Annotated in this window: 70 protein-coding genes and 4 pseudogenes (1 of these 74 running past the window's edge); 43 read left to right on the forward strand and 31 right to left on the reverse strand. The window is 62.5% G+C overall.

The window, feature by feature from the left end; translation table 11 throughout:
* A protein-coding gene (locus HMPREF9710_RS24005; RefSeq protein WP_005670801.1) for a hypothetical protein crosses the window boundary here: on the reverse strand, positions 1–322 show its 5' portion. It extends 71 nt beyond the left edge of the window; only the first 322 of its 393 coding nucleotides appear in the window; it begins with the start codon at positions 320–322; its stop codon lies beyond the left edge, outside the window.
* 205 nt (positions 323–527) lie between these two features.
* Between HMPREF9710_RS24005 and HMPREF9710_RS24010 the strand changes: the two genes are divergently transcribed.
* The 3 genes from HMPREF9710_RS24010 (at position 528) to HMPREF9710_RS26795 (ending at position 3,897) form a co-directional block, all read left to right on the forward strand.
* Complete coding sequence (locus tag HMPREF9710_RS24010) at positions 528–1,316, forward strand: DNA/RNA non-specific endonuclease (RefSeq protein ID WP_005670803.1); 789 nt, start codon at positions 528–530, stop codon at positions 1,314–1,316.
* 9 nt (positions 1,317–1,325) lie between these two features.
* The gene (locus HMPREF9710_RS24015) at positions 1,326–1,589 is read left to right on the forward strand and encodes a hypothetical protein (RefSeq protein WP_005670805.1); all 264 of its coding nucleotides are present in this window, start codon (positions 1,326–1,328) and stop codon (positions 1,587–1,589) included.
* 250 nt (positions 1,590–1,839) lie between these two features.
* On the forward strand, positions 1,840–3,897 hold the full coding sequence (locus HMPREF9710_RS26795; RefSeq protein ID WP_005670807.1) for a hypothetical protein: 2,058 nt from the start codon (positions 1,840–1,842) through the stop codon (positions 3,895–3,897).
* A gap of 75 nt (positions 3,898–3,972) precedes the next feature.
* Here the strand turns inward: HMPREF9710_RS26795 and HMPREF9710_RS24025 are convergent, their stop codons facing one another.
* The 3 genes from HMPREF9710_RS24025 to HMPREF9710_RS24035 all read right to left on the reverse strand — a co-directional run bounded on the left by HMPREF9710_RS24025 (position 3,973) and on the right by HMPREF9710_RS24035 (position 9,082).
* Positions 3,973–6,843: a M16 family metallopeptidase gene (locus HMPREF9710_RS24025; protein WP_005670809.1), complete on the reverse strand. Its 2,871-nt coding sequence runs from the start codon at positions 6,841–6,843 to the stop codon at positions 3,973–3,975.
* Between the two features lie 78 nt (positions 6,844–6,921).
* On the reverse strand, positions 6,922–7,896 hold the full coding sequence (locus HMPREF9710_RS24030; protein WP_005670811.1) for a sensor domain-containing diguanylate cyclase: 975 nt from the start codon (positions 7,894–7,896) through the stop codon (positions 6,922–6,924).
* A 142-nt stretch (positions 7,897–8,038) separates the two neighbouring features.
* Positions 8,039–9,082, reverse strand: coding sequence for a sensor histidine kinase (locus HMPREF9710_RS24035; RefSeq protein WP_005670813.1), 1,044 nt, complete (start codon positions 9,080–9,082; stop codon positions 8,039–8,041).
* Positions 9,083–9,254: 172 nt separating this feature from the next.
* Between HMPREF9710_RS24035 and queE the strand changes: the two genes are divergently transcribed.
* The 11 genes from queE to HMPREF9710_RS27415 all read left to right on the forward strand — a co-directional run bounded on the left by queE (position 9,255) and on the right by HMPREF9710_RS27415 (position 19,884).
* Complete coding sequence (gene queE, locus HMPREF9710_RS24040; protein WP_005670815.1) at positions 9,255–9,890, forward strand: 7-carboxy-7-deazaguanine synthase; 636 nt, start codon at positions 9,255–9,257, stop codon at positions 9,888–9,890.
* A 15-nt stretch (positions 9,891–9,905) separates the two neighbouring features.
* Positions 9,906–10,349 (forward strand): 6-carboxytetrahydropterin synthase QueD, encoded by a 444-nt coding sequence (queD, locus tag HMPREF9710_RS24045; RefSeq protein WP_005670817.1) that lies wholly within the window; start codon positions 9,906–9,908, stop codon positions 10,347–10,349.
* Positions 10,349–10,873 (forward strand): tRNA adenosine(34) deaminase TadA, encoded by a 525-nt coding sequence (tadA, locus tag HMPREF9710_RS24050; protein ID WP_051205216.1) that lies wholly within the window; start codon positions 10,349–10,351, stop codon positions 10,871–10,873. The genes queD and tadA overlap by 1 nt, the downstream gene beginning before the upstream one ends.
* A 176-nt stretch (positions 10,874–11,049) precedes the next feature.
* Entirely contained in the window at positions 11,050–11,979 is a 930-nt protein-coding gene (locus tag HMPREF9710_RS24055; protein WP_005670820.1) for an alpha/beta fold hydrolase, read from the forward strand.
* Entirely contained in the window at positions 11,976–12,893 is a 918-nt protein-coding gene (ldcA, locus tag HMPREF9710_RS24060) for a muramoyltetrapeptide carboxypeptidase (RefSeq protein ID WP_005670821.1), read from the forward strand. Before HMPREF9710_RS24055 ends, ldcA begins: the two co-directional genes overlap by 4 nt.
* A 97-nt stretch (positions 12,894–12,990) precedes the next feature.
* Positions 12,991–14,589, forward strand: coding sequence for an ABC-F family ATPase (locus tag HMPREF9710_RS24065; protein WP_081590003.1), 1,599 nt, complete (start codon positions 12,991–12,993; stop codon positions 14,587–14,589).
* Positions 14,590–14,658: 69 nt separating this feature from the next.
* The gene (gene nadA / locus HMPREF9710_RS24070) at positions 14,659–15,798 is read left to right on the forward strand and encodes a quinolinate synthase NadA (protein ID WP_005670824.1); all 1,140 of its coding nucleotides are present in this window, start codon (positions 14,659–14,661) and stop codon (positions 15,796–15,798) included.
* Positions 15,795–16,658: a carboxylating nicotinate-nucleotide diphosphorylase gene (gene nadC, locus HMPREF9710_RS24075; protein WP_005670825.1), complete on the forward strand. Its 864-nt coding sequence runs from the start codon at positions 15,795–15,797 to the stop codon at positions 16,656–16,658. Before nadA ends, nadC begins: the two co-directional genes overlap by 4 nt.
* Positions 16,659–16,676: 18 nt before the next feature.
* Positions 16,677–16,994, forward strand: coding sequence for a hypothetical protein (locus tag HMPREF9710_RS24080; RefSeq protein ID WP_005670826.1), 318 nt, complete (start codon positions 16,677–16,679; stop codon positions 16,992–16,994).
* A 195-nt stretch (positions 16,995–17,189) separates the two neighbouring features.
* Complete coding sequence (locus tag HMPREF9710_RS27410) at positions 17,190–18,857, forward strand: N-6 DNA methylase (RefSeq protein WP_005670827.1); 1,668 nt, start codon at positions 17,190–17,192, stop codon at positions 18,855–18,857.
* 313 nt (positions 18,858–19,170) lie between these two features.
* Positions 19,171–19,884, forward strand: coding sequence for a hypothetical protein (locus HMPREF9710_RS27415; protein ID WP_229409928.1), 714 nt, complete (start codon positions 19,171–19,173; stop codon positions 19,882–19,884).
* A 61-nt stretch (positions 19,885–19,945) separates the two neighbouring features.
* Here HMPREF9710_RS27415 and HMPREF9710_RS24085 read toward each other — a convergent pair whose 3' ends face one another.
* From HMPREF9710_RS24085 to nadB, 4 genes are all read right to left on the reverse strand, one after another.
* The gene (locus HMPREF9710_RS24085; RefSeq protein ID WP_005670829.1) at positions 19,946–20,941 is read right to left on the reverse strand and encodes an alpha/beta fold hydrolase; all 996 of its coding nucleotides are present in this window, start codon (positions 20,939–20,941) and stop codon (positions 19,946–19,948) included.
* Positions 20,942–20,976: 35 nt separating this feature from the next.
* Complete coding sequence (locus HMPREF9710_RS24090) at positions 20,977–21,870, reverse strand: NAD-dependent protein deacetylase (protein WP_005670831.1); 894 nt, start codon at positions 21,868–21,870, stop codon at positions 20,977–20,979.
* A 95-nt stretch (positions 21,871–21,965) separates the two neighbouring features.
* Positions 21,966–22,871 (reverse strand): DMT family transporter, encoded by a 906-nt coding sequence (locus HMPREF9710_RS24095; RefSeq protein WP_005670832.1) that lies wholly within the window; start codon positions 22,869–22,871, stop codon positions 21,966–21,968.
* A gap of 1 nt (position 22,872) precedes the next feature.
* Complete coding sequence (gene nadB / locus HMPREF9710_RS24100) at positions 22,873–24,501, reverse strand: L-aspartate oxidase (RefSeq protein ID WP_040778320.1); 1,629 nt, start codon at positions 24,499–24,501, stop codon at positions 22,873–22,875.
* A gap of 162 nt (positions 24,502–24,663) precedes the next feature.
* Here nadB and HMPREF9710_RS24105 point away from each other — a divergent pair, with 162 nt between their 5' ends.
* Together HMPREF9710_RS24105 and pnuC are read left to right on the forward strand one after the other, a co-directional pair.
* Complete coding sequence (locus HMPREF9710_RS24105; protein WP_005670836.1) at positions 24,664–25,158, forward strand: pyridoxamine 5'-phosphate oxidase family protein; 495 nt, start codon at positions 24,664–24,666, stop codon at positions 25,156–25,158.
* Positions 25,159–25,219: 61 nt separating this feature from the next.
* Positions 25,220–25,789: a nicotinamide riboside transporter PnuC gene (pnuC, locus tag HMPREF9710_RS24110; RefSeq protein ID WP_005670838.1), complete on the forward strand. Its 570-nt coding sequence runs from the start codon at positions 25,220–25,222 to the stop codon at positions 25,787–25,789.
* Here pnuC and HMPREF9710_RS24115 read toward each other — a convergent pair whose 3' ends face one another.
* Positions 25,790–26,191: a hypothetical protein gene (locus HMPREF9710_RS24115; protein ID WP_005670839.1), complete on the reverse strand. Its 402-nt coding sequence runs from the start codon at positions 26,189–26,191 to the stop codon at positions 25,790–25,792.
* 182 nt (positions 26,192–26,373) lie between these two features.
* Here HMPREF9710_RS24115 and HMPREF9710_RS24120 point away from each other — a divergent pair, with 182 nt between their 5' ends.
* Positions 26,374–26,709, forward strand: a complete 336-nt coding sequence (locus HMPREF9710_RS24120) for a four-helix bundle copper-binding protein (RefSeq protein WP_005670841.1) — start codon at positions 26,374–26,376, stop codon at positions 26,707–26,709.
* A gap of 81 nt (positions 26,710–26,790) precedes the next feature.
* Positions 26,791–27,954 carry a tyrosine-type recombinase/integrase gene (locus HMPREF9710_RS24125; protein ID WP_005670842.1) on the forward strand — a complete coding sequence of 388 codons (1,164 nt, stop codon included), beginning with the start codon at positions 26,791–26,793 and terminating at the stop codon, positions 27,952–27,954.
* 2 nt (positions 27,955–27,956) lie between these two features.
* On the opposite strand, the gene HMPREF9710_RS24130 is transcribed toward HMPREF9710_RS24125, so the two are convergent.
* A complete protein-coding gene (locus tag HMPREF9710_RS24130) occupies positions 27,957–28,235 on the reverse strand; it encodes a hypothetical protein (RefSeq protein WP_005670844.1) in 279 nt (92 codons plus the stop codon).
* 203 nt (positions 28,236–28,438) lie between these two features.
* Between HMPREF9710_RS24130 and HMPREF9710_RS24135 the strand changes: the two genes are divergently transcribed.
* The 3 genes from HMPREF9710_RS24135 (at position 28,439) to HMPREF9710_RS24145 (ending at position 34,778) form a co-directional block, all read left to right on the forward strand.
* Positions 28,439–30,205, forward strand: coding sequence for an amidohydrolase (locus HMPREF9710_RS24135; protein ID WP_005670845.1), 1,767 nt, complete (start codon positions 28,439–28,441; stop codon positions 30,203–30,205).
* A 112-nt stretch (positions 30,206–30,317) separates the two neighbouring features.
* Positions 30,318–32,507, forward strand: a complete 2,190-nt coding sequence (locus HMPREF9710_RS24140) for a histidine kinase dimerization/phosphoacceptor domain -containing protein (RefSeq protein WP_005670847.1) — start codon at positions 30,318–30,320, stop codon at positions 32,505–32,507.
* Positions 32,508–32,531: 24 nt separating this feature from the next.
* Entirely contained in the window at positions 32,532–34,778 is a 2,247-nt protein-coding gene (locus HMPREF9710_RS24145; protein WP_005670849.1) for a two-component system response regulator, read from the forward strand.
* Between the two features lie 202 nt (positions 34,779–34,980).
* On the opposite strand, the gene HMPREF9710_RS24150 is transcribed toward HMPREF9710_RS24145, so the two are convergent.
* Positions 34,981–36,120, reverse strand: coding sequence for a glutathione-independent formaldehyde dehydrogenase (locus HMPREF9710_RS24150; protein ID WP_005670853.1), 1,140 nt, complete (start codon positions 36,118–36,120; stop codon positions 34,981–34,983).
* 264 nt (positions 36,121–36,384) lie between these two features.
* On the opposite strand from HMPREF9710_RS24150, the gene HMPREF9710_RS24155 reads away from it, so the two are divergent.
* The 3 genes and pseudogenes from HMPREF9710_RS24155 to acuI all read left to right on the forward strand — a co-directional run bounded on the left by HMPREF9710_RS24155 (position 36,385) and on the right by acuI (position 39,810).
* Positions 36,385–37,719, forward strand: coding sequence for an IS4 family transposase (locus HMPREF9710_RS24155; protein ID WP_040775003.1), 1,335 nt, complete (start codon positions 36,385–36,387; stop codon positions 37,717–37,719).
* Between the two features lie 159 nt (positions 37,720–37,878).
* A pseudogene (locus HMPREF9710_RS24160) lies at positions 37,879–38,568 on the forward strand (IS6 family transposase).
* A gap of 252 nt (positions 38,569–38,820) precedes the next feature.
* The gene (acuI, locus tag HMPREF9710_RS24165; protein WP_005670857.1) at positions 38,821–39,810 is read left to right on the forward strand and encodes an acrylyl-CoA reductase (NADPH); all 990 of its coding nucleotides are present in this window, start codon (positions 38,821–38,823) and stop codon (positions 39,808–39,810) included.
* Positions 39,811–39,904: 94 nt separating this feature from the next.
* Here acuI and HMPREF9710_RS24170 read toward each other — a convergent pair whose 3' ends face one another.
* A complete protein-coding gene (locus HMPREF9710_RS24170; protein ID WP_051205187.1) occupies positions 39,905–40,204 on the reverse strand; it encodes a PRC-barrel domain-containing protein in 300 nt (99 codons plus the stop codon).
* Positions 40,205–40,331: 127 nt separating this feature from the next.
* On the opposite strand from HMPREF9710_RS24170, the gene HMPREF9710_RS24180 reads away from it, so the two are divergent.
* Both HMPREF9710_RS24180 and HMPREF9710_RS24190 read left to right on the forward strand, forming a co-directional pair.
* Positions 40,332–41,890 (forward strand): IS3 family transposase gene (locus HMPREF9710_RS24180; protein WP_229409704.1). Its coding sequence is split into 2 segments (ribosomal slippage): positions 40,332–40,794 and positions 40,794–41,890, totalling 1,560 coding nucleotides; the frame shifts between segments, so codons are not numbered across the junction.
* 92 nt (positions 41,891–41,982) lie between these two features.
* Positions 41,983–43,070: pseudogene (locus tag HMPREF9710_RS24190) on the forward strand (IS3 family transposase).
* Positions 43,071–43,209: 139 nt separating this feature from the next.
* Here HMPREF9710_RS24190 and HMPREF9710_RS24195 read toward each other — a convergent pair.
* Together HMPREF9710_RS24195 and HMPREF9710_RS24200 are read right to left on the reverse strand one after the other, a co-directional pair.
* Positions 43,210–44,304 (reverse strand): tyrosine-type recombinase/integrase, encoded by a 1,095-nt coding sequence (locus tag HMPREF9710_RS24195; RefSeq protein ID WP_229409929.1) that lies wholly within the window; start codon positions 44,302–44,304, stop codon positions 43,210–43,212.
* Between the two features lie 1,384 nt (positions 44,305–45,688).
* Positions 45,689–46,768 (reverse strand): DNA-binding protein, encoded by a 1,080-nt coding sequence (locus HMPREF9710_RS24200; protein ID WP_005670865.1) that lies wholly within the window; start codon positions 46,766–46,768, stop codon positions 45,689–45,691.
* Positions 46,769–47,096: 328 nt separating this feature from the next.
* On the opposite strand from HMPREF9710_RS24200, the gene HMPREF9710_RS24205 reads away from it, so the two are divergent.
* On the forward strand, positions 47,097–47,630 hold the full coding sequence (locus HMPREF9710_RS24205) for a hypothetical protein (RefSeq protein ID WP_157225732.1): 534 nt from the start codon (positions 47,097–47,099) through the stop codon (positions 47,628–47,630).
* A 104-nt stretch (positions 47,631–47,734) separates the two neighbouring features.
* Here HMPREF9710_RS24205 and HMPREF9710_RS24210 read toward each other — a convergent pair whose 3' ends face one another.
* From HMPREF9710_RS24210 to fdx, 3 genes are all read right to left on the reverse strand, one after another.
* On the reverse strand, positions 47,735–47,920 hold the full coding sequence (locus HMPREF9710_RS24210) for a hypothetical protein (RefSeq protein ID WP_040778113.1): 186 nt from the start codon (positions 47,918–47,920) through the stop codon (positions 47,735–47,737).
* The gene (locus tag HMPREF9710_RS24215) at positions 47,917–50,334 is read right to left on the reverse strand and encodes a heavy metal translocating P-type ATPase (protein ID WP_371855239.1); all 2,418 of its coding nucleotides are present in this window, start codon (positions 50,332–50,334) and stop codon (positions 47,917–47,919) included. Before HMPREF9710_RS24215 ends, HMPREF9710_RS24210 begins: the two co-directional genes overlap by 4 nt.
* A 69-nt stretch (positions 50,335–50,403) precedes the next feature.
* Positions 50,404–50,742 (reverse strand): ISC system 2Fe-2S type ferredoxin, encoded by a 339-nt coding sequence (fdx, locus tag HMPREF9710_RS24225; RefSeq protein WP_005670870.1) that lies wholly within the window; start codon positions 50,740–50,742, stop codon positions 50,404–50,406.
* Between the two features lie 497 nt (positions 50,743–51,239).
* Between fdx and HMPREF9710_RS24230 the strand changes: the two genes are divergently transcribed.
* The 8 genes from HMPREF9710_RS24230 to HMPREF9710_RS24265 all read left to right on the forward strand — a co-directional run bounded on the left by HMPREF9710_RS24230 (position 51,240) and on the right by HMPREF9710_RS24265 (position 57,686).
* Positions 51,240–51,668, forward strand: coding sequence for a hypothetical protein (locus HMPREF9710_RS24230; RefSeq protein WP_040778120.1), 429 nt, complete (start codon positions 51,240–51,242; stop codon positions 51,666–51,668).
* 534 nt (positions 51,669–52,202) lie between these two features.
* Positions 52,203–53,570 (forward strand): TolC family protein, encoded by a 1,368-nt coding sequence (locus tag HMPREF9710_RS24235; RefSeq protein WP_005670877.1) that lies wholly within the window; start codon positions 52,203–52,205, stop codon positions 53,568–53,570.
* An 18-nt stretch (positions 53,571–53,588) separates the two neighbouring features.
* Positions 53,589–54,980, forward strand: coding sequence for a multicopper oxidase family protein (locus HMPREF9710_RS24240; RefSeq protein ID WP_005670879.1), 1,392 nt, complete (start codon positions 53,589–53,591; stop codon positions 54,978–54,980).
* A gap of 23 nt (positions 54,981–55,003) precedes the next feature.
* On the forward strand, positions 55,004–55,447 hold the full coding sequence (locus tag HMPREF9710_RS24245) for a DUF411 domain-containing protein (RefSeq protein WP_005670881.1): 444 nt from the start codon (positions 55,004–55,006) through the stop codon (positions 55,445–55,447).
* A gap of 32 nt (positions 55,448–55,479) precedes the next feature.
* Positions 55,480–55,836: a copper-binding protein gene (locus HMPREF9710_RS24250; RefSeq protein ID WP_005670883.1), complete on the forward strand. Its 357-nt coding sequence runs from the start codon at positions 55,480–55,482 to the stop codon at positions 55,834–55,836.
* A gap of 75 nt (positions 55,837–55,911) precedes the next feature.
* A complete protein-coding gene (copC, locus tag HMPREF9710_RS24255) occupies positions 55,912–56,277 on the forward strand; it encodes a copper homeostasis periplasmic binding protein CopC (RefSeq protein WP_005670885.1) in 366 nt (121 codons plus the stop codon).
* Position 56,278: 1 nt separating this feature from the next.
* On the forward strand, positions 56,279–57,217 hold the full coding sequence (locus HMPREF9710_RS24260) for a CopD family protein (RefSeq protein WP_005670887.1): 939 nt from the start codon (positions 56,279–56,281) through the stop codon (positions 57,215–57,217).
* Positions 57,218–57,242: 25 nt separating this feature from the next.
* Positions 57,243–57,686: a YybH family protein gene (locus tag HMPREF9710_RS24265; RefSeq protein ID WP_005670889.1), complete on the forward strand. Its 444-nt coding sequence runs from the start codon at positions 57,243–57,245 to the stop codon at positions 57,684–57,686.
* 312 nt (positions 57,687–57,998) lie between these two features.
* On the opposite strand, the gene HMPREF9710_RS24270 is transcribed toward HMPREF9710_RS24265, so the two are convergent.
* The 4 genes from HMPREF9710_RS24270 to HMPREF9710_RS29040 form a co-directional block, all read right to left on the reverse strand.
* Positions 57,999–58,448, reverse strand: coding sequence for a DUF305 domain-containing protein (locus HMPREF9710_RS24270; protein ID WP_005670891.1), 450 nt, complete (start codon positions 58,446–58,448; stop codon positions 57,999–58,001).
* 80 nt (positions 58,449–58,528) lie between these two features.
* Positions 58,529–59,095 carry a c-type cytochrome gene (locus HMPREF9710_RS28970; RefSeq protein ID WP_081590007.1) on the reverse strand — a complete coding sequence of 189 codons (567 nt, stop codon included), beginning with the start codon at positions 59,093–59,095 and terminating at the stop codon, positions 58,529–58,531.
* Positions 59,096–59,234: 139 nt separating this feature from the next.
* On the reverse strand, positions 59,235–60,737 hold the full coding sequence (locus tag HMPREF9710_RS24275) for a calcium-binding protein (RefSeq protein ID WP_005670894.1): 1,503 nt from the start codon (positions 60,735–60,737) through the stop codon (positions 59,235–59,237).
* 84 nt (positions 60,738–60,821) lie between these two features.
* Positions 60,822–61,226 (reverse strand): four-helix bundle copper-binding protein, encoded by a 405-nt coding sequence (locus HMPREF9710_RS29040; RefSeq protein WP_503826227.1) that lies wholly within the window; start codon positions 61,224–61,226, stop codon positions 60,822–60,824.
* Between HMPREF9710_RS29040 and HMPREF9710_RS24290 the strand changes: the two genes are divergently transcribed.
* Positions 61,177–62,426, forward strand: a protein-coding gene (locus HMPREF9710_RS24290; protein WP_229409725.1) for an IS3 family transposase whose coding sequence is annotated in 2 segments (ribosomal slippage) — positions 61,177–61,462 and positions 61,462–62,426 — 1,251 coding nt in all. Because the reading frame shifts where the segments join, the coding sequence is not laid out codon by codon here. The two genes, HMPREF9710_RS29040 and HMPREF9710_RS24290, sit on opposite strands and share 50 nt — an antisense overlap.
* A 1-nt stretch (position 62,427) precedes the next feature.
* On the opposite strand, the gene HMPREF9710_RS29045 is transcribed toward HMPREF9710_RS24290, so the two are convergent.
* The 6 genes and pseudogenes from HMPREF9710_RS29045 to HMPREF9710_RS24320 form a co-directional block, all read right to left on the reverse strand.
* Complete coding sequence (locus HMPREF9710_RS29045; RefSeq protein WP_503826228.1) at positions 62,428–62,553, reverse strand: four-helix bundle copper-binding protein; 126 nt, start codon at positions 62,551–62,553, stop codon at positions 62,428–62,430.
* Positions 62,554–62,658: 105 nt separating this feature from the next.
* A complete protein-coding gene (locus HMPREF9710_RS24295; RefSeq protein ID WP_218918223.1) occupies positions 62,659–63,450 on the reverse strand; it encodes a copper resistance protein B in 792 nt (263 codons plus the stop codon).
* 572 nt (positions 63,451–64,022) lie between these two features.
* Positions 64,023–64,463 (reverse strand): annotated as a pseudogene (locus HMPREF9710_RS24305) (multicopper oxidase domain-containing protein); the annotation flags it as partial.
* Between the two features lie 87 nt (positions 64,464–64,550).
* On the reverse strand, positions 64,551–65,336 hold the full coding sequence (gene istB, locus HMPREF9710_RS24310) for an IS21-like element helper ATPase IstB (protein WP_005663619.1): 786 nt from the start codon (positions 65,334–65,336) through the stop codon (positions 64,551–64,553).
* On the reverse strand, positions 65,333–66,412 hold the full coding sequence (istA, locus tag HMPREF9710_RS24315; RefSeq protein WP_005663623.1) for an IS21 family transposase: 1,080 nt from the start codon (positions 66,410–66,412) through the stop codon (positions 65,333–65,335). The genes istB and istA overlap by 4 nt, the downstream gene beginning before the upstream one ends.
* A gap of 39 nt (positions 66,413–66,451) precedes the next feature.
* On the reverse strand, positions 66,452–67,921 hold the full coding sequence (locus tag HMPREF9710_RS24320) for a copper resistance system multicopper oxidase (protein ID WP_005670901.1): 1,470 nt from the start codon (positions 67,919–67,921) through the stop codon (positions 66,452–66,454).
* A gap of 1,034 nt (positions 67,922–68,955) precedes the next feature.
* On the opposite strand from HMPREF9710_RS24320, the gene HMPREF9710_RS24325 reads away from it, so the two are divergent.
* From HMPREF9710_RS24325 to HMPREF9710_RS24350, 6 genes are all read left to right on the forward strand, one after another.
* Complete coding sequence (locus tag HMPREF9710_RS24325; RefSeq protein ID WP_157225494.1) at positions 68,956–70,206, forward strand: IS256 family transposase; 1,251 nt, start codon at positions 68,956–68,958, stop codon at positions 70,204–70,206.
* A 227-nt stretch (positions 70,207–70,433) separates the two neighbouring features.
* Positions 70,434–70,763, forward strand: coding sequence for a hypothetical protein (locus tag HMPREF9710_RS24330; protein ID WP_005670903.1), 330 nt, complete (start codon positions 70,434–70,436; stop codon positions 70,761–70,763).
* Between the two features lie 63 nt (positions 70,764–70,826).
* Positions 70,827–72,143 (forward strand): TolC family protein, encoded by a 1,317-nt coding sequence (locus HMPREF9710_RS24335; protein ID WP_005670905.1) that lies wholly within the window; start codon positions 70,827–70,829, stop codon positions 72,141–72,143.
* Complete coding sequence (locus HMPREF9710_RS24340; RefSeq protein ID WP_005670907.1) at positions 72,140–73,729, forward strand: efflux RND transporter periplasmic adaptor subunit; 1,590 nt, start codon at positions 72,140–72,142, stop codon at positions 73,727–73,729. Before HMPREF9710_RS24335 ends, HMPREF9710_RS24340 begins: the two co-directional genes overlap by 4 nt.
* A complete protein-coding gene (locus tag HMPREF9710_RS24345) occupies positions 73,726–76,893 on the forward strand; it encodes an efflux RND transporter permease subunit (protein WP_005670908.1) in 3,168 nt (1,055 codons plus the stop codon). The genes HMPREF9710_RS24340 and HMPREF9710_RS24345 overlap by 4 nt, the downstream gene beginning before the upstream one ends.
* 220 nt (positions 76,894–77,113) lie before the next feature.
* Positions 77,114–77,344 (forward strand): hypothetical protein, encoded by a 231-nt coding sequence (locus HMPREF9710_RS24350; protein WP_005670910.1) that lies wholly within the window; start codon positions 77,114–77,116, stop codon positions 77,342–77,344.
* 9 nt (positions 77,345–77,353) lie between these two features.
* Here the strand turns inward: HMPREF9710_RS24350 and HMPREF9710_RS24355 are convergent.
* From HMPREF9710_RS24355 to HMPREF9710_RS24375, 3 genes are all read right to left on the reverse strand, one after another.
* Positions 77,354–78,819, reverse strand: a protein-coding gene (locus tag HMPREF9710_RS24355) for an IS3 family transposase (protein WP_371855218.1) whose coding sequence is annotated in 2 segments (ribosomal slippage) — positions 77,354–78,423 and positions 78,423–78,819 — 1,467 coding nt in all. Because the reading frame shifts where the segments join, the coding sequence is not laid out codon by codon here.
* Between the two features lie 629 nt (positions 78,820–79,448).
* Positions 79,449–79,652, reverse strand: coding sequence for a transposase (locus HMPREF9710_RS28975; protein ID WP_081590009.1), 204 nt, complete (start codon positions 79,650–79,652; stop codon positions 79,449–79,451).
* Between the two features lie 286 nt (positions 79,653–79,938).
* Positions 79,939–81,197 (reverse strand): IS3 family transposase gene (locus HMPREF9710_RS24375; protein WP_229409930.1). Its coding sequence is split into 2 segments (ribosomal slippage): positions 79,939–80,867 and positions 80,867–81,197, totalling 1,260 coding nucleotides; the frame shifts between segments, so codons are not numbered across the junction.
* Positions 81,198–81,264: 67 nt separating this feature from the next.
* Here HMPREF9710_RS24375 and HMPREF9710_RS29005 point away from each other — a divergent pair.
* Positions 81,265–81,360: pseudogene (locus HMPREF9710_RS29005) on the forward strand (IS6 family transposase); the annotation flags it as partial.
* Between the two features lie 120 nt (positions 81,361–81,480).
* On the opposite strand, the gene HMPREF9710_RS24390 reads toward HMPREF9710_RS29005, so the two are convergent.
* The coding region (locus HMPREF9710_RS24390) for an integrase core domain-containing protein (RefSeq protein WP_005670914.1) at positions 81,481–81,709 on the reverse strand (229 nt) is incomplete at its 5' end.

Raw genomic sequence — 81,709 nt, forward strand, 5'->3', positions numbered from 1 at the left:
AGTGAGTGACCTCCACCAGGTGCCGGCCATACAGGTCGGCCAGGCGATCGATCCGTTCGCGCAGGGCCTCGCTGACGGGCTCGTAGCGATAACAGTGGGCGGCCGGCGGATCGCAGGGCTGCGCGATGCCCGCCTTGCATAAATCGGACAGCAGCTGGCCCGCCACGCGCTCACGGATATAGAGCCGGCTGGCCAGCATGGCGCTTTCCCACTGCTGGGTGGGGTCGGCGCGCAGCAGCAGCAAGGCTTCCAGGAAGGGCACGGAAGGAACGCTCGTCAGGACGAAACGGCGTAGATCTTCCGGGATTGGCGGGTGGGTCATTCGTGGCGAACTTGTTTCCCAAATGGAAAATCTTATTGAGAAAGCGTTAATTTTAAAACATTCCGTGAGGAATTGCTCATGCAATCGTGCGCACCCGGTGCGCAGTGTCATGGGTATCGCCGCGCGCGCCGATCAATGCAAAGTTAATGCTCAGGAGCACCTGCTCAGCTAAAATGCCCGCTTTCTTCACCATTGCCGTTCAATCATGCTTCGCTCCACCCTGGGCAGACTTCTTGCCCGCCTCGCCGTCGCCGGCGCCTTGCTGTCCGCCGGCGCGGCGCAGGCCGACAGTTGTCCTGTCCACTACCTCGACGGCCGCGCGCCCGAGATCCACAACCAGAAACTGGCGAAATCCACGCGCGAGCTGTGCTACGGCGTGTTCGGCGTCATGCATTCAGGCGTGACCCGCACGCCGCTGTGGTCGGCCGAATACGTGCGCGCCGATAACCTCAAGCGGGCCCAGGGCCTGGACCGCGACGACAAGTTCCACGCCGAGGGGCGCCTGCCGCGCGGCCAGCGCGCCGAGCTGTCGGACTATGCGCGCAGCGGTTTCGATCGCGGCCACCTGGCGCCGAACGCCAATATGCCCGACCGCCGCACCCAGCGCGAGAGCTTTTCGCTGGCCAATATGGTCCCGCAAGACCGCGACCACAACCGCCACATCTGGGCGCCGATCGAGGGCGCGGTGCGCACCATGGCGAAGAAGGAAGGGGAGCTGTACGTGATCACCGGCCCGGCCTTCCTCGGCGCCAGCCTGAAGAAGGTCGGCAACGTCATCGTGCCGAGCCATCTGTACAAGGTGGTGTACAGTCCGCGCCAGAAGCTGGCCGCGGCCTGGTTCACCGAAAACCGCGCCGATGCGCCGATCAATGTGGTGCCGGTCGCCGAGCTGGAACGCATCGTCGGCATCGAACTGCTGCCGTCCCTGTCGGCAAAGCAGAAAGAACGCATGCTGCGCCTGCCCAAGATCAAGCAGCGCAAGAACCGATCGTAAAGGAACGCCATGAGCAAGAAGAAACCAACCTCGTTCACCCCGTTCGCCAACGAAGCCGACGTCGCCGGCATCGGCGACCTGATGCTGGAAAACCGCGTCGACCGCATCACGATCTCGGGCGACGTCGACCTGACCGCCGACGTGCCCGGGCTGGACAAGGCGCGCCGCCTGCACGCGCTTCTTGGCGAGATCGTGGCCGTGCTCGAGGCGCGCGACCTGCCGGACGCGCTGCCGCCGCCCGAGGTCAAGACCATCGACAACCCGTTCGCCTGAGCACGGCGCGCCGGTTCCGGTGCGCTGTCCATGCCGGGCGTCCGCCCGGCTTTCCTCCGCCTGTCGTCCTGCGCCTACGTGCTCATCCGTAGGTGGTCCGACGCCGCATTTCGCCTTGTTCTGACATGATCTTTCCAACGGTCAATGGTGTGCGAGCCCCATCAGTATTGGAGTAATCTTGACAATAAAGCGCAAACGAGCGGCAGTCTCGTCGCCGGCGCCAGTACCACCATTTTTCGGAGGAACGACCATGCAACATACCCTTGTCGCGGTGTTCGACAACCGCACCGATGCGCAGAACGCCATGAACGAACTGCTGTCGTCGGGCTTTACCCGTACCGACGTCCGCCTGTCCAACGCCGACCCGACCGGTCAGACCGACAGCGTGTCCGGCCGTTCCGACCTCGACACCGAACGCAGCGCGGACGGTGACACCGGCATCACCGCCAGCATCAAGAATTTCTTCAGCGACCTGTTTGGTTCGGATAATGCGGAACACGTGAGCCGCTACGAGGGCGCCGTCACCCGCGGCCACCATGTGCTGACCGTGGTCGCCGCCTCGCTGCCGGAAGTCGAGCGCGCCGCCGACATCGTCGAGCGCTACGGCCCGACCGACATCGACGAGAACGCCACCGGAACCCCGGACCTCGCAACGGGCGGCATCAGCGCCGGCGCCATGCGCATGGGCAGCAGTGCCGGCATGCAGCAATCGTCGTCGATGTCGGCCCAGTCGGGCTCGCTCGGCAATGCGCAGGCGGCGCCGACGCCCACACTCGACAATCCGGGCGACCGCCCGCTGTTCCAGCAAGGCTCCCTGAACCAGGGCCAGACCGTCGGCGGCACCCACCAGGAATCGCTGGGCAGCAGCGGCCTGACCGCCACCGGCGGCACCTCGCTGCAAAGCTCGACGCTGCGCGACGACCCGCTGCAGAACGCGCCGCTCGACGGCAGCCAGCAGGGCGGCCTGGCGGCCGGCAGCGCGCAGCTGGACAACGACCGCATCGCCGCCCAGGGTTCGAACCTGGGCAACACCGCATCGGCGGGCAGCACCTCGTCCATCCAGGGCTCGGCCCTGGAAGGGTCGATCCGCAGCGACTCGCTGCAGCGTGACACCCAGACCGGCTCGCTGGCGGGCGGCAGCGCCAGCCTGGACAAGCAGCGCAGCGGCGTGCGCATCTTCTCGCGCGGCCAGTCGGACGCCGCCCTGGGCCTGGGCGGCAGCGCGGGTTCGGCCTCGAGCACCATGGGTTCGTACGACGACGATACCTACTATCGCAACCATTTCAACACCACCTACGGCGCCACCGGCGCGTCCTACGACGACTACCTGCCGGCCTACAGCTACGGCAGCGAAGCCGCGCGCAGCGGCCGCTACACCAACCGCGCCTGGGACGACATCGAAACCGACCTGCGCAGCGACTGGGACAGCCGCCACGCCACCGGCGGCGAGCCATCGACCTGGGAAAAGATGAAGGCCGCGGTGCGCCACGGCTGGGAACGCATGACCCGCGACGACGACGACGACCAGTACCGCAGCCACTACGACAGTACCTATGCGAGCAGCGGCACGAAGTTCGAGGAACTGAAGCCGGCATACGCCTATGGCAGCGAGATGCGCCGCAGCGAGATGTATCGTAACCAGCCATGGGACGACGTCGAGGGCACCCTGCGCACCGGCTGGGACAACCGCATCGACGGCACCCGCGACTTCAGCACCACCGGCAGCGACACCAGCGAACCGTCGACCTGGGATCGCGTCAAGAACGCCGTCCGCCACGGCTGGGACCGCATGACGGACGACAACGACGATGACGTCTACTACCGCAACCACTGGAACTCGACCTACGGCGCCGCCGGCGGCTCGTACGACGAGTACCGCCCGGCCTACAGCTACGGTTCGGAAATGGCGCGCAACGACCAGTACCGCGGCCGCAGCTGGGACGCGGTCGAGACCGACCTGCGCAGCGACTGGGATCGCCGCTATCCGGGTGAGCAATCAACCTGGGACAAGATGAAGTCCGCCGTGCGTCGCGGCTGGGACCGCATGACCGACGGCGATAACGACGCCTACTACCGCAACCACTGGAACTCGGTGTATGGCGCCACCGGCGAGGCCTATGACGAATACCGTCCGGCCTACAGCTACGGCTCGGAAATGGCGCTCAACGACAAGTACCGCGGCCGTCCGTGGAACGACGTCGAGACCGACCTGCGCAGCGACTGGGATACCCGCTATCCGGCCGACCAGTCGACCTGGGAAAAGATGAAATCGGCCGTGCGTCACGGCTGGGATCGCATGATGCGTTAAGCCCGCACCTCGGGAAATGAACGCGGCGCCCTCGGGCGCCGCTTTTCATGGCACTACACCTGTTGCTCTACCGGTTCACCTGGCGAACACCTGCGCCGCCGGCGTGATGGTCACCGCCTCCGGCCTGATGTTCAGCTTCATCGAGCCGATCTGCTGGTCCTCGTCCAGCAAGGCCTGCGGCTTGTTGGCGTCGTACTTGATCGGCGAGAAGGCGTCGCTCACCAGCGCCTGTTTCAGGCCGGCCGCATCCTTGGTGATGATCACCACCGACAGGTTCCTGGCCGACAGGTGCTTCCTGATCGCCGCATTGACGTCGGCCGCGCTCAGCTTCGACAGGGCGTCGCGCATCATGGCGGTGAAGTCCGGCGTGCCGTACCACTGCGAATCGAGCGCATAGCCCAGCTGCTGGTCCTGGGTCGCGGTCATTACGAACACGTTCTTCAGCAGATAGTCGCGGGTGGTCTCGAAGTCGGCCTGGCTGATGCCCCCATCGACCATCTTGCCCAGTTCGTGCAGCGCCACGCGCAGCGCGAAGTGGCCGTTCTGCGGCGCCACCGGGCGGATCCAGACCTCGAACAGCTGCGCCTTGCGGCCCAGGTTGGGGTTCGGGAAGAACTGGAACATCCCGCGCGGGAAGGCTTCGATATACGCGTAGTCGCCATAGTTCATGCCGCGCTCTTCGCGGATGCGCTGGTACAGGTGGGCGCTCGAGGAGCGGTGTTCGCCGAACCAGGTCTTGGCCAGCCACAGGGCGGCGAAGTCCGGGTGCTTGCGCGTGACTTCGAGCGGCAGGCCGAACGAGATCGCGGTGGCGCGCGTGTTCTTCTCGACGATCTCCACTTCCAGGCCATTCGGCATGCGGCCTTTCGGCACGCCCGTCGCGGGGAGGCCCGCGCCTTGCGGCAGGCGCGCCAGCTGCGCCTTGAGCGAGGCCGTCATCGCTTCCGACACGTCGCCCGAGATGCCGACCTTCACCGCGCCCCGGGTATACGCCTTGGCGTAGAAGGCCTTCACGTCATCCAGGGTGATGGCGTCGATGCCGGCGACGGTGCCGAGCACAGGATGACCGTAGCCGGTGCCGGCGAACACATTCGCTTGCAGCCGCTCTTTGCCGAATTCCTCCTCGTTGTTGTCCTTCAGGTCCAGCACCAGCGCGTTGCGCTGGGCGTCCTTCAGGCGCCGGAAATCTTCCTCGCGAAAGCCCGGGTCCACCAGCAGGGGCATGGCGATGCCGAGGAATTGGTCCCAGTTGTCCTTGTGGATGGTGCCGGTGAAGGTCGTCATCTCCTTGTCGGTCTGCTCGGTGAAGCTGCCGGCCATCGGGAACAGCGACTTGGTCACCTCGTCGATCTTGCGCTCGCGCGAACCGCTCGCCGCCACCATCGCGGCGGTGAGGGCGGCCAGGCCTTCCTTGCCCTTCGGGTCGTGGCTCGATCCGGCGGCGAACAGCAGCTTGAAGCGGATCTGCGGCAAGGCCGACTTCTGCACCAGCACGTCGAACTTCGCATCAACCTCCCGAGGGGCGAACGATGCCAGCTTCGGCAACGCTTCGATGCCCTTCGGCAGCGCCTCATGCGACAGGGTGGTGACCACCATGCTGTCGTCGACCAGGTATTTGCGGGCGGCGGCCTGCAGGTCGGCCGGCGTCAAGCTGTCGATCGCGCGGTAGTACCCGTTCAGGGTGCCGTAGGAGCGCTCGAAATGCACGTAGGACGCCAGCGTCGAGGCGATCGCCTCGGTGTTGTCGAGCGAGCGGATCAGGCCATACTTCTGGGCCGACTTGGCCGCTTCCAGTTCCTGGCTGCTGACCGGTTCGTCGCGCAGTTTCGCCACCGTCTGCAGGATGGCGTCGCGCACCATCAATGCGTCGGCTGGATTCTTCACGCGCGCGCCGACGGTGGCCAGGGTCGGATCGACCCGGTTCGGGGTGAAGTCGAACAGCTGGTCGACCTTTTGCTCGTCCTGCACCAGGCGCTTGTACAGCGGCGAGGTGCGCCCGAACGACAGCGACAGCGCCATCGACAGCGCCGCCTGCTCCTTCTGCCGGGCGACGAAGCTCGGGGCGCGCCAGGCGACCGTCACCAGCGGCAGGGTCGGGGTCTGCCAGGCCACGTGGCGGTACTGGGCGCCGCGCGGCGCGGGTTCGACCGGCACGTTCGAGGTGAAGGCGCCGCGCTTCCAACCGGCCCAGTATTTCTCGACCATGGCGATCGCCTTCGACGGTTCGACGTCGCCGGCGATGATGATGGTGGTCTTTTCGGGACGATACCAGCGGTCGAAGAAGACCTTCGAGTAATCGTACTGGTTGGGCATGTCCTCGATGTCCTTGAGGAAGCCCATCGTGGTGTGCTTGTAGGTGTGGGTGGTGTAGGCGGCGTCGCGCTGCACCTCGAACAGCTTCGACATCGGGTTCGCGCTGTTCTTGTTGTATTCGCCCAGCACGGCGCGCGATTCGGTCTTGAAGGCCGCGATCGGATACGACAGGTGCTGGAAGCGGTCGGCCTCGACCTTCAGCACCGTTTCCAGGTCCTGCTTGGCGAAGGTGGTGTAGTAATTGGTGAGATCGTCGCTGGTATACGCGTTCTGGCGCGCGCCGGCCTTCGTGATCACTTCCTGGTATTTTTCGGGCGGGTAGGTCGGCGTCCCGCGGAACATCATGTGCTCGAAGAAGTGGGCGAAGCCCGACTTGCCCGGTTCGACTTCGTTGCGCGACCCGGTCTGCACCGGGATGTGCACCGAGACCAGGTTGGGGAAGCCGGTCGGCACCACGATGACCTTCAGCCCGTTGGGAAGCAGTTTTTCGGTTGCCTTGAATGGCAGCACGTCACCACCGGTGGCGGCCTTGGCGGCCGTGGGGGTGGCCGACGCCGCATGGACGGCGCCCGCCACCAGCACGCCGGAAATCAATGTCGCGAGCGTGGTGCGCGACAGGGTCGATTGAAACACAATGTCTCCTTGGGAAATAGACAATCGCGAAGGATAGTCTATCCACCAAGGAATGAACAGCCGTAGGAATGCCCGTCTTTACGCGGCTTCCGTCATCGGCAGGCTGATGCGGTTGCGCCCCAGGTGCTTGGCGCGGTACAGGGCGGCGTCGGCGATCGCGACCAGCTGGCTGGCATGGTTGTCGGGCCCGGCGATCGCGGTGGCGGCGCCGATCGACACCGTCACGTGGCCGGCGGCGAAGCGGCACGGCAGTTGCAGCTGTTCGACCCGGCAGCGGATGCGCTCGGCCACGATGGCCGCGCCTTTCAGCGACTGGTTGGGCAGGATCACGGCAAATTCCTCGCCGCCGTAGCGCGCCACCAGGTCGTTGGCCCGCATCTCGCTGGCCACGGCGCGCGCCACCCGCTTCAGGCACTCGTCGCCGCCCAGGTGGCCATGGGCATCGTTATACGCCTTGAAGTTGTCGACGTCGACCATCAGCAGCGACAGCGGCTGCATCTGGCGCAGTGCGCGCGTCCATTCCGCATGCAGGGTGTCGTCGAAGCAGCGCCGGTTGGCCAGGCCCGTCAAGCCGTCGCGCGTGGCCAGCTGCTCGAGCGCGATCTGCGCCATCTTGGCGTCGGTGAGGTCGCGCAGGGTCTCGACCACCGCCGACAGCTGGCCCCTGGCATTGAAGATCGGGCTGGCGTCGGCCGCCAGGTAGCGGCGCCGGCCGGCGCGCGGCATGTCGCACCAGCTCTCGATCGACAGCGGACCGGGACAATGGCCCTCCACGCCAGGGGGCGGCCGGACCTCGTCGCGCCGGCCCTTGAGCACCAGGTCGGCCAGGGTGGGGCGCTGGATCTCGTAGAAACTGCGCCAGTGGTCGCCGGTGCCGAGCACTTCCGGCGCCGGCACACCGGTCAGCTCCCCGCAGGCGCGGTTCCAGATCATGACGCGGGCGTCGGTGCCCAGCACGAAGACCGGCACCGACAGGCTTTCCATCAATTGCCCCACGAATGCCACGTCCTGGACCAGGGCTGTCGGGCCTGTGCCGGTGCTGGGTGCGCTCATGAGCCGTCCTCTGTGGTTGCGGTGTCGGAGAGCGACAACCGGTGAGTTGCCGCTAGGGACCGATTCTGCAACCTGCGCAGGTTCAGGCCATTGATTTTCAGCAAGGACAATGGCGAGGTGGCATTTTGCAACGCTGGGCGCGTCAGGCCACCTTCGCCATGATGGCGGGAGCGACCGACGCCGGGTCGTGCACCGGATCGTGGAGGGAATGGCGTAGTGGATCTTGCACCACACTGCGCACCGGCACCGAGAGCAAGCAGCGGGCGCGCCGCTCGCCGGTGGCGACCATGCGCAGCACGCCGCCCATGGCGCGGATGTGCTCGACCAGCTCGGCGGGCAGGGCGGCGACGTCGTCCACCGAGCCGGCGCAGCCGTCGATCTCGAGGCCGAGCGTGCTGGCCCCTTCGAGCAGCCGCACATGCAGCTCGCATTTCTGCTCACCCTCGTGCCCGCGCTCCTGCGCATCACCGCCATGGCCGACCCTGCGCGCGGCGCCGGCCAGCACGTCCTGCAGCACGCGGAACACGGCCAGGCGCGCCGCGCGGTCCTGGCCGGCGCGCGAACTCGGATCGACGCCGGCCTCGAAGCGGTAGCGCAGGCCGTGGCGGTGCGCATGCTCGGCCAGGCAGCGCTCCAGCGCCTGGCGCAGGCGGTCTTCCGGATGGGCGCCGCGCAGGCCGCCGGCGACGGCGCGCACCGCCTGGATGGCGCCGTCGATGCCGGCCAGCGCGCGGTCGACGCGGGCCAGCAGGACCGGAGCGGGCGTCGCCTGGGCGCAGTCGCGCAGGCTCGCCATGTCATCGCGCAGGCTCGACAAGCGGCGGCCCAGCTCGGCCTGCAACTCGCCGCCGATCCGGGTCCGCTCGCCTTCGCGCACGCCTTCGTGCTGGCGCACCAGGCGGCACAGCACGTCGTGGTTGTCGGCCAGCGCCTGGTCGGCCTGGCAGCGCGCCTCGCGCTCGGCCTCGAGCTGGTGCTGCAGCGCGCGCGCCCGTTCATCGCTGGTGACGCTGCGGCGCAGGCCGATATAGGCCAGGACCAGGGCGGCCAGCGTGACCATGATGCTGGCCAGCACTTCCGGCGCCGCGCTGCGCCAGGGCAGCGGCACCAGCGCATGCGCGTCGCCGGCCTCGGCGCGGTGAGCAAGCAAGCACATCGACACTAGGAGAACCGAAGACTTTTTCATGAGTCGCCCTCTTACCGGATTCGGAACATTCCGTAGGACCATACCGCCGTCCTGCTGTAGGAATATTGTTTCTTCTCAAGCAGCTGTTATGCGACACGTTTTGTGGAACGGCGGCAACCGCAGCGTCACGGCGCCCGGCGCGCTATAATGGAAGGTTGACGAGAGGCTTACCGTGACTTACAGCATCAAAGAGATCTTCTACACCTTGCAGGGCGAGGGCGCCCATGCTGGGCGGCCGGCCGTGTTTTGCCGGTTTTCCGGCTGCAACCTCTGGACCGGGCGCGAAGCCGACCGCTCGAGCTCCGTGTGCCAGTTCTGCGATACCGATTTCGTCGGCACCGATGGCGAACGCGGCGGCAAGTTCAAGGAAGCGGACCTGCTGGCGGCCGAGATCGACAGCCTGTGGCCAGCCACTTATCCGGCCAGCAAATACGTGGTGTTCACCGGCGGCGAACCGCTGCTGCAACTCGACCGTCCCCTGATCGACGCCATGCATGCGCGCGGCTTCACCATCGCCATCGAGACCAACGGCACCCTGCCGGTGCCGGAAGGCGTGGACTGGATCTGCGTCAGCCCCAAGATGGGCTCGACCCTGGCGGTGCATAAAGGCAGCGAGATCAAGGTCGTCATCCCGCAGGTCGGGCAAGACCTGGCCGCCTATGAAGGGCTCGATTTCGAGCATTTCTACGTGCAGGCGATGGACGGCCCGCTGGCCGCCCGCAACCTCCAGCTGGCGATCGAGACCTGCCGCGCCAACCCGAAATGGAAGCTCAGCCTCCAGACCCATAAACTTCTTCAGATTCCTTAAAGATCCACACGCAGCATGTTGACCATTACCCGCAAGCTTGAATTCGATGCCGGACACCGGATTCCCGACCACAAGAGCCAGTGCCGCAACCTGCACGGGCACCGCTATACCCTTGAGATTACTCTGACGGGCCAGGTGATCGATTCCGACGGCAATTCCGACAATGGCATGATCATGGATTTTTCCGACGTCAAGGCCCTGGCTAAGCAGCACCTGGTCGACGTGTGGGATCACGCCTTCATCGTGTACGAAAAGGATGACAAGGTGCGTGAGTTCCTGGCATCGCTGCCGGACCACAAGACGATCGTGATCGACCGCATCCCGACCGTCGAGAACCTGGCCCAGGTGGCGTTCGACATCCTGAAGGCCGTGTTCATCGACCGCTACGGCACGGGCCTCCGCCTGCACAAGCTGGTGCTGCACGAAACCCCGAACTGCTGGGCCGAGATCACGGAATGATGCCGGATTCGACCCTCCAGGCCACCGGGAACGCGTCGCCGGATGCGGCGGCCGGGCGCTATATGGGGCTGGCCCTGGCCCAGGCGCAATTGGCCTGGGACCGGGGCGAGGTGCCGGTCGGCGCGGTCGTGGTCAAGGATGGCGAGGTCATCGCGACCGGCTTCAACCAGCCGATCAGCGGCCACGACCCGACCGCCCATGCCGAGATCGTCGCCTTGCGCGCCGCCGCCGAAAAGCTGGGCAATTACCGGCTCCCGGGCTGCGAGCTGTACGTGACGCTGGAACCCTGCATCATGTGCTCGGGGGCGATGATGCATGCGCGCCTGGCCAAGGTGGTGTACGCGGCGCTGGACCCCAAGACCGGCGCCTGCGGCTCGGTCGTCGATCTGTTCGCCGAAGACAGGCTGAACCACCACACCGCGGTGGTCGGCGGCGTCATGGCCGAGGAGGCGAGCGCCTTGCTCAAGGCCTTTTTCGTGGAACGCCGCAACGCGGCGCGCAAGCCCGCCGCCATCCAGGGCTGAGCGGGGAGGATGCTCCCCCAGCCGCATTCCGTCAGGCGGAGCGCCATCCGCGCCAATTAGCTGTTATGCTGTTTTCAAGTCGCCATGACGGCACGGCCGTCCGACCCTAGGGATGTGAACCACGAACAGCATCGGCGCCAGGCTGGCGCCACATTACGCGCTCCTGACCTGCCGTCATGCCCACCCTCCACGCCAATGGCCTGCGCGTCGCCTTCGACACCGCGGGTGACCCCAAAGCCGCGCCGCTGCTCCTGATCCACGGCCTCGGCATGCAGCTGACCAACTGGCCCGACGACTTCGTCGAAGGCCTTGTCGAGCTCGGCTTTTACGTGATCCGCTTCGACCACCGCGATAGCGGCCTGTCGACCAGGTTCGAACAGGCCGGCACGCCGAACCTCACGCTGGCGCGCATCAAGGCCGCCCTTGGCTGGCCGCTGCGCTCGCCTTATGGCATCGACGACATGGCGGCCGACGCCCTCGGCGTGCTGTCGGCGCTGGGCGTGGCCCGGGCCCACCTGGTCGGCGTGTCGGCGCTGGGCGGCATGATCGCCCAGCAGCTGGCGGCGCGCCACCCGCAGCGGGTGCTGAGCCTGACCTCGATCATGTCCACCAGCGGCCGGCGCGGCCTGCCTGGGCCGGGCGCGGCGGTGCGCAAGGCGCTGGCCAGCCAGCCCGCCGATCCCACCGATCTCGACAGCGTCATCGAGCACGCCGTCGGGCTGCTGCGGCTGCTCGGCAGTCCGTCCTATCCGACCCCGGACCGGCAGCTGCGCAAGCGCGTCACGCGCTCCATGCGACGCTGCTATTGCCCAAGCGGCAGTGCGCGCCAGATGCTGGCGCTGCTTGCCGCCGGTGACCGCAGCGCGCTGCTGCCGGCGATCTCGGCGCCGACCCTCGTCATCCACGGCGCCGCCGATCCGCTGCTGCCCGCGGCCTGCGGCCGCGACGTGGCAAGCCACATCGATGGCGCGCGGCTCGAGATCATCGAAGGGATGGGCCACGACTTGCCGCCCCAGCTGGTCGAGCGCATCCTTGCCTTGATCGACTCCCATGCGCGGGGTAAGATGTTGCCAGATTCAACACCCCGGCTCTTCGTCAAACAGTGATCACTTCCCGTCCCGGCATCGCCATCGTGGCGCCAGCCGGCTGCATTCCCGAGCCATCGGCGCTCGAACGCGCCATCGCGCGCCTCGAAGGGCAGGGCTTCCTGGTGCGTAATTACTACGACCATAGCTGCACCCACCAGCGCTTCGGCGGCACCGATGACGCACGCCTGGAACAATTGCACGCCGCCGTGGCCGATCCAGGCGTGCACCTCATCATTGCCCTGCGCGGCGGCTATGGCATCAGCCGCCTGCTGCCGCGCATCGACTTCGAGGCGATCGCCGCCAGCGGCAAGATCGTGGTCGGGTTTTCCGACCTGACGGCCCTGCACATGGGCCTGATGGCGAAGGCGGGCGGCCTGAGTTATGCCGGGCCGATGATCGCGGGCGACTTCGGCGCAGTCGAACCGGTCGCGTTCACGCTCGACGATTTCTGGGCCTGCCTGGCCGGCCCCACGCATACCATCAGCGAGCGCGCGGCCGGCAATCCGGAGATCGACGTGCGCGGCGCCGTCTGGGGCGGCAACCTGGCCATGATCGGCGCCATGGTCGGCACGCCATACTTTCCGCGCATCGACGACGGCATCCTGTGGCTCGAAGATATCGCCGAACATCCGTACCGCATCGAGCGCCTCATGCTGCAGCTGATGCAGGCCGGTGTGCTCGAGCGCCAGCAGGCGGTGGTGCTGGGCGACTTTTCGGGCTATCGCCTGGGGCCGATGGACAATGGCTACGACTTCGACGCCATGCTGGCCTATTTGCGCCAGACGCTGCCGCTGCCGGTATTGACGGGCCTTTCCTTCGGCCACATCGAGCGCCGCGTCACCATTCCGTTCGGCGCCCAGGGTCACCTGGTGTCCGATGCCGACGGCTTCCGCCTGACCTTGTCCGACTATCCGACCCTGCGCCGCATCTGATCCGCGCGCCACTGTCCGGAATCCACCCTTATTCGCCTGGCAAGGCGCAGAATGGTAGAATAGCCGGTTAATCAAATATGCTTTTTGGGGTAATACAGTGCTATCCACAGCCAATATCACGATGCAATTCGGCGCCAAGCCGCTGTTCGAGAACATTTCCGTCAAATTTGGCGAGGGCAACCGCTATGGCCTGATCGGCGCCAACGGCTGCGGCAAGTCGACCTTCATGAAGATCCTGGGCGGCGACCTCGAGCCGTCCGCCGGCAACGTCAGCCTCGATCCGGGCGAGCGCCTCGGTAAGCTCCGCCAGGACCAGTTCGCCTACGAAGACGTGCGCGTGCTGGACGTCGTCATGATGGGCCATACCGAGCTGTGGAACGCGATCGCCGAACGCGATGCGATCTACGCCAACCCGGAAGCGACCGACGACGACTACATGAAGGCCGCCGAGCTCGAAGGCAAAGTGGCCGAATACGATGGCTACTCGGCCGAGGCGCGCGCCGGTGAACTGCTGCTGGGCCTGGAAATCGCCACCGAGCTGCACCAGGGCCCGATGAGCGCCGTGGCGCCGGGCTGGAAGCTGCGCGTGCTGCTGGCCCAGGCCCTGTTCTCGAATCCGGATATCCTGCTGCTCGACGAACCGACCAACAACCTGGACATCAACACGATCCGCTGGCTGGAAAACATGCTCAACGAGCGTAACTCCACCATGATCATCATTTCCCACGATCGTCACTTCCTGAACCAGGTCTGCACCCACGTGGCCGACATGGACTACGGCACCCTGAAGGTCTATCCGGGCAACTACGACGACTACATGCTGGCCTCGACCCAGGCGCGCAACCAGCAGCTGGCGAACAACGCCAAGGCCAAGGAAAAAGTGGCCGAACTGCAAGACTTCGTGCGCCGCTTCTCGGCCAACAAATCGAAGGCGCGCCAGGCGACCTCGCGCGCCAAGCAGATCGACAAGATCAAGATCGAGGAATTCAAGCCTTCTTCGCGCGCCTACCCGTTCGTGCGTTTCGAGGGCGAGAAGAAGCTGCACCGCCTGGCGGTGGAAGCCGAGAACATCTCAAAGGCCTACGACCGTCAGCTGTTCAAGAACTTCTCGATCATGGTCGAGGCCGGTGAGCGCATCGCGATCATCGGCGCCAACGGCGCGGGCAAGACCACGCTGCTGCGTTCGATCGGCGGCGACCTGTGCGGCCTGCAGCCGGACACCGGCCGCGTGAAGTGGGCCGAGAACGCCAATCCGGGCTATATGCCGCAGGATCCGACCGAGGAATTCGCCAGCGGCGAAACGCTCACCGACTGGATGGGCAAGTGGACGCAAGAGGGCGACGACGACCAGGCCGTGCGCTCGATCCTGGGCCGCCTGCTGTTCGGCGGCGACGAAGTCAAGAAGTCGGTCAAGGTGCTGTCGGGTGGCGAGAAGGGCCGCATGATGTACGGCAAGCTGATGCTGGGCCGTCACAACGTGCTGCTGCTGGACGAGCCGACCAACCACATGGACATGGAATCGATCGAATCGCTGAACATCGCGCTCGACAAGTACGCCGGCACCCTGATCTTCGTCTCGCACGACCGCGAGTTCGTGTCCTCGCTGGCCACCCGCGTCATCGAAATCCGCGAGAACGACGTGGTCGACTTCCAGGGCAACTACGAGGAATACCTGCGCAGCCAGGGCATCGACTGATCGACAGGTAGACATCGATTCGAAGAAGGGCGGGGCCGCGGCCCCGCTAACGCGAGGAGACGCGCGAGCATGAATGCCGTGACAGTACCAATCAAGACCTATGAATACGACCGGCCCCAGGCCGGCATGGCCTGCACCGCCGAGGCCTGGGCGAAAGTCCCGAGCGCGCCGGAAATGGCCGAGCGCGCCGAACTGAAGGAACGCATCCGCCGCCTGCTGAAAGAGAAGGGCGCGGTGCTGGTGGCCCACTACTACGTGGACGCCGACCTGCAAGACCTGGCCGAGGAAACCGGCGGCTGCGTTTCGGATTCGCTGGAAATGGCGCGCTTCGGCCGTGACCATCCGGCCCAGACCCTGGTGGTGGCCGGCGTGCGTTTCATGGGCGAGACCGCCAAGATCCTCAGCCCCGAGAAAACCATCCTGATGCCCGACCTCGACGCGACCTGTTCGCTCGACCTGGGCTGCCCGGCCGACGAGTTCGCGGCCTTCTGCGACCAGCATCCGGACCGCACCGTCGTCGTGTACGCCAACACCAGCGCGGCCGTGAAGGCGCGCGCCGACTGGATGGTGACCTCGTCGATCGGCCTGGACATCGTGGCCGAGCTGCACGCCCAGGGCAAGAAAATCCTGTGGGCGCCCGACCGCCACCTGGGTTCCTATATCCAGGCCAAGACCGGCGCCGACATGCTGCTGTGGCAGGGTTCCTGCCTGGTGCACGACGAATTCAAGGGCATCGAGCTCGACCTGCTCAAGGCCGAATACCCGAACGCCAAGGTGCTGGTGCACCCGGAGTCGCCGGCCAACGTCGTGGCCCAGGCCGACGCGGTCGGCTCGACCACCCAGCTGATCAACGCGGCCCAGACCATGGACGCGACCCACTTCATCGTCGCCACCGACAACGGCATCCTGCACAAGATGCGCATCGCCGCCCCGGGCAAGACCTTCATCGAGGCGCCGACCGCCGGCAACAGCGCGACCTGCAAGAGTTGCGCGCACTGCCCGTGGATGGCGATGAACGGCTTGCGCAACCTGGCCGAGGTGCTGGAATCGGGCGCCAACCAGATCCACGTCGACCCGGCGGTCGGCCTGCAGGCGAAACGGGCGATCGACCGCATGCTCGACTTCGCCGCCGCCAGGCGCGCCAAGGCGCTGCCCACCGGCAAACTGGAAAACAATGCCCCGATGTTCTCGGGGGTAGGACCGGCATGACCACACTGAAAAACCCACACGCCCAGTTCGACGACAAGCTGCAGGCCGCCTTCGAGCAGAACATCCTGGCCGCGCTGCTGGAAGACGTCGGCACTGGCGACCTGACCGGCAAGCTGGTACCAAGCGACACCCGGGTGACGGCGCGCGTCATCGTGCGCGAAGCGGCCGTGCTGTGCGGCGCGCCATGGTTCGAGGGCCTGATGCTGGCGGTCGACCAGGATACCGAGATCGACTGGCACTACGCCGAGGGCGACCTCATGGCGCTTGACTCGACGGTGTGCACGATCCGCGCCAATCCGCGCTCGCTGCTCACCGCCGAGCGCGGCGCGCTGAACTTCATGCAGCTGCTCTCTGGCGTGGCGACCGCCACCCGCCGCTACGTCGACGTCATTGCGGGCACGAATGCCGCGATCCTCGACACCCGCAAGACCTTGCCGGGCCTGCGCCTGGCGCAGAAATACGCGGTGCGCGTCGGCGGCGGCAAGAACCAGCGCATGGCGCTGTATGACGGCATCCTGATCAAGGAAAACCATATCGCGGCGGCCGGCGGCGTGACGGCCGCGCTGCAGGCGGCGGCCAGGCTGGATTCCGGCGCGCCGGTGCAGATCGAGGTCGAGACCATCGCCCAGCTCGAGGAAGCGCTGGCCGGCGGCGTGAAGTCGGTCCTGCTCGACAACTTCGACCTGGCGCGCATGCGCGAAGCGGTCAAGGTGAATGCCGGCCGCGCGCTGCTGGAAGCCTCGGGCGGCATCAATCTGGAGACCGTGCGCGCGATCGCCGAAACGGGCGTCGACCGCATCTCGATCGGCAGCCTGACCAAGGACGTGCGCGCGACCGACTACTCGCTGCGCATCCTGTAATCCCTCATCACGACATCCATGACGACTACCAAGTTGAAACGTTCGCTGGGCTTTCGCCTGTTCTGGCTCGGCTTCGGCCTGCTGTTGGGCGTGCCCCAGCTCCTCGACGGCATCATGTACGGCATGAAGGGCGAGCTGTTCTTCGGGATCGGCATGCTGCTGGTCGGCATCCGCGGCTTCCTGCGCCCGGTCGTGCTGGGCCGCGCCATGGCGCTCAAGCGCGACGATTCGGCCGAGGCGTCCTCGATCGGCTCGACCACGGTGCACGCCGTGCTGTCGCTGGCGATGGCGGGCAGCCTGATCGCTGGCTTGGCGATCAAACTGGGGAATAGCTAATATCCACCATCCTGCGACATTGTGATTTTGCCAGCCGAATCTCTAAACCAACTGAACTTTTGGTACTGGAACTCTACCGCTGAGCGCGCTATACAATTCGATTACCAAGCCATAAACTCACACCAAGTTCACATATCAGAAGGACCGGTGAGAAATAAAAATCTCACTCGGCGACGCTGTTTTTCAGGATAGCAAGTGACCGCAGCAAGCTTTATTGACCCGAACGACACGCCTGCTCTGCGTAAGGAGCGCGGCGCGTTCTTCACGCCCAAAAATATTACCGAATTTATAGCTAACTGGGCCATACGCGCATCCGGTGACATGGTTATGGAACCAGCTGCAGGTGATGCTGCTTTTTTGGTTGCTGCAGTAAATCGCCTTCGCGACTTATCTGAGGATCATAAGACGCGACCTGTGGTAGACGGTGTAGAGATTCATGCTCAGAGCATGGAGATGGCTCGCCAGCGCGTGCAAGACGCTGGCGGTGAAGCACGAATGTGTCACAACGATTTTTTCGCGATAGAGCCAAGACCAGTTTATGATACTGTCATTGGTAATCCTCCGTACATCCGTTATCAGGACTTCTCAGGTGAGTCCCGCGCCCGATCGCGTGAGGCAGCACTTCGAGCCGGCGTGTCCTTAACTGGCCTTGCATCCAGTTGGGCAGCGTTCACAGTTCACTCTGCAATGTTCTTGAAGCAGGGCGGTCGCTTAGCACTTGTTTTACCTGCAGAATTACTTTCGGTGAACTATGCAGCACCAGTTCGTCGTTTTCTTTTCGCTCGTTTTCGCGATGTGCAACTAGTGCTGTTTGACGAACAGGTCTTCCCGGAGGCTGAGGCTGACGTGGTGCTATTACTGGCGGACGGATACTTAGACGGTCCAGCAGATCACGCCACAATTCGACAAGCAAAGAATGCCGACAAACTCACCTCCTTAGAAGTTGGATTAACTTGGAAGCCGGTGGATCCGGCAGATAAATGGACAAGCAGTCTCGTTGATCCGAAGGCTATTAATTCGCTAGACAACCTTCTAAGGAAGGGACTTTTCACCGATTTGGAGACGTGGGGAGACACCACTCTCGGCATCGTCACTGGGAACAATAAATATTTTACTCTTTCACCTCAGCGAGTTAAAGAGCTCGGACTGAAGTCTAAAGAACTCCTACATTTATCTCCACCAGGAAGCTCTCACTTGCGGGGGTTGGCGCTTTCGAAAGCCGGGCTCTCAAAATTGGGAAAAGAGGGTCAAGCCGTCTACCTGTTTTATCCGAGTGATCCGCCCTCGCTTAATGCGGCCGCATATATTGACGATGGGCACCGCACGGGTGTTGACACCGCGTACAAATGTCGAATCCGCAAGAACTGGTTTCGAGTGCCGCTTGTCCCGCCTGCTGACCTGCTGTTGACTTGTATGAATGCGGACACTCCTCGGCTTACTGCGAATGAGGCTGGTGCACATCATCTAAACTCAGTTCACGGCGTTTATCTCAATGCGAAGTACCGTGACATTGGCCGAGACCTTTTACCTCTAGCGAGCCTCAATTCAGTAACGCTTTTACATGCAGAGATGGTCGGGCGAGCTTATGGCGGAGGGATTCTAAAAATTGAACCTAAGGAGGCAGATGTTTGGGCAATGCCGTCGCCAACTTTAATCTCGGAGAGCGCCAATTCGCTCCTCTCTGTTAAGGAAAAGGTTGCAGCATTGTTAAATTGCGGTAATCTAATGGAAGCTGTTACTGTTGTAGATAAAATTATTCTTACAGAATTCAGTAACCTTTCGATGAAAACTATTAAGTGCATTCGGCAAGCTCGGCAGGACCTCGCCCTGCGCCGTTCTATGAGAGGTGCAAGTGGCCGCTAAACCACCAAGTACAAAAGCTAAGGCTTGGGTACTATTTGACCAAATTGTCGATCACGCAGCACCCAATGGCGAACATAGCAACCCGTGGTTTAAGGGAGCGGATGGACAGATTTCCTTTGAGCCCGACTATCAGACGCTAGAAAAACTACTGGGGGTGCCTCTCTATCTAAGAGCGGAAACTCAGTCGGGCGTACCAGCCCTTGCACTCGATGTATGGCTGAGCTACGAGTTACGACGGGCGGGATTTGAGTTGGACCAAGTTTGGCCACGGCCTCTACCCCCACGTATTCTACCGGCACCAGTAGCGTCACTGATGAAGTCCAAGGACAAAGCTGTTCGTGCTGCGGTAATGAATTACGTGAACAGTAAGCCGTCAATCCCCGGCGTTACATCTTCGAGCGCATCTATTCTTGGTAAGAACTATCTTAAACAGGTTGATGTCATCATGACAGACTGGGCTACTGGGCCTGAGCTGTTAATCTCAACTAAGCGGATGGATTCGTCTTACGGGAAAAATGCGCCTAATCGTGTGGAGGAATCTTACGGTGATGCTAAAAATCTTCGCCTGAGACATCCGCTGGCTGCCCTAGGCTTTGTTTTCGGTCTCCGGTCGGATATCCTGCAAAAAGAGAATAGTGTGGCCGAATGGTTATTTGATTTGCTAGCCAAACTAGGCCTTGAGGACGATGCGTATCACGCCACGTGCCTCGTTTTAATGGAATATGCAGATAACGTCGCTATAGCGAACCCAGGAGAGGAAATCCCGGCGAACGGCGTGCCGGAGCCTGGAGGAGATGCTGATCAGGAAGAAGAGGTTCCCGAGCCCATATCTGATTCAACGCTTGATCGTCAGATCGAGCAGCTTCCCACAGTGACAGTGCTTCGTGATCAGACTCCAGCAGTGCTCGGACCCGGTCGCTTTCTTGCGGCCATGACTTCACGCGTTCTGGCCGCTACGCCCGTTAATATGCATCAGGAGGCCCGTCGGCGACGTTCAAATCCAATGCACATCTTAAGCGGTAACTAAAGCCTCGCCGGATTGCCTACGCTAGCTATGGCTATTTGCGGCTGCCCATTGTGTCGTCAATTCAAACGCCGCTCTCGCCGGCTGCAGCCAGCGCATTGACGCGCGCCGACGGCAAATGGGACGGCTCTCCCACCTGGGCCGCGATCGCATCGATGGCCCCCAGCACCTTGCCCGGTTCGGCGTAGTGCAGCATATGGCCCACGCCGGGCGTGACCGACAGTTCGCTGTGGCGCAGCGCCGCGTGCAGCCGCTCGGCATTGTGGGCGCAATCGCAGACCCCGTCCTGGGTGCCTGACAGGATCTGCACGGGTACCTTCAACCTGCCGAAGCGCCGCGCCAGGGACATCGTCGCCGGCACCATCAGGCTGCTGTCGGCGGCATTCGCCCGCAACTGCCCGGGCCGCAGGGACATCCACGGCGACATCGCGCGGAAACGCTCGGACACCGGCAGCGGGGCGAATGCGCGCCCGATCGCGGCTGGCCAGATCAGCCGTCCGGCCAGCGGCGCCACCGTATAGCGCAGTGCGTCGCCCACCAGCGGCAGGGCCGGCGGCGCGCCGACCATCACGTCCATGCGCACGCTCGGATAGTAGTAACCCGAGACCAGCACCAGTCCCCGCACGAAGTCCGGCACCTGCAGGCCCATGGCGAGCGCCACCAGCGTGCCCCAGGAGTGGCCCGCGACGATCGCGCTGTCGACCTGCAGTTCCTGCAAGGCGTGGTGCAGCAGGCGCGCTTGTCGGTCGGGTGTCCAGACCGTGGTGCGCGGCCGTTCGCTGTAGCCGAATCCGGGGCGGTCGAAGGCGATCACCCGGTAATGCTCGGCGGCGGCGTCCAGCACGCCGCTGTGCTCCCAGTCGGTGGCGTCGACGCCATTGCCGTGCAATAGCACCAGCGCCGGGCCCGTTCCGCGCTCCAGGTAATGCAGGCGCACACCGTCGACCGTGATGAAGCGGCCGGCGGGAGGATGCGCCTGTTCGGCGCGCCGGGTCCTGGCGCGCACGAACAGCCACGAAGCCAGAAGGCCGAAGCCGGCAAGCGCGGCCCCGGTCGACAAGCGGCGGCCGGAGCTTGCGCCGCGAAGATTCGATGTCACATGGTCCCCCTATGGTCGATGAGGTCGGATGGCGACGCCGGCCGGTTCGCGTCCAGCAGTTGCGCCACCTGCGGCAGGATCTGTTCGGCCGAGGCTTCGAGCTTGAGCATCAGCATGTCGTCGGCGCGGGTGCGGCCAAGATTGATGGCGGCGATCGGCTTGCCCGCCGCCTGCGCCAGCCGGCAGAAGCGGAAGCCCGAATACACCATCAACGACGAGCCCACGACCAGCAGCGCATCGGCCGCCTCCATCTGCGCCAGCGCGCAGGCGGTGCGCGCCGGCGGCACGTTGTCGCCGAAAAAAACGACGTCGGGCATCAAGACCCCGCCGCAGTGCACGCACGCCGGAATGGCCACGCCGGTGACGGCGTCCGGATCGAGCGCGGCGTCGCCGTCGGGCAGCGGCGTGGCCATCGCCTGCAGCAGGGCCGGGTTTGCGAACTCCAGTTGGGTCTGGACGAAGGCGCGCGGAAAGCGTGCATCGCAGGCCAGGCAGCTCACATAATGGATATTGCCGTGCAATTCGAGCAGCGCGTGGCTGCCGGCCTGCTGGTGCAGGCCGTCGACGTTCTGGGTCAGGATGAAACCGAGCTTGCCGGCCGCCTCGAGGGCGGCCAGCGCCCGGTGCCCGTCGTTGGGCCGGGCGCGCGCCAGCAGCGGCCAGCCGACCATGCTGCGCGCCCAGTAGCGGCGCTGGACCGCCACGTCGCGCCGGAATTCGGGCCCCTGGATCGGCAGGCGGCCGCGGCGCACGCCGTCACGGTCGCGGTAATCGGGGATGCCGGAAGCGGTCGACAGGCCGGCGCCGGTCAGGACCAGCGTGCGCGGGTGCCTGGCCAGGAACGCGGCCAATGCCCCGACGCCCTCGTGAATGCTGAGACCTTCTGCCATGCCGCTCCTTCCTCCAATGCTTTCCTCCCATGCATGGGATCGTAACATCGGCCATCCGGACGCCACACACGATTCCCCGCATCAGCGCGCCGCGCTCATCTGGCGGATACGGCGATCCCGCCAACGATCATGCCGAATGCCAGCACATGATACAGGTGCGGCGCCTCGCCGAGAAACGCGGACGACAGCAGCGCCGTGAACAGCGGCGTCAGGTTGATGAAGAACGCGCCCAGGCTCGGCCCGGCGCGCTGCACGCCTGCGCCCCAGCAGCGCATGGCGATGATGGCCGGCCCGATCGCCACGTACAGCAGGGCGGCGGCGAGCGGCCAGCTCCAGGCGATGTGCACGTCCTTGACCGCCCATTCGCCGCCGGCCAGCGCGCCCGACCACAGCACGCCGAACCCGACCTGGGCCAGCAGGAAGGCGGCCCAGTCCGCGCGCAGCGCCGGCGCGTCCTTTTGCTGCATCAGGAGCCAGCTGTAGAAGGACCAGGCGATGGTGGCCAGGATCATGTACAGGTCGCCCGCCACCAGCCGCAGCGCCGCCAGCTCGGCCAGCGAGCCGCGGCACATCACGACCAGCACGCCGGCGATCGACAGCGCCGCCCCCACGACCTGCTTGCGCTTGACCGGCACGTTGAAGAACAGCCGCCCGACCAGCAGCATCCACACCGGCACGCCGGAGGCGACCAGGGTCACGTTGATCGGCGACGAGCTTTGCAACGCCAGGTATTGCAGCGAGTTGTACAGGCCGACGCCCAGCAGGCCGAGCATGCTGTAGCGCTTCCAGTTGGCCAGCACGCCGTAATCGGCGCGCAGCGCGGCCCGGCCCAGCGGCAGCAGGACGGCGAGCGCGATCGACCAGCGGATCAGGTTGAGCGTCATCGGCGGCACCGCGTCGCGCACCAGGCGTCCGACGATAGCGTTGCCGGCCCACAGCACGGGCGGGACGGTCAGGAGCAGGGCGGTGGCCGGGGTCAGCCGATAGCCGGGCGTCGACATCTCAGCCGCGCCGCGGCGTCAGGACGCTCGGCAGCGCCTTCGGCAGCGTGTCCGGGAAGTCGCGCGAGTAATGCAGGCCGCGGCTCTCGTGGCGCGACAGCGCGCTCTTGACGATGAGGTGCGCCACCTCGACCAGGTTGCGCAGTTCCAGCAGGTCGGGCGTGATGCGGAAGTTGCGGTAGTACTCGTCGATCTCTTCCTTGAGCAGCTTGATGCGGTGCTCGGCGCGCTCGAGGCGCTTGGTGGTGCGCACGATGCCGACGTAGTTCCACATGAAGCGGCGCAGCTCGTCCCAGTTGTGGGCAATGACCACTTCTTCGTCGGCGTTGGTGACGCGGCTCTCGTCCCAGGCCGGCAAGGCCGGATGCTCGACCGGGCTGCTTCCCGCGATGTGCTCGGCGCAGGCGCGCCCCACCACCACGCATTCGAGCAGCGAGTTGCTGGCCAGGCGGTTGGCGCCGTGCAGGCCGGTGCAGGCGGTTTCGCCCACCGCATACAGGCCGGGAATGTCGGTGCGCCCGGCCAGGTCGGTGACCACGCCGCCGCAGGTGAAGTGCACGGCCGGCACCACGGGGATCGGCTCGCGCGTGATGTCGATGCCCAGTTCCAGGCAGCGCGCGTAAATCGTCGGGAAGTGCTCCTTGAGGAACTCCGGGTCCTGGTGGCTGATGTCCAGGTCCATGTGGTCCAGGCCGCGCTTCTTCATCTCGAAGTCGATGGCGCGGGCGACCACGTCGCGCGGCGCCAGCTCCCCCCGTTCGTCATGGGCCGGCATGAAGCGGGCGCCCGCAAGCGGGCCGGCTTCGTGCGGCAGCTTGAGCAAGCCGCCTTCGCCGCGGATCGCCTCGGTGATCAGGAACGATTTGGCATAGGGGTGGTACAGGCAGGTCGGGTGGAACTGGATGAACTCCATGTTCGACACCCGGCAGCCGGCGCGCCAGGCCATGGCGATGCCGTCGCCGGTGGCGGTGTCGGGATTGGTGGTGTACAGGTAGACCTTGCCGGCGCCGCCGGTGGCCAGCACCGTGTGTTCGGCCTCGAAGGTCAGCACCTTGCCGCTCTCGATGTCCTGCACGTACAGGCCGTGGCAGCGCGGCTGGCCGACCAGCGACGGCGCGCCCGCATGGACGCCGTCGGGGCCCAGCTTGTCGGACGTGATGACGTCGATTGCCACATGGTGCTCGAACAGCGCGATGTTCGGGTGCGCGCGCACCTTCTGTTCGAGGGTCACCTGCACCGCATGGCCGGTGGCGTCGGCGGCGTGGATGATGCGGCGCTGGCTGTGGCCGCCTTCGCGGGTCAGGTGGAAACCCAGCTCGGCCGTGGCGTCGCGGGTGAACGGCACGCCCTGGTCGATCAGCCATTCGATGGCGGCGCGGCCATGTTCGACGATATAGCGCGTGGCGCCTTCGTCGCACAGGCCGGCGCCGGCGACCAGGGTGTCGTCGATGTGCTGGTCGTGACTGTCGCCCGAATCGAGCACGGCGGCGATCCCGCCCTGGGCCCAGCTGCTCGCGCCATCGAGCAGTGCCCGCTTGGAGATGATGGCGACCTTGCGGGTCTGGGCCAGGTGCAGGGCAACGGACAGGCCGGCCAGGCCGCTGCCGACGATCGCGACGTCAAATTTCATGGCAATGTCAAATTTGTACAGAGGCATCACTATAAGCGATTTGTCATCCTTACGTCAGGCTCGCCGTAAGGCTTGCCGAGGGCCGCCACTGTACGGCTGCGCACCGAAAGGCGCGGCCCGGCCGTCTAGGATGGGGTTTTACTCATCCATCAAGGACACGCCATGACCGCAGACCGCCACCACGCAGCCGCGCTCGCCGACCGGATCGGCTCGATGCGCTTCGCCATGTTCACCTTCCGCGACGGCTATGACCACCTGGTCAGCCAGCCGATGACCAAGCAGGACGTCGACGCCGAGGGCGGCCTCTGGTTCTTCGTCAACTCCACGACCGAGCTGTGGGACAGCATCGCGCACCAGCCCGAGGTCAACGTCAGCTTCGCCGACAACGAAAACAGCACCTATGTGTCGGTCAGCGGCCGCGCCGAGCGCGTGGTCGACCGCGCGCAAGTCCAGGCCCGTTGGAACCCGATGGTCCAGGCCTGGTTCCCGGCCGGCCCGGAAGACCAGCACGCGGTGCTGGTGCGCGTCGATCCGCACGCGGCCGAATACTGGGATTCGAACGACAGCAAGATGGTGCGCCTGTTCGCCATGGCCAAGGCGGCCGTGACCGGCACCCAGCCGGACGTGGACGGCGAGCACGGCACCATCAAGCTGTAGTTCTTGCAGTAGGGCACATACGTGCCTTACAGTAGCGCTCCCGAATTCTGGAGCGCATACGATGACCAGCCCGCTCGAACTGGCGGCCAACGCCTTCACGGCCGCCGCCATCCTGCTGGCCGGCCGCAACAACGTCCATACCTGGTGGACCGGCATCGTCGGCTGCGCGCTGTTCGGCCTGCTGTTCGCCCGGAACCGGCTGTATGCCGACGTCGTGCTGCAGATGTTCTTCGTCGGCACCGGGGTGCTGGGCTGGTGGCGCTGGTTGCGCGGCAATAACGGCGCGCCGCTGCCGATCACCCACGCCGGCTGGCGCAGCCTGGCATGGATGATCCCGGCCGGGATCACCGCCACCGCCGCCTACGGCGCCTTGCTGCATTTCCATACGAACGCCTACGCGCCCTTCATCGATTCGGCGGTGCTGGTGTTCAGCGTCATCGCCCAACTGCTCATGATGCAGCGCCGGATCGAGAATTGGCCGGTCTGGCTGCTGGTCAATACGATCGCCGTGCCGCTGTACTACAGCCGCGGGCTGCACCTCACGGCCTTTCTCTACCTGTGCTTCTGGGTCAATGCGATCGTGTCCTGGGTCTGGTGGACCAGGCTGGCCAGACGCGAAGCCGGCGCCTGATCAGGGCTGGGTCGGCGGCAAGTCCCTTTCGTCCTGGTTGCCGCCCGTCTCGCGCGCCCCCAGCCCGGTTTCCCTTGGTCCCGCCTGGCTGGCGCGGGTATCCTGGGCGCCCGGATTGGCATGGGTCATGGCCGCATCCACCGACTCGGTGCGCGGCGCCGCGTCGCGCGTCTCGACGTTGGTGGCGGCTGCGTCCGGCGCCGTGTCTGCCGTGCCGTCGGGCGCGTTGACGTAGGGTCCCGATTGGTTGCGGGTGAGGCCCGGTCCGCCGTTGCCGCCGGTCTCGGTCTGGCTCTCGTGGCTGGGCGTGGCGCCTTGCTGGCCGCTGGTCAGGCCGCCGACGCCGACGGTCACGCTGCCGTCGTCGGGTTTGCCCTGGGGTGTCGATGTGGACTGGGTCATCTGCGCCTCCTGTCGAGTTGGTGTGTGATGCGCAATTGTGACGCTCCGGGAGCGGTGCGGGTATCGGCGGCGGTGGGCAGGCGCTGTAGGAGGGTGGCGCATGAGCATGCTCGCAGGTATCGTGCGCGAGCGCCGCGGGTCGAATGCTAGGGTAGCTCCATCGACCATTTCTGGAGACTGCCATGGAAAAACCTGACTACGCCGCCTGCATCGCGGCCTGCAATGCCTGTGCCGACGCCTGCGACCGCTGCGCCGCCGCCTGTTTGAGCGAGGAAGACGTCAAGATGATGGCGCGCTGCATCGCCCTCGACATCGATTGCGCCCAGCTGTGCCGCCTGGCGGCGGCGGTCATGGCGCGCGGCGGTGAGATCGCCGCGGCGCTGTGCGGGGTGTGCGCCGAGGCCTGTGAGCGCTGCGCCGGGGAATGCGCAAAGCACCCGATGGACCACTGCCAGGCATGCGCGGCCGCCTGCCGCGCGTGCGCCGACGCCTGCCGGCGCATGGCTGCGGCCGCTTGATACGGATCTGTCCGATATCCCTTCCTCACCCGGAGACGTGGTGCTATACTGTATATCCATACAGTTCTTTGTCGCACCACCATGCCCGTCTTCCTGCCGATCGACCTCGACCCGCTGCCCACGGAACATCCGGACCGGGCGGCGGCGAGTCGTCCGGACACGGGCATCTTCTCCGGCGTGCACGACGAACCGGTCACGTCGGCCCGCAACGACGCCGAACTGGCGCGCGAATACATCTCGCATGGCGAACTGAGTCCCAAGTCGATCGCCAACCTGCAGAAAGAACTGTACCGCTTCCTGACCTGGTGCCGCGAAGAAGCGCAGAAGACCTTCCAGCAGCTGAACGTGGCCGACCTGAACGCCTACAAGGAGTTCATCCGCAACCCGCCGGCCGAGTGGGTGTGCACGACCAAGTGGCCACGCAACGATCCGCGCTACCGCCCGTTCTCGGGCCCGCTGTCCGACACCAGCCGGCGCCAGTCGATGATCGCCATCAAGGGCTTGCTGGCGTTCGCCGAGCACACCGGCTACCTGCGCCGCAATCCGGCGCGCCTGGTGCGCAATGTGCGGGCGCCGCATGCCGGCCGCATCACGCGCTACCTGACCCCGGCCGCGCTGGCCTATGCGCTGGCCGCGGCCGAGGCGCGCGACGCCGATTCCGACGCCGCGGCGCGCCAGCGCGCCCGCGACCGCTTCCTGCTGATCGCCTTCGCCCAGACCGGGGCGCGCCTCAATGAAATCGTCGGCGCGCGCATGGGTTCGATCTACAGCGAGGGCGACGGCCGCTGGTGGCTGGACGTCCTGGGCAAGGGCAACAAGCCTCGCCGGCTGCCGGTGCCGCCGGCCACGCTGGCCGCCTACCGCGATTACCGGCGCGCCTTCGGCCTGCTGGAGCAGACCAGCCGCGGCGACCACATGCCGCTGGTGCTGTCGAGCCGCACGCGCGACCACGTGCGCGTCACCGACGAAGCGGCCTCCGAGGCGCTGAAGGCGATCTTCCAGCTGGCCGCCAGCGAGGCGGCGGCCCGGGGCGACGGCGACAGCGCCGCCATGCTGCGCCAGGCGTCGCCGCACTGGCTACGTCACAGCATGCTCACCAACCACGCCAACAGCGGGGTGCAGCTCAAGACCCTGCAGGACACCGCCGGCCACGCCAACATCGCCACCACCGCCGGCTATCTGCACAAGACCGACAAGGAACGCCACGACGAGATCCTCGGCGCGGACGGCAAGGGCATCCTCTAGGGTCAGACCGGGATCGACGAGGTCCCGCCGTCCGAGCTGCCGTAATTCTGCAACTCGTCGAGTGACAGACGGCGTTCGTTGAGCGCCGTCACGATCGAACCCAGCTGTTCATCGTCGGGCTGGATATAGACGATGCGTTGCTCGAGCAGGTTATCCCAGTAGGGCGTGTAGGGCACAGCGGTTTCGGTCATCACTTTTGCCTTGAAGCTGCCATCCTGCAGCTCGCCGACCAGGGTAATGCGCGCGGTATCGGGGACGGTATTCTGGACCGTGATGTTCATGCTCATCCTTTGAGTGATCAGTTCGTGTGAAGCCATTGTGACGCAGCCACGGATTGCATGCACGCCGCAGGGCGCCTGCCGTGCGCACCCTGGCCGGGTGGAACGATCGATGGTATCGAATGCCATCGTCAAAATTATCCGCTTTTCAACATTGGCGACGGCGACCGATACTGGACGCTGCTCAACCAACAAGGAGTCAAGCAATGAATCCACTCGCGCTCGCACTGTTCGCCGCCGGACTACTGACCGCCGCGACTGCCGCGGCCCAGGCCGACCTGATCGTCACCAACGGCAAGATCGCCACCATGGCCGCCGAGGGCGAATTTGTCCAGGCACTGGCGGTCAAGGATGGCAAAATCGCCGCCGCCGGCAGCAACGAGCGCGTGCTGCGCCTCAGGCAGAAAGACACCCGGGTCGTCGACGTGGGCGGGCGCACCGTGATTCCGGGCCTGAACGATTCCCACACCCACGTGATCCGCGCGGGCCTGAACTACAATATGGAAGTGCGCTGGGATGGCGTGCGCAGCCTGAAGCGGGCGATGGAGATGCTCAAGGAACAGGCGGCGCGCACGCCCGAGGGCCAGTGGGTCAAGGTCGTGGGCGGCTGGAGCGAGCACCAGTTCGCCGAAAAGCGCCTGCCCACGCTGGCCGAGATCAATGCCGCGGTGCCCGACAGGCCGGTCTTCATCCTCTATTTATATGGCAAGGCCTTCCTGAACCGGAAAGGCATCGAGACGCTCGGCTATACCAGGCAGACGAAGTACCTCGACGGCGAGCTGGAACTCGACGCCGCCGGCAAGCCGACCGGCCTGCTGCTGGCCAAGCCGAACGCCATGATCCTGTACTCGACCCTGGCCAGGACCAACAAGCTCGATCGCGCCGACCAGCGCAACTCGACCTTGCACTTTTACCGCGACCTGAACCGGCTGGGAATGACCAGCGCCGTCGATGCCGGCGGAGGCGGCCAGGCCTATCCGGACGACTATGGCGTGACGCTCGAACTGGCGAAAGAAGGCAAGCTGACGGTGCGCACGGCGTACTACCTGTTCGCGCAGAAGGGCGGCAAGGAGCTGGAAGACTACGAGCGCTGGATCAGGATGACGAAGCCGAACCGCAACGACCACCTGTTCTATGCCAACGGCTTCACGACCGAGGGCGCGGGCGAGAACCTGGTCTCGAGCGCGGCCGACTTCGAGAACTTCCTGGAGCCGCGGCCCGACCTGCCGCACCATATGGAAGACGAGCTGGAGCGCGTGGTCACCCTGCTGGTGACGAACCGCTGGCCGTTTCGCATCCACGCCACCTATGGCGAAAGCATCGAGCGCGACCTGGCGGTGATTGAAAAGGTCAACCGCAGCACGCCCCTGGCCGGCCTGCGCTGGATCGTCGACCACGCCGAGACGGTGACCGACGAGCAGCTGAAACGCATCAAGGCGCTGGGCGGCGGGGTGGCGGTGCAGAACCGCATGTACTTCCAGGGCGAGGCCTACCGGGCGCGTTATGGCGCCCAGACCCGGCAACTGCCGCCGATCCGCAAGATGCTCGAGCTCGGCCTGCCCGTGGGCCTCGGCACCGACGGCACGCGGGTGAGCAGCTACGGCCCCTGGCCGTCGATCTACTGGGCGGTCACCGGCAAGACCGCCGGGGGACTGTCAACCTGGCAGGCGAAAGACGTGCTGTCGCGCCACGAAGCCTTGCAACTCATGACCCGCGGCAGCGCCTGGATGAGCGGCGAAGAAGACGTCAAGGGCCGGCTGGTCGTGGGCCAGTACGCCGACTTCGCCGTGTTGCCGCAGGATTATTTCACCATGGACGTCGAGAAGATCAAGGACCTGGAAAGCCTGCTGACGGTGGTCAACGGCCAGGTCGTGTACGGCGCCGGCCAGTTCGAAACCCTGTCGCCTGCGCTGCCCGCGGTGTCTCCGGCCTGGAGTCCGGTGACCCGCTTCGGCGGCTACCAGAACCGCTGACCCTGCTTGTATCGGGAGGCGCGGCGGCGTAGGGTGGAGGCACCAGGAGGGCACATCCATCGCCCCGTACACCTTCCGCCGCCGCGCGCCGACCGTCCGTCAATGGCTGGCCTTGCTGCTGGCGGCCTTCATCGTCCCGACCACGATCGCCGTGGTCGCGCTTTTCCTGCATTCCTACGGCCGGGAGCGGGCCGGCATCGAACGTGCGTCCCAGGACGTGGCGCGGGCGCTGATGCAGGCCATCGACCGCGAACTGAGCAGCGCCCAGGCCGCCCTCCAGGCGCTGGCGACCTCGCCCAGCCTGGACGCCCACGACCTGCGCGCCTTCCACGCCCAGGCCATCGAAGTGCTGCACGCCCGTCCCGGCAATGTGCTGGTGGCCGCCGCTCCCGACCTGCGCCAGGTGATCAATACCGGCCAGCCGTTCGGCGCCGCGCTGCCGCGCCACGGCAATGCGGACCAGGTGCGGCAGGTGTTCGCGACGGCCCGGCCGCAGGTCTCCGACCTGTACGTGGGGCCGACCGTCAACCGCCTGCTGAGCAGCGTCGACGTGCCGGTGGTGCGCGACGGCCGGGTGCGCTATGTGCTGTCGATGCAATACTTCGGCGAGCGCCTGGGCGCCATCCTCGAGCGCCAACAGGCGCCGCCGGGCGCTACTGTGACGATCTACGACGGCAAGGCGCGCATCGTGTGGAGCAGCCGGGCCCGCCGCGCCGAGGTCGGCCGGCGCGCCAGTTCGGCCCTGGCGGCCGGTTTCGCGCTGGGTCCGGAAGGCACGGTCGATGAACCCGGGCAGGATGGCGCCGGCCTGGTGACCGTGTTCAGCCACTCGTCGCTATCGGACTGGACGGTGGCGATCGCCCTCCAGCGCAGCGTGCTCAACGCCAGCCTGTGGCGCGCGCTGGAATGGATCGTGGTGGGCGGTTGTGGCTTGCTGGCGCTGGGGGCCGCGCTGGTGGCGCTGATCGGCACCCGCATCGAGGCGGCGTTGCGCGGGCTGGTGCGTCCCGCCATCGCCCTCGGCCACGGCGAACAGGTGGTGCTGCCGCCGCTGCCCCTGGACGAGGCGCTGGACGTCGGCCATGCCCTGGTCCAGACCGCGGCGCTGCTGCGCGAACGCACCATCCAGCGCGACCAGGCCGAGCACGCCGAACGGGTGCTGCGCGAAGCCAAGCGCGCGGTCGAGCGCAGCGAAGCCTTCCTGCGCGGGATCTTCGAAGAGACCCCGGACGGCATCCTCCTGGTCGGCCCAGGCGGCCGGGTGACCCGCACCAACGTCCAGGCCGAGCGCATGTTCGGCTACGCTGCCGGCGCGCTGGAAGGGCTGGCGCTGGATGCGCTGCTGGTGGAAAGCGGGGCGACGCCGGCCTCGGTGTACGAGCGCATGCGCGCCGCCCCGGCCCGGAGCGGCATGGCCGGCACCACCCACCTGCGCGGCCTGCGCCAGGACGGCCTGGCCTTCGCGGCCGACGCCATGGTCAATCCGCTGCCCGAGCGTGCGCTCCTGATCGTGACCGTGCGCGACGTCAGCGCCGGCTGGGAACAGGAGGAAGCGCTGCGCCAGGCGCTGGACGACAAGAGCACCTTGCTCAAGGAGCTGTACCACCGGGTCAAGAACAATCTGCAGCTCATCATCAGCCTGTTCAACCTGCAGGCGCGCACGCTCAAGGATGGTCGCGCCCAGCGCGCCCTGTCCGAGGCCGCCAACCGGGTCCGCGCCATGTCGCTGGTGCACGAGCGCCTATACCAGTCACGCACCCTGGGCACGATCCGCCTCGATGACTACGTGCGCGAGCTGTGCGACCAGCTGGCCAGCGCCAATGGGGCCGACCGCCGCGGCATCGCCCTGGCGCTCGAGGTGGCGCCGGTCGACGTCGGGCTGGACCTCGCTGTGCCGCTGGGCCTGCTGCTCAACGAACTCGTCTCGAACAGCCTCAAGCACGCTTTCCCGGCCGGGCGGCGCGGCACGATCCGGGTGACGCTGGCGCTGGACGCCGGGGAGGGCGCCGATGCCAGCGAGCAGATGCTGCGGCTGACCGTCCACGACGACGGCATCGGCCTGCCGCCCGAGGCCGATCGAACTTCTCCCCAGACGCTGGGTCTAAGACTAGTTGCCGCCTTGAGCGAGCAGTTGCATGCGGAGCTCGTGTTCGAGAACCGCGACGGCGCCTGCGTCATGCTCGTCTTTCATGCCCCGGCCAACGGCAGGCGCGGCCTCGACCACGCTGCGAACACCTTGTCCCGGCACGCGCCGGCCACCCATCGCACCCATGATCGCACCTATACAGCGGCGCCCGAATAGGCCGCCACCGACCCAGGAACCCGTATGCTGCAATCCCTCCCCGGCGCCGCGCAGGACGCGCCGGCCCTGCTGGTGGTCGAGGACGAAGCCGTGGTCGCCATGGACATCGCCGGCCAGTTGCGCGACATGGGTTACCGGGTCTGCGGCTGCGTCGACAATGGCCGCGACGCCATCGCGCGGGCGCGCGCCGACCGGCCCGACCTGGTGCTGATGGACGTGGTGCTCAGGGGCGACATGGACGGCATCGCGGCGGCCGCCGCCATCGGCGCCGAGCTGCAGATCCCGATCCTGTTCCTGACCGCCTACAGCGACGACCAGACCGTCGACCGCGCCGCCGGCGCCATGCCTTACGGCTACCTGACCAAGCCGTTCCAGGGACGCGAACTGCGCGCGGTGATCGAGGTCGCGCTGCGCAAGGCCGAGGTCGAGCGCGCGCTGCGCGACAAGGAGCGCTGGCTCAGCTCGGTACTGCACGGGGTGGGCGACGCCGTGATCGCCCTTGACGCCGACGGCCTGGTCGGCCTGGCCAACCCGGCCGCCGAAAGCCTGCTCGGCACCGAGATCTTGCGCGGACGCAGCGCCGCCGAGGTCGTGCGCCTGGAGGACGATACCGGCGGCACGGTTAGACTGGCGCACCACGATTGCACGGCCCGCAGCGGCGCGGCGATGCTGGTGACCGGCGCCGGCCAGCGCATCCCGGTCGATTATTCGGCGGGCCCGATCTGCGACGAACGCTCCCATCCGATGGGCACGGCGATCGTGCTGCACGACGAGCGCGAACGGGTGGCGGCCGAGCTGCGCCTGGCGCACAGCGAGCAGCGCTTTCGCAGCGCCTTCGACAATGCGCCGCTCGGGCTGGCGCTGGTGGACCGCGACAACCGCTACGCGCGCGTCAACCGCGCCATGTGCCGCCTGCTGGGCGCGCCGGCCGAGGCGCTGGTGGGCGCCGTCCAGGACGCCTTCGGCGACAGCGGCGACAATGCGATCGAACGCGAGTACCAGCAAGACCTGCTGGCCGGGCGCAGCGACGCGGTCCAGTACGAGCGGCGCTACCGGCCCAGGGACGGGCGCACGGTATGGGCGCTGGTGTCGGCCACCTTGCTGCCGGCCGACCACGAACCGCAGCACTTCCTGATCCAGGTGAACGACGTCACCGAGCGCAAGCGGGCCGAGGAAGAACTGGCCCACCTGGCCCACCACGACGCCCTGACCGGGGTCGCCAACCGCGCCATGCTGAGCGAGCAGGTCGAGCGCGAGCTGGCCGTGGCGCGCCGCCGCGGATCGCGCCTGGCGGTGGTCTTCATCGACCTGGATTATTTCAAGCACATCAACGACACCTATGGCCACGAGACCGGCGACGTGGTGCTCAAGGAGCTGGCGAGCCGCCTGGCCCACAGCGTGCGCGCGATCGACATCGTCGGGCGCCTGGGCGGAGACGAGTTCGTGGTGGTGTTGTCCGAGGTGTCCGACACGCGCGACGTCATCGCGCTGACCGACAAGCTGCGGCTCGAATGCGGCCGTCCGCTGCACTTCAACGGCCACGAGGTGCGCCTGGCGGTCAGCATGGGGGTGAGCCTGTTCCCCGAGGACGCCCGCGATTTCCGCACGCTGCTGCGCTTCGCCGACAGCGCCCTGTATCAGGCCAAGGGCGAAGGCCGAAACAACGTCCAGTTCTACCGGCCCGAACTCACGGCGCGCATGGAAATGCGGGTCCGGCTGGGGGCCGGCCTGCGCACCGCCCTCGAGCGCGGCGAGCTCGAAATGTTCTACCAGCCGATCGTGACCCTGGCCGACGGCCGTCCGGCCGCCGCCGAGGCGTTGCTGCGCTGGCACCATCCCGAACTGGGCCTCTTGATGCCCGACCTGTTCCTGCCGATGCTCGAAGAATCGTCGATGGCCGAGGAGATCGGCGCCTGGACCATCCGCGAGGCCTGCCGCCAGGCCGCGCGCTGGAACGCGGACGGCGGCGCCGGCCTGCGCATCGGCGTGAACGTGACCGCGTCCCAGTTCAAGTCTGGTCGCCTGGTGCCGGTGGTGGAGGCGGCGCTGCGCGCCACCGGACTGGCGCCGGGCCGCCTGTGCATCGAGATCACCGAGCAGAGCCAGCTGGCCGACACCGGGCAGACCCGCGCCACCCTGGCCGCGCTGAAAGACCTGGGCGTGCTGGTGGCGATCGACGATTTCGGCACCGGCTACTCGTCGCTGGGCTACATCAGCCGCCTCAAACCGGCTTTGTTGCACAAACCAAGGCTAGGTCAGCGAGGAAGCTGACGGTCTGGTAGACTGGTCGGGCCTGATTTACGCAACAAAGCTGATCGAATTGGAAACTAGCAAAATTCTTCCGCGCAATTTTCTCTCTTTAACCTCCCTAAATGAAAGAAAATTGCGCGAGTTAACCGTTTATTGTAGAACCTATTGTCTACTTTGAATTTGCGAATCGTCTTTTAACATGCGCCAATAAATAATATTTTCTTTATTTATTAGGTTTTAGCACGACTTTGGTCCACCCTTCCGCACGTTTATCAAAATTCCGATAGGCATTCGGTGCATCATCTAATGCAAGCTGGTGTGAAATGATCTGCGAAGGCGTTGCTTTACCTTTATGGATCAATTTTGCCAAATAACGGTTGTAATGCTTGACGTTGGCTTGGCCGGTGCCAATCTTCTGACCCTTGAGCCAAAAATTGCCGAAATCGAAGGCAATTTTACCTTCCTTTCCTAACGCGTCTGGACTCTTTGGATCTTGTGGGATGAATACACCAACTACGCCAATGCCGCCAGTAGGCTTGACCGTCTGTACCAAGTTATTCATTGTTAAATTTGGCACTTCCTTACCGTGCTTGTCGCAACATTGATAACCAACGCATTCGCAGCCGCAGTCGACACCTTCGCCGTTAGTAAGGTTCAAGATTTTCTCGACGCCGGCGCCTCCGGTGTCGTCGATCGCCACCGCGCCCATCTTTTCGGCCAGAGCCAAACGATCCTTGTGCGTGTCCACGACGAAAACTTCGCTTGCGCCTTTAATGAACGCAGACATGGCCGCCATTAGGCCGACCGGGCCGGCGCCGTAGATCACGACCGATTCACCCGGCTTGAGGCCAGCCAATTCGGTAGCGTGGTAGCCGGTCGGGAAAATGTCCGACAACATCACGTAGTCATTTTCCTTTTCCTTAGCGTCTTCCGGCAGCACCAAGCAGTTGTAATCGCCGAACGGCACCCGTAGCAGTTCGGCCTGGCCGCCGCTGTACGGACCCATGCCGGCAAAACCGTAGGCAGCCCCGGCCGTGCCTGGGTTTGCCGTAAGGCAAAAGCCGGACAAGCCCCGTTCGCAGTTTTGGCAAAAGCCGCAGCCGATGTTGAACGGTAGACAGACAACGTCGCCGACCTTAACGCGTTCGACGGCGTTGCCGACCTCGATGACTTCACCCATGTTTTCGTGGCCCAAAATACGGCCCGTTTCCATGTTGGTGCGGCCTTCGTACATGTGCAGGTCGGACCCGCAGATGTTAGTTGTCGTGATACGGACCAAGACGTCAGTCGGCTTTTCAATCTTGGCGTCCGGCATGTCTTTAACTTGGACGTCGCACGGACCATTATAAACGAGTGCCTTCATGATTTTCCTTTCAGGACGAGGGTAAATTCTTCGCAAATAGCGGCGTTAGGGAAGAAAGGTATAACAAATTTCTTCACGAGTGCGCACTGTTGAAAGCGGCTTTGTTGCGTAAATCAGGCCCGACCAGCGTAGAGCCACCTCGTTATACACAAGTCCGCCAGCCTCACCACGCCGGCTGAAAATCCCGTTTACTTTCAATGACTTGCCAGCGCCCTTGTAAACCTTTGCAAAATCGCGTTTACTCTCGTCTTTTGCGTGGCGCAATTGGCGAGCAAATCGAAGGGATGGACCGATTCGGAGTTTGAGCAACTCGACCTGGGCGACGCGCGCCTGAACCGGCGAGCGAGGACACTGATGGAAACAATGGCGGGGGCACCGACGGCGAGCGTGCCAAAGGCCTGTAACGGCTGGGGTGAGACGATGGCCGCGTATCGCTTCTTCGACAATGACGGCGTCGACTGGCGGGCAATCCTGGAGCCGCACTGGCAGCAAACGGAACAGCGAATGGCCGAGCAGTCGGTGGTGCTGTGTCTGCAGGACACGACCGAACTGGACTTTAACGGACAGCAGGCGCGCGGCCTCGGACCGCTCAGCTATGAAGCGCAGCGCGGCATGTACGTCCACCCCACCTACGCGGTGACGACGGCGCGCGAGCCGCTGGGGATCCTGGACGTGTGGATGTGGGCGCGCGCGCTGCGCGACACCAACGGCCAGCGCGGCGGCCCCAAGGAAAGCCTGCGCTGGATCGAAGGCTACGAAAGACTGGCGGAACTGGCACCGCGCCTGCCCGCCACGCGCTTGGTGTATGTGGCCGACCGCGAGGCGGACATGCTGCCCTTGATGGCGCGGGCGCAGCAGCTCGACTGCCCGGTGGACTGGCTGGTGCGCGCCGCGCACAACCGCTGCTTGCCCAACAGCGAGAAGCTGTGGCCGCATGCCACGGAAGGCGCGCCGCTGGGGGAAATCGAGTTCGCGCTGGCCGCGCGGCCGGGCGCCAAGGCGCGCATCGTGCGCCAGCAGCTGTGGGCACGCCGGGTCGAACTGAACGCGGGCAAGGGCAAGGTGGTGACCGCCACATGCATCGTGGCGCGTGAACACGGCGCTCCGGCCGGCGTCAAGCCGATCGAATGGCGCCTGCTGACGAACCGGGTCGCCACCAGCGCGGCCGAGGTGGCCGAATTGATCGACTGGTATCGCGCCCGCTGGGAAATTGAAATGCTGTTCAATGTGCTCAAGAACGGCTGCAAGGTCGAGGAACTTCAGCTGGGCACGATCGAGCGCATCGAGCGCGCACTGGCGCTGTACTTGGTCGTAGCCTGGCGCATTGCCTATCTGGTACGCATGGGCCGTACCTGCCCGAACCTGGATGCCCACTTGTTCTTTGATCCCGATGAGATACGCGGCGCCTACTTGCTCAACAAATTACGCCCCCAGCCCAACCCGGCGTTAAACGAAGTAATACGCTTGATCGCCCGCGCGGGCGGCTTCTTGGGCCGAAAAGGTGATGGCGAACCTGGTGCCAAGACCCTCTGGGAAGGGCTGCGCGACGTGCGCGCCTCAGCTCTCACCCTTCAAGCACTACGCGAACTTGGAGACTGACGAGTTGTGTATAACGAGGTGGCGTAGAGCGCGTAAGTCTGGCAGTCTGATCAGATGAAACCAGCTCCACAGAAGTACCGCACGACGGCTCTGTCGCATTAGCGGAGCCGTCATTGGGATCGTGTAAACTTTGACGCCCAAAACTGTGGACGCCCTGTCATGCTCAACTTCAAAGGAATGCGTTTCCCGGTCGATGTCATCGTGGTCTGCATCCGATGGTATGTGGCCTAGCCGCTGAGCTACCGGCACCTTGAAGAGATGATGGAAGAGCGCGGCGTGTCGGTTGACCATTCGTCGATCAACCGGTGGGCAATCCGCTTCCTACCGCTCATCGAGAAATTGGCCCGCTATCACAAGCGCCCGGTCAGCGGCAGTTGGCGTATGGACGAGACGTACATCAAGGTCAAGGGCGTCTGGAAATATCTCTACCGCGCTGTCGACAAGCAGGGCAAGACCGTCGACTTCCTGCTCACAGCGAAGCGCGACATGGCAGCGGCCAAGCGCTTCTTCGACAAGGCCATGGGAGCGAACGGCGATCCGGACAAGGTAGCGATGGACAAGAGTGGTGCCAACAAGGCGGCAATCGATGCAATCAATGCCGGCCGCGATCTACCGATCCTGGTGCGCCAAGTCAAATACCTCAACAACATCGTCGAGCAGGACCATCGCGCCATCAAACGGGTGACCAGGCCGATGCTCAACTTTAAATCGTTCCGGTCTGCTGGCGCCGTGCTCGCCGGCATCGAGCTGATGCACATGATCCGCAAGGGCCAGTTCGCCGTCGATGCGGCGCCCATCTCATGCGCCGACCAGTTTTATGCATTGGCAGGACAGGTCCGTCCAGTGTAAGCCGCGGCTATGTTCAGCACGAGAAATCTGGGCTGCGCTGAACAACGCGACAGAACCGCGCTACCGCCACTATCTGCCATGATCTTACCCTGCGCGATGAATCTGTCTTAAGATATCGTCGTTCCGCGCCCGCTGCAAGCGCGCACTGAATCGAACGGCGGCACGATCACGGTGCCGGCAGGTGTGTAGTATCTTGTTTGATCCAGGCCCATCAGAACCCGCCTTTGGTCCACGCACTTTTGGAGATCCAGCATGTTCACAACAATCCTGCTCAACAAGAACGATGACGGCACGACCACTGCCCAGGTTACCCAGCTCGACGACGCGCAGTTACCAGCCGATGGCGATGTGACAGTTCGCGTCGACTATTCGACAATTAACTACAAGGACGGCCTGGCCATCAGAGGCAAGGCGCCTGTCGTGCGCAGCTGGCCGATGGTGCCCGGCATCGATGGGGCCGGGGAGGTCATTGCGTCGTCGCATCCGGACTGGAAGGCGGGCGACGAATTCATCCTGAACGGCTGGGGTGTCGGCGAATCGCACTGGGGTTGCCTGTCGCAGCGTGCCAAACTGAAAGGCGGGTGGCTGATCCCACGGCCGCCGGGCATGTCGGCCAGGACCGCGATGGCAATCGGGACGGCGGGCTACACCGCGATGTTGTGCGCGATGGCACTGCAAGAGCAAGGTGTCGACAAGAACAGCGGCGACATCCTAGTGACCGGCGCATCGGGCGGCGTCGGCAGCATTGCGATTGCGATCCTCGCCGGCTGGGGCTACCGCGTGGTCGCGTCCACCGGTAAGCTGGCCGAGGCCGATTACCTCAAGTCCCTCGGCGCGGTCGAGGTCATCGATCGCGCGGCACTGTCCGCTCCCGGCAAGCCGCTGCAGAAGGAACGCTGGGCCGGGGTCGTCGATTCCGTCGGCTCACACACGCTGGCCAATGCGGTCGCACAGACCCGTTATGGCGGCACCGTCACGGCATGCGGGCTGGCCCAGGGGATGGATTTCCCGGCGTCAGTTGCGCCATTCATCCTGCGCAGCGTCAAGCTGATCGGCATCGACAGCGTGATGGCACCCCTGCCGAAACGCGTGGCAGCATGGGAGCGGCTGGCGAACGAACTGGACGCCAATAAATTGGAAACGATTACGCAGGAAATCGGATTGGCGGAGGCGCTCGCCCATGCGCCGGAGCTGCTCGCCGGGAAGGTGCGTGGCCGGCTGGTGGTGAACGTTAATTCCTGAGTAAAGCACACGGGCTGCGTGGTGCGGTGCCGGTCACGTTCAGCTCGTCTTCCTCCCTGCGGAAAATAGTTCGCAAATTACCTGAAGGACAACGTTACCTGCTCTGGTACACAAACGGAGGCAAGGCCTTCAGCGCATCCTTCGTCGCCCCAGGCAAGGTCAGCTGTTTATTTTGGAGCTTCAACTGCTCCGTCGGGACGGCAAGCTCCCGTTTGCCCATGCCCAGGAACCCACCCACACCGATAATCGCAAACGAGGCCGCAGGCGTGTTACCCGCCTTGCTTGGAGAAATGATCAGGTCGTCGACCTTGCCGATCTTTTCGTTCTTGTCATTGACCACCGTCTTGCCGAACAGGTCTCGCTTGGCGTGAGGTAGCCTGAGATTTTCGGACACTCTTGTTTGGTAGAGTTGCACCGACAGGAGCCCTTTATGAAGAAATTGAAGAAGCCCCCTCTGTCAGGATAGATGTCGCGTCACTTGAATCACTTTAATCCATCCGGGGGCGGAGCAAAGACGCGCAGTGAATCAGTACCCAGCAGAACGCAAGGAAGCCATTCTTCGGCAAATGATGCCACCGGAGAACAGGCCGGTATCGGCCCTGGCGAAGGAGAGCGGCATCTCGGAACAGACACTTTATACTTGGCGACGAAATCTACAGTCTCAGGGAGTGCCGGTGCCGGGAAATGGAAAGAATGCGGTCGTGTGGTCGTCGGCCGACAAGTTTGGCGTGGTGCTGGAAACGGCACACATGAACGAGGCGGAACTGGCTCAATACTGTCGTGGCAAAGGCTTGTTCGTCGAGCAGGTTGCCGAATGGCGCGAGGCCTGTCAGCAGGCCAATGAAGCACCGGCCGAGCGCAACCGGGAGCTGCGCGAGCAAAGCAAAAGCGACCGCAAAGAAATCAAGCAGTTGAAGAAGGATTTGCAGCGCAAAGAGAAGGCACTGGCAGAGGCAGCGGCGCTGATCATTCTCAGAAAAAAAGCCCAGGCGATCTGGGGGGAGCCCGAGGACGATTGATCGGCACTCCAGATCGCCAGCAGGTGATTGCACTGGTTGAAGAAGCCGTCGACGGCGGGTGTCGGCGTGCACAGGCCTGTAGCGCCTTGGAGATCAGCCTTCGCACCTATCAGCGCTGGATGCGCGACGGTGACGGCGATAACGGCCAGGTTGACGGACGAAAAGGCAGCCGCCGCGTGGCGCCGGCCAACAAGCTGAGCGAAGACGAGCGCCAGCGAATTCTGGAGGTTGCCAACAGCCCTGAATTTGCCAGCAGTCCGCCTAGTCAGATCGTGCCGACCTTGGCTGATCGAGGCGAGTATTTGGCATCAGAATCGACTGTCTACCGGATCTTGAAAGACGAGAAGCAGCAGCATCACCGCGGCCGCGCAAAGAAGCCAAGCACAAGGGTCGTCACGAGCCACTGCGCAACCGAGCCGAACCGCTTGTGGGCGTGGGACATCACGTGGTTGCCGACCGGAGTGCGGGGCTTGTATTTTTACTGGTACATGGTACTTGACGTCTACAGCCGCAAGATCGTCGGGCACGAAGTGAATGTCGCCGAGTCGGCTGAAATGGCATCGCTGCTGATGCACAAGGCCAGCTTGGCCGAGGGACTGGCCGGGCGTGAGGTGGTGCTCCACTCGGACAATGGCAGTTCGATGAAAGGCTCCACAATGTTGGCGACGTTAGAAAAGCTGGGGATCATGCCGTCGTTCAGCAGGCCTCGTGTGAGTAACGACAATGCCTACGCCGAGTCACTGTTCCGGACCTGCAAATACCGGCCGAACTATCCGAGCAAGCCGTTTGAAAGTATCGAAAAGGCGCGGCAATGGACGCTGTCATTTGTGCAGTGGTACAACCATCAGCACAAGCACAGCGGCCTGAAATTCGTGACGCCTGCGCAGCGCCATGACGGCAGGGACGCGGCGATCCTGAACCACCGCAAGCAGATCTACGAGGCTGCGAAGCAACGCCATCCGGAGCGCTGGAGTGGGGCTACTCGGGACTGGGAATTGAACGATGAAGTCTGGCTGAATCCGGAACGGAAACCGCCAGAGCAATTAAGAAAAGCCGCATGACTTGACGCGACATCTTTGTTGACAACTACCGCCCCCACAAAAGGAGCGCGATCAGAAGTAGAATTTTCTACTTAAGACACAGAAAGCTCTACATGAAGACGTCCCGCTTTACCGACAGCCAGATCATCGCCATCCTCAAGCAAGCCGAAGCCGGCAGCCCGGTACCGGAGCTGTGCCGCGAGCATGGCATCAGCAACGCCACGTTCTACAAGTGGCGCTCGAAGTTCGGCGGCATGGACGCCTCGTTGATGGCACGGATGAAGGAGCTGGAGGAGGAGAACCGGCGCCTCAAGAAGATGTACGTCGAAGAGCGTCTCAAGGCCGAGATCGTCGCGGAGGCGCTCACAAAAAAATGGTAGCGCCATCTCAGCGGCGGGAGATGGCGCAATGGGCCGTGTTGGAGCGGTCAGCCACAGTCACGCTGGCGTGCCAGGCATTTGGCATCAGCGAGACCTGCTACCGTTACAAGGCCAAGCTGAACGCGGAAAACGTCCTCATTGCCGACTGGCTGGTGCGACTGACGAACAATCAGCGCAACTGGGGCTTCGGGCTGTGCTTCCTGTATCTGCGTAACGTTAAAGGCTTCAAATGGAACCACAAGCGCGTCTACAGGATTTACCGCGAGCTCGAGCTGAACCTGCGCATCAAGCCGCGTCATCGTCTGGTGCGCGAAAAACCGCTGCCGCTGGCGGTACCGATCGCGATCAACCAGTGCTGGTCGATGGACTTCATGCACGACCAGCTCGCCGATGGGCGCAGCATCCGTCTGTTCAACGTGATCGATGACTTCAACCGCGAAGGACTGGGCATCGAGGTCGACTTCTCACTGCCGTCCGAACGCGTGATACGCTCGCTCGACCGGATCATCGAATGGCGAGGCAAGCCACAAGCCATCCGATGCGACAACGGCCCGGAATACATCAGTGCGGTGACCTTAGCCTGGGCCGCAAAACGCGGCATACGCATTGACTTCATCCAGCCTGGGCAGCCGCAACAAAACGCCTACGTCGAGCGCTACAACAGGACGGTTCGGTACGATTGGCTGGCGTATCATCTGTTCGAGACGCTCGACGAAATACAGGAATTTGCCACTAACTGGCTGTGGACCTAAAATCACGACCGGCCCAACATGGCACTCGGCGGTATTACGCCAAAACAGAAACTGGCGCTCGCCGCTTAACCCCTACTTTTAGCGTGCTCTAAAAAAGGGGGGATTACCATCGTGATCGATGCTTGTACAATTTAGCCGCGCAACACCTCACACTGCGTAACGGTCACGTTCAGCCGAAACGACCGGTCACGTTCGCCGAAATACGCAGTCACCAGCCGATCTTGTGTTTTTCCTCGGTTTCTACATGCCGAGCGTCATCCGAGGAATGGAGGTACGTATTGGTGGTGCTGATCGATTGATGGCCAAGATTGTCCCGCACGTGGCGCAGATCGACCGCGTTGTTCGCCATGTGCGATCCTGCTGTATGGCGCAGCCAGTGCGCGGACGCACGCTCGACCCGAAGCACGTCGTTGGCATAGTCGACGCCCCGCAACCGGAGCCGTTGGCCTGTTGCGGCGAAGAGATGCTTCACAATTTCGTGGATGCCACCCCGACTCAAGGAGCGCATCTTGCCCCCAATCGGCAGGAGGAGGGGAGTCGGCTCCCCTTGTATCGGATAAAGCGGCAGTCCCAGTTCGCGGCGGTAACGGGATAGTTCCTCCATCAACTCGCCAGTGGCGGGCACGATTCTGATCTTGTCGCCTTTCCCCATCACCTCCAGCCACCAGCGCTGTTCGCCAGAACGATCGCGCCGTGTGAAGAATGCACCCATGGTTGCGCCGCTGATCTCCGAAATGCGCAGCCCACATATGTAGAAAAGCGATATGAGCCATCGAAATCGGAAGTAGTGCTCCCGCTCCCTGTTGGTCTCGCGCGGCAGCGCGTCGACCGTGTCCTTCACCGCCCGCCAGATTTCTTCGTCCAAATAGCGCGTGACGCGGGGCGGGGGCCGGCGCTTGCGCTCGCGCGACAATGCCAGCGGATTGCCTGCCAAATAGCCGGCATTGACCAGCCATGAGAACATGGAATTGAGGATGACACCCGCCTGCCGTTGGCTCGCCGGCAATAAGGGACCTGCAAATGGCTTCCAATCCGGGTGCGAACGAGGAAACTTGCGGCCTTCGCTTGTTACCCAGCGCTCGCGCGGCTGCGGATCGAGCAGGAAAGCCTGATACACGAGCCAGTCCTCATGCGTGAGCGAGGACAGGGGTTTTCCCATTTGGATGGTCGACCAGAGCAAAAGGCGCTCGGCCTCTTTGCGATAGTTGTCAAACGTCGTTTTCTTGTCAAGGAAGCGTGCAAGCGAACGACGTAGTCGCGACCATTTCACAAATCGACTGAAACCCGAAGTTTTATTCGACAATATATATGCTAATGTCGAGTAAGATTTCTGGCATTTAATAGACCTTGGTTGCATCCCAGGAGTTACGGTGAACTTAGGGCGAGAGAAGCATTAAATACCGGTACTGCACATAACTTAGGTGTGCGTCTTTCGTGCCACCATCCTACAGGGCTCCTACCAGCCTATAAATAAATCGCCCTACTAGCCTGCTACCGCAATTTTTCAAGCTAACTCGCATATGCTTCCTAAAGAACAATGACAACGCTTGGGCGCTAAATGCGCATCAATTTGTGCAATTTGCCGTGACTTATACGTATCACATGGCGAGCTTTCTTGAGTTTTCTACGGCGTTACCAAACATCATCAGTGAGTTCGCACATGGCCGGTAATTCTAGGCCGTCTTACAAGCTACCCAATGATGTCGGGTTGAACCAATGCAATACTGAGAATGCTATTCGGGGCGGCATTTTTCGACGACTTTACTCAAAGGCATCGGCAAATAGAAGACGAACACTCCGATTTTTTGACGCAATGATATCGGGTTGGTGTAGACCGGCTTGGAGTCGCTTACGCAACGATATCGGGTAGGTGCAGAAATCATCAAACCGATGCGATTGCGTATATCACCCCGATACATTTGGGTTAGAGCGCTTGGGCGCCCCGGCGTTTGAACGCACGTGGTCTTGCCCGCCACGGCGCGCATTTAACATAATATAGATTATGCGAAGTTTTCCCTGGGCAGCCTTCCGATCGACGTGCAGGCCTGATTACTCGCGCCGAGCCTGCTGTTTTCAGCAGCGTGCCAGTGCTCGTACCTAAAACTGCACACTCAGCATACCTAAATATACCGACTCAGTTTAAAGGCGTCTTTTTCAAGGCTTAGTTTATATGTTTAGGTACATTTTCCAGGCCCACTCGCCAAGTCGCTAGCTTTAGGTACAACGCCGTCTGCACTTGCTTGGCATGCCCGGGCAGATTTCCGCTGGGGAGTACTGCCCGCGCTAGACCCGAAGCCCGACCGGCCGATACCACTTTCTGCGCCTTTCGTTTGAGCTGCATGCGAAGTTCGGCCACCGGGCGCGCTCTGCGTCGAGTTGGCTGTCCAGCTAAGCACTCTGGAGTGCGCCTTCCGCAGCCTGCCTAGTCGCTCGGTCACGCTCGTCAGCAAACAGTTCACCCTTCGCCAAATAGCCAGCGAGCTCCTGGCCTTGCCTCACACGCCGAGACTCCGCAGCCTGAACTTGGCCGTCCAGTAGCTCTCGGAAGTGAATTTGTTAGACTTCGGGAAGTAAAGTTGTTAGATCCTTCTCGGCGCAACCATCACACGAATTTACTTCCCAAGGATGCTCAATAACCTGGACTGGAACTTGCGGACCGGCACACCGCCTCGACCGGCTCGAGTACGTTAATTGACGTCGCCTGACTTTCCTTTCACGCGACGGCGTTGGCCAGGCGCTGCCGGATCCTGGCGCGTTTTACGTGTGATCGTTTTCGATGGCGCGCTCATTGCTTCGAGCTGTTTACGCAGCTCCGCAACCTTTGCACGCTCAGCCGCAAGTTCACTTTCCTGCTCGGCGCGAAGGCTTGCTGACTTCTCCGCATTGCTTACAGCACGATCTCGTTCCTCGGCCAGCAGTTCGGCCCTCGTCAGAAACGATCCAAGTTCCTGGCCTTGCCGCGCGAGCCGAAACTGCGCCTCTTGGACTTGGGCCTGCATCTCCTCGACGCGCGCTGTTGCAGCCCGGCGCTCGGCGTCAAATTGCTTCTGTAGTTTAACGGCCGCTGTACGCTCCCTGTCTACCTCGATTAGCATCCGTTTTTCTAACTCGGTGTAACGATGCTCCGCTTGTACAATGCGGCCAGTAACCATGTTGATCTCCTCAGCATGGGCTTCCGCCATCGTGTCGACCTGTTCACGAACACGCTGCAGATTCGCGTACGCGTCTGTTAATTCCGAACTTGCCTTGAGTTGGTTTGCCCGGCTAGCAGAGAGTTCTTCTTGCAGCGTCCCCATCGCTGCCTCAACTGCTGCAACTTGCCCTTTGGTCTCGGATAGAGACGCCGATAATTGAGCGGCTTGGTGCTCTAACTGGACCTTCTCGGCACGCGCTGCTGCAAGCTCGACGAGCGAGCTTTGCTTTATCTCTAATACCTGGGCATTGGCAGCTTCGCGCGCCATGGTCCAAATTTCGCTGATCAGCCTGCCACCGGTTTCTTTGACCTGATCCGGCAGATCCACGTGCTGCAGGTCGACCCTTGCCCGTTTGCGAAGTTCGGACCAGAAATCCCGTAAGGCCTGAGTCGGGACAGACATGCTCCCTTTGCGGACCAGTTGATACAGTGAGTTTGCGGTCGGAGTAATGCCGTACCTGAAGAACATGGTCGTACAGGCTTCCCTATACAGGTCCGCAGTGCGTGGATATCGATGACGAAGCTCTTCAATGTCCTCCTGGATCGAATGGGTGACTTGAGAATTTCCGAGCATTTTGACCTCCGTTAGGGTTTCGTAATATTACGTAAACCGTTGAAATACTAGCGCCCTGCTCCATAGTTCTGACATTATTTGCATTATGTCGAGTGTTCTTCTATAATGTCGAATATGCTCAAGCGCTGGCTGGAGAAGCGTCGCGGGCTGCCACTCTCCGTCTAACAGCCGCGGGATCTAAAACTGCAGCCACAACATGGAGATATCGACGAAGCAAAGGCCTTTTGCTCAGCTACCGTAAGAAATTAGTCTTTGCTACACTGGCAGGCAGCAATAGCAGGCTATAGGTCGAGCTGGTCGCTTTTTCATCTTGTAAGGGGGTTCTGGTTTGCGAGTACCCGACATCGAACTGACCGAGCGAGAGACCGATCTCCTGAACCAAATCAGGTTCCGCTACACATCGCATGATGAGCTCCGTGCGTCTCTTATGCCGATGGCAGGCCTGACCGAGTCGTTATTGGAACGCGGTGCGATCCCCGAGGTGCGGCTTTTATACTTCACCGATCCCGAGCGCAATCCAGGAGGGCGCGGGAAATCCCGTCAGCAGGTTTTCGAGAATAACGGCATCTCAGGTACTGAAATCTATGCTCATGGGAATTTCCTGAAGTTTCTCGAATACTTCATTTATGGCCCTGCCCTTCCGCCGAATATCGTCGCGAAATTCACGGAGGCCATGTCGTTCTCCGGGCATTTGACCTATGGGGACATCAACGACCTGGCTCCTGCTGCACGTGCCGCTGTGCGATCAGCTCGGCTTAATCCACACGAGGCCGCGGAAGAGTTCCACAAGTTAGCGCTTGAGTGCGGCGCAATGCCGTCTGGGGCCGAGAGTATCCGGAAGTCGGTCCTCGCTGTGCGCTAAGCCCCTAGGCTCCAGCGACCCGACCTTACGACCGGACGAGTGGTCCTCGCCCGCCTGAGCACATTGTGAGTCCGCCGCAGCCAGACGATCAGCGAAATTGCGCACTACCTGCTCTTGCCGGCCCTGCCAGGCTTCCTTCTGCCACGCGTATTGGTTTCTTTCGTCCGGCTTTTGCGGCCGCGACGTCGCTGAACCTCGCCGTAAGCGATGAACCCGGCCGCGATGATGCCAAAGATAACCCCGACCAGTACCGTCAGATCCCGCATCTCGTCCGTAACAACCAGGTTCATGTGGTACTTCCCCTCAAGCGCAGTGCATTACCGATCACCGATACCGAACTCAGGCTCATGGCCAGCGCGGCGATCATCGGCGATAGTAGCTGCCCGGTGAAGGGATAAAGCAGACCTGCGGCCAGCGGAATTCCCATGGCGTTGTAAACAAAGGCGAAGGCGAGATTCTGCCTCATGTTGCGCACAGTCTCCAACGAAAGAAGTCGCGATCGCGAAATGGCACGCAAGTCGCCCTTGATGAGTGTGACGTGTGCCGAATTGATGGCGACGTCAGTACCGGTACCCATTGCAATCCCAACGTCCGCTTTCGCCAGCGCCGGGGCATCGTTAATGCCATCGCCGGCCATTGCCACTACCTTGCCCTGTTGCTGCAGCCTTTCGACCAGGGCCAGTTTATCCTGTGGCGTGACCTCTCCGTAGACCTCCGAAATCCCGAGCCTCGACGCGACCGCCTTCGCCGTGGTCACGCCATCTCCGGTCGCCATCACCACCGTCATGCCGGCATCGCGCAGCGTCGCCAGCGCTTCCGGCGTCGTCGCCTTGACTGGATCAGACACCGCGATCAGGCCGACAAGCTTTCCCTGAAGTGCCAGGTACATGACGCTTGCACCGACTTGTCGAAGCTCTTCCGCGGCCTTCTGTAGTGGCGTCCAGTCGACCTTTTCGGTGTCCATGAGCGCCGTATTGCCCAACGCAACCCGCTCGCCCTGCACTATGCCCCGTACACCGATCCCACTGGACGATTCGAAGGTTTCAGGCTTGTGCAGCGGCAGATTCCGCCTGCGTGCTTCCGCGACGATGGCGTGTGCCAGCGGGTGCTCGCTCCCCTGGTCGATACTTGCCGCGATCCGTAGAACATCGACTTCCTGGAACCCGGGGGCAGCGATCGCCCGGTCGAACGCAGGTTTCCCTTCCGTGAGCGTGCCGGTCTTGTCGACGATGAACGTATCGACCTTGCGCATCGCTTCGATCGCCGCGGCATCGCGGAACAGCACGCCCTGGGTGGCGGCGCGGCCTGTCGCGGCCATGATCGACATCGGCGTCGCCAAGCCCAATGCACACGGGCAGGCGATGATCAGGACCGCAACGGAGTTTACGAAGCCGTAGACCCAGCTGGGCTCGGGCCCGAACAGCCCCCAACCGATCAAGGTAAGCAGCGCGACGGCCACGACGACGGTGACGAAATAGCCGGCCACCACGTCGGCCAGGCGCTGCATGGGCGCCCGCGAACGTTGCGCCTGCGCGACCATCTGCACGATCTGGGACAGCATGGTCTGCGATCCCACGCGCTCGGAGCGAATGACGAGACTGCCGCTCGTGTTGATGGTTGCGCCGATGACCTTGTCGCCGGGGCGCTTCGTCACCGGTAGCGGCTCGCCAGTGAGCATGGCTTCGTCCACCGCGCTTTCGCCCTCCAGGACCACCCCGTCGACCGGCACCTTCTCGCCAGGCCTGACCCGCAGCGAATCGCCGATGTGGACGTGCGAAAGCTCGATGTCTTCCTCGGTGCCATCGGCGCGGATCCGCCTGGCCGTTTTCGGCGCAAGGCCGAGCAAGGATTTGATCGCAGCCGATGTCTGCGAGCGTGCACGCAGCTCGAGGATCTGACCGAGCAGGGTCAGCGAAACGATGACGGCGGCGGCCTCGTAGTAGACGCCGATACGGCCGTGCATCGCGAAGTTCGACGGAAACAGGCCCGGGAACACGGTCGCAACCAGGCTGTAACCATACGCCGCGGCGACCCCGATACTGATCAAGGTCCACATATTGGGGCTGCGATTCTTGAACGACTGCGCACCACGGACAAAGAAAGGCCACCCGGCCCACAGGACGACCGGCGTGCTGAGGACGAGCTCGATCCAGCTCTGGTAAGCAAGGCCTCCGCTGAAGATCCGGTGCCCTGCCATCGCCAGGATGGTGACGACGACCGTCAGCGGCAGCGTCCACCGGAAACGACGGCGGAAGTCCTCCAGTTCCGGATTCTCTTCATCCTCCAGCGACGGCAGCATCGGCTCCAGGGACATTCCGCATATCGGACAATTACCCGGGGTGGCTTGCTGGATTTCCGGATGCATCGGGCAGGTGTAGATCGTCCCTGGCGGCGCCTCGGGCATAGCCGCGGGGGCGCCTTTCTCCGTATAGCTGGTGGGATCGGCGCGAAACCTGTCCATGCACTTCACGCTGCAGAAGTGATAGAGGACGCCGTCGTGCTCGACGCGCCGATCCGGCCGGTCGGCAACGTTCATCCCGCATACGGGATCGGTATAGGGCTTATCGGACGCAGCAGTCGGATGATGTTGGGATGCACCGGCCATGCTTGCACCGGAGGCGTCGACGGCATGATGCCCGTGCGCGTGGTGGCATTCGTGGCCCTTCTGCTGGTGACCGACGTGATCATGCACTTCATGTTTCATGGCAGCTCCAGTAAAAACCATTGTCCTCGCGCGGCCCGCCTGTCGCAAGCGGTGCGCGACCTGTGATGTCTATCCGTTTTCCTTGGCGTGATTCAGGGAATACCGTGGGATCTCGACCGTAAGATCCGCCTCCGCGACAATGGCCTGGCACGACAACCGGGACAAGTGCTCCACGCCCCATGCCCGGTCGAGCATGTCTTCCTCATCCTCGCTCGCTTGGACGAGGGACGAGTATCCCTCCCTTACGATGACGTGACACGTCGTGCAGGCACCAACCTTGCCGCATGCATGCTCGATGTCGACGTCATTCTCCAGCAGCGCGTCGCAAATGCTGGTGCCGGGAGCGGCCACGATCGATGCGCCGGAAGGCGCGCACTCAGGATGCGGTAACACAGTAATTCTAGACATGTGCCAACTCCTTTCCGGCACCTGGACTGCGGTACCGGCAGAACAGACAGCGTGGTGTCACTGGCGTCTCGTCCGAATCGGAAAGGGCACTCCCTGCCTGCTTCGCACGCGCGAAGTCGCGCAGGCCTGTACTTGGCATTGCGGCCACGCGCTTGTCTGAGCTGTGGGCCTCGCGACGGGTGGATTCATACATAAAACGCCTCCGGAAAGTGGACTATTCCACTGTAAACCTTCCAATGATGGAAAGGTCAAGCGGAATTTCCGCTGAACGAAGGCGCAGGTAGCGGCATGCCTTCCAGGGTGAAGCGGCGCCGCGTGCGACGTAGGAAAACACTGCGCGTCCATTTCCGATTCTGGAAGAAGTCCGACGACCCATGCTGTGCGCTGACGCACCCTGTTTGCATATCTCGCCAATGCGGCGTACCTGTCGCCCTGACTTTAGTCAGCCTTAAGAGCTGCTTCAGGCCAAAAAATGTCGTGCTATACTCGCGACACCTATGAACCGCGCACTCAAGACATTTCTGGTTTGGCTCCTGCTGGCCGTGCTTCCGCTGCACGCGCTTGCGGCCAACCGTATGTCGTGCGGCCCGGCTCACCAGCAGTCCAGCCAGATTTCGATTGATCCGGGCATGCAGTCCCACGAGCACATGGCCGATGCGCACGCTCATCACGGTGGCGAGCATGCAAGCCAGTCGGACGACTCCCTGGTCGACGCCGATCCGGCAGACTCCAAGGCAGGTAAAAAGCCGCACTCCACCTGCAGTGCGTGCTCCGCGTTCTGCCTGGGCGCCGTCGCGCCACCCTCCACTCATTTCGCTGTCCCGGCTTTCGACGGCTCCAACGCAGTCGTCGTTGCTCCTGCGGCCTTCGCCGTTGGCTTCATCCAGGACGGCCCTCAACGCCCTCCCCGGCACCAATCCGCTTAATCGTAACAAGAGCTGACCCGCTGTCCTTTGGCGGCGCCGTCGTCGCTCTTGAGCACTCGTGCGTGCCCGTGCACGCCCTGTTACCGATTTTGAGGATTGTCCATGACCTCCAAGCTTTTGGCCGCCGCTATAGGCGCCTTGCTGGTCCTGCCGATGTACGCGCACGCCCAGCAATCCCGTCCGCTGCCAGACCCTGCAGACCCCGCCGTCGCAGTGCCACCGACCGTGTACGAATCGGTCATCACCAGATCTTCGCCGGCGCCGCAGGCCGACCAGGCCACGCCTGACAAATCCTGGCGCGCCGCAAACGATGCCGTTGCCGGAGCGCCGGGACACGCGGGACATGGTGCCCACGGCGGTGAACAGAATCACCACGGCCATAAAGAAGCGCCGGCTCCGTCCGCACCAGCGCCCACGTCGCCAGCGAAGCCGGCCAGTCCTGCGCCTGTGGATCACAGCAAACATCATTAAGCCGAACACATAATGACAACAAAGCTTTCAATTCCCACAATGCGTGCCGTCGCGGCAGCTGCCATGGCCCTCGCGTTGAGCGGTTGCGCGACGTTCTCCAAGGACGGCGGCCTGGACGCAGTCTCATCCTTGACCGCCGAGCGCACCGGCCAGGACGTTCGCCTGCCCAAGACGAATGCCAATGGCGCGGCCATCCAGGACGAGCTGAACCAATTGCTGAAACAGCCGCTCACCGCCGACAGTGCCGTTCGCATTGCCCTGATCAACAACCGGGGCCTGCGCGCCTCGCTCGCCGAGCTGGGTGTCGCCGAGGCGGACCTGGTGCAGGCGGGCCGAATGGCTAATCCAGGTTTCAGTTTTGGCCGCATGTCCGGCGGCGGCGAAACGGAGATCGAACGCAGCGTCATGTTCGATCTCGTCGGTTTGGTGACCATTCCGATCCGCCGCGATATCGAGTCGCGCCGCTTCGAGAGCGCCAAGCTGGTCGCGGCAACCGAAGCGGTCCGGCTCGCGCTTGACACTCGCAAGGCCTACTTCAATGCTGTTGCCGCTGTGCAGTCGGCGCGCTACGCAGAGCAGGTCCGCGAGGCGGCCGGCGCGAGTGCCGAGCTGGCGCAACGCATGACCAAGGTCGGACACCTGAGTGCCCTTGACCAGGCGCGCGAACAGGCATTCTCGAGCGAAGCCTCGACCCAGCTTGCGCGCGCGCGCCACAATGCGACCGCTGCGCGCGAGCAGCTTGCGCGGCTGATGGGTGTGTGGGGAGAGAACACGACGTTCCAGCTTCCCGACAAGCTGCCGGAGCTGCCGGCGGCGCCACGTGAGGCAGGCAATATCGAGTCGCTCGCCATGCAGCAGCGCCTCGATGTGCGCCTGGCAAAGCTTGGGACCGAGTCGACCGCGCGCGCCCTGGGACTGACGAAGGCAACCGGCGTCATCAACGTGCTCGACGCTGGCTACGTCAACAAGAGCACATCCGGCGCGCCACGTGAGAACGGTTACGAGATCGAGCTCGCCCTGCCGATCTTCGACTGGGGAGGCGCACGTGTCGCAAAGGCCGAGGCGCTGTACATGCAATCGGTCCACCGCACCGCCGATACCGCCATCAATGCCCGGTCGCAGGTCCGCGAAGCGTATTCAGCTTACCGGACCACCTATGACGTCGCCAGGCAGCACCGCGATGAGCTGGTACCACTGCGCAAGAAGATCTCCGAAGAGAGTCTGCTTCGCTACAACGGCATGCTCATGAGCGTGTTCGAACTGCTGGCCGACGCACGCGCACAGATAGCGGGCGTGAACGCGGCCATCGATGCCCAGCGTGATTTCTGGATCGCGGAAACGGATCTGCAGGCCGCCATCAGCGGCAGCGGCGGTTCGTCGCTCTCCATGGCTTCCTCCGCCGCGTCCACCGAAGCCGCCGCCGAACATTAAACAAGGATTGAATCAGCAATGAGTTCTCGTCGAGATTTTTTCACTGGCGCAGCCGCCCTGGTCGGCGCCGGACTGGTCAGCCGCGCTGGCGCGGCCACCCTCCCGGAAGCCCCGGTCATGACCAGCGCCGCCACGCAGCCGCCACCGCCGCCGCCCAACGGCAGGCCGTATAACCCCGTCGTTACCCTGAACGGCTGGTCGCTGCCCTGGCGAATGAACAATGGCGTCAAGGAGTTCCACCTGATCGCCGAACCGGTCGTGCGCGAGATCGCGCCCGGCATGAAGGCGAACCTGTGGGGCTACAACGGGCAGAGCCCGGGGCCGACCATCGAAGTGGTCGAAGGTGACCATGTGCGTATTTTTGTCACCAACAAGCTACCGGAGCACACCAGTATCCACTGGCACGGCCAGCGCCTGCCGAACGGGATGGATGGCGTCACAGGCCTGAATCAGCCGGGCATCCAGCCGGGCAAGACCTTCGTCTACGAGTTTGTCGCCCGGCGCCCTGGCACCTTCATGTACCACCCGCATGCCGACGAAATGGTCCAGATGGCGATGGGCATGATGGGATTCTGGGTCACGCACCCGAAGAATCCGGCCCACCACCGCGTCGACCGCGATTTCGTGTTCCTGCTCAACGCTTACGACATCGAGCCGGGCAGCTACACGCCGCGCGTGAACGAGATGCTCGACTTTAACATCTGGACCTTCAACAGCCGCGCCTTCCCAGGCATCGACACCATGAACGTGCGCCAGGGCGACCGCGTGCGCATCCGCGCCGGTAACCTGACGATGACGAACCACCCAATCCACCTGCATGGCCATGAGTTCGAGGTCACCGGCACCGATGGCGGCTGGACCCGTCCGGAGTCGCGCTGGCCGGAAGTGACGACCGATATCGCCGTGGGCCAGATGCGCGCCATCGAGTTCATCGCGGACGAGCCGGGCGACTGGGCCTTCCACTGCCACAAGTCGCACCACACCATGAACGCGATGGGACACGACGTGCCGAACCTGATCGGCGTCGACCACCGCGGCGTCGCCGAGAAAATCACGAAGCTCGTGCCCGACTACATGGTGATGGGCGAGAAAGGCGGCTCGATGGGCGACATGGAAATGCCGCTCCCGGAGAACACCCTGCCGATGATGACCGGCCAGGGTCCCTTCGGCGGCGTCGAGATGGGCGGCATGTTCACCGTGCTCAAGGTGCGCAAGGACCAGAAGCCGGGCGACTACAAGGACCCGGGCTGGTACAAGCACCCCGCCGGCACCGTCGCCTACGAGTGGAAAGGCGAGCCGCCGGCCGCAGTGCGCAGCCAGAGCGCGGGCGGCCAGGCGATGCCCGCTGCCAAGCCTGGGGACGTCGAAGTCACCGTCCGCAAGCCGACCAGCCACAAGGGTCATCACTGATCGCAACAGGAAAGGACGAACCCATGATCCGACGACTAGCAAGCAAGATCGCGCTCGCCGCTGCATTGTGCGCTCCGGCGCTCGCAATGGCGGCCGCACCGGTTATCGACGTCTTCAAGAGCGCCTCGTGCGGGTGCTGCACCGCTTGGGTGGAGCACCTGAAAACGAACGGCTTCCAGACTAGGGTGGCCAACGTCGACAATCCTTCGGACTACCGCGAACGTGGCGGGATCCCGAATGAACTCGGCTCTTGCCATACCGCGATGGTAGGCGGTTATGCCATCGAAGGCCACGTCCCTGCCAGCGACATCAAGCGCCTCCTTGCCGAGAAGCCCAAGGCAAAAGGGCTGGCAGTTCCCGCGATGCCGCTCGGCTCTCCGGGCATGGAGGGCCCGCGCAAGGATCCGTACAACGTCCTGCTGGTACAGGCCGACGGCAGTACCAAAGTATTCAAGCACTACAACTGAACAGTATTTCCTCACGAACGAAAGGAATGAACATGAACGCACTCTCGAAACTGACTCTCGCAATCACCCTGGCCGCCGCAGCGTCCGTTGCCACCGCCCAGAACGGCGCGCACAGCGCCCATGGTGCTCATGACGCTCATGCTGGCCACGCGGCGCCGGCGACGGCTGAACTCACCGATGGCGAAGTCAAGAAGATCGACAAGGAAGCCGGCAAAATCACGCTGCGCCATGGCGAATTGAAGAACCTCAACATGTCAGCGATGACCATGGTGTTTCGGGTTAAAGACCCGGCCATGCTGGACCAGGTAAAGGCGGGCGACAAGGTCAAGTTCGCAGCCGACCGCGTCAACGGCGCGGTCACGATCGTCCAGCTCCAGGCGGCCCAGTAAGCCCACCGAGCCCATCCATCAACCGGAGGCTCGGTACGCTTGAACCGCGTTTGGCGAGCCTCCCAGGAGACCAGCATGAAAATCAAATCTTTCTTTGCAGCGGCAGTAGCGGTAGCCGGACTGGTGGCGACTTCCGCCGCGTCCGCACACGCCAAACTCGAGTCGTCGTCGCCACAAGCGAATGCGATAGTGAGCCCGGCGCCTTCGCAAGTGCGCCTGCAGTTCAGCGAGCAACTTGAGCTGCCATTCAGCAAGGTCAAACTGGTTGACGAGAAAGGCGCGGTCGTCGAGGCAAGCAAGACAGCCCTCGACGATGCGAATCCCAAGGTGCTGGTCGCCACCGTTCCGGCCCTGCACTCCGGGGCCTGGCGGGTTCAATGGTCCACGGTTACACGGGACGGTCACAAGGTCAAAGGCCAATTCGACTTCCGGGTAAAGTGACATGGAGGCTGACCTCGCACTGGCACAACGCTTCGTCACGGTCGTCCTGAACCTGTCGATGGCCATACTTGTCGGCGCCAGTGCAGCCCATATCTGGCTGCGCAGCGCACGGTCGGCATGGGGCATCGGCATGGTTCCGCGACTGCGCAAGCTCATGCTTCTTACGGTCTCGGCGGCAGCGGTGGCGTATGGCGCGGTCCTGTGGCTCGAAGCGGCATCTATGGCGGAGGTTCCGATAAGCGAGGCTTTTCCCGCAGTGCGGTCCGTCATCACCGCGACGCATTACGGACTCGCCTGGATGATCGGCGCAGCGGCGCTGCTCGTCGTTGTCTTCACCCTCCGGGCACACCATGGCGAACGGCCGGGTGCCGCAGCCGCGCTGGTGCGTGCGGTTGCCCTGGGCGTACTGCTCTATTCGCGCAGCATGGTGAGCCACGCCGGCGCCGCTGGCGACTTCACCTGGGCTGTGCTCGTCGACTGGGTCCACCTCGTGTTGATCAGCATCTGGATCGGCGAAGTCATCGTGGCCGGCCTGGTCACGCTGCGCACCCAGCCTGAATGGGAGTCGAAGAACCGCGGCGAATGCGCACGCTTCGTGAAGTCGCTGTCGACATCGGCTACCGTCGCCCTCGTCGGCATCTTCATCACGGGTGTGCTGAGCGCCTGGCGCGGACTGGGAAGCTTCGAGAACGCATTCGGCAATCCCTATGGGACGACCCTGCTCATCAAGATCGGACTGGTGCTGTCCGCAGCGGCACTGGGTGGCCTGAACCGGTTCGTCGTGATGCCCCAGTTGCTGGCACAACTGCGCAAGCCAAAGCCGGAAGGCGGCGCCGATGGGAGGTTTGCTCTCATCCTTCAGGTCGAGGCATGCATCCTGGTGGCCGTACTCGTCGCAGCAGCCGTCCTGAGTTCCACCTCACCGCCGACGGCGTCGTGAGGACTTCATCTTCCAAGGAATAATAATGAAAAAGAAAACCATTCCAGCGCTCGTCCTGAGCGCTGCACTCTTCGCGGTCTCCGCAGCGAGTCTGGCGGCGTCACCGAAAGAGGCGCTCGCAGCCTTCCATGATGCCCTCACGAGCGGCGACAAGGCGAAAGCACTCAGCCTGCTGTCCCCGGAAATTGCGATCTATGAATCGGGCTACGTCGAGCGTTCGCGCGATGAATATGCGAGCCATCATCTGGGCGGCGACATGGAATTCGCAAAGAACTCGACGCGGAAGGTACTGAAGCAGACCGAACGCATCGATGGCAATACTGCCGTCGTGTGGGAGGAAACTGAAACCACGGGCACTTCTAAAGGCAAACCAGTGCACGTATTCGGAACAGGCACGGCGGTCCTCGAAAAGAAGGGCGATATCTGGTCCATCGTGCACGTGCATTGGTCCTCTAGGAAGGCTAAGTAATCGCAAGCCTTGCGCCTGATACTTCGAAACGAGGAGCATTGCTCCTCGCTTGTACAGCGAAATCTGACGGCGAATCCAGCAAAACACAGTGAACTCAGCATCAGATGTCCCCTGTTGTGATACGCGCGCAGCGATGTACGCAACGCACAACAAGATGGCGCTTACCTGAAAATCAGCCTCTACCGCGCTCTATCTCCTCGTTTGCCTCGAATCACTTCCGTTTTTAAAAATTGGACCTGAACAAAGACATTCCGTGTCTCGACGGTGTCTTACACATATTTTTTTGGCAAAAAATTCAGATCTCGCAGCGTTTCATTTTCCCTCAAGCTCTAGAATAAGAGCTTTCATCTCCGCTATTTCCCTCCTCTGCGATTCGACGATTTGATCAGCGAGTTTCTGCACGCGTGGATCGGAAATATTCGCTCGCTCACTGGTCAAGATCGCAATCGAATGGTGAGGAATCATTGCCTTCATCCAAGACACGTCATCGACTGTGCTCTGACTGCGTGCCAGCCATAACGCCACCGCAAACAATACGATGCTGCCGACAAAGATACCTACATTGAGCCTATTATTTGAGTACATGCCGAGCATAAATCCGAGCATAACTACCGCCATTGCCGCGCCCATCACTAAGGCCATATACAGCCGAGTTTCGCTGAAAAATATATGCGCCGACTCATAGACGTTCAAATACATCAAGCCAAACATTACCACCGTAGATGCTGCAATCATCGTACCGAACCGCAAATAACTATTCATGGCTACTCCTGTCATGTTGAGTGAAAAAATCTTCAGGCTCGAAGATTCATCAGTGCGAGTGCTTTTTATGGAATAAACTGCTAGTGCGAATGAGCGGGGGAATCTCCATTCGCATGTGTCGAACTCGGGTTACTGTTGTGCTCCGCGCGACCACTAAGATCTTCGTACTGCTCGATTGAATATTCAGGGAGCTTCTTGAGAAAAGCAACGATATCCCATAGCTCTTTATCGCTGTGTGTCGCTCCCCACGCAGGCATCCCTGTCATCTTGATACCGTTCTTTATAATCCAAAACAAACTCTCGTCTGACTGATGGCTATTTTCTTTGGTAAATAAAGGTGGTTGCGGATTTAACCCAAGGTGTATTGGCGTTGGCTCGACACCAGGCCCGAGATGACATATCTGGCACATTGCTGCGTACGACCTCGCGCCGTTCTCGATTCGTCGCATGTCAGCGAGATCGGCAGGGACCCTTATACTGTCGTCACGACGATCAATTGACTGGTTGCGCGTAGTTTCAAGCGCCCAACGGACTGGCGCCGTATGCATATCATTTGCCGCAATATTATATAAGCCAGAGTATATAAACGCGAATCCAGCGGCAATTACTATCACGGCCGCCAGAAGCAATGTTTTCAATGCCACCATCAGTCACCTCAAAGAACGGAAACTTAAGTTGTGTTTTTACCTTCCCCGATACTACGCTAATAGCAATTTTAAGCAGTGACATCTAAAGCATTAAAAGATGCCTAAGATGTCACTGACAGCTCATGCAAGGCGTCTGGCCTTACAGCGGGAAGACGTAATTAGAGCCAACCGTACTTACCCCAGCGATAAAGGCAGGCTCTTCATTAAACATGAAGTCGGACTGGCGTAGATCCGCCATATAGACACCCTGCAGCAAGACCGAACCGTCCGCCGCGCCATCCCCATTCGTGTCCCACGAGATCAAGGCACCAGCCGTCGCATCCTGGACAGATACCTGGTCTGGCATGATGTCGATGAATGCGATGTGATCGAAAGCCCCTTGGGCAGCACCACGCGCTTCGAAGTCAAGTACGACATCGTTACCGCTGTCAGGCATGACCATGAATGCGTCTGCGCCAGTACCGCCGCGTATGGTATCGTTACCCATGCCGCCTTCAATCATGTCGTGACCAGCGCCCGCATCGATGACGTCGTTACCGTCCCCTCCCATGACCTCGTCTTCCGCATCGCCACCGTCAAGTTGGTCATTACCCATCCCGCCGTCGAGCCTATCAGACCCTGCGCCACCTTCCAGGCTATCGTCGCCTGCGTCGCCTTGGAGGATATCGTCACCACCATTGCCGAAGAGCTGGTCGTTGCCATCGCGACCAAAAAAGTGATCCCATGTCTCGGCCCCATCGAAGGTGTCTGCGACCTCCGTACCTACTTTCACCCTGTAGGTTTCATCACCGGTAAAGCCGAACTGCACCGGTGTATCACGCCTTAACATTGCATCAGCGATGCGATCAAACGCTGGATTGCTTCTGTCCGAACCGTTAATCACAGGTCCTTCTTCGCTCATAGTCGGCCGCTCAGGCGTAGGAGCGTCAGCCGGGCGTGAGGAGGGTGGAAGCTCAGGAGACTCGGCAAACATGAAATCGTCTTGCGATAAATCCGCCTTTGTCACTCCATTCATGAGCACCGAACCGCCGTCCCAGCTGATCTTGACACCGTCGGGAGTGTCGGCAAACGAAAGGTCCGCCCAGCTCAGGCCGTTGATCGCGAGGTGATCGAACATTCCTGGCCCAGCAGTGAAGTCGCGAATGACGTCATTGCCGCTGTCGGGCGAGATCATGAAAGCGTCCGCGCCCAAGCCCCCGATCAGGATGTCGTCGCCGGCGCCGCCGTTGAGGTCGCCATGGCCCTCGCCCTCGTCAAGCAAGTCGTTACCCGCTCCTCCCATCAGACCGTCTGCTTCAGCACCTCCATACAACCGGTCATTACCCATCCCTCCCATCATCCGGTCGCCACCATCGCCGCCGACGAGCAGATCGGCGCCTGCGTCCCCGAAGAGATTGTCTTCACCAGCACCGCCATCGAGCGCATCATCGCCGCCCAGGCCCCACAGATAATCACGCGTTTCGCTGCCCGACAATGTATTGACTGCGCCAGTGCCGACACGGATTGCATAGTCATAAGGGGCGCTACCAGCGTCGAAATCAAAAGAGATGCCATCACGTTTTGCGTGCTGTGCTCCAACCCGCTCCAATGCCCGGGCGCCCGCATCCTGTGCATCCTTTGCCCTGTTCATGTTATTTGCCATAATCTGCTCTCCTTGAATGCAATACTTGTTCCAAAAAGGGGCTACAGTCGGTTTTCATCCCATCGATGACTGCAGCCCATACGCTTAGTGGGATCCGATTTGCGATCCAGACATCGATGCGGCTCCAGCGGCCGACTGACTCATGTTTCGGCACTCTTGTGCGCAACGGCGGCATGCGGCAGCGCAATCCTGGCAATGCTGCGCCTGGTGCTGCGCGCACTCGTCCCCACAAGCTTCGCAAATGTCGGCACACAGCTGGCACACTTGAATTGCGTGCTCGGTCGAGCGGCTCATGAGCTGCGCAGCAAGACGGCAGATCGCAGCGCACTCGTTGTCCAGTTCGATGCAGCGAGCCATCATCTTTGGATCCGGTTCCTTATAGTGGACCCCGAATCTGAGACGGTGGTTTAAGCTGTCGTCCGCGAAAGGATGACAGCGAATGAGTGAAGGTAAAAAACGCAGGGTGCACAGCGCCGAGTTCAAGGCCAAGGTTGGGTTGGAAGCGGTGCGTGGGGTGAAGACGGTGACGGAGATTGCGCAGGAATTCGGCGTGCATCCAGTACTGGTGGGCCAGTGGAAGAAGGAGATCCTGGAGAACGCCGGCGCCCTGTTCGACGTCAAGCGCGGGCCGAAGCCGGTGGACGAAAGCAGCCCGGAGGACAAGCTGTACAGCGAGATCGGCAAGCTGAAGATGCAGGTGGATTGGCTCAAAAAAAAGCTTGGGGAATGAGTCCGGCCGAGCGGGCACGGTGGATCGAGCGCGAGGACAAGATACCGCTGACGATGCAGTGCGAGCTGGCCGGCGTGCCGCGTTCGACCGTGTATCGGCGGCTGGAGGCGGCGGCCCGACAGGAATGCATCGAGGAGGAGGACGGCCAGCTGCGCGCCCTGATCGACGAGGAGTACACCAGCCGCCCGTTCTACGGCAGCCGGCGCATGGCGGTCTTCCTGCGAGGCCGAGAGCACCGCGTCAACCGCAAGCGCGTGCAGCGCCTGATGCGGGAAATGGGCTTGGCGGGCATGGCGCCGGGGCCGTCCACGAGCAAGCCGCACCCGCAGCACAAGGTCTATCCCTATCTGCTGCGCGGGGTGGCGGTCACGCGGCCGAACCAGGTGTGGAGTACGGACCTGACGTACATTCGGCTGGCGCGCGGCTTTGCCTACCTGGTGGCGGTCATCGATTGGTACTCGCGTCGTGTGCTGGCCTGGCGCATCAGCAACAGCATGGACGCGTCGTTCTGCGTGGACTGTCTGGAGGAGGCATTGCGCCACCACGGCAAGCCCGAGGTATTCAACAGCGACCAGGGCTCGCAGTTCACCAGTGACGCCTTTACCAGCGTGCTCAAGCGCGAAGGCGTGGCCATCAGCATGGATGGGCGAGGACGGGCGCTGGACAACATCTTCGTCGAGCGCCTGTGGCGCAACGTGAAGTACGAGGACGTGTACCTGAAGGGCTACGCCAACATGGCCGAGCTGACAGTCGGCCTGGCACAGTACTTCGCGTTTTACAACGCCGAGCGTCCACACCAGGCGCTGGGCTACGAGACGCCAGATCATGTCTACCGTGCCGGTGTTGGAGGAGGTGCGTTGATCGTCGACAAGTTCGGCGACGCGGACCAAGAGCCGGAGAAAAACGGCGGAACGGGGCAGCGCCGGGCAGCTGCTGAAGTGGAAATGGACACAGCTTAAACTAGCCGGCTGAGTGTCTTGACTGATGGGTCCACTTTACCTGAAGGCAGGCCGCAGCGCATGTGTCACAGGCTTGAGCGCATTCGTAGCAAGCCTGAATGCACGATTGGAACTGATTTTGGATCATGATCTTCTCCTTAAGCGTTCATTGAAAGGTTGCCTCTTCCATTAATCCCGCACGCTTTTCAGCGTGTCTCATACGAATTCGCTTCTTTATTTACTCAATCCAGAACTAGAACCAGAACCGGATGCCGGCAACAGCCTGCACCTCGCTTTGGCCCCGCCCACGAATGCGCGTGAAGTCGGCGGTTTCGCCGAATTGCCGACTCCATGTCACCCCGATGTAAGGTGCAAACTGGCGTGTGACTTCATAACGCAGCCGCAGGCCCGCGCTGATGTCGGACAGGCCGCTGCCTATCTCACGTTCCGGATCGCTACGGCTGTAAAGGTTCGCTTCCACCTCGGGCTCAAGGATCAGTCGGGAAGTGAATAGAACCTCGTACTTGACACTCAGGCGTGCTGCCAAGCCGCTGCCAGGACGCCAGTACGCTGTCGCCTCGGTCTCGAACCAGTAGGGAGCCAGGCCCTGCACGCCAAAGGCTAACCAGTTACGGCTTTTGCCTTCGCCGCTATCGTGCCGGACACCTACTTGCGTGCTCCAGAATGTTGCAAACGCCCGGTCCCATAAGAGCTCAGTGCGCGCCGACTCAAGTGCCTCGCCACGGCGCTCGCCTTCCGCCTTCACCCAGGCCTTGTCGTAGTCGTTGCCATACCAGGCCTCGAACTCCACATTCTGGCCTTGCTCACCGTCGCCTTTCGCCGCCTCGGCCTTGTCGAACAGGACTTTCCAGAATGGCGCGTTGTCGTTCATCTCATGATTACCGAGGTGCGCGAACTTCGTGCCCTCGTTATACGCGTTCGGGTCGCGCGCGTCGGCCGGCGGTGGACCGCCTTGCATGCGCCCCATCTGCATGTCCTGTCCGCCGGCGGCGGGCGAAACTATGGCTTGGGCGGCATGATCCATCCCAGCATGGGCGTTACTGGCGGACGCTCCGGGGGGCGGTGCATGGCCCATCGCCGAGTGATCCATATTCTGCGCTTGAGGCGCGTTGCGTTGCCCCTGCACTGTCGGACTTGCTTGCGCTGGCATCGCGTGTCCTGCGTGCCCTGAAGCCGGGCTCTGCTCTCTTACCGGCTGCCCAACGTTTCCTGGTTCCGGAGCCGTAGGCGTGCCTGAGCGATTGGCTGGAGCTGTCGTATGATGGCCAGTATGTTCAGATCCTTGTCCTTGTTGCTGATTCTGCTGTTCCGCCCGTGATGTCTTTGCTTCCGTTGGGACAGAATGAGCTGCTTGTCCAGAACTTTGTCTGGCATCTGGTTTTGCAGGCACTGCTGGTTGCAGAACAGGCTTAGCTGGAGAGCTCGGCGGTGTCACGTGACCCATGGCCGCATGATCCATTGTCGAGTGAGTGTCCCCCGTCAATGATTGCACCGAGGGGACCTGCTGGACGGACGCAGTCGCTTGCGCGGCAGCATTCTGCGAAAAAAGCGAGGCGATCACCAAGGCATAAGGAATCGGCTTCCTCAGTTGATTCTTCATGACACTACTACCTCCCTGAACATTCCGGCTTCCATGTGATAAAGCAGATGACAGTGAAAAGCCCAGTGGCCCGGCGCATCTGCGGTCACCCGGAAGCTGACGCGTTGCGCGGGCTGAACGTTAATGGTGTGCTTGCGCACCTGGAATTGTCCGGTTGCAGATTCAAGCTCGCTCCACATCCCGTGCAGGTGGATCGGGTGATTCATCATCGTGTCGTTGACAAGCACAACGCGCAACCGCTCGCCATACCTGAAATGAATTGGCAGGGACTCCGAAAATTTCTGGCCATCGAACGACCACATGAAGCGCTCCATGTTCCCTGTCAGGTGCAGTTCAATCTCCCGCGTGGGCTCCCGAGGATCAACTGGTCCTCCAACCGTACGCAAGTCTGCATAGGTCAGTACCCGCCTGCCGTTATCCCGCAGGTTCACGCCAGGTGTCAACGGCGATTGAAAACTGATACAGATTTCGTCGTCCCAGCGATTTAAAACTGATACACCGCCGTCGCCGAACACCGTCCGTGTTCAGCCCATTTCTGCAACATCGCTCCCCCTCATCATCCCGGCCTGTCGCTGGTGCTTCAGCCGGTAGCTCTCACCTGCAATCGGCACGATATGCGCATGGTGCAGCAGCCGGTCGAGCAGGGCCGCGGTGAGCGTCGTATCCTGCGCAAAGGTCGTGTCCCATTGTCCGAACGGCAGGTTACTGGTCACGATCAGGCTGCTGCGCTCATACAAGGCCGCGATCACCTGGAAGAACAGGTTGGCCTGTTCCCGGTTCATCGGCAAGTAACCTATCTCGTCGATGATCAAGAGCCGATATGCCTTGATCGCGCGGTGCATCACCGCTTTCAAATTGTTCTGCGTATGCGCCGTCGTCAGTGCCAGCATGAGGTCGGCCGCCGTCGTGAAGCGCGTCTTGATGCCGGCCTGCGTGGCCTTGTAACCCAGTGCCATCGCCAGGTGCGTTTTGCCTACACCGCTCGGCCCGACCAGTACCACGTTCTCATGCCGCTCGACGAATCCCAGGCCGGCCAGCTCCTCGACTTGGCTGCGCTTTACGCCTTTGGCGAAGTCATAGTTAAATTCGTCCAGCGTCTTCACCACGGGGAATCCTGCCAGACGGGTCATCGTGTTTTGCTTGCGCACGTTGCGCCCAGCTGCTTCCTCCCTCAGCAGCCCCTCCAGGAAGTCGCTGTAGGCCATCTCCTGTTTCGCTGCTTTCTGGGTTGCGGCGCCGTAGCCCTGTGCCACGAACGGCAGGTTCAGGCTCTCGCACAACGCCGCGATACGCTCATGCTGCAGGTTCATGCCGCCACCCCTTCCGATACCCGCACCAGCAGCGCGTCATACACCTGCAACGGATGCTGTACCGGAGAAGGTTGCGCGATCCGCTCCACCACTGCTGCCGGCCGCGGCGCCGCAGGTGCTGCAGCAGCCGGCTGCGGCCTGGCTGCCGCGATGTCCGCCCGCCACGGTGCCGGCAGCGCTTGCAGGTGCTCCACTTCCCGCTTCAAGGCTTCGGCTGGCGGTTCTCCGGTCGTGCCGTGGATGCGCGCATTGGCCACTTCGCGCAGCCAGTGGGCCACCTCGACGTTGGCCGTCACGACGTCGAGCTTCTGGCCGCTCTGTGCCAGCCGGCTCGCCAGCGGCACATAGAACGATCGGCGCAGGTAGCCGTTGAACCGCTCGACCTTACCCTTGGTCTTGGCCCGGTACGGCTGGCACAGCTTGATCACGAAGCCGCTATGCCTGGCATAGTCCAGGAAGCCGGCGTGGAAGCGGTGCTCGCCCTCACCGTACGCATCGCGCTCCAGTACCACCGTCTTCATATTGTCGTACAGGACCCGCCGCGTCACGCCGCCGAACGCTGCAAAGGCGCGCTCGTGGCAGGCGATCAGGGTATCCACCTTCATGTTGTTGACGAACTCCACGTAGCTGGCCCGGCTAAAGCCGAGCGTCGCGCAGAACGCGTGCAATGGCGCGCTGCCTTTACGAAATTCGACCCAGTCCACCTGCAGCTGCTCACCCATCGCCGTCTCGAAACGCACCACCGGATCGGCGGGAGGCGCCGGGCGCAAGGTGCGCACGAAGGCCCTCAACTGGCTCATGCCGCCCTCGTAGCCGCGCGCGGCAATCTCGCGGTACAGCACGGTGGCTGGAATCACGTCGGGCTGAGCAGCTTGCTGCCGATCCCTCAGGTACTGCTCGAACTGCGCCAGCTTCGTCTGGCGTTTGACTTTGCGTTCGTACTTCGGCACGGCCTCCAGGGCCAGGTGCCGGCGCACCGTGTTCACTGCACAGCCTACCTCGGCGGCGATCTGCCGAAGGCTTAACCCATGCTTCTTCAGTAGTTGGATTTCCACGTACACCTCTTTGGGTTTCAAGGCCGCTCCGCAAAGCGGCCATCTTCTCAAAATGGTGTATCAGTTTTCAATCGCTGCCTGTATCAGTTTACAACCGCTGCTGACACCAGGGTCGTCCAGATTCGTCCTGGGCATGTCAACACGCATGTCAACGCCCGGGCCATACTCAGTTCGCGCATGACGTACCTTCGGCGCTTGAGCTGGCTTGGACGTCGATGCTGTCGTCGACTGGCCATGGCCTGCATGCGAGTCAGCCGCTGTCGGCGCATCCTGTGCATGGTTTTGGTGCGTCGCTATGGCCTCACGACTTGCCGTACTGGATGAGGACGAGTTTTGCATTGCTCCATGGCCGCCGTGGCCGCCATTTGCGCCCGACATGGCCATTGCTCCCATCATGTCAACCATAGTGAGCCAGTGTGCCTCGTCAATTTCCGGAACAGGTGCCTGCATCCCTTGGCGGGGTGCGAGGGTTGCGCGTACCGATCCGGAGCGGCCGATGGACTGAGCGAAGATTGTGTAAGCCTGCTCTTCAGTCGGCTCGACGATGACATCGTAGGTTTCAGCTACCGAAACACGAATCTCGTCGACCGTCACCGGCTCCACATCCTGCCCGTCGGCGGTAACGACGGTCATTTTCAAACCTGGAATGCGCAGATCGAAGATAGTCGTTGCCGAACCATTGATGATCCGAAGTCGAACCTTCTCGCCAGGGCTGAATATTCCAGTCCAGTTGCTCTCTGAGGTCGAGCCGTTGATCAGGTACCTTAGTGCGCTACTGATGTTCCGGCTAGCCGTGACATCGCTGAAGTCAGTCGGCATCATGCGCATCTGATTCCACATCTTGCGCTTTTCAACCGCGCCCGAAACACCCATGCGCTGGGCATCTTGCATAAACTCACCGAACGTCGGCTGTTTGTTATTGAAGAAGTCGCTCATCTTTTTAAGATTAGCGAGTACGCGCTCAGGCTTTTCGTCGGTCCAGTCCGACAGCATGACTACGTAATCACGGTCGGCCGAAACTAGCTCACCGTTTTTTGGGAGCACAACGATCGGACCGTACAATCCTGTCTGCTCCTGGAAGGCTGAGTGGCTGTGATACCAGTATGTGCCTGCTTGCTGCACTTTGAACCGGTAGGTGAAGGTCTGACCTGGCGCAATGCCTGAAAAGCTTATTCCCGGAACGCCGTCCATTTCCTCCGGAAGCAAGATTCCATGCCAATGGATGGAGCTAACGGTCTGCAGTTGGTTGGTGACCCGGATGGTCACGGTATCGCCCTCGTTCCAACACAAAATCGGGGCAGGAACCTGGCCATTTACCGCGGTAGCGATCCGCGCGGCGCCCGTAAAGTTGACGGGCATGGGAGCGATCACTAGGTCAAAGTCGGTCCCGCGCAGAGTCCCCCGGTCGCTAGGCTGCGCAAAGAGTGAACGGGGATTCAAGCTTGCAAGACCGATCGCTGCACCGGCACCCTGCAGGAAGCGGCGGCGCCAGTTGCTATTGCAGCTAGCGTCGATATCGAACGAATTCATTTGGTTCTCCGATTAATCGATAGATCATTTGACGACCCAGAATGCGGAATGCAACGCATCGGGCTTCGTCAAAAATTTTTGGCTATGGGTGCGCAAAGTAGGCCAGCCAATACTGCCACTAATGAAGTAGCAAGTACGGCGTGATTCGGCATCAGCTTGATGGAACAGATTGTCCAACGGCCAGCGCTGCCCTGGCATGCTTGAATCGAGGAACAGGCACGCCGCGGACCAGCCTACTATGATGCGAGGGAATGAGAGGATCGTGGCGGTCGCTCCAGCCGTGGCGGGAAATGACCAGTGAAGGAGAAAGTGGCTTTTGGCTTGGCAGTTACAGCCGAATCTTGCACAGCAGCGAGGCTGAAAACTGGTGGAGGCGCATAGCTACCAATACAGCACCCGGAACATGTTCCGCAATTCGCGCCCTTGTGACTACGCATGCGCTCACAATCGCCAGACGCAGCGTCGTCTCCAGAGGTGACGATATCACTAAGGTTCGCCGAGATTTCAGGCGTGGGATATACAACTTGTTGAGCGCTGTCGGGGTCAACTTGATGATGCGCCATGCTACAAGCGAACTGCGCGACCCCGGCGATACTCTGTATCGGCAGGGTCACGAACAATAGGCAAAGCAAGAAGGTTTTTAACCGGTGGTGCATATGGCAACCTTAGCATGGTCATCGAACACCATTCCACACGTTTCGCACGGGCACCAAGCACGCCACACTCGACGGGCCACTTGTTCGAATGCGATGTAAAGCTGCTTTGAGTCAATCGGTACTTGCCTAAGCGAACACGCAAGGTAAACACAACGTTCCCTACTGCGGTCGCGTTACACCTTGAAATCGTCGAACGAGACGTTGCGGTCGTCTATTCCCTTCGCGCGGCATTCTGCATGTAGCGTTGAGCATTGCTGGAGGGCCGCATAGGTAACATTCGAGCGAGGTGGGGGAAGGCCACATCCGGAGCCTGTCAGAATTTCTGTGTGGAACGGGGTCATGAAATAATCCCGAAAGGACTGTTCCATGACCGAAGTGATGACCACCAAGAAGCCCAAAAAACAGAAAGCAGCGTACCCGTTTCCCGTTGAGCTGATCGACCAGTTGCTGGCCCAGGTTGAGAACAAGGACGCCGAGTCGATCCTTGGCGAATCGGGCCTCGCCGGGCAGCTCAAAAAAATGCTGGCCGAGCGTATGTTGTCGGCCGAGTTGAACCACCACCTGGCCAACGAGGAAGACGGCAGCAGAAACCACCGCAACGGTAGCAGCCCGAAGAAGGTCTTGACGCCAGGCGGGGAGCTCCACCTGGACATTCCGCGCGATCGTCTGTCGAGCTTCGAGCCCAAACTGGTGGCCAAACATCAGCGCCGGATGTCGGGCTTCGACGATCACGTTATCAGCATGTACGCTCGTGGTATGAGCGTGCGCGAGATTCAGGCGCATTTGCTGGAGTTGTACGGCACCGAGGTGTCGCCAGACCTGATTTCGACCATCACCGACGAAGTGCTCGAGGAGGTCGCGCAGTGGCAGCAGCGGCCGCTCGAGGCGATGTATCCGATCGTGTATTTCGACGCGTTGCGCCTGAAGATCCGGGACGAAGGCACGGTCAAGAACAAGGCCGTATATCTGGCCTTGGGCATTCGTGCCGACGGCCGCAAGGAAGTGCTGGGTCTGTGGATCGAACAGACCGAAGGCGCCAAATTCTGGCTGAAGGTTTTCAACGAACTCAAGAACCGCGGACTGGACGATATCCTGATCGCCGTCGTCGATGGCCTGCGCGGCTTCCCGGAGGCCATCGAGGCCGTTTATCCGCAAGCGCAGATCCAGACGTGCATCGTGCACCTGATCCGCAATTCGACGACGCTTGCGGCCTGGAAGGACCGGAAGGAACTGGCAGCGGCGCTCAAGCCGATCTACCACGCTGCCAACGCCGAGCTGGCCGAAGCGGCGCTGGATGCCTTTGCAGAAGGCCCATGGGGCACCAAGTTTCCGACCGTGGCCGCGATGTGGCGGCGCCAGTGGCAGCAGGTGATTCCGTTCTTTGCCTACCCACCTGAAGTGCGCACGATCATCTACACGACCAACGCTATTGAAAGCCTGCATATGCGTCTGCGGAAGATCGTCAAGAACCGTGGTCACTTCCCCAGCGACGAAGCCGCGACCAAGTTATTGTTCCTGGCCTTGCGCAATATCGAGAAAGATTGGAAGATGCCACAGCGTACCTGGAAGCAGGCTGCCAACCAGTTCGCCATCATGTTCGGCGAGCGCTTCACGAACGCGATTATCTAACTACGAATTCTGGCCCCGCACACAGAATTTCTGACAGGTCCCACATCCGTGTTAAGCGAAGATCACGACTAGTCGGCTGCCTAGTTAAGAAGTGAGACTTTTCTTCATCCGTCTCACGTATCAAGCTGTGAAATACGGCTAGAATGTCACGGACCGCCGTTACCTTTCCAAACCCGATGCGACGCTCCTTCCCCGCACTGTTCAGATGCATTGCACTTCTCCTCGTCATGACCTTCATGACGTCGGGCATGGCGATGGCATCGTACGTGTGCCCGGAGATAGTCGGCAAGCAGGCGCCCATGCAGATGATGGATGGGGAGCTCTGCGCCGGCATGGACATGGAGCGCCCCGTCCATTGTGCCGAGTTCTCGGCTGACACCAAGGCGTCCGTCGACCACCATAACCCGGCTCCTGCGCTGAGCCTGCTGTCTCCCGCCGGCCTCGTTCGGATCGTCGCACCCGTCTCGACGCTTGCGGTCTCCCTGCCCTGGCTCGGCGACCTCCCCGCGCCGGACGCTGACCCGCCCTACCTGCGAACTCTGCGTATCCGAGTCTGACCACCTCCCGTCTGGCATGTGCCCGGCCAGTTGCCGGCGCTCGTTTTCATTCGCGGAGGATGTATGTATTCTTATCTCATGTCACGTCATGGCGTGCCGGCCAAGCCCGCACGCCTTGGCCACGCTCTGGTCGTGGCCTTGTTCCTACTTGTTCCGAGGGGCGCATCTGCTGCCCCCGTTGGGCTTTCCCTGAACGAAGCCCTGGCACTTGCAACGTCCGTTTCGTCCTCAGCAAAGGCGGCACAGGCCTCGGTCGCCTCAAGCGAGCATGCTGCCGCGCGCGCGGACCAGTTGCCCGACCCTACCCTGAAACTGGGCATCGATAACCTGCCCGTAACGGGCCCGGACCGCTTCCGCCCCAAAGCCGATTTCATGACAATGCGCCGGATCGGCATCGAACAGCAATGGGTTTCCCGCGGCAAGCGGGAGGCCCGGACGCAGGTGGCACGCCGCACGGTCGAGGCCGCCGAGGCGGCGCATCTCGACAAGGTCGCGAATATCCGTGTCGAGACCGGAAAAGCGTGGCTGACCGTGCTGTACAAGCAGCGAGCGGTCGGCCTGTCCAGGTCGATTGCGCACGAAATGGAAAGCGAACTTTCGGCCCTCCAGGCATCGCATCGCGGGGCCAAGGCCTCGGCCAGCGACGTCCTTCAGGCAAGAGCCGAGCTCGTGCTCAGCGGCGACGACGTCGATGCGGCCGAGCAGGACCTGCAGACCGCGCTCCTCCAGCTGCGCCGCTGGACCCGCACCGACTCCAGGGCCGTGTCTGATGAGGGGCCGAATCTGGACACTGCGGCAACCCGCTTGGCGATGTCGAACCTGGAAAGCATGCATCCGGCCATCCTCGGCGCACGCCGCGCCGTCGACCTGGCCGACGCCGACGCGGGCGCGGCCGTACAAGAAAGCCGGCCCGACTGGTCATTCGAAGCCGGCTTCGCCCAGCGCGGCGGACAGTTTTCAAACATGGTTTCGTTTGGCGTCAGCATCCCCTTGACCATCCACCGGGCGCAGCGCCAGGACCGCGAGATCGCGGAGAAAGCCGAACTGGGCACACGGGCAAGGCTGGAGTACGAGGAGGCTTTGCTCGAGACACGGTCGGCTATCGAGGCCCAGTTGGGGCAGCTCGAGAGCCTGAAGCGCCGCATCGCCCGGCTCGAGAAGGAACTGCTGCCGACGGCGGCACGGCAGGTCGAGACCGCGCTGGCCGACTATCGCGGCGGGATGGGAACGCTGACCTCGGTATTCAAAGCCCGGCGTGCCGCTCTCGCGCGCAGGCTGCAGGTTAATGCGCTCGAGCTGGAGGCCGCACTGGTGTGGGCGGGACTGGAACTGCGCCTGCTTCCGCAGGACTTGGCAAGTGCCGGGAGGACTGGCAAATGAAGCGCTCCCTTGCAACGAAGACTCTGATCCTTACTGCTGCGGGTGCCCTGATCGGGTATGGGGGCTACTGGCTGGGCGCGAACAGGTCTCCAGGCGGCTCCGGCGGACACGGCGACAGGAGCGCGCCGGCCACCGCCTCCCCATCGGATCCGGGCAGGCGCGTCCTGTATTGGCACGATCCAATGGTTCCCGGAAAACGCTTCGACAAGCCCGGGAAAAGCCCGTTCATGGACATGCAGCTGGTCCCGGTGTACGCCGACGGCGGTGAAACGACCGGGGTCAGGATCTCGCCGACCCTCCAGCAGAATCTCGGTATCCGGTTCGCGACCGTGCGGCGCGAGGTAGTCACCGAGTCGCTCGATCTGGTCGGCACGACCCAGTTCGATGCCAGCCGCGAGGAGGTCATCCAGAGTCGTACCGCCGGCTACATCGACAGGCTTCACGTTCGCACGCCACTCCAGCAGATCAAGCGCGGTCAGTCCGTCGCTTCGGTATTCGTCCCGGAATGGATCGCCCCCCAGGAGGAGTATCTTGCGCTCAGACGGGGCGGCGACACAGCGCTTGCCTCCGCCGCTCGCCAGCGCATGCGCGCACTCTCGATCCCCGACTCTCTTGTCGCGGAGCTGGAGCGTACCGGGCGTGTGCAGACGCACCAGCTGCTCACCTCCCCCGTTTCCGGGGTCGTCAGCGAACTCGGGGTGCGTGAAGGCGCCCAGGTAACACCGGGCATGACCATCGCCAAGGTAGTCGGCATGCAAACCGTCTGGCTGCTTGCCGAGGTGCCGGAAGCCCTGATCGGCTCCGCTCGAGCCGGCATGCGGGTGAGCGCGACGGCAGAAGGCAATGCCCGGCAAACCTATGAAGGCAAGGTGCGTGAAATCCTGCCAGGCGTGAACGCCGCTACCCGGACTGCCCAGGCCCGCATCGAACTGGACAACCGCGACGCATCACTGATGCCTGGCATGCTGATGCGCGTCCGGCTGAGCGCTGCTGCAGCACAGCCGCGCCTGATGGTTCCGACCGAGGCCGTGATCGCATCGGGTACACGTTCCATCGTACTGGTCGCTCAGGGCGACAGCCTGCGTCCTGTGGTCGTGACAACCGGCCGCGAGATCGGGAATGACACCGAGATCCTGAGCGGCGTGGACGAAGGCCAGAAAGTCGTCATCTCGGGGCAGTTCCTGATCGATTCCGAAGCGAACCTGAAATCGGTCCTCCCCAAGTTCGAAAGTGAAATGCCGGCGGCACCCACCAATGGCGGCGGGGCCCAGACGCCTGCACCCAACCGTATGGACGCCATGAAGAAGTCGCCGAACGCCGCTGCACAGCCAGACAAGCCAGGCAAAGCGGCAATGGTACATACGGCGGTCGGCAAGGTGGAGCAGGTCTCGGAAGATGCCATCACGCTGTCGCACGGGCCCGTCCCGACACTGCAATGGCCGCCCATGACGATGGATTTCATGAAGCCTGCGCCTGATGCATTCAAGGACATCCAGGCTGGCCAGACCGTCGAATTCGACTTTGTCGAGGGTGCCGATGGCTACCTGCTCAAGCGGGTCGTGGTAGCGAAGGACGGCAAGCAATGATCGCGCGCATCATCCGCGCGTCGATCGCCGCCCGGGTCTGGGTTCTCCTTGCCGCCGCCCTGCTAGCGGCATGGGGCGTCCACTCGCTGCGCACGACCTCGCTCGACGCCCTGCCCGACCTTTCCGACACCCAGGTCATCATTCGCGCCCAGTTTCCCGGCAAAGCGCCGCAGCTGGTCGAAGACCAGGTGACGTATCCATTGACCACTGCCCTGCTGTCCGTGCCCGGAGCGACCTCGGTGCGGGGGTACTCCTTCTTCGGCGACTCGTTCGTCTACGTGCTGTTCGATGACGCGACCGACCTGTACTGGGCGCGCTCGCGTGTGACGGAATACGTCAACCAGGTACAGAACCGCCTTCCCGCCGGCGTGCGGGCCGAACTGGGACCCGACGGTACCGGCGTCGGCTGGGTATTCGAGTATGCGCTGGTCGACAGGACCGGCCGGCACGACCTCAGCCAGCTGCGCGCCCTCAACGACTGGTTCGTGAAGTTCGAGCTCAGGACGGTGCGCGACGTCGCGGAAGTCGCCAGCATCGGCGGCATGGTCCGGCAATACCAGATCGTCCTCGACCCGGACCGCTTGCGCGCGTTCGGCATGTCACACACCTGGGTGCTCGATGCGGTCGCTCAGGCCAACCAGGAATCCGGAGGCTCCGTCGTCGAAATCGCGGAAACCGAGTACATGGTCCGCTCGCACGGCTACCTACGTTCTCTGGAGGACTTCCGCAACATCGTCTTGAACGCGAACGAAGCCGGCACGCCGGTCCTACTGGGGGACGTCGCCTCGGTGCGCCTGGGGCCCGAGATGCGGCGCGGTATCGCCGAGCTCAATGGCCAGGGCGAGGTCGCCGGCGGCGTCGTGATCATGCGGTCCGGGAAGAACGCACTCGACACCATCGACGCCGTCAAGGCCAGGCTCGAAACGCTCAAGCATTCGCTCCCGGAAGGTGTGGAGATCGTCACGACCTATGACCGGTCGACGCTGATCTCGGCATCGGTGGCGAACCTGGGGAGCAAGCTCGTTGAAGAGTTCATCGTAGTCGCGATCGTGTGCGCGGTCTTCCTGTTCCATGTGCGTAGCGCGCTCGTGGCCGTGCTCACCCTGCCCTTGTGCGTGCTGGCGGCATTCATCGTCATGCGCTACCAGGGTGTCAATGCGAACATCATGTCACTTGGGGGCATCGCGATCGCCGTAGGCGCCGCTACCGATGCCGCGCTCGTCCTGGTCGAGAACGTCCACAAGCACCTCGAGAGCTATGCGGAAACCAACGCGGCCAGCGCGCCCGACGCCAGGACCCGCTGGGAAATCATTGCCCAGGCATCGGTCGAAGTCGGGCCGGCACTGTTCTTTTCGCTCCTGATCGTGACCCTCTCCTTCATCCCCGTGTTCGCGCTCGAAGCCCAGGAGGGCAAGCTGTTCTCGCCACTTGCCTACACCAAGACGTACACGCTTGCGGCGGCCGCCGGACTGGCCATTACCCTGGTTCCTGTACTGATGGGCTATCTCATCCGGGGCCGGATCCCGAAGGAGTCCGCCAACCCGATCAATCGCCTGCTCATCAAGGGTTACCGCCCGCTGCTCGACGCCAGTCTCCGGCACCCGAAAACCACGCTGGGTATCGCCATGATCGCGCTTCTGCTGACGGCCATCCCTATCTCGCGGCTGGGCGGCGAGTTCCTGCCGCCCCTGAACGAGGGCGACCTCCTCTACATGCCCTCGGCCCTGCCAGGCCTGTCCGCCGCAAAGGCAAGCGAATTGTTGCAGCAGACCGACCGCTTGATCAAGACAGTGCCCGAGGTGGCGACCGTTTTCGGCAAGGCGGGTCGCGCGGAGACCGCGACCGACCCGGCGCCGATGGAAATGTTCGAAACGACGATCCAGTTCAAGCCGAAGGACCAGTGGCGGCCGGGTATGACCACCGAAAAGCTGGTGGAGGAGCTTGACCGCATCGTGAAGGTGCCTGGGCTATCGAACGTGTGGGTGCCGCCGATCCGCAACCGCATCGACATGCTCTCCACCGGTATCAAGACGCCGGTAGGCATCAAGGTTTCCGGGCCGGACCTGGGCCAGATCGATAAGGTGACGACGGCCATCGAAGCCGCCGTCAAGACGGTCCCCGGCGTCAGCTCCGCGCTTGCCGAACGGCTCAGCGGCGGCCGCTATATCGACGTGACCATCGACCGGCTGCGCGCCGCGCGCTATGGCATGAGCGTGGCCGACATCCAGACGGTCGTATCGACGGCGATCGGTGGCGACAACGTGGGCGAAGTCGTCGACGGGCGGCAGCGCTTCCCGATCAACGTGCGCTATCCGCAGGACTACCGCGATTCGGTTCAGGCCTTGCGCGAACTGCCGGTCGTCACCGCGCGGGGCGCGCAGATCCGCCTAGGCGACGTGACGACGATTGTCGTGATGGACGGGCCTCCGATGATCCGCAGCGAAAACGCGCGCCTGTCCGGTTGGGTGTATGTCGATGTCCGCGGTGTCGACCTTTTGACTGCCGTTCGCGCAATGCAGGAGCGCGTCCGGGAAAAGGTCACGCTGCCGCCGGGTTATTCCGTCGGCTGGTCGGGACAGTTCGAATATCTCGAGCGCGCTTCCGAGCGCTTGAAGACCGTCGTCCCGCTTACCTTGCTGGTCATCTTCCTATTGCTATACCTGGCCTTCCGCTCCACGGCGGAAGCGCTCCTTCTGATGGCGACCGTGCCGTTCGCACTCGTCGGCGGGTTCTGGCTGGTCTGGCTGCTTGGCCACGCCGTGTCCGTTGCAACTGCGGTCGGGTTTATCGCGCTCGCAGGGCTCGCGGCAGAGTTTGGTGTCGTCATGCAGGTCTATCTGCGCAATGCGCTCCAGAGCCGGCTCGATGCCGGGCGTGCTTTGACCAGCGAACTGGTGATGGAAGCGATCACGGAAGGTGCGCTCCTGCGGGTACGTCCCAAGGCGATGACGGTTGCAGTCATCGTGGCCGGGCTGCTTCCCATCATGTTCGGAAGCGCGGCCGGCTCAGAAGTCATGCAGCGCATTGCGGCGCCGATGATCGGCGGAATGGTCACTGCACCGCTGCTGTCCTTGTTCGTCATCCCGGCAGCGTGGCGTCTGTTACACGAACGCTCCCTGCATGAAGCGCGCAATGTTGGTGCCTCATCGGGAGATCACAACTAAGGATATGAAACTGTAGGTAGTGCCGGTGCGCGGCCCTGTGCATGGGACGCGTACCGGGCTGAATCACTGCAAGATCCCGTCGTCCGCTGGCGTCCTGGAAAGCACGGATTTGCTATTTGGTCAACGCAACCGGTATACTGGTTCCGAATGAAACATCTGTGATTGTCGACGCCTCTCGGTGATGCAATAATCGATCACGCACAACCCTGGGACTCCGTTCATGCTTACAGCCTTGTTGTTTGCCGCCGCCTTGACTACTACCGTTATCGTAAGCTCGGACGACAGTTACCACGTCCCGCAGATCGAGCGTTCGATACTTGAGGGTAAGTGCCAAGACCGTGAACTCAAGCTCACCGAGCAGCGCGGCAAGATGACTTTGGCGGTCGACGGCGAAACGCGCGCGGAACGTGTCAATGAATTTGAAACACCTGGTGGAATGATGAGAGTCTAACTCTCTTGTTCAGGCTGCTTTTTTCTCCGTGACTGGTGGATTGATCCATGCCGCTGTCGGCAATTTGGTCTGTCGTGGTACGCAGTGCTTGAAGCGGCCCGGCGTGCGTTGGTAGGCGCTTTCAAGCGTTGCCTGGCGCAGCTTGCGGATCTCGGCGGCACGGCCGGCATGGACGCTTTCCGGGGTCATCATGCCGATGCCGGAATGGCGGTGCTGCTGGTTGTACCAGGTGAAGAAGGCTGCGCAGTGGGCGCGTGCGTCAGCGAGCGAGCCAAAGCGCGCCGGGAAGCCGGGCCGGTACTTCAAGGTCTTGAATTGCGCCTCGGAATACGGGTTGTCATCCGAAACGTAAGGGCGGCTATGCGATTTGGCGATGCCCAGATCGCTCAGCAGCGTAGCGACCGGCTTGGAGCGCATGCTGCTGCCGCGATCGGCATGCAGGGTCAAGGTACCAGGCGCGATATTTTCCTTTGCGGCGCTGTCGGCGATCAGCTGTTCGGCCAGTTCGGCGGTCTCCCGTTCGGCCACCATCCAGCCGACGACGTAGCGGCTGAAGATGTCGAGGATGACGTACAGGTGGAAACAGGTGCCCCGGACCGGTCCCTTGAGTTTGGTGATGTCCCAGCTCCACACCTGGTTTGGTGCGACGGCCAGCAGTTCCGGCTTGGTGTACTCCGGATGGCGCAACTGGTTACGGCGTTCGCGCACGGCAGCGCAGCCTTGTAGCAGGCGGTACATCGTGCGTACCGACGCCACATAGCGCCCTTCGTCGAGCAGTTGAGCGTGGATGGCGGCCGGCGCACAATTGGCAAAGCGTGGGCTGTTGAGCACCTCCAGCACGACACGCCGCTCATGCTCGGACAACGCGAGCGGTGGCCGTCGGGCTGGCGCAGCCGGCGTCACGGGCGCTAACGAACCAGGTCGTTGCGCGGTGCGATGGCGATATAGTGCGCTGCGCGGCAATTGCAATGCGCGGCAGGCTGCGGCCACGCCAACTTCGCCGGCGAGGTGATTGGCGGCGCTGATCACTTCGGCTCGCTCGGCGTGTCGGCCGTACTCAGCCCCAGCAGGGTGGAAAGTTTTTTTTGGACGTCAATGATCAGGTCGGCCTTGGCCAACTTGTCTCGCAGGCGCGCCACCTCTGCCTCCAGGTCGCGCACCTTGCGGTCCTGAGCAGCAGCTAGGTCGACCTTTGGGCCACGCTTGCGCGCGAGGACTTGAGAGGCCGCAGCGGCCTGGCGTTGCTTGCGCCAAGTGGCCAGATGGGACGAATAAATGCCTTCGCGGCGGAGCAAGGCACCGATGTCGCCAGGCGCCTGGCAGGAGTCGGCAGCGGCAAGAATGCGCAGCTTCTCGGCGTTGGAAAACGTGCGTCGCTTGGCGACCGGGACGACCTCGGGATCGGGACGGTCCACTGGCGTGGCTGGGCTGCTGGGTTCGACAGAATTGCTGATTTGATGCTTTCGGCTGTGCATGTTGGGGACCTACCGCTGTACTCTAAATTAATCGGGTAGGTGTCTCAAGTTATATTGGCACAGGGGGGCGACATCAGCGGCAGCACCTTTGCGAAAAGCTACCTCTCAGGCAGCTACCTCGGGCGCTTTACGATAGCGTGCCGCAGAGACAATCAGGGCTTCTCGCTCAATTTCTTCGGCGTAGAGGTTCCAAAAGACGGCGTCCCTAGCCCCGCGGCGGGGGCGATCGGCTACGACTCGAGACTGTCCGTCACATCGGACTCAGCTATTACCCGGCAAGAGATCGACCTCTACCAGTTCAATGTGAAGCGAAACGGATATTGGCTTCAATAGTTTTGCTTGCCATGGCATCGTGCTGTTCCGAGAAGTGCCGCCGATTCTTGAAGCCACTGACCTCTTCCGTGGCATGCACTACCCACGTTGCTGTAGCGTCCACAAACTGTTTCCGAAGCACTACGAACGCTAAGGGCGCCTGTCTGGTAGTTAACGCTAAGTAGTCACCCAAAATTCATCGTGAGTTTGCTCCCGAAGCCGCTCATCAAGGACTGAACCTCATCAAGCAGATCTGTGCCGTTCTTGGCAACGAAGCGGCGCCAGTAATGGTTGGCGCGCTTCCACAAAATCTCGATTCAATTGAGTTCAGGGCTATAGGGCGGCAGATAATACAGATACAAGCCATCCTTGGCCCACTGGCTCCGCTTCTTGTTTATATGGTCGCCCTTGTGGATGCTGGCGTTGTCAATCAAGACGATTCGTGGGACCTCGTGCAGCTGCGCCACAACCTGGTCGAAGAACGCGATTACATCATCGTTCGGAAAGTTTACTACGCAGATCGTTAAGGAGAGAGAGTTCGTGTGAGCAGGAACTCGGGGGTTATATACGGTTCTGTCGAATTAACGGAACCGCCACTGGGATCGGGTAGACTTTTACGCCCAAGCCTGTGAACGATGACCAGGCTCCACTTCGAAGGAATGCGTTTCCTGATCGGCGTCATCCTGGTGCGCATCCGTTAATATGCGGCTTACCCGCTGAGCTACCTGCACATTGGAGAAGTGATGGAAGAGCGCGGCGTATGGGTTGACTGATCTTGCCCCGCTATTCCCGGACACAGCCTGATGTTCAGTTAGCGTCAGTTTCCAGAGCCTGACGGCGTCGCTCTTTCCTAAACATGCGTGGCGATTTATAGCCAAGTGCCGAGTGCGGATGCACCTCGTTGAAGTGCCTGAAGGCATCGGGCAACTGGGCAAGCACGGCAGCGCCGCTAATGCGGTCCATGCAACCGACGTAATCGCGTTTAAACGTGTTCACGAAACTCTCTGCCATGCCATTCGACTGCGGGCTGTTCACTGGTGTATGCACCGGCTTGATGCCCAGCTCATGGGCCAAGGCGTGCGTTTCAGTTGCCCGGAAAGCGCCGCCATTGTCACTCAAGAATTCAACAGTGATTGTCCGCACATCGGTGCTACCAAAACGCGTTTCCACGGCCTCGATCATCATGTCGCGCACCGGTTCGCCAGGCAGGCCGCGGCCAATCCAGGCACGCCACGCGATGATCTCGCGGTCGCAGCAGTCCTTGATGAAAACGCCAGTCACGACTTCGCCGTTGTCACAGGCAATCTCGAAGCCATCAGAGCACCAACGCTGGCTCGATTCCTTAACCATCACTTTGCCATCGTGAGCACGGCCGCTGTCACTACGCCTAGGCGATTTCGGCAGCAGCAAACCCTGCTGCTTCATCACGCGGTACATGCGCTTGTGATTTACGGGCGGCAGACCTATCAAGCTGCGCGTACGATTCACCAAGGCGCCGGCACGGCGATAGCCGTAGGTCGGCAGCGCGGTGATCTCGGCGCGTACAGCGTCGGCAATCATCGCGTCAGCGACAGGATCAAGCTTGACGATGGTGCGCTTGTCGACCCAGTTTGCAGGTCGGGCAAGAAGGTCAATCACGTGCGAGCGCGCTACACCGAGGACAACGCAGACAGGCTTTACTGCCCGTCCTTGTCCGATAAGGGTGAGCGCGCAATCCACTTTTTTTCGCGAGCCAGCTCGACCGCTTCGCGCAGGATCTCCGCCTCCATCGTCTTCTTGCCCAGCATGCGCTGCAGTTGTGCGATCTGGGCGCGTGCCGCTGCCAGCTCACTGGCCGGCACGACCGATTCACCAGAATGCACCGCGACCAAGGCGCCTTCTCGCTCGAGCTTGCGCCAGTTGAACAGCTGGCTGGCACTGATGCCGTGCTTGCGGGCCACCAGCGATACGCTCATGCCTGGCTCGTACGTTTCCTTGACCAGCGCAGCCTTTTCCTGCACTGACCAGCGCCGGCGTCGCTCTTCGGACACCGTCACGACTTCGATGGTTTGCTTGTTACTAGTCATACTCACAGTCTTATTCCTATCCGTAAGGATACAACATCGACTGTGTCTGGTGAATCAAGGGGCTATCTCAATCATCAATCGGTGGGCGATTCCCTTCCTCCTACTCATCGAGAAAATGGCTCGCAAGCACAAACGTCCGATCGGCAGCCGTTGGTGTATGGACTGCGCGACAATCGCAACCTCAGCGTATCGGTACGCGTCGGGGTAACGCGCGATATGCCCGATGTGTACCTGCCCGTGCATGTAAAGTGGACCCATCAGTCAAGACACTCAGCCGGCTAGTTTAAGCTGTGTCCATTTCCACTTCAGCAGCTGCCCGGCGCTGCCCCGTTCCGCCGTTTTTCTCCGGCTCTTGGTCCGCGTCGCCGAACTTGTCGACGATCAACGCACCTCCTCCAACACCGGCACGGTAGACATGATCTGGCGTCTCGTAGCCCAGCGCCTGGTGTGGACGCTCGGCGTTGTAAAACGCGAAGTACTGTGCCAGGCCGACTGTCAGCTCGGCCATGTTG

Origin of the sequence: Massilia timonae CCUG 45783 (genome assembly GCF_000315425.1) — a bacterium.
GTDB lineage: Bacteria > Pseudomonadota > Gammaproteobacteria > Burkholderiales > Burkholderiaceae_D > Telluria > Telluria timonae.

Coding starts and splice junctions, on each gene's coding strand:
- HMPREF9710_RS24010 (WP_005670803.1), top strand. CDS start 528: ATGCTTCGCTCCACCCTGGGCAGACTTCTTGCCCGCCTCGCCGTCGCC.
- HMPREF9710_RS24015 (WP_005670805.1), top strand. CDS start 1,326: ATGAGCAAGAAGAAACCAACCTCGTTCACCCCGTTCGCCAACGAAGCC.
- HMPREF9710_RS26795 (WP_005670807.1), top strand. CDS start 1,840: ATGCAACATACCCTTGTCGCGGTGTTCGACAACCGCACCGATGCGCAG.
- HMPREF9710_RS24030 (WP_005670811.1), bottom strand. CDS start 7,896: ATGAGCGCACCCAGCACCGGCACAGGCCCGACAGCCCTGGTCCAGGAC.
- HMPREF9710_RS24035 (WP_005670813.1), bottom strand. CDS start 9,082: ATGAAAAAGTCTTCGGTTCTCCTAGTGTCGATGTGCTTGCTTGCTCAC.
- queD (WP_005670817.1), top strand. CDS start 9,906: ATGTTGACCATTACCCGCAAGCTTGAATTCGATGCCGGACACCGGATT.
- tadA (WP_051205216.1), top strand. CDS start 10,349: ATGCCGGATTCGACCCTCCAGGCCACCGGGAACGCGTCGCCGGATGCG.
- HMPREF9710_RS24055 (WP_005670820.1), top strand. CDS start 11,050: ATGCCCACCCTCCACGCCAATGGCCTGCGCGTCGCCTTCGACACCGCG.
- nadA (WP_005670824.1), top strand. CDS start 14,659: ATGAATGCCGTGACAGTACCAATCAAGACCTATGAATACGACCGGCCC.
- nadC (WP_005670825.1), top strand. CDS start 15,795: ATGACCACACTGAAAAACCCACACGCCCAGTTCGACGACAAGCTGCAG.
- HMPREF9710_RS24080 (WP_005670826.1), top strand. CDS start 16,677: ATGACGACTACCAAGTTGAAACGTTCGCTGGGCTTTCGCCTGTTCTGG.
- HMPREF9710_RS27415 (WP_229409928.1), top strand. CDS start 19,171: ATGAAGTCCAAGGACAAAGCTGTTCGTGCTGCGGTAATGAATTACGTG.
- HMPREF9710_RS24090 (WP_005670831.1), bottom strand. CDS start 21,870: ATGGCAGAAGGTCTCAGCATTCACGAGGGCGTCGGGGCATTGGCCGCG.
- HMPREF9710_RS24095 (WP_005670832.1), bottom strand. CDS start 22,871: ATGTCGACGCCCGGCTATCGGCTGACCCCGGCCACCGCCCTGCTCCTG.
- nadB (WP_040778320.1), bottom strand. CDS start 24,501: ATGAAATTTGACGTCGCGATCGTCGGCAGCGGCCTGGCCGGCCTGTCC.
- HMPREF9710_RS24105 (WP_005670836.1), top strand. CDS start 24,664: ATGACCGCAGACCGCCACCACGCAGCCGCGCTCGCCGACCGGATCGGC.
- pnuC (WP_005670838.1), top strand. CDS start 25,220: ATGACCAGCCCGCTCGAACTGGCGGCCAACGCCTTCACGGCCGCCGCC.
- HMPREF9710_RS24115 (WP_005670839.1), bottom strand. CDS start 26,191: ATGACCCAGTCCACATCGACACCCCAGGGCAAACCCGACGACGGCAGC.
- HMPREF9710_RS24120 (WP_005670841.1), top strand. CDS start 26,374: ATGGAAAAACCTGACTACGCCGCCTGCATCGCGGCCTGCAATGCCTGT.
- HMPREF9710_RS24125 (WP_005670842.1), top strand. CDS start 26,791: ATGCCCGTCTTCCTGCCGATCGACCTCGACCCGCTGCCCACGGAACAT.
- HMPREF9710_RS24130 (WP_005670844.1), bottom strand. CDS start 28,235: ATGAACATCACGGTCCAGAATACCGTCCCCGATACCGCGCGCATTACC.
- HMPREF9710_RS24135 (WP_005670845.1), top strand. CDS start 28,439: ATGAATCCACTCGCGCTCGCACTGTTCGCCGCCGGACTACTGACCGCC.
- HMPREF9710_RS24145 (WP_005670849.1), top strand. CDS start 32,532: ATGCTGCAATCCCTCCCCGGCGCCGCGCAGGACGCGCCGGCCCTGCTG.
- HMPREF9710_RS24150 (WP_005670853.1), bottom strand. CDS start 36,120: ATGAAGGCACTCGTTTATAATGGTCCGTGCGACGTCCAAGTTAAAGAC.
- acuI (WP_005670857.1), top strand. CDS start 38,821: ATGTTCACAACAATCCTGCTCAACAAGAACGATGACGGCACGACCACT.
- HMPREF9710_RS24200 (WP_005670865.1), bottom strand. CDS start 46,768: ATGCTCGGAAATTCTCAAGTCACCCATTCGATCCAGGAGGACATTGAA.
- HMPREF9710_RS24210 (WP_040778113.1), bottom strand. CDS start 47,920: ATGAACCTGGTTGTTACGGACGAGATGCGGGATCTGACGGTACTGGTC.
- HMPREF9710_RS24215 (WP_371855239.1), bottom strand. CDS start 50,334: ATGAAACATGAAGTGCATGATCACGTCGGTCACCAGCAGAAGGGCCAC.
- fdx (WP_005670870.1), bottom strand. CDS start 50,742: ATGTCTAGAATTACTGTGTTACCGCATCCTGAGTGCGCGCCTTCCGGC.
- HMPREF9710_RS24230 (WP_040778120.1), top strand. CDS start 51,240: ATGAACCGCGCACTCAAGACATTTCTGGTTTGGCTCCTGCTGGCCGTG.
- HMPREF9710_RS24235 (WP_005670877.1), top strand. CDS start 52,203: ATGGCCCTCGCGTTGAGCGGTTGCGCGACGTTCTCCAAGGACGGCGGC.
- HMPREF9710_RS24240 (WP_005670879.1), top strand. CDS start 53,589: ATGAGTTCTCGTCGAGATTTTTTCACTGGCGCAGCCGCCCTGGTCGGC.
- HMPREF9710_RS24245 (WP_005670881.1), top strand. CDS start 55,004: ATGATCCGACGACTAGCAAGCAAGATCGCGCTCGCCGCTGCATTGTGC.
- HMPREF9710_RS24250 (WP_005670883.1), top strand. CDS start 55,480: ATGAACGCACTCTCGAAACTGACTCTCGCAATCACCCTGGCCGCCGCA.
- copC (WP_005670885.1), top strand. CDS start 55,912: ATGAAAATCAAATCTTTCTTTGCAGCGGCAGTAGCGGTAGCCGGACTG.
- HMPREF9710_RS24260 (WP_005670887.1), top strand. CDS start 56,279: ATGGAGGCTGACCTCGCACTGGCACAACGCTTCGTCACGGTCGTCCTG.
- HMPREF9710_RS24265 (WP_005670889.1), top strand. CDS start 57,243: ATGAAAAAGAAAACCATTCCAGCGCTCGTCCTGAGCGCTGCACTCTTC.
- HMPREF9710_RS24270 (WP_005670891.1), bottom strand. CDS start 58,448: ATGAATAGTTATTTGCGGTTCGGTACGATGATTGCAGCATCTACGGTG.
- HMPREF9710_RS28970 (WP_081590007.1), bottom strand. CDS start 59,095: ATGGTGGCATTGAAAACATTGCTTCTGGCGGCCGTGATAGTAATTGCC.
- HMPREF9710_RS24275 (WP_005670894.1), bottom strand. CDS start 60,737: ATGGCAAATAACATGAACAGGGCAAAGGATGCACAGGATGCGGGCGCC.
- HMPREF9710_RS29045 (WP_503826228.1), bottom strand. CDS start 62,553: ATGATCCAAAATCAGTTCCAATCGTGCATTCAGGCTTGCTACGAATGC.
- HMPREF9710_RS24295 (WP_218918223.1), bottom strand. CDS start 63,450: ATGGATCATGCCGCCCAAGCCATAGTTTCGCCCGCCGCCGGCGGACAG.
- istB (WP_005663619.1), bottom strand. CDS start 65,336: ATGAACCTGCAGCATGAGCGTATCGCGGCGTTGTGCGAGAGCCTGAAC.
- HMPREF9710_RS24320 (WP_005670901.1), bottom strand. CDS start 67,921: ATGAATTCGTTCGATATCGACGCTAGCTGCAATAGCAACTGGCGCCGC.
- HMPREF9710_RS24325 (WP_157225494.1), top strand. CDS start 68,956: ATGACCACCAAGAAGCCCAAAAAACAGAAAGCAGCGTACCCGTTTCCC.
- HMPREF9710_RS24330 (WP_005670903.1), top strand. CDS start 70,434: ATGACCTTCATGACGTCGGGCATGGCGATGGCATCGTACGTGTGCCCG.
- HMPREF9710_RS24335 (WP_005670905.1), top strand. CDS start 70,827: ATGTATTCTTATCTCATGTCACGTCATGGCGTGCCGGCCAAGCCCGCA.
- HMPREF9710_RS24340 (WP_005670907.1), top strand. CDS start 72,140: ATGAAGCGCTCCCTTGCAACGAAGACTCTGATCCTTACTGCTGCGGGT.
- HMPREF9710_RS24345 (WP_005670908.1), top strand. CDS start 73,726: ATGATCGCGCGCATCATCCGCGCGTCGATCGCCGCCCGGGTCTGGGTT.
- HMPREF9710_RS24350 (WP_005670910.1), top strand. CDS start 77,114: ATGCTTACAGCCTTGTTGTTTGCCGCCGCCTTGACTACTACCGTTATC.